Source organism: Cytobacillus praedii, assembly GCF_001439605.1.
GTDB classification, from domain to species: Bacteria; Bacillota; Bacilli; order Bacillales; family Cytobacillaceae; genus Cytobacillus; species Cytobacillus praedii.
On record NZ_LMBX01000009.1, the window covers coordinates 56,371 to 171,713 of the forward strand.

Consider the following 115,343-nt stretch of genomic DNA (forward strand, 5'->3'; position numbering starts at 1 on the left):
GATTGCAAGTGTCGGCGGTGTGTTATAAAGCGAGTTATGGTCTGCATAAGTGTTGTAATTAAGCATAGTCGGTAAATGATTGCCTGATCTTGAAAGAAGCTCCTTTTGAATGATAACGACAGTTACGCCAGATGGGCCCAGATTTTTTTGTGCGCCAGCATAAATAATTCCAAAGTTTTCGATCGTTAACTTTCTGCTTAATAGATCACTAGACATATCGGCAATTAATGGAATCCCTATATTTCCAGGGAACTGCTGCCATTGTGTGCCGTAAATGGTATTATTGCTTGTTAAATGAAGATAAGCTGCATCTTCTGATACCTCTATATTTTCTGCAGGAATAGATTGATATTGCTGATGTTTGCTTGACGCAGAAATGAATGTATTCCCAACCTTTTCCGCTTCCTTCAGTGCTTTTTCAGCCCATACACCAGTTAATATATAGTTGCCTGTTTTCCCTTCTGTGAGGAGGTTCATAGGAACCATTGAAAACTGAAGGCTTGCTCCGCCTTGAAGGAAGAGTACCTCATAGCTGTCTGGGATGGATAGAAGCTCCCGCAATAACAATTTGGCTTGTTCGTGAATGGTTTCATATTCCTTGCTGCGATGACTTAGCTCCATGACAGCCATGCCAGTATGATTAAAATTAAGCCAGTTCTTTTCTGCCTCTCTTAATACCGTTTCCGGTAAAACAGCGGGACCTGCGTTGAAATTAAGTGCTCGATTCATCCATTTTCCCTCCCAAATTATCTGTCATACTGTAATGAAATAAAGATATTCCTATGGTAACAAATTAAAGGTATTTGTACATAACTAATTATGAATATTTTGAAAAATAAAATAAAAAGACACGCAGCAAATTTGAGCACCTTTCTTTTTTTGATTTGGGAAAAAGACATTACCTGCATAAGATAACAGGAATCTCTCCTTATTGATCTAATGTAACATGGAAATTGAATTAAAAATGGTTTCAAGAAGATCGTCGTATAAGCTTATCTTTTTTTCCCTATTTGAAAGCACAATTGGTCCAAAATTTATAGTGATAATTTTTTCTGAATGGGTAAAAAATAATATTTAAGAAAGGAGTGCTTGCGAATGTTTGTAAAAAAATGTTTAACAGGATTGGTAGTTTTGCTTGCGATACTCGTGTGTGTAAACACAGCAGGGTCTCTTGGCGTATATGCCGAATCCGGAGTGGGAACACAGCCAGCGGAGAAGGTGAAAGAGCTTGAGGTCGAGTTGAATGATGATTACTTTAGTCCGAAAGCGATTACTATTTCAAACGGAAAACCGACAATGCTGATATTGAAAAACAAAGGGAAGAAAGAACACACCTTCACAGTGGAAAAGCTCGGTATTGACGTTGAAATCCAGCAAGGAAAAGAAAAGACCATTACCGTTAAACCAAACCAGCCAGGTACATTTGAATTAATATGCCGGTATCATTTCCAGGAAGGTATGGTTGGAAAAGTAGTAGTTGAATAGCAAGAAGGATAAAAAGGGAGCTGCAACAGAAGCTCCCTTTTTATTATTTTTATCTGTGTCTGGAATCACGGGATAATTTCAAAAATAGTCCCTTGGTTAAAATCTGTCACTTTCATAGAACCATAAACACCTAAATAAAGTGTGGACTGATTCAGATTCGATCCCAAACTAACATAATAAGCGGACTTGGACCCAAAATGATAATCGGTTTGAATAACACTAAAATCATTTAGTTTACAATCTGTTCTTATTCTAGTATACGCTAAAACCCCTCTTGCCGGTGACCGAGATTCCTCCTTTCGAGCAAGATCGGTAAACACAACACTTCCGGTTAAACCGGAGATTCTATTTCCCATATAGGCTTGCACGCCAGTAAGTGCAGTTCCTCCAAATTTATCGGGTCTTTGATCTTTATGGAAATAACTAGTTAAAGGCTGAATGCGCCTTATCGAAGTTCTAATTGCTTCATTGTAATAAGCAGCTATTTTTTCATCTAAAGACGAATTTTCAGAGCAGCCCCCTATAATTGAAGTAGGAAAAATACCTTCCCATCCTCGCCAGCCGAAGTTAATAAATCCTTCTTGGTCCATTTCATATTTCATTAAAAAAGCTTGAACAAGTTGGGTAACAGGTATCGGCTTATAATGAACAAATGAAAAAATCGATTCGACCAAATCCTGTCCGACATTTCCTGCATATTTGATATATTGATTAGAATATCTTTGAAATGAAATGCCCGGTATATTCCGAACCCCTTTGGCAATTACCGTAAGTGTTTCCTGAATTGGCACGGGAAGTTCATGAAACCGTGTGACTATTGGCGGATTCTGGATAAATGTATTTTTAGCTACATCAATCTCTATTATTTTCCCGGCGATTTCTATATCATTCTGGCTTAAATTGAATGGATCATAGCCTGCTCCACCGTCTCCGGTTGTTAAAATAAGTTTTCCTGTTTCAGGTGAAAAGTTTAAGCTATTAACACCATTATGATTAAAAAATGGTCTTCTTAAGTTTAGTAATGTCCGTTGCTTTTGGGGTTGACCATTTAATGGTAGAATCCATTCTTCCACAGTATCAATATGATTATATTGAGTTTCTCTATTTATCCACCTTCTGTTTAATGTTTTTGGATCACAGGGGTTAGGTGAAAAAGATTCAGGAAGAGCACTCGGACCTTGTGTTCCAGCTACTGAATAATGAAGATAAAACAGACCGTTATAATAAAATTCTGGATGAAACGCTAGCCCTAGTAATCCCCGTTCATCATATCCCCCACCCGAAACACCTGCTTCTGAAGTACCTAGTTTTATGATTCGCGGGCGAATATCTAAAAATGTCCGTAAACTTCCGTCTCTTATGTAAAAAATCTCCCCAACTTGGGTTGCAATAAATAAGGCTTCTTTTGAGTCACCTGGGAGTACAGCTGTTTTCAAAACGGTCGGCAAATTTATCCTGCTTACAATGGGCTGTAAACGAACCTTAACTTTTTCCAACAAACTTTCACACTCCTTCTCAGTTTTCTTATAAAAGCATATGAACGGAACAGTTTTATTAATACCAATTAAGGGCTGTGGAATCTGCTAGGGATATGAACATGTTTCCCTTCAGTGTTGGAGGAATGGCAGCAATATAAATAGTACGATGATTTTTAAATCACGGTCCAAGATCGGGAGCTTTCATTATGGAAGCTTTTCATTTGGTGTTAACAAGTAGTTTGCTTTCATAGGAAGGATAAGTATTATTAATCGAGAATATATATTTAGCTTTACTCATAGAGGGAGTTAACTTTGATGTATTTTGGTTATGAAGAATGAGCAGTAAACTAAAAGGAGTCCGTTAAGTAATGAGTGTGATGAAAAAAATTAGAGAAGAGTATGTCATTTGGCATGCAAATCGTATTAAATTTCCAGTGTTTGGTTCAGGTACTATCATTAGAAAAAAAGTTATTTTTTCAGGAAAAGTACAAAAAGTAGGATTTCGCTTAGAAATCCATTGTATTGCTCAAAGGATGAAAGTAACGGGATGGGTGAAAAATGTAGAAGATGGAAGTGTTGAAGCTGAAATACAAGGGGAGGAATCTAAAATTAATTTTCTGGTTCATTGCATGCAGTCATTGAAACGGGCATCTGTAAAAAAAGTGATCATGATTGATGCACCTATTAAGGATGATGAAGATTTTACAATAGTGAGATAGTACACCCTACAGTCAAAATTCCTATTGGATAAAAAAATAAACCGTCATTTTGAACTTTTTTCAAAATAACGGTTTATTCGCTGTCCCATGTAATCAACCTTGTTTTAAGCTGAGTTTAAATAATATTAGATATGTTTTTTGATCCCGTCAGCAATTTCTTGCAAGTCAGAAGGTGTATAATCGAATTGGTGAGATTTCCAAACTGCACCAAATCCATCACCGCTGCCATATCTAGGAATCAGGTGCATATGATAATGGAAAACAGTTTGTCCAGCTTGTTCCCCAGTGTTTGTAATGACATTCATCCCAATGGGGTTAAACTGTTCCTTGATTGCGTTAGCTATTTGCGGGACAACCTCAAAAATATTCCGTGCCGCTTCTGAACTTAAATCATAAATATTTTCATTATGTATTTTTGGAATAATTAAGGTATGACCTTTTGTTATTTGGCTAATATCGAGAAAAGCCATAACATGTTCGTTTTCAAAAACCTTGGATGAAGGGATGTCACCATTTACTATTTTACAAAAAATACAATCGCCCATTTGAAACAACTCCTGTATGTACTATTTTCCATTATCTTATCATATCTAAAGGCTGTTTTCACAAACATTGGTGTTAAATAAAATGTAGCTGGTAGGGGATGATTTGCGTTCCAGGGTGAGCTGCGACCCGCGAAGATAGGCAATGTGCCTCTTCAACGCTAACGCTCCTGTGGGTGCTCATCTTTCCTATACTTCCCGCAGGACGTTGAATAAGCTTCTTGAATGAGCACTGCACGAAGGAATGAGGAAGCATTTTCAAGAATCTCGAACCCTTGCCGCTCCAATCAAAATTTTTTGCCTGAAGTGGTCATCACATAACTTGAGCAATAACTGCTAGCTTTTAGAAAAGCCTATCTAAAGAAGGTTAAAAGGCAGGATCCGCGTGGAATCCTGCCTTCGTGAAGGGGAATGCTTCTTAAATGACGTTTCTACTTCAGGTTATTCCCTTTGATAAACACCTCATTTATGAATGATTGTGTTTACTTCTAGAGACTTTCGATCTTTGTTCAAGCTGACCATCCCCTAATCTTTATAAGTTTTACAACGTATAAAGCAGGTCATTGTCTTTTACAAACACCTCATTTCAAAGTGAATGCTAGACCACCAACGGGTTAGGCGATCAGAACGCTAGATCTTCGGTTCATTTAGCAACATTGCCCAATGCAACCATCCCCTTAGATTTTAAACGTATGGAAGCGATTCATGGAAGTGAATTTAGCTGTCTGCGACAGACACCTCATTTCAAGTTTTGATAATTCTTTAGGTTATCAAATGACTTGTTCCCCTTCATAGATTAGAATACCCGGTATCAGATTTCATATACATTATTTAAAAAAAGATCTAAAAAAGTTTGATCAACCTATATAAATTCTTCCTCCAGATTGGACAAGGGGATGCAGCGTTTCTTACAATAGAAGAAGAAAATTAGGGAAGGACGTTGGATATGGCTCTTTTGCAAATAGAAAATGTAACGGGTGGCTATACAAGAAATCCTGTGTTGAAGGATGTTTCTTTTGAAGTAAAGGAAAAAGAAATCGTCGGCTTAATCGGCTTAAATGGGGCTGGGAAGAGTACGACTATTAAGCATGTTATTGGACTGATGGAGCCGCATAGCGGAGAAATTACTATTAATGGGAATGCGTTTCATAAAGATAAGGAGGCGTATCGAAGACAATTCACCTTTGTGCCAGAAACACCGATTCTTTATGATGAACTGACGCTTAAAGAACATTTAGAGTTAACGGCGATGGCTTATGGGCTAAAGCCTTCTGAATATAAGGAACGGATGGAAAGATTGTTAAAGGAATTTCGTATGGAAAAAAGGCTGAAATGGTTTCCTGCCCATTTTTCTAAGGGAATGAAACAGAAGGTAATGATAATGTGTGCTTTTTTAGTACAGCCATCATTATATATTGTTGACGAGCCTTTTGTCGGACTTGATCCACTGGGGATTCAATCCTTGCTGGACCTGATGAAAAAGATGAAAGAAAATGGGGCAGGTATTTTAATGTCGACCCATATATTGGCAACAGCTGAAAGATATTGTGACAGATTTGTTATTTTACATGAAGGCAAAGTGCGTGCAAAAGGGACATTGGCTGAATTACGAGAACAATTTTCGATGCCGGAAGCGACATTGGATGATATCTATATTCAACTCACAAAGGAAGAAGATTATGTTTGATGAGAAGAAATTATGGAAAGAGCGGTTTAATCAGAGAATTAAAGAGCTGAGCCGCTATTTGCGGTATATTTTTAACGGTCATATTATGATTGTGATGGTTTTCTTGCTTGGAACAGCCGCCTTTTATTATCAGCAATGGCTAACAACTGTTTCTGAGCAATTTCCAGCAGCTATTATCATGGCAATCGCACTTGCCTTTATACTTACCTATACTCCTAACTATACGTTTCTTATGGAAGCAGATCGAATTTTCCTTCTGCCGCTTGAAAATAGACTTCAAAGTTTTTTTAAACGCTCATTAGCTGTCAGTTTCCTCCTTCATGCGTATTTGCTTATCATGGGCTTAGCTGTATTTATGCCGATGTATGCACGTGTAAATAATGGAGATTTTCAGCCGTTTTTGCTGTTTTTGCTTGCGTTATTGGTGGTGAAGGGGATCAATCTGCTTATTCGCTGGAAAGCGCAGTACTATGTTGAAAAGTCTGTTCATCTGATTGATACTTTTATCCGTTATGCAGTAAACGTCGTCTTTTTATTTTTTCTTTTTTCCAATGAAGGTTTGCTATTCCTGTTGCCTGAGGTCGTCCTTCTGCTCCTCTTGTATGTATACTACAGCAAAAACACAAAGGAAAAAGGATTGAAATGGGAGTCTCTGATTGAACAGGAAGAACGAAGGATGACTTCCTTTTACCGATTAGCCAACCTGTTTACAGATGTACCGCATTTACGAGATCGTGTGAAAAGACGTTCATGGCTTGATTGGCTGTTTAACAGGCTAGCATTTGCACAGAAAAATACGTTTAGCCATCTTTTCATAAGAACCTTTTTACGTGCCGGTGATTATTTTGGCCTATTCGTCCGTTTAACGATTATCGGGGCTGCAGGCATTTATTTCATTTCATTTGGATACGGGCAAATTCTGCTTGTTTTACTATTTATGTATTTAACAGGATTCCAACTGCTGCCGCTTTGGAATCATCACCAAAATAAACTATGGGTGAACCTGTATCCGCTTGATGAAAGATTGAAGGAACAATCGTTTAAAAGTCTATTATCAAGAATTTTATATTTACAAGCCTTGTTATTATCGCTAGCTGTTTTAGTAAAGGGAGAGGGGATCATCGCACTGCTCTCACTTATAGCTGGCATTGGGTTTACTTATCTCTTTACTCAATTCTATATTAAGAAAAAGCTTAATTTCTAATGTTTGTACATTAGCTAAGTGAAACCTTTCCAACTGTCTAACGTATAAAATAGTACAGAATGTAAAGGTAGGGAAGCTTATGAACGAGTATGAATTACTTGTAATTCGGGAGATAGAGGATTGGAAGCGCCAAATGGTGAAGCGTTCGGGTATTCTTAATAGACTTTCGAAAAAAGCACAGACAAAGGTAAATAATTGGATTCCGGACAAGGTCCATCAAATGTTGACAGAGAGTATAAAAAACATGGTAAAAGCCACATTAATTGGCTCAAATCTGACGACCAAAAAAAACCAATACACATTAAGCACACTGGCTGAGATGGATGACTTATTAATGAAAAAACTGTCCATTTATCGAAAGACAGCAGTGGTTGAAGGAGCAGGAACAGGGGCAGGAGGCATTCTTCTTGGGTTAGCCGATTTCCCGCTCCTGCTTTCCATAAAAATGAAATTCCTCTTTGAAGCGGCATCTATTTATGGCTATGATACGAGTGAATATGAAGAAAGACTTTTTATTCTGCATGTGTTCAAGCTTGCCTTCTCAAGTGATGAAAAGAGAAGGGAAACAATGGAAATAGTTGAGAATTGGGATCAAAGAAAAGCTGGATTCATTGAAATGGATTGGCAGGAATTTCAGCAGGAATATCGGGATTATATTGATTTTGTAAAGATGCTCCAGCTTGTACCAGGCATCGGTGCGGCTGTTGGTGCTTACGCGAATAATAATTTATTGGAGCATCTTGGAGAAGTAGCGAAAAATGCCTATCGGATACGCACATTAAAAACAGCCCCAAAATCTGAATAAGATTTAGGGCTGTTTTGTTTTACATTTTTAGAATTTCAGAATTTTTTACTTGGAAGTATGAGAATTGTCTAGCGCAAGCGTCATATCGCCTATCAAAAACCAGGTCTCCTTCCTGCGATATTGCTCAAATTCACCGTGTTTCCTTTATCGAAAGAAAGAGCCCTTCTGCGTTTGTACGGCGATGTCAAGGCGCTTACGTTTTCTATGAATGATACTGAAGTGCAGCTGTGCCGAGTGTTTTAGCTGCGATTAGCATCGCTTTTTCATCAATATCAAATTTAGGGTGATGATGTGGATAGTTTTCATCTGTGTAGACTGGCTTTGCACCAGTAAAGAAAAAGGTTCCCTTCACATGCTGAAGATAATAGGCAAAATCCTCTCCACCCATTTGTGGTTCTGTTTCCTCGATATTCGTTACACTATCAACTTGCTGTGCACATGTTACTAGGTAATCCGTTTCTTCCTTATGGTTAACGACCGCAGGATAGCCTTTAGCAAACAAATAATCATATGTACTATTAGCTGTATAGCAAGTTCCTTTTACGATCCTCTCAATTTCCTCTTCGATAAATGTACGAACTTCTTCGTTAAATGTACGAACAGTACCGATAAGTTTAGCCCTGTCAGCGATAACATTAAAGGCATTATCCGCCACAAAGGAACCGACAGTGACAACTGCTGAATCAATTGGATTGACTTTGCGGCTGACTATTTGCTGGAGATTGATTACTAATTGTGAGGCAGTTACAATCGCATCCTTTGTCCGATGCGGCTGAGCCCCATGACCGCCTTTTCCCTGAATCGTAATTTCAAAACGGTCAGCAGCAGCCATTACTGGTCCGACACGGTATTGAATCGTACCAGTTGGTTCTGATGCCCACAAATGGGTTCCGAAAATCACATCCACCCCATTTAAGCATCCATCTTCAATCATGGAAATGGCTCCCCCTGGGGCATATTCTTCTGCATGCTGATGGATTATCACATAATTTCCTTCTAGTTTCTCCCGCATTTCATGGAGTACTTTTGCAAGCACTAGTAAGGTAGCTGTATGCCCATCATGTCCACAAGCGTGCATAACACCAGGAACGAGGGATTTATAGGGAACATCTTTTTCATCTTGAATTGGCAATGCATCAAAATCTGCCCGTAAAGCGATTGTTTTCCCTGGTTTGCTTCCATAAATTTTTGCAACTACGCCATTTCCGCCTACTTGGCCTCTTACTTCTATCCCAAGGTTTTCATAGAATGTTTGAATGTACTTAGCAGTTTTTTCTTCTTTAAAGGATAGCTCTGGATGCTGATGCAAATGTCTTCTAATCGATACCATTTCTTCATAATACTCTTCTAGCTTATCAAATAATGCATTCATCCTTCTTCTCTCCCTTACGTATAATTTTTTGATTATTATAACATTTTTAACTAGTTCCATGTGGGGTATATTGGTAATAAAACTAATTGTTTTTTACAGGCTTTTTGCCAATTAAAACCGATGGCTGATTTCCACTTCAGGATACACGTGGTGGGCAGTGAGTCTTCTAGACGTAAAAGCGTAGGTGGGTCTCACGGTCCCACTCCTCCTCTGAACAGGATGTTGAATGAGCTACTTGAATACACACTGCACGAAGGAAATGCTCATGCATTTTCGAGGATCTCACACCTTACACTCCAATCAACTAACCTTTCAAGTAGAATAGAACCTTTTAAAAATGTGTGAAAAAGGAAGTTATAATAATGGAATTTAGAAAATCAAAAATAACTTATTTATTTTTACTTATAGCATCAGGATTATCTATCTACTTTTGGATAGCTGTCAAAAGTGGGAGTCCTTTAAGCTTTGATCATTATATGACAAATTTTATAACGGGAATATTTACGGAGTTTTCTTATCCCTTTTTTACATTAATGGATCGAATAGGCTCTAAATTGGGGATTGGAATCGTTAGTCTTCTCTTTGTTTTATGGCTTTGGATGAAAAAGAAGGATTATTTAGCGATGGCTGTGTTTGTTTTTGCTGTTGCTTTTGGCAATGCAATAAATAAAATGCTGAAGAATGCAGCTGGAAGGCCCCGTCCTGATTTAGAGCATTTAGTTACAGTAAAAAGCCTTAGCTTTCCAAGCGGTCATGCCATGATGGGGATGATACTTTATTTGATGGTTGCCTATTTTATTATTAATGAATTCGAATCAAAAGCTGTAAAGCGTGTAATAGGAATAGTTGCTGGGATATGGATTCTCCTTATGGGGATTAGCAGAGTAGTGATGCAGGTCCATTATCCTTCAGACGTCGCAGCTGGTTTTGCCATGGGTTTTATTTGGGTATTCATTTGGATTTCTCTTTATGGCATGCTATATAAGGGAAAATAATATGAATCACCTGCAATGTCACACAAGTAAATGTATGAAAAACAAATGAATTTTATTTAAGTAAAGGAAGTTACGCAATGACGACAACATTGACTTACATAAAGCTATGGCAAAAAGCCTTGAAGGTAGAGATTCAACATTTAAAAAAAGAAGGCAGTACAAGGTATTTGCTGTTAAATGGGCGGTTGCTTTCGAAAGAAAATGCCTATATCTACTTTTTTGATACGCCTTCTTCTATAAAAGTGCCTGTCGGTTCTATTGTCAGAATTGAATGGGGAAAGAAGCTCGCGGATGGTCGGATTCTTTCATCTGAAGGAAAAAGCCTCATCATAGAAGTGAAAGAAAACTTAGGCACTGTTTTGTCTGAAAGTTACCTGCTGCATGATCCATGGGAGCTGCTGGATCAGCTTTTTCAACGTCTGGAGGACATGAAAGAGAACAAGCGGAAAAGAGGTAGAATTAAAAAGCTGATGGATCCATCTATGCCAGCAAAACACCCGTCAGATAACATTAAGTCAAATGTTCACGAGCTTATTCTCCGCTCAAAGTACAATCCCGTCACTTTTGTATGGGGACCTCCAGGGACGGGGAAAACTTACACACTTGCTAGAGTGGTTGCCAATAAATATTTAAAGGATGCTCGGGTGCTTGTTCTCTCTCATAGCAATCAGGCTGTTGATGTACTAATGGCGGAAGTTTCATTATTTGTTGAAAATAAAGGGCATTTACGTGAGGGAGATCTGCTAAGATATGGATCACAAGCAGGGGAAGCGATTCAAAGCCGGCCTTTTTTAACAGCAAGCCATCTCATAGAAAAGCATCATACAAATTTGGCAAACAATAAAGAAGCATTATTAGAGGAACGCAGGTTTATAAAACAGGATTTGTCTAAGTCCTATAGTAAAAGGGACTCCAATCGTCTTCTTGAGATAGAGAAAAAGTTAACAGCTGTGCTTGAGAAAGTTCGCCAAAAAGAACTTGAGTTTTTAAAAGAGGCAAAGATTGTCGGCACAACACTTGCAAAGGCAGCAAGTGATCCAGCTATTTATGAAAAGGACTTTGATCTGGTGGTTTTGGATGAGGCAAGTATGGCCTATGTCCCCCAGTCTGCTTTTGCAGTTTCACTTGCTAAGCGTGCGATTATTTGCGGGGACTTTAAACAGCTTCCTCCTATTGCAGCAGCACGGCATCCGCTTGTGAATGAATGGCTGAGAGAAGATATTTTCTATCAATCTGGTGTGTCAGAATGGGTGAAGGAGGGGAAGCTGCACCCTCATTTATTTCTTTTAAAGGAGCAGAGAAGAATGCACCCGGATATATCTTCTTTTACAAATCGATTTATATACCATTCTCTTGTCGGAGATCATCGAAGTGTTCTGAAGTCTAGAGTAGAAATTTCTGAGAGAATGCCTTTTAAAAATCATGCTTCTGTCCTGATAGATACATTAGGAGCTGGGAGCTATTGTATGAAAGATAGAGTTTCTAATTCAAGAATTAATGTATGGCATCTGCTTTTATCCGTTCAGTTAATTCATGAAGCTTATTTAGGGGGAATGAGGTCCATAGGGTATGTCACACCGTATCGCGCTCAAGCATTGCTGCTCGAACAGCTGATAGATGAATTATTAAGAGATAAACTAGATGGTGCTGACATTATTGCTGCAACTGTTCATCGATTTCAAGGCAGTGAGCGCGACATGATGATTTTTGATACAGTGGATAGCTATCCACAGGATCGAGCCGGAATGCTTTTAATAGGGAAAGAAAGTGAAATGCTGCTGAATGTGGCGATCACAAGGACTAAAGGGAAGTTCATTCACCTATGTGACTACGGGTTTGTGCGAAATCATGTGTATCAAAATAAAACCTGGCGAAAGCTTGCTGAACATCAACGGATAGCTGGAAAAGTTATCAGTCCAAGTGAAGTTGGAACTTGGATAAAAAATCAGCACTCGGGCCTGCAATGGATGCATGCAAGAAAGCTTGAACGAGTGAGAGCAGATATTGCTGGAGCTGAAAAAAACATCACTGTCTCAATCCCTGAGGGCGGCAGTTTATCAGAAGAATGGATAGACATATTAAATAGAAGAGGAAAAGGGGTGATGTTGACCCTGCTTGCAAATGAGCAAACAGCTGGGCTTTGGACAGAGAAGCATATAGTAGCACCGCTCCCTTTTCCAGTTGTTATTATTGATAACCAATTGGTTTGGCTTGGTCTTCCGGTTGAAGCAAATGTAAGAGCGCTTCCTCCGTTTATTGCCGCAAGAGCTGAGTCTAAACAGCTTGTTAATCTTCTTTCTTCATATATAAACGGATAAAAAGAAGTTTTTTGTTTTTTGCTCAAAAAAGGATAACTTTGGGGTTAGAGAATTGTCTAGCGCAAGCGTCTTATTGCCTAACAAATTTTAGGTCATTTTCCTGCGATCAGTCAGCATCTGTTCGCTTTCGTCCGCCTTGATTCGATAGAACCGGAACTTCTGCATTTGTAATGGCGATGACCAAGGCACTTGTGCATTTCATGCATTCTATTCTTCCTCTGGAATGAAATATTTTGTAACATAGGCAGAACCTATTAATAGGTTTGCTGGTTTTGCAGGCGTGCTTATTTCTTTTTTGAATGTTGTATAGGATGCAGAGTTTTCCCAGTTTACATATGATTTTTCATTTTGCCATAAAGAGAGGATGACGTAGGCATCCGATTTAAGCGGGCGAAGAAATCGGATAGCTGAAAATCCATTATGTTTTTCGAAAAGGCTTTTTATATGATTAAAACGGTATTCTAATAAAGGTCTTTCTTCTTCAATTACGGGAATCATATTCATGACGACAATACCTTTATTTTCAAGTGCACCAACAGAATCAATTACTTGAAAAGAGCGAGGCGTTTTAAATACAGATGGTTGATCCGATTCATGCAATAATAGTGCATTTTCAATATTTTGCATGAGAAACATAGATTCTCCAGGATGCTTTTCTTTTATTTTATTTAAAAAATTGTACGTGCCAGTTGTCATGTAAATATACATATAATTCATCCCCTTATTTGTTTTATTAGACTATACGATCATTATCTTTAGAACATTCATTGCCAAAAGGTTAACACACTATGACAAAATTTCGACATTTTTCTCTGCTATCTATACAAGTATAGCTGAAAACGATACAGTTAGTATGGATGATTAGGTGTCAAAATTTCAAATATCCTTACTTATATATTAAAATGTTAAACAGACAGTTTTGAAAGGTGGATAATTTTAATGGTGAAGATGATAAATGATACTTTTTTACGTGCGGCTAGAGGGGAAAAAACTGAACATGTGCCTGTATGGTATATGCGTCAAGCAGGACGTTCTCAGCCGGAGTACAGAGCAATAAAAGAAAAATATTCTTTATTTGAAATTACTCATCAGCCTGAGCTTTGTGCATATGTAACAAAATTGCCTGTTGATCAATATAACAATGATGCGGCTATTCTGTATAAAGACATTATGTCACCACTTCCGGCACTAGGAGTTGAAGTTGAAATAAAGTCTGGTGTTGGCCCTGTCATTGCTAATCCTATTCGTTCGGTTGCCGATGTTGAAAAGCTTGGAGAAATCAACCCGGAAGAGGATGTACCATATGTGCTTGAAACAATTAAGCTTCTTACACAAGAGCAATTAGAGGTTCCGTTAATTGGATTTGCAGGCGCACCTTTTACGATTGCAAGCTATATGATCGAAGGCGGTCCTTCAAAGAATTACAATAAAACAAAGGCATTTATGCATGCAGAAACAAAAGCATGGTTTGCCTTAATGGACAAGTTAAGTGAAATGACTATTACATATGTGAAATCGCAAATTAAAGCGGGTGCAAAAGCAATTCAGATTTTCGATTCTTGGGTTGGTGCGTTAAATGTGGAAGATTATCGCATATTTATTAAACCAACGATGAATAGAATTTTCTCTGCTTTAAGAGAAGAAAATGTACCACTCATCATGTTTGGGGTAGGAGCGAGCCATCTTGCAATGGAATGGCATGATCTGCCGCTTGATGTTGTCGGTTTAGATTGGAGACTGCCAATCAGGGAAGCGAGAGAAAGAGGAATTACGAAGGCTGTCCAAGGAAATCTTGATCCGGCACTTTTGCTTGCACCATGGGAAGTGATTGAAGCGAAAGCAAAAGAAATTTTAGATCAAGGAATGGAGCGTCCGGGATATATCTTTAATCTTGGACATGGGGTATTCCCTGATGTTAATCCAGAAACATTAAAACGTTTAACTGCATTTGTACATGAGTATTCAGCTTCAAAATTAAGCAAGTAGAACTTTCGAATCATATTAGTTGGATATCTTGCGTTATTTTGACAGAATGAAAGTAGAACTAAAGATTAACAAGAGGTGGATAAATATGACAAGAAAGAAGATGGGTTTACTTGTAATGGCGTATGGAACGCCTTATAAAGAAGAGGATATTGAGCGTTACTATACTCATATTAGACACGGAAGAAAGCCTACCCCGGAAATGCTAGAGGACTTACGCGGAAGATATGAAGCAATCGGCGGTATTTCTCCGCTTGCAAAAATAACAATGGATCAAGCGAAAGGTCTTGAATCCTATCTGAATGAAATACAAGAAGAATATGAATTTGTTATGTATCTTGGATTAAAGCATATTGAGCCATTTATTGAGGATGCTGTTAAACAAATGCACGAAGATGGAATTGAAGAGGCAGTCAGTCTTGTTCTTGCCCCTCACTTCTCAACTTTCAGCGTAAAATCATATAATGGACGGGCGAAGGAAGAAGCAGAGAAAATTGGAGGACCAGTCATTCATTCAGTGGAAAGCTGGTATAATGAGCCGAAATTTATCAAATATTGGGCAGATCGTGTGAAATCAACATTTGAAAGTATGGCTGCTGAAGAACGAGAAAAGGCTGTCCTCATCGTTTCGGCACATAGCTTGCCTGAAAAGATTTTACAATTAGGTGATCCTTATCCAGATCAGCTTAAGGAAACGGCAGATATGATTGCCAAGCAGGCAGGAGTCACAAACTACGCAGTTGGCTGGCAAAGTGCAGGAAATACGCCAGAACCATGGCTTGGACCTGATGTACAGGATTTAACGAGAGAGCTTTTTGAAAAAGAAGGCTATACATCATTTGTTTATACACCTGTCGGTTTTATCTCAGATCATTTAGAAGTGCTGTATGATAATGATTATGAATGCAAAGTTGTTACAGAAGAAATTAGGGCTGCTTATTATCGTCCAGAGATGCCCAATGATCAGCCAGAATTTATCGATGCTCTTGCAACGGTGATCCAAAACAAATTAGCCAATAAATGAAACTAATGTAAAGAAGGCGAAGAACTGTGTCGGAAGAACAAAAGAAGGTTATCATTATCGGCGGTGGAATTACAGGTTTAGCAACTGCTTATTATTTGCAAAAAGAAGCACGTGAAAAGGGTCTGTCACTTGATGTGAAACTTGTTGAAGCGTCACAGCGGCTAGGCGGCAAATTGCAAACGGTTGTTAAAGAAGGCTTTGTTATCGAAAGAGGTCCTGATTCATTTCTTGCCAGAAAGCAAAGTGCCTCACGCTTAGCTAAAGAGGTTGGGATGGAAAACGAACTAATCAGAAATACTGCAGGAAAATCGTTTGTATTAGCGAGAGAGCGTCTTCATCCGATGCCTGGCGGGTCCATAATGGGGATTCCGACACAGATTGCCCCTTTTATTACAACAGGCTTATTTTCATTTCCAGGTAAACTGCGTGCTGCAGCAGATTTTGTTCTGCCACGGTCAAACGCAATGAAAGATCAGGCACTTGGCGGGTTTTTCCGGAGAAGATTAGGCGATGAAGTAGTTGAAAACTTAATTGAACCATTGTTATCAGGAATTTATGCTGGAGATATTGATCATTTAAGCTTAATGTCTACATTCCCGCAGTTTTATCAAGTAGAACAAAAATATCGAAGCCTGATATTGGGGATGAAAAAATCAACCCCATCACAGCCAAAAAGTTCTAGTGAGAAAAAAGACAAAGGAATGTTCCTAACGTTTAAGACGGGGCTGCAGTCATTTGTCGATGCAATTGAGAAGAAATTGGAGCCGAATTCTGTAATAAAAGGGGTTCGGATCACAGGGATTGACAAAAATGCTGACGGGTATGAGCTTGAGTTAGATGGCGGAGAAATATTACTGGCTGATAGTGTAGTTATTTCTGTCCCGCATCATGTTACCCAGTCTATGTTGAAGCAGCATCGCTTTTTCGATGCTTTTAAGGAAATGCCTTCCACATCGGTAGCTACAGTTGCTCTTGCCTTTCCTAAAGAAGCGATTGAAAAAGATATTGAAGGAACAGGATTTGTTGTCTCACGAAATAGTGACTATACCATTACTGCTTGCACATGGACACATAAGAAATGGCCGCATTCTGCACCAGAAGGAAAGGTATTGCTTCGCTGCTATGTAGGGAGACCTGGTGATGAAGCGGTAGTCGAACTATCAGATAATGAAATGGTAAAGATCGTCTTAAATGATTTAAATAAAACGATGAATATCACAATGGCTCCTGACTTTGCGGTAGTAACTAGATGGAAGGATTCCATGCCTCAGTATACCGTTGGTCATAAGGAGCGTATCGATCATGTGATGAGTCAGCTGACTGCTGAGCTCCCAGGTGTGTATATTGCAGGTAGCTCCTATGATGGCCTAGGGATGCCTGACTGTATTGATCAAGGTGAAAAGGCTGTTCAACAAGTATTATCATTCTTATATAGCAAAAATAAAAAAGCTATCCATTCGTGATAGCTTTTTTTTACTATTTTTTGTTGCATTTATTATAAATGTATGTTAAATTACATATTGTACAAAATGACCAAATTACTCATTTAGTCAATTATTCTTTTTTTCTAGCTTTAGCGTCTGCTTGCAAAAGCAAATGCTAATGCATTCTTAAAGAGGTGAGGCAATGGCAATCGATCGAAAGCAACTGATTATTGAGGCGGCTACTAAATCCTTCTCATTGTTTGGCTTTAAGGCAACTACAATGGATCAGGTTGCAAAGATTGCGAACGTAGGAAAAGGAACGATTTATACTTTTTTTAAAAATAAAGAAGAACTGTTTGATGAAATCATTAGCTCGCTTATTAGTGAAATGAAGCGAGCAGCTGATGAAGCAATGGATTCTACACTTTCTTTTCATGAAAAGGTTCATCGCGGGCTTTATCAAATCTTGGAATTCCGCTTAAAGCATCAGCTGACAATTAAGCTCTTCCAAGAAGAGAAAGAGATGGGGACTCCTGCTGTTATGGAGGTAATGATTAAACTAGAGGATGCCATTCTTGGTTATTTAAAGGAGAAAATCATTGCTGCAATTGATAAAGGAGAAATTCAAGAATGCAACCCTGAGGTAACAGCATTTATTATGTTAAAGCTCTATGTTGCTCTCATCTTTGATTGGGAAAAGCGAAATGAACCATTAGAAAAGGAAGAAATTGCGAAGTTATTTGAACAGTACATCTTTAAGGGATTATCAAACAGATAGTCCTCGTTTTTTGGAATATATTGACTAAATGAACAAAACAGTCAGTTTAACAAGGAGGCAACAACATTGAGAGAAAGTCTTTTCAAAAAGGAATTGCTGTCTGTTTTGCGGAATAAAAAACTTCTTATTCCAATAATTGCAGTTCTATTTATTCCGGTATTATACAGTGGAATGTTCCTATGGGCGTTTTGGGATCCTTATGATCATTTGGCAGATTTACCTGTTGCGATTGTAAATGAGGATAAAGGTGCTGATTTTGAAGGGAAAGAGCTTCAGCTTGGGGATGAACTTGTTGATAAATTAAAGGAAAGCGGAGATTTTAATTTTAAGTTTGTTAACAAAGAGCAAGGCTATAAGGACCTTAAAAATCAAAAATATTATATGCTAATTGAAATTCCATCAGAATTTTCATCAAATGCAACTACATTGCTTGATGATCAGCCTGAAAAGTTAAAGCTTGTCTATGTTCCGAATGAAAGCTATAACTTTCTTTCTTCGCAAATAGGTGAAACAGCTATTGAAAAAATAAAATCATCTATTTCAGAGAAGATAACCGAAACATATGCAGAAACAATGTTTGATAAAGTGACTGAGCTTGCAGACGGAATGGGACAAGCAAGTGACGGTGCTTCTAAAATAAATGAAGGTGCAGCTGAACTAAAGGATGGCTCATCACTTATTTATGATAAGCTTTCTTTATTGGCTGATAAATCAATTGAGTTTAATGATGGAGTAGGGAAAATTAATAACGGTTCTAAGGAATTAGTTTCTGGTACGAAAACTCTTGCAGATGGACTGGGTCAGCTGCAAGAAGGACAGAATACATTAAAGTCAGCATCTGAACAATTAAAAGCAGGCCACGAGCAACTGGCTGCAGGTATTCATCAGACAAAAGAAGGCTTAGGCGCAGTCAATGAGAAGCTGCCAGCTGTTGTTACTGGTACAGAGCAGATTGGTGCTGGCGCGAAAACACTATCAACATCATTGCAACAATGGCAAACAGAAGCGCAAAAAGTTAATGGCGGAATGGCAGTGCTTCAGGAGAAACTCCAAGCATTAATTGGTCAGCTTCCTGAAAATTCACCACAGCGTTTAGAGTTAGAAGGCGCATTGAATCAGCTTAAAACAGGAACAGCCGAACTTGCCGGTGCTGCTGGTCAGCTTGCGAATGGCGGAAATGAAATTGCTGCAAAAATTGGTGAACTAAACGCAGGACAGAAACAGCTTCAGCAAGGTGTAAATGAGCTTGCAAAAGGAAGCCAAAAGCTTGAAGGCGGTGCCAAGGAAATTTCCAAAGGGCAAAACGACTTCCAAGCTGGAATGAATACATTTAGTGAGAAGTTCGCAGATGCGAAAGCAGGCGCGGATCAATTAGCTGCTGGGTCAACTGTATTAGCTGGGGGACTTGGACAATTACAAGACGGTTCTGCAGCAATTAAAGATGGAACAGCACAGCTTAAAGATGGTGCTGGAAAAATAGCAGATGGAAATGCAACATTATATGATGGGTCAGAAGAGCTAGCTAGTAAATTAGCTGACGGCGCTGATAAAGCATCATCTGTTCATGCGACTGATGATACATTTAGCATGATGGCTGGACCAGTTAAGGTGGATAATGAAAAGATCAATAAAGTTCCGAACTATGGAACAGGATTTGCTCCATATTTCTTATCACTTGGTCTATTTGTTGGTGCACTATTATTATCAATTGTCTTTCCATTACGTGAACCAGCTGGAGTACCGAGAAACGGATTTAACTGGTTTACAAGTAAATTCCTTATCTTAATGGGAATTGGAATTATTCAAGCGCTAATCGCAGTGCTGATTATGTTTGTTGGTTTAAAAATTGAAGTGCAAAGTGTACCTTTATTTATACTCTTTGCCATCATTACAAGTCTGACATTCATTACATTAATTCAGTTCTTTGTAACAACATTTGGGGATCCTGGACGTTTCATTGCGATTATCATCTTAATCCTGCAATTAACAACAAGTGCAGGTACATTCCCACTTGAGTTAATTCCTAATTTCTTACAGCCAATTAGCTCATTCTTGCCAATGACTTACACTGTTTCTGGATTTAAAGCAGTTATTTCAAGCGGTGACATTAGCTTTATGTGGCATAATGTAGGAATATTAGCGATTTTCATTGTCTTATTTATTGCAGGAACGATTGCGTTCTTTACAGGTATGCATAAAAAACGTTTTGCTGCAGCAGCTGCTGCGGAATAAACGAAAAAACCAGCCGTTTTAAATGAAGCGGCTGGTTTTTTTTATGAGTAAAAATAAGGACTTATTCGCAAACATGCTGCAAAATAATCGTTTGTGGGAAGAGACTGATTTCTGCTCAGGATGCTCCCTCTTCTGCCGGGTGGGAAATGAGCATCCTCGGAGCACAAGCTCTTGCGGGAGCTCACCTGTCCCACTGCTCCTATCAGCTAGTCTTTTTGATAAATAGAATACATAGTCAAAAACTACATTTTTTTTAGAAAAAAGCCTGAAGAAAAGACGCAAAAGTACTTATATATCTGAAACTCCCATACAATGATCACATTTGTTTCCATAGCATTCATGCTGTTCTTCTATTGCCTTCCCGCACTCAACACATTGCTTTGCCGGTAAATTTCTAAAGAAATCTAAAATGTTTTGGATCATTTTTGAAAGCCTCCTAAAGTTTGTGTTTGTTTGAATAGTAAGATTTCTTTAATTGTATTATAACAGCAAGGTGATGTCAACGACTGTTTTGATACAAAATACTGGAAATGAAAAAATAGGCTCATTCATGTATATTAGTAATGACAATATGTTTTTCATTCCTGCTATTAGGCGAAAATAACAAGGAAATAGATAGAAGGAGGAGAACTAATCATGAAGTTTACAGTAATCGGCTGCTGGGGCGGGTATCCAAAGGCAGATGAAGCAAGCTCGGGTTATTTGCTTGAACATGAAGGATACCATTTAATGATTGATTTCGGCAGCGGTGTTCTGGCGAAAATGCAAAAGATTATTCAGCCAGAAGAGATTAATGGGGTCATTCTTTCGCATTATCATCCGGATCATATTGCAGATATTGGTGTGCTGCAGCATGCCCGTCTTATTCAAGGTTTTTTGGGAAAGAAGACTGAAAACCTTCCAATTTATGGTCATGGGATAGATGAAAATGAGTTTTCAAAATTAACGTATAAAGAGATTACGAAGGGAATTGCTTATCAATCAGGTCAAACTTTAAAAATTGGCCCATTTGCGATACAATTTTTACAGACGGATCATCCTGTTCCGTGCTTTGCGATGAGAATTGAGGCCGACGGAAAATCCCTTGTCTATACTGCGGATACATCGTACAAAGAAGAATTCGTTCCTTTCTGTAATGGGGCGGATTTATTAGTGTGTGAATGTAATTTTTATAAGCATCAGAATGGCAAAAATGCGGGGCATATGACAAGCTACGATGCTGGAACTTTAGCACAGAAAGCCAATGTCAAAAAACTTCTGCTTACTCATCTGCCGCATTACGGGAATATTGAGCAATTAAAGGAAGAAGCTGCAGATATGTATAGTGGCCCAATTGCGCTTGCTGCCTATCAATGGTCCGTTAAATTATAAGGAGTGAATCACTATGCTATTTATTGATAATAAAGGAATAACCGATCCAAGAATAAATTTAGCGATCGAAGAATACGCGTTAAAAAATTTAGCTATTAACGAGACGTATTTGCTTTTTTACATAAATGAGCCATCCATCATTATCGGAAAGAATCAGAATACAATTGAAGAAATTAATACGGGATATGTGGAAGGAAACGGCATCCATGTTGTCCGCAGGCTATCTGGCGGTGGTGCAGTATACCACGATTTAGGAAACTTGAACTTTAGCTTCATCACGAAAGATGATGGGGAGAGCTTTCATAATTTCCGAAAGTTTACTGAGCCTGTTGTTGATGCATTAAGAAAGCTAGGGGTAGATGCTGAACTTAGCGGCAGGAACGATCTCACTGTTGAAGGAAGAAAGATTTCTGGAAATGCTCAATTTTCTACAAAGGGCAGAATGTTTAGCCACGGTACTCTGATGCTAGATTCCGAAATTGACAGCGTTGTTTCTGCATTAAAGGTGAAAAAGGATAAAATTGAATCAAAAGGGATCAAATCGATTCGCAGCCGTGTAGCAAATATTTCTGAGTTTTTAAAAGAAAACATTACGATTGAAGAATTCCGTGCCCTGCTGCTTGAAAATATTTTTGGCGGCAAGGACCAAATCGAGGAGTATGTTCTTACAGACGAGGATTGGGAAAAAATCCACCAGTTATCGAAGGAAAGGTATCAGAACTGGGATTGGAATTACGGGAAATCTCCTAAATTTAATTTGCAGCATTCCCATCGATTCCCAGTTGGCGGCATTGATATTCGACTGGATGTGGATAAAGGCAAAGTTGAAAATTGCAAAATATACGGGGACTTTTTCGGTGTTGGCGATGTTAGCGATATCGAAAATAAACTAATTGGTGTCCGCTATGAAAAGGCAGAACTAGAAAAAGCACTTGAAGAAATTGATATTAAACACTATTTTGGAAATATTACAAAAGAGGATTTTCTACAATTAATATACTAAAATTCATGAGAGTGTTCCTTACGGGGAACGCTCTTTTTAATGAGCATAAGTTAATAATAGGGATCTTTTATAAAAAAATGATGCTTTCAAATAGGTTATGTATGACAAACGGTTGCTAATAAAGTTGGTTGATTGGTGCGGAAGGTTGCGAGACCCGCGAAAATGCATTCGCATTTCCTTCATGCGGTATGTATTCAAAGAGCTTATTCAACATCCTGCGGGAAGTGTGGGACAGTTGAGCATCCTCGGAAGGCGAGCGGGCCTGGGAGCGGAAAAATCAACTCTACCCAACTATATATTTAAATAGCAATAATCTACAATAAAATGCTAAAACTTTTTACTACCGATGATGCGTCTTTAAATTGTATACAAATTAATAGCAATAAAGGAGCCTTTTTGCGACATGGGAAAGAAAAATAAATTTAATCACGATGAATTATTTACAAGCTTTATAAGAGAGAACAAAGAGAACTTTTATCGGCTAGCCTATAGCTATGTGAAAAATTCTGAGGATGCTTTAGATATCGTACAAGACTCGATTCATAAAGCAATCATATCTATTGACTCTCTTCAGGATTTAAAAACGCTTAAAAGCTGGTTTTATAGAATAGTGGTCAATACTTCCTTAGATTTTCTCAGGAAACATAAACGAGTCAGTATTGTGGATGCGGAAACAATGGAGTTTATCAGTTCAGGCAGTGAAGACCATTATGAGAATATTGATTTAGAAAGAGCGCTGGATCAATTATCTCCTGAATACAAAAGCATTATTGTTTTACGTTTTTTTGAGGATTTAAAAATTGAAGAAGTAGCGGATGTTCTCAATGAAAATGTTAATACGATAAAAACTCGATTGTATAAAGCATTGAAGCTATTGCGGATCGAATTGAACGATGAAATCATTAAGGGGGCAAACTAGAATGGACAAAAAACTAGAGCAGATGAAGACGGAGTATAAAAACATTCAAATACCGGATGAGCTGGATTTCATTGTCGAGAGGGCATTATTAAAAGGAAAGAAGAGCAAGAAGAAAAATGGGTATAAATGGATTGCTGGAACAGCTGCAGCTGCAGTTCTTTTTATCGGAGGACTGAATATTAACCCTGCTATGGCTAGCACTTTGGCGGAAATTCCAGTAGTTGGAAGCATTGTAAAGGTATTAACTTTTACAGAATATAAAGTGGATAAGGAAAAATACCAGGCAGATATAAAAGTACCAGCAGTATCAGATTTAGAAAATGAAGACTTGGCACAAAGTTTAAATGATAAATATATAAAAGAAGGAAAAGAACTGTATGATGATTTCATGACTGATATGAAGGATTTAGAGAAAAATGGCGGCGGTCATCTAGGTGTTGACAGCGGTTATGAGGTTAAAACAGATAATGATCAGATTCTTTCAATCGGCAGATATGTTGTAAATACAGTTGCTTCATCTTCAACGATTATGAAATACGATACAATTGATAAGAAAAATCAAATCTTGTTAAGTTTACCAATGTTATTTAAAGATGAAAGTTATGTGAATACAATTACTGAAAATATAAAAGAGCAAATGCGTGACCAAATGAAGGCGGATGAGAATAAAATTTACTGGGTTTCTGGGGCCGGTCTTGAAGATGAAGACCTTACAGAACTTTTTGAAACTATTAGCAAAGAACAAAGCTTCTATATTAATAATGACGGAAAATTAGTCATGTCCTTTGATAAGTACGAGGTGGCTCCGGGGTATATGGGTGTTGTTGAATTTATCATTCCGACGGAAGCAATTTCAGACATTTTAGTTAGCGATGAATATATTCATTAATAGGAAAACCGAACGGTGGCATCCGTTCGGTTTTTGATTTAGACAGTTTTTTTTAAAATTGTTGTTTTTGATTAAAGTTTTTTATTTATCAAAAAGACTAGTTGATTGGAGCGGAAGGTGCTAGTCCTCGAAAATGCATCCGCATTTCCTTCGTGCGGTGTGTATTCAAGGAGCTTATTCAACGTCCTGCGGGAAGTGTGGGTCAGGTGAGACCCCGCAGGCGTATTTATGCCGAGGAGGCTCAGCGCCCACCCCGCGGAAAGCGAGCAGCCAGGAGTGGAAATCAACCTCTGCCCACCAATGTTGATTTCCAACAATGTTTGAGAAAAGCGTTTTGATTTTATTTTAATATAAAAATTTTTGTTTGTGGAATTTTGAATAACTTGAAGATTACCATTAAAAACTTTTTTACTTGAATACATAACTTTCTTTCAATATAATATATTTAGAAAATTTTTTAAATAAAAATGAATGACTATTCATTCATCAGAAGGGGGAAAGGGATATGAATTTAACAAAACAGCTCCATGAAACAGCACAAACAATGGGGAGTAAACCAGCTTACTATTTTATGGACCAATCAAGTACATATGCTGAATTGGACGGAGCAGTAACGAAGTTTGCTTCTGGTCTTGAACAATTAGGGGTGAAAAAAGGCGATCATATTGCTTTGCTGCTAGGAAATTCTCCACATTTTGTGATCGGATTACATGGAGCGCTTCGTATTGGAGCAACAGTTATACCAATCAACCCGATTTATACACCTGATGAAATTGGTTATATCGTTAATAATGGAGATGTAAAGGCAGTGATAGCCCTTGATTTACTTCTCCCGCTAATTGAAAAAATGCACCCAGCTTTGCCAAAAGTAGAGAATTATATTATTTGCGAAACACCTCAAGGGAAGGAATCAGGTATTGATATTACAGCTCTGTCCGCATCTCCTAAATTGAAATCGTTTTCACAAGTGCTGGCATCAGGTGATTTACACTTCACTGGACCAGAATTAGCAGATGATGAAGTGGCAATTATTCTTTATACTTCAGGTACAACAGGCAAGCCAAAAGGCGCCATGCTGACACATAAAAATCTTTACAGTAATGCGAAGGATGTTAGCGATTATCTCCATATGAATGAAAATGACCGTGTCGTAACAACCTTGCCCATGTTCCATGTCTTTTGTTTAACTGTTGCTTTGAATGCCCCGCTAATGAATGGAGCAACGATCATTATCGATCCAAAATTCAGTCCTAAGGAAATGTTCAGGCTTGTTGAAACATATAAACCAACTGTATTTGCTGGTGTCCCAACGATGTATAATTTCCTCCTTCAATTTGCACAAAGCTTTGGCGGGGATTTAAGCTCGTTAAGGCTTTGTATTTCTGGCGGATCAGCTATGCCAGTTGCACTGTTGAAAAACTTTGAACAAAAATTTAATGTGCTGATTTCTGAAGGATACGGTCTCTCTGAAGCGTCACCTGTTACATGCTTTAACCCGCTGGACAAACCAAGAAAAGCTGGCTCAATTGGTCAATCGATTGTGAATGTCGAGAATAAAATCGTCAATGAGCTTGGTGATGAAGTTCCTGTCGGTGAGGTAGGAGAATTGATTGTCCGTGGGCCGAATGTGATGAAGGGCTACTACAAAATGCCTGAAGAATCAGCAGCAACCATAAAGGACGGCTGGCTGTATACCGGTGATTTAGCACGAATGGATGAGGAAGGCTACTTCTTTATCGTTGACCGGAAAAAAGAGTTAATCATTGTTGGCGGTTATAATGTGTATCCAAGGGAAGTAGAAGAGGTGCTTTATGACCATCCAGATGTTGTTGAGGCAGCTGTGATCGGTGTCCCTGATCCGAATCTTGGTGAGGCTGTTAAATGCTTTGTCGTTAAAAAGAATCCAAGCTTAACTGAAAATGAGCTAATGGACTATTGTTCACAGCATTTGGCGAAATATAAGCTACCTTCTTCCATTGAATTTTTAGAAGAGCTGCCGAAAAATACAACCGGAAAAATACTGCGAAGAGCGTTGAAAACTCAAGTTTTACAATAGATGCTAATTAGCTTAAATGGGAAAGCAGGCAAGGAAATCAAATGATTCCTGCCTGCTTTTTTCAGAATTTTGAAGGAAATTATATCGTTTTTCACGAATTGGAAGGTGTAGTAAATAATAGGGAGTGGATCATTTTTGAGTTCAATCAATATTGAATTGAAAAAGCATGTTGCTGTGGTGATGATTAATCGACCAGCTGCATTGAATGCTTTTAATTATGAAACGTTAACTGAGCTGCAGGATTCAATTGAGAAATTACGTACGAATCCCGAGGTCCGTATCATCATTTTTACAGGTTCAGGTGAAAAGGCATTCAGTGTAGGTGCTGATTTGAAGGAGCGAAAAACTTTATCAGATGTGGAAGTACGCCGAAATATATATAAGATTGGAGAGGTGTTTTCACTTATTGACCAGCTCCCTCAGCCAACAATTGCTGCGATAAATGGCTTCGCATTCGGCGGAGGAATGGAATTAGCTCTATCTTGTGATTTCCGGATTGCTGTTTCAGATGCAAAGATGGGACTGACAGAAACGAGCTTAGCGATCATTCCAGGTGCAGGGGGAACACAAAGACTGCCGCGCTTAATTGGTCAAGCAAAGGCGCTTGAATTAATTTTAACAGCAAAACGTTTAAGTGCTGAGGAGGCTTTAAATTACGGATTAGTAACAAAGGTAACCAATGCAGAAAACTTAATGGATACATGCTTTGAGCTTGCTGAACAGATGCTGGCGAACGGTCCATTAGCCCTTCAGCAAGCAAAATTTGCAGTCAAACAAGGAATGAATGTAGATTTGCAGACAGGTCTGCAAATCGAAAGGAAGGCATATGAAGTTATTATTCCAACAGAAGATCGAATCGAAGCTCTTCAAGCATTTTCAGAAAAAAGAAAGCCAGAATTTAAAGGGAAATAAGGAAACAGCAGCTTTAAATAGAGAGAACATGGCAGAATGGGCCATGTTCTTTTTTATTGTTATTTTTAAAAATTTTTTGAAAATAGTAAAAAGTACTTGAATTTCTATCTTTAGTAGACTTATAATTTAGTGAATAAAAGCATAAAAGCGTTTAAGTGAAAAAGGGGTGCGATAAATGATTAAGAAATTAAAAATACTAGCAGCTGCTAGTTTAGTAGGTGTTACGTTATTGAGCGGATGTGGCAGTGAAAGTACGGAAGGAAATGCTGCAGAGGGTGAAAAGGGAAAAACCTACAAGATTGGCTTAACACAATTTGCTGAACACCCATCCCTTGATGCGGCAACAGAAGGATTTAAAAAAGCATTGGAAGAGGAAGGGTTTAAAGAGGGAGAAAATGTAGAATACGATTTCCAAAATGCACAAGGGGATATGAATAACACGCAGACGATAGCGAATAACTTTGTCGGAGACAAGGTTGATTTAATTTTTGCAAATGCAACACCAAGTGCTGTCAGTGCCTTAAATGCAACAAAGGATATTCCGATTCTTTTCACTTCTGTAACAGATCCAATTGGTGCAGGATTAGTAGAAGCACTAAATAAACCAGGAGATAATATTACAGGAACAACAGACAACCATCCAGATGGAACGGCCAAAACGATTCACTTTATTGTGGAACAAACAGGGGCAAAAAATATCGGTGTCATCTCTAATGCAGGAGAGCAGAACTCTGAGGTACAGGTAGATCAAGTGAAGGCACTTGCAGAGGAAAAAGGTGCAACTGTTGTCGAAGCGTCAGTGTCCACTTCTGCTGAGGTGAAACAGGCTGCTGAATCCTTAGTTGGTCGTGTTGATGCCATCTATGTACCAACAGATAATACAGTTGTTTCAGCATTAGAATCTGTTATTTCAGTTGCAAATAGTGAGAAGATCCCATTATTTGTGGGAGAATTGGACTCAATGGAGCGCGGTGCGATTGCTGCAAGCGGATTTAGCTATTTTGATCTTGGCTACCAAACAGGGAAAATGGCTGTGGAAATATTAAAAGGAAATAAAAAAGTATCCGAAATTCCAGTTGAGCTTCCCGGAAGTTTGAAGTTAGTTATTAATAAAAAGGCTGCTGAGGCACAAGGGCTTGCAGTAAAACAAGAGTGGGGAGAAATTGCAGAGTTTTTCGAAGGGAAATAATAGAGAAAGCTTTTATTTGCAAAAGCAAAAAATAATAGTGAGCAGCAGTATTTGCAAAAGACAACATATATTTTCAAACCATCAGAGGGGATGAGAACAATGCCAACAGCTATTTTTGGTTCGATAGAAGCAGGTGCCATCTATGCTTTAATGGCATTAGGTGTCTATCTATCATTTAGAATACTTGATTTCCCTGATCTAACTGTAGATGGAAGCTTTGTCACAGGTGCGGCTGTGTCGGCAGTCCTTATTGTAGGAGGGACAGACCCATTTATTGCGACGCTTGCCGCAATATTTTCCGGATTTGCAGCAGGCTGTATGACAGGGCTTCTCCATACGAAGGGAAAAATAAATCCGCTTTTATCCGGAATTCTTATGATGATTGCTTTATATTCTATTAATTTGCGAATTATGGGGAAGTCCAATGTTCCCCTTCTTGCGGAAGAGACAGTAATGACAAAGTTAACGGCTTTTTGGCAAAGCCTTGGTTTGGATGAGATGCTGCAAACGGTGTTATCGGCGACTGGTTTTGTACCGAAAACATGGGGAATTCTTATTCTCATGCTGATACTGGCATTTATTGTTAAAGTCAACATTGATCTATTTTTAAAAACAGATATTGGTCTTGCAATTCGAGCAACTGGGAATAACGAAACGATGATTCGCAGCTTTTCAGCGGATACGGATTTGCTGAAAATTATAGGGCTTGGACTTTCCAATGCACTTGTCGCATTCTCAGGTGCTTTAGTAGCGCAGTATAACGGGTTCAGTGATGTTGGAATGGGCATCGGGATGATTGTGATTGGGCTTGCTTCAGTTATTATTGGCGAAGCGATTTTCGGTGCAAAAACAATTGTTAGGGCAACTTTAGCTGTCATTGGCGGAGCCATTTTGTACCGAATCATTGTTACAGCTGCACTCCGGGTTGAATTTCTTGAAGCGGGAGATATGAAGCTTATTACTGCATTAATTGTTGTATGTGCACTAATTATCCCTAAAATTCTTGAAAAGCAAAGGGAAAGACAGCGGAAAAAACGTCGGGCAGTTCAAAAAGCTTATGAGGGTGGTGAACAGCTTGCTGTTATTAAAACAGATTCATAAGGTATTTAATGAGGGCACACCCGATGAGAAAGTTGCCTTAAAAAATATGGAGCTTTATTTAAAGCCTGGTGATTTCATGACAGTAATCGGCAGTAATGGGGCAGGTAAGTCAACGCTCATGAACCTTATTTCTGGAAAAATGATACCAGACTTAGGGGAAGTCCTCATTGACGGAAAAGATGTTACGATGGTGAAGGAGCATAAACGATCAAGATTAATTGGACGTGTCTTTCAGGATCCGATGGCCGGAACTGCTCCGGCAATGACGATCGAAGAAAATCTTGCCATTGCCTTTTCAAGAACATCTTCACGCGGATTTAAAAAAGGTGTGACGAAAATGAGGCGAAGCTTCTTTCAGGAAAAGCTAGAAACCCTTCATCTTGGTTTGGAAAATCGCCTGCAGGCAAAGGTTGGTTTGTTATCAGGAGGAGAAAGGCAGGCACTGTCCTTATTAATGGCCACGTTCACTGAACCGAAAATTCTCCTTCTTGATGAACACACGGCTGCCCTGGATCCTGCTCGTGCAGAACTGATTACTGCACTTACGAAGGAAATTGTCAAAACCTATCAGCTTACGACCTTGATGGTCACCCACAACATGCAGCAGGCTTTGGATCTCGGTAATCGCTTGATTATGATGGATAAAGGACAGTTAATTTTTCAGGCAAATGATGAACAGAAGCAATGCTTAACAGTTGAAAAGCTATTAGAAGAATTTCAGCGGATTCGTGGAGAGAAGATGAACAGTGATAAGGCGGTACTCATTTAAAAGTGCAATTGCTAGATAAACTGGTAAACATGCAAGATAAAATATGAAACTTGCTAGATAAATCTTAAAAAGTGCTAGATAAGATTTGAAACTTGCTAGATAAGTCGTAAAAAGTACTAGATAAAATAAAAAAAGTGCTAGATAAGTGCACTAGTAATCGTTCCATTTAAAAAGGCATATCACGCCATTTGTGATATGCCTTTCAATTATGGATAATACATGACTACCTGAAGTCTGATAATCTCTGATCCGCTATTTTTATACGTATGAGCCTTGTTTGCTAAGAAACGGAGCGAGTTCCCTTGCTCGATTTGGATTTTCTGCTCACCGATATGCATGTCAAGTTTGCCTGTCATGACCGTAACATACTCTTCCACGCCTTCATTATGCTTATCTGCCGTATGCTGACAGCCAGGCTCAATTTCTACGATGAATATTTCAAACTTTTTTCGCGGGTCAAATGGAAAAGTGGGGTATACCCGGTAATTTCCATTACTTTCGATAATTGGTGAAATAGCCTGTAAATCAACTTGAAGAACATCTGAGGGCTTTTCACTAATTAAGGAAGAAAATGAGACTTGAAGCCCTGTCGCAATTTTCCATAATGTTGTGACGGTTGGATTGGACTCCCCGCGTTCTATTTGTCCAAGCATGGCTTTGCTGACCCCAGTAATGTCAGCTGCCGTATCCAAACTATATCCTCTTGTTTTACGAATATTCTTTAGGTTGACTCCGATGTTTTTTTGAATATTCTCCATTATTTCCTCCGGAATAGTTGTTTATTATAACGCACATATGTATAATATAATCAACTAAATGTCTTTTATACTATCCATTATAGCTATTATAGTATATTTTTAAAACTAATTATTAGAAATTTCAGATGGAAAAGGCGGTGACTTCATGGCGGAACTAGCAGTAAATAGGTCTGCATCAGAATTTAGGAAAGGGATACAAGCAGGAATCAGCATTGCAATTGGCTATGCTCCGATTGCACTAACCTTTGGGCTATTAGCTAAAACGACAGGTCTTTCCATTGGCGAAACAGTGCTCATGAGCTTGGTTGTTTTCGCCGGTGCCTCACAATATATCTCGTTAAGCTTAGTAACGTTAGGAACAGGGATCGTTGAAATCATCTTAACTACATTTATTGTAAATATTCGGCATTTCCTTATGTCTACGGCGTTAAATGAAAAAAGTGAAGAGGATCATTTCATTAATAAAGCAATCTATTCCTTTGGGATAACAGATGAAACCTTTTCTGTTGCTGCGATGAAAGAAGGAACGGTTACATCCGGATATATGTTTGGGTTGAACCTTATTTCATATGTGAGCTGGGTTGTTTGCTCAGGAATTGGCTTCTTAATTGGCGCTAGTTTGCCGCAAACATTGCAGGAGAGTATGTCAGTTGCTCTTTATGCGATGTTTATCGGTTTACTCGTTCCATCTATGAAAAAAAGCATCAAGGTTGTGTACCTTGCTGCTCTAGCTGCTTGTTTTAACACGATTTTTACGTTAACCAATGCCTTATCATCTGGATGGGCTATTGTTGCTGCTACATTGCTATCCGCCGTTCTCGTTGAAATTATTGAAGGTTTAAAGAAAAAGCAAAGGGGGGAAGGACATGAGTAGCGAAATTGTCTGGATGATTCTTGGAATGGGCGTGGTCACCTATATCCCAAGAATGCTGCCGTTTGCCCTTTTTAAAGGAAAGGAGCTTCCCCCGTTTCTTCAAGGTGTATTAAAAAATGTTCCATCCGCTACATTAGGCGCTCTTATTTTTCCTGGTGTATTATTCATTCAAGAAGATATTTGGTTTGGAATACTTGGTGCTGCTGCCGCATTTCTTGTTGCTTATCTAGGCGCAAATGTTATTGTGGTCGTGTTAGGTGCAATCGCTGTATTATCTGTCTACTCCTTTATTATATAATGAAAAGACCGGTTTTCTATGAAAACCGGTTTTGCTGTGTAAAAATCGTACAAACTATATAGTGAGTGACTGATTTCCGCAGACAAGTAGTTCTAAATATGATTTTTTATACTAAACTAAATATTGAAAGGCTGTACAAATTGGGGGGAGCGAAATGGCAAGGAAAATTGGCTTTTATGGAATTCTAGCATATGTCATATATGGGCTATTTTTTTATTGGTATTTATTTCACTTTGCAGATACAAGTCTGCAGTTTGAGTATGAAGGTACAAGGGCCGATCCTGCTACATTTTTAAATGGAAGAGAGCTCATGTTAAGCGAGGAATATTCAAAAGTAAGAAATTTATTGTTTTTCCTATCAACGCCGTTTGAATGGCTATTTTATTTATTTGTCCTCCTTCTTGGGCTAGGAAATGCTTTTAAAAAATGGGCTGGGCAGTCTTCAAAATTTAAGGCTGTTCAGTCTGCTATTTATCTTTTTTGGCTTTCTCTCTTTGCATTTGCTGCTACAACACCGTTAAGCTACATTAGCTACTCCCTTTCCAAAAGCTATAATATTTCAACACAAAGCTTTAGCAGCTGGATGAAGGATGAGCTTATCGATTTTTGGGTTAACTTTGGGATGATGATCATTATTGTCGGTGTTCTTTATTGGCTCATCAATAAAAGCCGCAAACGCTGGTGGCTGTATGCATGGCTGCTGTCTATTCCATTTACTTTATTTATGATGTTTCTTCAGCCAGTTGTTATTGATCCGCTTTACAATGATTTTTATCCATTGAAAAACAAAGAGCTGGAAGCAAAAATCTTAGAACTGGCTGCTAAAGCCAACATTCCTGCTGAACATGTTTTTGAAGTGAATATGGCGGAAAAAACGAATTCCCTTAACGCATATGTAAATGGAATTGGTTCTAATTCGAGAATTGTTCTTTGGGATACAACATTAAACCGATTGAATGATGATCAAATTTTATTTATTATGGCCCATGAAATGGCTCATTATGTTGAAAAACATATTTACTTTGGAATTGCCGGTTATTTGCTTCTATCACTTATTGGGCTTTATTTATCAGCAAGGATTATGGAATATGTAATCGGCAAATGGGGGAAAGTGCTTAAGGTTCCAGCGGTAAATGACATTCGTTCTCTTCCGGTGTTTTTAATGATTCTTTCTATGCTATTATTTATTTCAAGCCCATTTTCCAATTTCGTCTCCCGATATCAGGAATCACGTGCAGATAAATATGCAATAGAAATGACGAAGAATACAGATGCAGCGATTGGTACATTTCAAGAATTGACTCGCGCAGGTTTAAGTCAAGTGAACCCGCCGTTGCTTGTGAAAATTTTCCGTTATGGACACCCTACAATGCTCGAACGCATCTCGATGTTAGAAGAATATGAAATCAATCATAAATCAAGAAAAGCGGAAGCGCCTTGATTTCGCCGGAAAAATTGGAAGGGCCGGTTTTTTCGATGAAGGAAATACAATGAGCGGAGCAAATTGATGTCGACTTATCATTGGAAGGACCTGAAGTTTGATACGAGATAGGACGCTTGCGCCAGACAATTCTTCAATACTAGGGTTATACTCTTTGCTCCTTATAACGAATGAAAAAGATACATCCCCCGGCATAATACCGGGGGATGTATCGATAGAAGCTACGTGCCGAAACGTTTAGTAAGTTCCAAATATTGTTTAGAAAGAGAATTAAATGCTCGTTTATTTTCTGTATCAATGGCTTCATCGATTTTTTCCATCAGCTTTGCTTTTTCTTTTTTGAGTAAAATTTCCGAAAGCAGCATATCAATGTAGAGATCTAATACAAAAGACTCCTTTAGTTGCTTCTTTTTCATAGCGCTTTTTTTCATCAGCTCGGTGTATGATTTTTCATTCATGAAAATCACCTCAATGCTTTTTACTATTATATGGAGTTACCTTGATTTATTCAACTTAATTTTGAATTTTTCGAAAATTATTTTCGTGGAGATTTTGAACAAATTAGTAACATTTTGAAAAAAATGAATTATTTTACTATAAACCTGATATGATGGAGGCGAAACTTTATATAGGGGAGTTGAAGAAATGAATGGCCAAGAAATATCCTCTTTAATTGATGAATATGAAATTAACCCGAATACGATGGTTGTCATGCCTCTGGCATACGGTTCGAAAATTTATTCGCAAATTTGGGAGCTGGAGGATGAATTTATATCACCATTTAAACCAATTGATATTATTAAAAAGAGCTGTACATTTTTTGGTTCTAGTTATGATGGGCGTAAAGAAGGAACCCGTCAATTAACTGGAATTACCCACAAAGCACCAATTACTATTGACCCCACAAACTTCATTTATTTTTTTCCAACTACTTCAGCGAGCAACTCACAATGCATATGGATTTCATCTGAACATATTCTTTCTTACCACCGTTTCGATAGGGGCAATACGGAGGTAATATTTAAAAATAAACAATCAAAAATTATACCGGTATCTTTCAATTCCTTCAACAATCAGGTTTTAAGAACAGCTCTTTTAAGAACAACGCTCATTAGCAGGATTGAAGAATCAGAACGGAAAGCACTGTATTTTTTTAATGGGACAAGGAGTATAGGTGCATTAGAAAGGGCAAGCAAATATCGGACTAGAGGTTTTAAGGGCTAAGGGGGCATGTTTTCCACTCTTCCTTCACCTTTAGTTTTTCGGGCTCTTTATATAACTGCTCATATGCCGCTTATATAAATAATAATCCATCAGCTCTTGCACCTTGTTGCGAATACGTGGGTTGAAGTAATTGTGCTGTTCTTCATAACCTTTATACAGAAATAGGAACATCGTGAAAGCTTCATCCCGCTTTAACTGCTGTACTTTAAGCTTATTCTTGCTCATGTAAAGTTTGACTGCCGATAATTCCTTCTGAATGACCTTCATTGTTTCCTCAACTAAATTTAAATAGGGCTGCGGGAGTTTGAAAGAGCTCTTATTTATGACAGTCAGATCACGATTTAAAATCGTCAGCACCATTGGTAAATAAATAGCCTGCTCCAGTATGTTGCGATCTTCCTCAGGAATTCTTGTCATATTCCCTTCCTCCTTCATACATTCAAAAAATAAAACAGAACACTTGTTCTAATTTTACAGATAAATTATTTCGTTTGCAAGAGGCATTCTTTGTCGAATTTGCCAATATTTAAAATGAAAATAAAAGAGAAGCAGGGAAATTAATTCTATTGTCGAAATAAAAAAGATCATACAAAAGGAGGATGAAAAATAATGACAGAAAAACGGTCTATACAAGCGGAAGATCTTTATCAATTGAAATCAGTAGCAGATCCCCAGCTGGCTAGCAATGGGAGAGATTGTGTATTTGTTGAAACGGTAATGCTGGAAGAGGAGAATAAATATTCTTCCCATCTATACTACATAAATATAAATGAAAAGAGTGAGCCTGTTCAATGGACATTTGGTGAAACTCGAAACCACTCACCTAGATGGTCTCCAGATGGGCAGAAGGTAGCGTTTGTATCAGATCGAAACGGAAAGGGACAAATTTATGTCTTAGATGTAAAAGGGGGGGAAGCCCGCCAATTAACAACATGCCCAAATGGTGCAGCAAACCCTGTATGGTCGCCTGATGGGATGAAAATTGCCTTTAATGCGGCATTAAAAAATGGTGAATCTTTATCGTCATCTAATAAAAGTGAAGAAAGAAAAGATAAAAGGCCTGTACCGCTTGAAGTGGATAAAATGAAATATAAATCAGATTCCGATGGATTTTGGGATGGAAACTACACCCAGGTTGCAATCGTAGATATTCGAACAGAGGAAAGGAGTTTGCTCACGGCAGGTGAGCACGACTATCAGCTGCAATCATGGTCGCCAGACGGAAAATATGTAACGGTTACAGCTGATTTAAGCGAGGAGAAGGATCAGTCATTCCTGAGTGATGTTTACCTCATCGATACAGAAACAAAAGAAGCAAGACAGTTGACAGAAAGTACAGGATACTTTGGAAGTGCAACATGGTCCCCTAATGGGAAATATATTGGGATGTTAGGACATGAAAGGGAATATAAAAATGCGACACTCTCAAAAATTTGGATATATGACATGGAAGCTGAGAAGCTTGATTGCCTAACGCAGGATTCTGATTTACTAATTGGAGATTATGCGATTGGTGATTTCCAGCAAGGAGCAGTCACGCCAGGGGTTCTATGGGGGGAGGATAATCACAGCTTTTATTTCTTAGCTACAGATCATGGCAATACGGCTGTTTATTATGGGACATTAGCAGGTGAGCTATATCCGGCTTTGCTCGACGCCCAGCATGTATACGGACTCTCCACTGGCGGGAAAGTTGATCGTGCAGTCGTAGCCTTAAGCAAGCCGTCGCACCCGGGAGATCTATTTGTGCTTCACGTGACTTCAGGAGAGCTAGAGCAGCTGACAAACGTAAACGAAGCATTCTTGCAAGAAACCATCCTAGCGGAGGCAGAGCCGATTGAATTTTCATCTTCAGATCATTGGGACTTGCATGGCTGGGTGATGAAACCAGTTCATTTCAAAGAAGGGGACAAGGTTCCATTAATTCTTGAAATTCATGGTGGCCCGCATGCAATGTATGCGAATACGTATTTTCACGAATTTCAATGTCTAGCTGCTCAAGGGTACGCTGTATTGTATATAAATCCAAGGGGAAGCCATGGATATGGCCAGCAGTTTGTTGATGCAGTACGAGGGGATTATGGCGGAAAAGATTACGAGGATCTTATGGATGCAGTGGATTATGCGATCGCAAACTTTGATTTTATTGATGAGAATCGTTTAGGTGTAACAGGCGGCAGCTATGGCGGTTTTATGACGAACTGGATTATCGGTCATACAAACCGTTTTAAGGCTGCTGTGACTCAGCGTTCCATTTCCAATTGGATTAGCTTTTATGGTGTAAGTGATATTGGCTATTATTTTACTGATTGGCAAATTAAGAGTAGCTTGAATGATATTGAAACACTATGGAAGCATTCACCGCTCGCCTATGTGGATAAGGTGGAAACACCGCTCCTCATCCTGCATAGCGAAAAGGATTACCGCTGTCCAATTGAACAGGCAGAACAGTTATTTATTGCTTTAAAAGACCGGAAGAAAACAGCTAAATTTATCCGTTTTCCTGAAGCTAATCATGAGCTTTCAAGAAGTGGAAAGCCAAATCTGCGAATCAGCCGCTTACACTACATTGCAGACTGGTTTAATGAATATTTGAAATAGAAATAAAATCGCAAACCTTTTATTAGGTTTGCGATTTTATTTTTGTCTAGCGGAAGCGGCCTGCTCCCGGTTACAAAACGCCAGTGCTGGCATTGCGACAGGACAAGGAAAACCTCGAGCATTATTAAAAGTTGATGCATTTGGAAAGCAGCCGCGTTTTTGTCCGCCTCAAGCTCACAAGACAAGCCTCCCTAAAGAGAGAAAGAACAACCGATTCGTGAGTCTTGTCTTATGCTTGCCCGGGGTGATACAAGTGCAGTTTGATTGTTATAAAGGTGCTTTTGCTTATCTTTCTGATTCAGCATTTGCAAATATAAGATATTAAAGGGGATAATGAATATACAAGAAATACCAGCAAACAAAAAGAAACTTTTTTACTAAATAAGTAGTCATATATTGTTGAAGGTTAGAAATTGAAAAAAGCAGGAAGGAATTATTAATATGAGAGATAAAAGATATCAGCATAAAAAACCGAAAAGAAAGAAATGGAAGACATTCGTCCTCATTCTTTTTCTATTATTGGCTGGGACTCTGGCCTATTCATATTATCAATTTAAACAAGGTGTTGCGCAATCGAAAGAAAAAGTAGATAGCGAAGCTATAGAATATGAATTTAATGGTGATAAAGATCCGTATGGAGGGACAAGCATTCTCCTTTTAGGAAGTGATTCACACGGGAAGGAAAGTTCAAGAGCAGATACAATTATGGTTGCCCAATATCATCCAGATAGAGGGACATATAAATTACTATCTATTATGAGAGACACATATGTGGACATTCCTGGTCATGGAAAACATAAGATTAATGCAGCCTTTGCATTAGGCGGACCTGAGTTATTAAGACAAACGATCAAAGAGAATTTTGATATTGACCTTCAATATTATTCAATAATAGACTTTGAGGGGTTCATTCATCTTATAGATGAGGCGTTTCCAAAAGGGGTAGAAATTGAAGTTGAAAAGGCCATGTCGGCTAATATCGGGGTACAGCTTGAGCCTGGATTACAAAGGCTTGATGGGGAGCATCTTCTTGGGTATGTGCGTTTTCGTCATGATGCCATTGGTGATTTTGGCAGGGTTGAACGCCAGCAAAAGACGATGCAAGTTTTGGCTGATCAAATGATGAGTTTTCAAACAGTGGCGAAGCTGCCTAAACTAGTAGGAGTGATGACGCCATTTGTCAATACGAACATGGCTACAAAGGATATCCTGTATATTGGAAAAGAGTTCATTTCTGCAAAGAATCGTGATATTGAAACAATGAGGATTCCAGTAGATGGATCCTATCAAGATAAGAGAATAAGTGGGGTCGGTTCTGTTTTAGCAATAGACTTTGAAAAAAATAAACAAGCAATTCGTGAATTTTTCACTAAATAAAATTCTTTTTCAGAAAATAAGTGTACAATAAGAGGACAAGAGGTAATTCAATAAATATTAAGCCAGCGGGGGCATCATCCCTGCTGATTGTTAGTTAAACTATTTTTACAGGCTGTTGATCCCCGACTTAGAATTTCTCGTTCCTTCACTTATTGAAGCAGGGTCTCACAGTCCGTTAATCTGGGATAAACTTTAAATATTGTCTAGCTCTATTCAAGGAGATTTTACATGGATTACGAATTATTTAAAGATTTGTTTACACTTGAAAATATTATGGATTTAATCGAAAAATACCGTTCCTTCGGTCCGTTGCCAGGGCTCTTGCTTCCAATGCTTGAAGCATTTTTGCCTTTTCTTCCACTCTTTATATTTGTCATGGCAAATGCAAATGCGTTTGGATTGTGGTTTGGTTTTTTATTATCATGGATAGGTTCAACGGTCGGTGCCCTTCTAGTCTTTCTGCTTGTTCGGAAATATGGGCAGAAAAGAATGCTGCGATTTCTAAAAAAGAGCCCAAAGGTTCAAAAGCTCATGGCATGGGTAGAGAGACATGGTTTCGGTCCATTATTCATCCTTTTATGTTTTCCATTCACTCCTTCTGCCGTTGTAAATATTGTAGCTGGGTTATCAAAAATTAGTATTGCCCAGTATATGCTAGCCGTATTAACAGGAAAAATGGTGATGATTTTTACGATGAGTTTTGTAGGTTATGATATTAAGTCATTGATTACACAGCCAGCTCGGACTGCTATCGTAGGAGTAATCATATTTATTCTGTGGTATGTTGGAAAAAGGATAGAAATAAAAATGAATATAAGTACAAAAAAACACCGGAATTATGAAAAATAAGAAGGATGGTGAATGTAAGATTGAAAGAGTCAGTAAAAAAAGAAGGCATTGAATGGATCAAGGCATTTGGGATCGGATTAATTATATTTGTTTTTATTCGAGCATTTTTTATTTCCAATTATGTTGTAGAAGGGAAATCAATGGAGCCTACACTTGAAAATGGAAATAAGCTAATTGTCAATAAAATCAGCTATCAAATTGGAGAATTGAATCGCTTTGACGTAATTGTTTTTCATCATAATAAGGAAGAGGATTTTGTGAAAAGAATCATTGGGCTTCCTGGAGATAAGGTTGAGTATCGTAATGATGAACTTTACATCAATGGGAAAAAGATAGAGGAACCTTATCTAGAAAAGCAGCGGGAAGAAGCATTCGGAAGCAAGTTAACGGGTGACTTTACATTGCTTGAGAAGTGGAACGTGGAGACAGTTCCAGAAGGAAAGCTATTTGTACTCGGTGATAACCGGCTTGAAAGCTGGGATGGCCGCCACTTTGGCTTCATCTCAGTGGATCAGGTTGTAGGGAAGGTCAATTTAAGATACTGGCCAATGGATGAAATGGATATTTCTTTCTAAGAACAGATAAGGGCTCAGTTTGAGTCCTTTTTCTATTTAAGAATAAGAAATTATATTTTTTCAAATTTAGGTAGTCCAGCTCCAGCGCCTATCGTCTTTCAAACTTCAGGTCTCCTTCCTGTGATAAGTCACTATCGGTTCGCTCACGCTAACCGTGTTTCCTTTATCGAAAGGAAGAGCCCGTCTAGATTTCCATTTATTTAACAAGCGGCCAAACAAAAAAAGACTATCCTTCTATGATAAAATAGTAACTAAATGATAGTCCGTATTATGGGAAAGGAAGAGAGGTTACACTATGTCCGTTCGCGTATTAATTGGACGCTCAGGCAGCGGAAAAACAGAATTCTGCTTGAATGAAATTCGTGATGAATTGAGAATAGCACCTGAGGGCGATCCAATCATTTATCTAGTTCCAGAACAAATGACATTTCAATCTGAATATAAATTAATTACAACACCTGACTTAGGCGGGATGATTAGGAGCCAAGTATATTCTTTTACCCGGCTGGCTTGGCGAATTCTTCAAGATACGGGCGGGATGAATCGATATCACTTAAATAGCGTTGGAATTAGCATGCTTATTCGAAAAATAATTGAAGAGAAGAAAGATGAACTTAAGCTATTCCAGCGAGCTGCCGATAAAAATGGCTTTGTTCAGCAAATGGAACAAATGATGACAGAGTTTAAGCGCTATTGTATTCAGCCAGCAGAGCTTGCAGAGAGACAAGTGCAACTGTCCTCTGGGGGAAAAACGAATAAAGCACTTCAAGATAAGCTTCATGATCTTGAATTAATCTATCAATCATTCGAAGATTCTCTTTTTGGTAAATATGTAGATTCAGAGGATTATTTCCGTCTATTCATAGAGAAAGCAGCTGACTCTGATTATTTGAAAATGGCAACCGTGTATATTGATGGATTTCATAGCTTCACCCCACAGGAATATTTAATTATCGAGCAGTTAATGAAGCTTTGTAAAAAGGTAACGATATCCCTTACACTTGATCAGCCTTTTAAACATACTCCTCCGGACGAACTTCATTTATTTCGCATGTCCGGAGAAAATTTCCAGACACTATATGAAATAGCTGCACGAAATAGTCTTGAAACAAAAGAAGTTTTTTTGACAGAGTCGAAGAGATGGACTGATTCTTCATTAGTGCATCTTGAAGCGAAATTTGATATACGCCCAGCAGTTAGCTATAAGGGAGAAACATCGATTCATATTGGACAGGCAGTGAATAGAAGAGCAGAAATTGAAGGTGTGGCAAGGCATATTAATCAGCTGGTTCGTACAAAAGGCTATCGGTATAGGGATATGGCCATCCTTACAAGGAATGTTCAAGATTATAATGACATGATAGAAACGATCTTTACAGATTATGAAATTCCCTTTTTCATTGACCAAAAGCGGACGATGCTGAACCATCCACTTGTAGAATTTATCCGCTCAAGCCTGGAAATTATTAATGGAAATTGGCGGTATGAGCCGATTTTCAGAGCGGTAAAGACGGAGCTGTTATTTCCGGTAAAATTAGAAGCGAGTGTGCTGCGTGAACAAATGGATCGTCTTGAAAACTATGTACTTGCCTATGGCATCCAAGGGGATCGATGGACTAGAAAAAATAGATGGATCTATCGCAGAATTAGAGGGCTGGAATTTGAAACAATCGTACAAACAGATAGCGAAAAGAAAACCGAACAGGAGCTCAATGATTTTCGGGAAATGATTACTTCACCTTTATTAAGACTCTCAAGGAGATTGAAGAAGGCGGAAACGGGCAGGCAATACTGTGAAGCGATCTACCTGCTTCTCGAGGAGTTAGACATTCCGGCTAAATTAGAAGCATGGCAAGTATATGAGGAAGAACGCGGAAATCTCGTTAAAGCCCGGGAACATGGACAGGCATGGAATGCAATTATGGAGCTTCTTGATCAATATGTCGAAATGATTGGAGAGGAAGCTGTTTCGCCAAAGAGATTTGCCGAAGTACTTGATGCCGGAATGGAATCTATGCGGTTCACCTTAGTGCCTCCTGCTATGGATCAAGTGATGGTTGCTGATTTAGAAAGGTCACGTCTTTCAAACATAAAGACTGCATTTGTCATTGGTCTCAACGAGGGAGTTCTTCCTGCAAAATTCTCGGAGGAAGGTGTATTTGCTGATGAAGATCGTGAACAGCTCCTGTCGATCGGAATGAAAATTGCTCACGGAAGCAGAACAAAGCTGCTGGATGAGGAGTTCCTTGCCTATAAAGCATTTGTGACACCGTCAGAGTCGCTTTTCATTAGCTATCCGCTTGCAAATGAAGAAGGGAAAGCGCTGATTCCGTCATCTTATATAAAGCGGTTGAACGATATTTTTCCTAAAGCGAATCAGCATTTTTATATGGCAGATCCGGCTGAGCTTCCGGAAATTGAGCAGCTTCAGTATGCTTCGAATAAGAATACAGCTCTCTCTTATTTAACCTCTCAATTACAGCTGAAGAAAAGAAATTATCCGATCTATGATTTTTGGTGGGACATTTATAATTATTATTTGAAAAATGAAAGCTTGCGAAGATCTGCTCTTAAAGTGCTTTCTAGCCTTTATTATGAGAATCGGACAAGCCAGCTGGATGAAAAGACCAGCATGGATTTATATGGTGATCACATTCAGGCAAGTGTATCAAGAATGGAGCTTTTTTCTAGCTGTCCATTCTCGCATTATGCTCAGCATGGGCTTAAGTTAAGGGAGCGTCAGGTTTTCCGTCTGGAAGCGCCTGATATTGGTGATTTATTCCATGCAGCATTAAAATATATTGCCGAGACGGTTATAAAAGATAATCAATCGTGGACGGATATAACAAGAGACCAATGTGAAATTCTAGCTAAGGAAGCAGTCGAAATGCTGGCACCGAAACTTCAGAATGAAATATTGTTAAGCTCAAACCGTCATTTTTATATAAAAAGAAAGCTAGAGCAAATTATAAGCAGGGCCTCATTTATTCTTAGCGAGCATGCGAGATCCAGCGGATTTTCTCCAATTGGGTTGGAACTTGGATTTGGTCCGAAAGGAGATCTTCCATCACTGGCATTCCCGCTGAAAAATGGCTCGAAGATGGAGCTTGTGGGAAGAATTGACCGTGTAGATAAGGCGCAGGATGATCATGGTACATTCTTACGGGTCATTGATTATAAATCCAGTTCGAAGGATTTAAATATAAATGAAGTTTACTATGGAATTGCCCTTCAAATGCTAACGTATTTGGATATTATTATTGCTCATTCTAAAGAACTAATCGGTGTAGAAGCTGATCCTGCAGGCGTCTTATATTTTCATGTCCATAATCCAATGATTAGCACGTCAAAAATGCTTACTCTTGAGGATATTGAACAAGAGATATTCAAAAAATTTAAGATGAATGGACTTTTGCTTGGCGATGAGAGTGTAATCAAATTAATGGACCAAACGCTTGATAAAGGAGATTCCCCTATTATATCTGCTGGCTTTAATAAGGATGGATCGATTTCTAAACGTTCGAAGATAGCAAGCAAACAAGAATTTGATTATTTGCGTAAGTTTGTCCGCAGCAAGTACACGGAAACTGGAAATCGTATTACAAGTGGGCAAGTGGATATCGCTCCTTACAAAATGAAAGAGAAAACTCCTTGTACATTTTGTTCCTATAAATCGGTTTGTCAATTTGATGAGTCGCTTGAATCAAATGAATATCAACTGTTAATTCCACATCAAAAGGATGAACTCATTAACATAATTAAAAAGGAGGTGGATGGACAATGACTAAAATGGTTATCCCGCCTAAACCGGCGGATGCGACATGGACGGATGACCAATGGAAGGCAATATGTGCCAAGGGACAGGATATTTTAGTTGCTGCAGCTGCAGGCTCGGGAAAAACGGCCGTATTGGTTGAAAGAATTATCAATAAAATTCTTTCGGAAGAGGAGCCGCTCAACGTTGATGAACTGCTTGTTGTAACCTTTACTAATGCATCAGCTGCAGAGATGAGGCACAGAATTGGAGAGGCGCTAGAGAAAGCAATTGATCATAATCCAAAATCCGTACATTTGCGAAAACAATTAAGTCTATTAAATAGAGCTTCCATCTCCACTCTGCATTCCTTCTGCTTGGAATTGATTCGAAAGTATTACTATTTAATCGATATGGATCCTAGTTTCCGAATTGCAGATGAAACGGAAGCACAGCTTTTAAGGGATGAAGTATTGGAGGAGCTTTTTGAAGAGGAATATGGACGGGAAGGCAATGATGCCTTCTTTCAACTTGTTGATACATTTACAAATGATAGAAGTGATTTAGCGCTTCAAGACATCATTCGTGAACTATATGATTTTGCGAGAGCAAACCCATCACCTGAGCAGTATTTAGATTCGATTGTTCAGATGTATGATGTGAATGAAACAACCAATATAGAAGAGCTGCCGTTTGTTCAGTCGTTATTGCATGATATTGAATTACAGCTGCAAGGTGCAAAACAGTTATTAGAACAAGGGCTAGCAATGACAAAGCTTCCAGGGGGGCCTGCTCCAAGAGCTGAGAATTTTATCGATGATCTCCATGTTGTCCAAACCCTTCTCGATGCAAAAAAAGACTCTTGGGCCACTCTATATGCAGCTATTCAAGCTGCTTCCTTTGGCCGTCTAAAAAACTGCAAAGGCGATGAATATGAACCAGAACTGATCGATCGGGCTAAAAAGCTAAGGGATCAAGCGAAAAAAGTGATCCAGGATATGAAGGAAGAGCTTTTCTTGCGGAAACCGGAAAGTTTTATACATGATATGGCGGAAATGAAGAAATTTATAGAGGGACTTGTCTATTTAGTTAAGGCTTTTTCTAATCGTTTTACGCAAGTAAAAGCGGAAAAAGGGCTTGTGGATTTTGCAGACCTCGAACATTACTGCTTAGACATTCTTTCTTTCCAAAATAAAGATGGTTTGATAAGTCCATCAGATGCTGCAATTGCTTGCAGAAAGCAATTTAAAGAAGTATTTGTTGATGAATACCAGGATACTAATATGGTTCAGGAGGCCATCCTCCAATTGGTAACAAAAGATTTAGAACATGAAGGCAATCTCTTTATGGTAGGCGACGTGAAGCAGTCTATTTATCGTTTCCGGCTGGCTGAGCCGAATTTATTTTTAGGAAAGTATACCCGATTTACTCCAACTGGTGAGGAAACAGGCTTGAAAATAGATTTGGCAAGAAATTTTCGAAGCCGAAAAGAAGTGCTTTACGGAACTAATTATATTTTTAAGCAAATTATGGGTACGGCTGTTGGGGAAATTGACTATGATGATGCGGCAGAACTAGTAAAAGGAGCGCCATATCCTGAAGATGAATCTTATCCGATTGAACTAGCCATTATTGATATGGAGGGAAGAGAGGAGGAAGAGAGGGAGGAAGCAATTGATCAGGATGGTTTTGATGCAGCAGATCTTGCACAGTCCCAGCTGGAAGCAAGATATATGGCGTCGAAAATTAAAGAAATCATTAGGAAGCGAAAGGAAGTATACAATCCGAAAACAAAGTCAGGACGCCCTGCGATGTATCGGGATATTGTTATTTTGCTTCGTTCAATGACATGGGCCCCGCAAATTATGGAGGAATTCAAGCAACAGGGCATTCCTGTCTATGCAAACCTTTCAACAGGTTATTTTGAAGCAACAGAAGTGTCAATTATGATGTCGCTGTTGAAGATAATTGATAATCCATATCAGGATATCCCGCTTGCAGCTGTGCTCCGGTCCCCTATTGTAGGGCTTACAGAGGGAGATTTAGCGCAAATCAGGATCGTAAATAAGAAGAGCTCCTTCTATGAAGCATTGACTGCCTTTTGTGCGAATAAGCCTTCTTTTGACATGGAAGGAATCGTTGAAAAGGTTCGTCCATTCTTCGATCAATTAAAGGAATGGCGTGTATTGGCAAGACAAGGTTCTCTTTCTGAGCTTATTTGGCAGCTGTTCAGGGAAACACATTTTTATGATTTTGTCGGCGGAATGCCTGGCGGGAAGCAAAGACAAGCCAATTTACGTGCTCTTTATGATCGGGCAAGACAGTACGAGGCCACCTCATTTAGAGGACTGTTTCGTTTCTTGAGATTCATTGAACGCATGCGGGATAGAGGAGATGATCTTGGTGCTGCTCGTGCGCTTGGAGAACAAGAGGATGTAGTCCGTTTAATGACGATTCATAGCAGCAAAGGATTAGAGTTTCCTTTCGTGTTCATTGCAGGACTTGCCCGCAATTTTAATACAATGGATCTGAAAAAAGCCTATATGCTTGATAAAGATTTCGGCTTGGCAGTAAAGTATGTAAACGCAGAAAAAAGAATTTCTTTTCCTTCACTTCCTCAGCTGGCATTCAAGAGAAAAAAGAAAATGGAGATGCTGGCAGAAGAAATGCGTGTTTTATATGTTGCTTTAACAAGAGCGAAGGAAAAATTATATCTCGTATCATCCTTGAAAAGTGCGGCAAAGAAGATGAATCAATGGATGAAAATAGCTGAACATCAGGAATGGCTTTTTAATGAATATGACCGAGCCACTGCAAATAGCTATATTGATTGGATTGGCCCATCTCTTGTTAGACATAAGGATTGCCAGCTATTGAGTCTAGATCCTGCGCAAACAGGATCGCTTGTTCCATCAGAAATAAGCGATCATCCATCAAGCTGGGCGATAACCATTTTGAATACAGAAGAAGCAGCAATGATTATGGAAGAGGATCGTGTTGAAAAGGAAGATTTATTGGAAAAGGTTTATGCTGGGGAACTAGTACCAGTGCAATCTGAATGGAAGGGGACAGTGGAGGAGCAGCTGTCATGGAAATATCCAGAAATAGCCGCATCACACTACCGTTCAAAACAATCTGTATCTGAAGTAAAGAGGCAAAAGGAAATATTTTCGGCTGAAGAGAGCGGGACAGAAGTGATCCGTAAATTTCAAAAACCGCTTTTAAATCGGCCAAGATTTATGCAAGAAAAGTCGTTAACGCCAGCTGAACGAGGAACAGCCATGCATATGATTATGCAGCATGTCGATTTTCGGGAGACAGTCACTATAGAATCTATCCATACAAAAATGGATGAGATGGTCATGAAGGAACTTTTGACAGAAGAACAGCGAGAGGGCATTGACGCGGAGCAAATTATGATGTTTTTTGAAACAGCTTTAGGTCAGCGGCTTGCTAAGGCGAATGTAATTAATCGAGAAATTCCTTTTAGTTTAGCTTTTCCTGCAAATGAAATTTATCCTGATTGGAAGGGACCGAATGAACCTGTACTAATTCAAGGAATTATAGACTGTGTTTTTCAAGATGAGCAAGGAATCGTGCTGCTTGATTATAAAACGGATGGAATTACTGACCGTTTTAAAGGCGGTTTTGCTGAGGCAAAGCCAATTCTTGAGGAACGTTATCGGGTTCAGATTGAAATGTATGGAAGGGCGCTTGAACAAATTTTGAAGAGGAAAGTAAATGAAAAGTATTTGTTTTTCTTTGATGGTGCTCATGTAATACGTTTGTAATATAGAAAAAGACCGGCTTGGAACGTTTCTTCCAGCCGGTCTTTTCCATTTAATTATACATATTTTAATTGTTTCCTAGAATAGGCTGGTCAACTAGATTCGTATCAAGTACATTGCTTGCACTTAGACCGTTATTGGCAATAATGAATCCTCCAGTATTTCCAGCCCCTTGACCTAAAACAGATTTTGAACTGCTTTTGGGGGAAATAAAAACAGCATCTCCAAATTGGACAATGCCACTATCGATGTTAACAATTTGTACCGGTCCGGTAATTGCTGGCATGGCATACCATCCTTTTTTAGCCTTAGTTTTGAAATTCTATTTTTCATCGGAGTGATCGGTTAAAAGATGACGAATGTGATCGACTCTCGCTTCCATTGATATATGTTTAGCGCTTCCGATTTGTAAAATGGAGGAAGCGGAAACACCAATGACATCAATATTCTGTACTTTTGTTATTGGGTTTAGCTGTTGTGAATGCATCGAGATGTTTTCGGTAATTGGTGAGAAAGGGATCGGAATTTGAAAGGCAGGATAAGATTTAAAATCCGCTTCATATCCGAAAAAAGCTTCTTCCTCTCTTTGTACAGCAATCGCCCGCGAAAATCCTTGAGTAAAGGTTGAATCCCCAATTTCTAGTATGGATGAAAACGATAAGGTTTCTACTTTTAAATGATTAACAACTGAAGTTCGCTGCAGCATAGGAGTCACTTCGGTGTCAACGGAACAAAGGGTCCGATGATTAATGATTCTGGGGGTGTATCAAAGACAGAGGCAAGCTGAATGGTTTGTGTATCCCCGACTAATAATAGAGATGAACTTGCTACGCCGACGATACGAATAGTTCCAACGCATAGGTCTCTATTATATACTTGAAAATTCATTCCTTCTTCATTCCTTTCACATGTTCAGGCAAATGGCTAATAAATGCTTGAACACCATTGCGAATTTCTATCTTGAGCTGATTGATTACTTCTTCATTCAAGTTTCGTTCCTGTCCATGATTTTGATTGGAAGGACTATTATACTGTTTCAGGTAGTAATCAATTCTATTTGGCAGCTGCTTTTTTATATCTTCTTTAATAAATAAGAAATAAGACTCATCCTCTGGAACTTGTAAGTTTCTTTGTACTTCAGCAATAATATTTGGTAAATCGCTTTCTAAATAACGAAATATCTCATCTTCAATTTCCATTGCTTGCTGCATGAAATTTTTTGGATAGACGGGAGCATTAATTTTCTCGTTATTTACTGCAAAATCATCAATATTTCCCAAATCATTAGGATTTAAACCGATGTTTAGTGTCCCCTCTAATGTTTCAACCTTGAGCTGATCAAATTTGTAATCAATTCTTTCAATATTTATAGGAGGCCTCTCTTTAAGGGAATTTATTTCTTTCTGCAGTTCCTGAACGATTAATTCTAAACGCTGGATTCTTTTTTCCTGTGTCTCAACAAAAGAATGCAACCCTTGTAGATAAGAATAAAATTCCTGACTCAAATACACCACCCCATTTTTTTCATCCTTTAATAAATTTCGATCAAATCAAGAAAAAATGTTCCACCAGTGTGCACAAAAGCCCCGTACCTAGCCGAAAAGCAGTGCAAGAAACTAAGCTAGACAGAGTTATGCGTTAGATGGAGCGTGTAATGGTACTGCTGGAGTAGCGGCCAAATCTCCTGGGATTGGAACCTCTGCTTCAGGTGCAGGACCTGTAAAACCTCCTGTGTTATATAGATATGAGGAAGGCTTAATTATCCCTGCACTGCCAATCTGGAAAACGGAAGAGTTTGATATTCCCTCGATCCGAATTAAATTAATATGAATAGATTGCTGAATATAATAATTCATAAACATCACCTTTTACACTATGCATTTAACCAAATTCCTTGATCAATATTATCTGAATCATATGTGTTCGTTGAACTTTGATGATTATAAACTTGCATCCCATCGCCTGTATTGAAAGAACCAGCGCCTGAAAAGGTCTTTGCAGTAGAAATTGGCATCATTTTGTAAACATCCCCGATGTTAAAAATTGAACTGCTCCCGACAGATATAACTTGTGCAACTCCAACGATTGCTGGCATACACGACACCCTTCAAATTAAATTGATTATCCAATACCTTTAAAAACTAGATATCGCTTTTCTTTATCCTATGTGCCTAATAAAAGAATGTGATAATATAGCCCAATAAAAGTTTAGTGATGCTTTGAATAACTAGACAAAATAAGGATTAATCACCTATGATGAGTTAAATGGCAATAATTAGAAAGGAGGATTTGATGAATCAATCATTGCGTTCAATTTCTGAACAGGAAAGAATTATTTCGTTAGATATGATGAGGGGGTTTGCGATTTTAGGGATTTTTCTTGTTAATATGTTAACATTTCACTCTCCGTACCCTAACTTTGATCCATATGAATGGTGGAGCGGCGCTGCAGACAAGGCAATATATACCTTTATCGATATTTTTGTGCAGGCAAGCTTTTATACGCTTTTTTCTCTATTGTTCGGCTATGGATTAGTGATTATGTGGGAAAGGTCGAAATTGCGGGGGGTTACATTCGGCTGGATTGGCGTTAGAAGATTATTCTTCTTGCTAATGATCGGTATGCTGCATGCATTTTTTATTTGGCATGGGGATATTTTAATCACATATGCAATTATGGGGTTTGTCTTTCTCCTATTTATTCGCATGACAGGGCGTAATTTAATGATAACAGGGATCCTGTTATATATTATTCCAAATCTGCTTGTTTCTCTTTTATTATTTGTTAGCTTACTAGTTGCTCCTGCAGAGGAAATCACAGGTTACGAACCGGCACTGGCAGAAATGGCTATGCAAGTCTACCAAAATGGCAGTTTTGCTGAAATTACAGCTCAGAGAATCAGTGATTGGTATGAAACGAATAATCTTGCAACGCTTCCTTTTATGTTTATTTCTATCTTTCCATTATTCTTAATAGGTGGAGGTGCTGCAAAGCTAAAATGGCTAGAAAAGCCTAAAGAACATAAGAAATTCCTAATATGGATTGCTTGTTTATCATTGGTATTCGGGATCATTTTCAAGCTCCTTCCTTACATCTTGGGAAAGAATTTTGCCACGGAGTATGTGCAGGATATCTTTGGGGGACCGCTGCTTGCAATAGGCTATGGGTTGACAATTGCATTGGCGATTGAGAAAAATGCTATACGTAAGCTCCTTTCCCCTCTATCCTATGTAGGGAAATTATCAATGAGCAATTACCTGTTTCAATCTATTGCATCAACCTTGATCTTCTATAATTACGGGCTTGGCTTGTATGGGGAAATTTCTGTCATGACTGGTACATTGATGGTTATATTTATTTACATTCTTCAAATTGCAGCCAGCCGCTTGTGGATCAGCAATTATTATTATGGTCCGGTGGAATGGATTTGGAGAAGCTTTACCTATTTCAGCTGGCCGAAGTGGAAAAAGGAAAAATAAATTTCCATGCGATATAATGTTAGTAAAGGCACTTTTCTAAAATTTATGAATTAGATGTGTGAATGCTATTGTTGGCAAAAAAGGCGGGGTGGAGCAGAAGGTGTGAAATTCCTCGAAAATGCATTCGCATTTCCTCTGAGCGGCGTGTATTCGAAGGATGCATACATCTATTCTTTTGATGGAGTGAACAGGTGAGATCCCCCAGGCACTAAGTCTAAGTGCAGAGCAGGCTCACAGTCACCCCTTAGTTAGCTGCGCATTCAGCATCTAGCCAGCCACTAAGGTTTGAGAAAAAGCAGCCTTTTTAAAGCATGTAATTATCTGATATGTGGGGTGCTTAAATGAAGTTTGTGACAGCAGATTTAAATGGAGAAGTATTTGTTGGACTGGTTGACGAAGTTGCAGGGAGAATTCTTCCACTTGGCAAAGCAGCAGAAAAAAAGGACGGAAGAAGTGATATTCCAACCACAATGCAGGAATGCATTGCCCTTGGAGATTCTTTTATTCAAAAGGTTATAAGCATACAAGCTTGGGCAACTAATGGAGAAGCAGATGAACTGTTTCTGCCGTTGGATGAAGTTAAACTAATGGCACCAATCCCTAAACCATCTAAAAATATATTTTGTGTAGGCAAAAATTATGCGGAGCATGCCATTGAAATGGGCAGTAAGGATGACATCCCTGAGCATATCCTGGTGTTTACAAAGGCGCCTACGACAGTGATTGGACATCAAGAAACCATTCTACATCACCAGCACCTAACTAAGCAGCTGGATTATGAGGGAGAACTGGCTATTATTATTGGCAAAAAGGGACGAGGAATCAGTAAAGAGGCAGCACTTGAATATGTCTTTGGCTATACGATTATTAACGACATTACTGCAAGGGACTTACAATTCCGTCATAAGCAATTCTTTATTGGCAAAAGTTTGGATACTACCTGCCCGATGGGTCCGTGGGTTGTCCATTCTTCAAGCATTGAAAATCCAAATAGGCTAGATATACAGACAATGATAAACGGAGAGATAAGGCAAAAATCTAATAGTGAGAACTTTATATTCCCAATCGAAGAGATCATCTCTGTACTATCCCAGGGTATGACACTTGAACCTGGAGATATCATTGCCACTGGTACACCAGCGGGAGTAGGGATAGGGTTCCACCCACCTCGCTACCTGCAGCCGGGCGATGCGATAGAAATCACGGTTGAACAAATCGGAACTTTATTTAATAAAATGGAAAAATAACAAATGCCTTATGAACCTTAATTTTATGCTTTTTAAGTGGAATATGGTATGATGTAAACGATTTTAGTTAAGGAGGACTTTAAGATGATACATGCACACATAACAACTTGGGCTTTAACACTTATATTATTCTTCGTTGCTCTTGGATTACATAAAAGCGGGAAGGCAAGAGGCCTGAAAGTCGTACAAATGATTTTGAGACTCTTTTATTTATTAACAATTGGTACAGGCATTTGGATATTAAGCAGCATTAACATTGACATGATGTACGTAATTAAATCTTTGGTCGGCATTATCGTTATTGCTATGATCGAAATGATTGTCGTAGGGTTAGTAAAAGGCAAAAATACGGCAGTTTATTGGATTCTCTTTATTATTTCTCTCATTCTAGTTTTATACCTAGGCTTTATTAAGCTTCCATTAACTTTTTAAAAAGATTACCAACATGTTAAGTTTTTTTGAAAAAGCTGTCGAAAAGACAGCTTTTTCTTTTTTTGTCATCCCATAATAGTAATATTTATGTTATTTTTATCATAAGAGAATTGTGAAAAAATTAAACTTTAACTATGGTGGTTCTTCTAATGGCTAAAACAATAACTTGTTTATATGAAAATCAAGAGCAGCTGGATCATTTTATTGAAAATCAAGAGCTCTGTGATTATCCCAATCTTCTTATCCAAGTCTTTTTAAGTAAAATAGAGCGGTCTTTCCTCCTTCAGCTGCAAAAAGATATCAGCAGCAGACTTCCATTTGCGACAGTAATCGGCTGTACGGGTGCTGGAGAAATTATCGAAGGTCAAATGATTGAAAATAAAGCAGTTATTTCTTTTACCATATTTGAAAAAACGGAACTAAAATCCGTTTTGCTTCATCAAGATGATTATGAAAATAGTTATGATATGGGAAAAAGTCTGGCCCAGAGATTAGTAGATTTTGATACGAAAGCGATGCTTGTTTTCCCAGCAGGAGCGAATGTAGATGCTCAAACATTGTTGAACGGTCTTTATGAAGGTAACCCAGAATTAGTTGTAGCGGGTGGATTGGCTGGGAGTAACATAAAATCAATGGAACCCTATTCTTTTACAGGGACAGAATGGACCACTCAAGGGGCAGTAGCCGTTGCGCTTCAAAGTGATCAGCTTGTTGTCGAATCCTATAGTAATTACAAATGGCAAGAAATTGGGAAGTCCTTTGCGATTACGAAAGCAAAGGGAAAGAATATTTATTCAATTGATCATAAGAAACCAATCCAAATATTAAAGCAGTATTTAGGTAAGGGCTTTGTTGAGGATCTGCCTGATTCAGCGAATGAATTCCCGTTTATTATGAAAGATAAAGGTGAAAAGGTTCCGCTATTTATCTTAGATATATTAAAAAATGGAGCTATTCGAGTGAATCGGGAAATAAATGAAGGGGAAGAGATCACCTTTGCGTACCCTGATATAGAGGGGATTGTCGGAAGCTCGCTCGAAAATATGAAACAGCTGGCAAAAAAACAAGTGGATACAATATTTGTTTATGATTGTATGGCTCGAAAACGATTTGCTCCCGATTTTACAGAAAAAGAATTAGCCATGCTTCAAAGCATTTCTACTGCTAATGGTTTTTTTGCCTATGGAGAAATAGCTGGAGGTAATACAAAAAAACCTCAATTATTAGGGCATGCATTAACGTATTTGGCTTTATCGGAGAATAACGGGCAAAAACAATTAAATCGTAAACTTACATTTAAGTACACGCCACCGGTATATTTGAAAAATGCTACAGCGCTTACCCATTTGATGCAGGCTACTCATAATGATTTTTACCTTTTAAATGAAAGCTTGAAGGTATCAGAGCAGTACTATGAATCACTTTTTAACACGAATACAGATCTTGTCTTTTCAACTGATTTAAATGGCCAAATTAAAAATGTGAATCCTGCTTTTGAGAAAACACTTGGATACAGCAAGGATGAAATTATCGGGAAATCCGCTATGAGACTAATTAATAGCGAAGATGTACCAAAAGTAAGAATGCATTTTTCAAAAGCTTTGAAAGGAAAAGAGCAATACTACAATGTGGACATACAGTCAAGCTCTGGAGAAACAAACCTATTTCAAATAAAAAACATTCCAATCATAGTGAATGATGAATGTGTAGGGATTTATGGAATTGGAAGAAATATAACGGAACAGAAAAAAATTGAAGATAAGATAACAGAGTTAGCCTACTATGACCATGATACAGGACTCCCCAATCGGGTAAAGTTTACAAAGCAGCTGGTGCAAATGCTTTCACGAGCAAAAAAGAAAAAGCGAATGCTCGCTGTTCTTTCCATTGATATTGACCGTTTTAAACTAATCAATGACAGCCTTGGACATTTTGCAGGCGATATGGTTTTGAAGGAATTAGCTTATCGAATTGAAAAAGCACTTCCGAGTGGTTCTTATATTGGCAGATTTGGCGGCGACAAATTTACTGTTGTTCTATCAAAGGATGTTGACGTAGAGGAAGTAATGAAAGCTTCCAAAATGATTCTTCAGGAGATATCCAAGCCTGTGGGGCATAAAGGCCAAGATTTCTATGTCACTGCCAGTATTGGTGTAAGCCTGTATCCAGAGGATGGGCAGGATGAACATTCCCTTTTGAAAAATGCTGACATTGCTACAAATCGATCGAAGAATCAAGGTGGCAACCGGATTACATTCTTCTCAAATGAAATGAATGATCAGGCGATCACAAGGCTTGAATTGGAAAGTTATCTAAGAAGAGCATTGCAAAAGAAGGAATTTTATTTAATGTATCAGCCTTTAATTGATTTAGAGACAGGAGAAATATTTGGGAGTGAAGCGTTGATTCGCTGGAATCATCCTAAATTAGGTCTTGTTTCTCCAGCTGATTTCATTCCATTGGCTGAAGAAACAGGATTAATAGAGGAAATTGGAAGTTGGGTACTTAGAACAGCCTGTATGCAAAATAAAAAATGGCAGCTGCTTGGATATGATAGCATATCCGTCTCTGTGAATGTTTCTGCTTTTCAATTCCAGCAGCCTGGATTTTTGAAGGAAGTAAAGAGAGCCTTAAATGATTCGAAATTAGAGCCGCACTATTTAACTTTGGAATTAACGGAAAGTACCATGCTGAAGAATGTTGATTACAGCATCGATACGATGAAGTCATTGCAAAACCTTGGTGTGAAGGTGTCCATAGATGATTTCGGTACGGGCTATTCTTCGTTAAGTTACCTGAAAAATTTACCTATTAATACATTGAAGATTGACCGATCGTTCATTAACAATCTTCGTGTCAATACGTCTGACATTGCAATTGTTAAAGCCATAATTACGATGGGGCATGGGTTGGCAGTTAAGGTTCTGGCAGAAGGAGTAGAAACGAAAGAACAAATTGAGCTTCTGAAAGAATTAAAATGCCACTATGCACAAGGCTTCTACATACATAAGCCACTGCTGATAACTGATTTTGAAAAAGGCTTGAAAGATAAAGCGGTACTTGAAAATTAAATGGATGAAAAAGGGTTCAGCCGAGCTGAACCCTTTTTTCATTTAGAATAAGATAGGTATTATAAAAAGTTTGTTGGCAATAAAAGCTTGATTATTGGAACGGAAGATGCCAGACCCTGCTCAGAGGAGGACATTCCCGCCGGAGTGTTCGCTGAGCAAGGTGGTCCGAAAAATCAATCTCTGCCAATTACGTATGTTTCGCAGAAAAACTGATTAACATTTATGTGGATATTTTCTCAATAATCATTCTTTTCCCGCTGTTTAAGGTGAATTCAAACCGATCATTCGTTTTTTCGAAATAGCTAAAATGATGCTGGATATTGCAGATTTGTTCTTGATTATCAAAAATAATAAAGTTTACTCCGCTTTTTCTTTCAGAAGTGGATAGAAAAGTTAATTGATTGTAGCAATAAATACAATCGTAAATAGAAAATTTCATGGAATTTAACGTTGTGATAAATTGGAAGAACGCATCATCATTTATTTCATCTAGCAGTTTTTCTAAGGAGAACACAAGAAGTTTCCGAATACGAATTGTATCTTTATCTTTGAGAATCAATACCTCATCAGGTGAAGTGACTTTGCCTTCTTCAAACAGGACACCTTTTCTCCAGCGTTTCATTCGGTATACTTCTATTTCCTGATGGAGGAATTCATCTAATAAAGCTGCCTCTTCCGTTTCTTTATCAAAGAACACCCACTGATCATTAATAAATTCAATTGTCCCCACAGTAAATGCTCGAGTTTGATACTCTATCAGTTTTGTACGTTGCTGTCTATTCATAAAAGACCTCCATTTGTATCCTTCACCATTCTTTTTAGACAGTTTCCATTCTTTTTATAACAATTGTGAGATAAATACCTATATTTAATAGAGCTCCCTATAGCAGGATATTCCTTTCGCCGATATTCTGATACAAAAGGAGAGTAGGCATTTGATTCAACATTGGTATTTTTTTGTGAGGTAAATGGAGTCTTTGTTTGACGATATGGAGAGAAAAGGCTACTCTTAAAGAGTTGTGACTATGATCTAAACAATAGAGGAAGCTTTGATATTTAAGGAGTTGAAGGAGCGAAAGATGAAAAACAGAGTGTGGACTCTCATCTTCATTCCGTTTCTTCTTTTTTATGCCCTCCCTACAGGAGCAGCTGAAACAGAAGATCGTAAATGGCAAGATGAATCAATGTATTATTTAATGGTTGATCGCTTTAATAATGGCGATATCAAAAATGATTATGAGGTAAATGTTCAAGACCCTAAAGCTTTTCATGGCGGAGATTTTTTGGGGATTATCAACAAGCTGGATTATATTAAAGATATGGGCTTTACTGCCATTCGGTTAAACTCCATTTTTGATAATGAAGAGAACGGCTATCATGGAAAATGGATTCAAGATTTCTATAAAACCGAAGAGCATTACGGCACAATGGATGAATTTAAACAGCTAGTGAAAGAAGCTCATAAAAGAGAGATGAAGGTTGTCATAGATTTCGAAATAAACGAGGTTGGACCTAACCACCCTTGGCTATCAGAATCTGACAAGAAGAATTGGTTTCATGAGCAAAAAAAGGGTGAACCACCTTACCTGAATCAGGATAACCAAGATGTTAAGAATTATTTGATAGATGCCGCAAAATGGTGGATTAAAGAATCAAATATTGATGGGTATTATTTGGGAAATACAGATCTTGCATCTGAGAGTTTTATAAGAGAGTTTGTTAAAGAAGTCAAAGGTGCTAAGGATCATTTTTATTTACTTGGTGGGGTTCAATCAGATGATCCGGTGACCATTGCTCATTTTCAAGAAATGGGCATCGATGGATTCATTGATTACCCGCTTTCAAAAAACATACGGCCTATTTTTGACCAGGTTGACAATTCACTAAGTGATCTCATTACAAATAAGGAAAAAATAATGGCTGATTACCCAGATCCATACTTAATGGGAAGTGTAATGGATACAGATGATATGATTCGCTTTACTCATAATGCGGTTGCGAAAAATCAGCATCCTGGCCCAAGATGGAAGCTTGCCCTTACGTATCTTTATACGACCCCAGGGATCCCTATTGTTTATTATGGCAGTGAAATCGCATTAGAAGGCGGCGAAGGAGAAGCAAATCATAGGCAAATGGATTTTCGAACTGACAAGGAGCTAATTGATTATATAACAAAGCTTGGGGAGCTGCGCGGAAAATACCCAAGCCTAACAAGGGGCACATTGGAACTTTTAGCGGAGGAAAATGAGCTGTCTGTGTATAAGCGGACATATGAAGGCGAAACGACAGTCATTGCCATTAATAACTCATCTGAGTCGCAAAATATTACCGTCCCGAGTAAGTTATTAGAGGAAAATAAAGAGTTACGTGGACTCCTTTCTGATGATCAGGTTAAAGGCAGTGATAAAGGATACACCTTATTCTTGGATCGTGAAGAGGCAGAGGTGTACATATTAGCGGAAAAGTCAGGATTAAATATTCCGTATGTCATTGCAACAATTGCTGTGTATGGAGCGTTCTTAACGTTTATTATTTTAGCTTGGAGAAAATCAAAGAAAAAAAGAGCACAAGGGGAATAAAAGAAGAACACACTTGATTTCATGCCTGAAAATCAAGTGTGTTTTTTTGTGCATATTATGAGATAGTAAGTACTTCATATTTCGATGCAAGATCAATGAAATACGGCATCCCGCTGATTTTTCCTGCGACAAGCTTTTCTTCCACTTCGTAATAATCTACACAAGTTTTGCATGCGAGCACTTCGACACCTTTTTCTTCAAGTTCTTTAAGATGGACTGAAACAAAGGAGGAGTCTGTTAAAGTAAATACTCCACGGTTCATGCAAAAAATGGCCGCAGGCAGATCCTCTCTTTGTTTAAGTAACGTAAAAAAGGTTTCAAGTACGTTTTCACCCAGTTCTTTATCCCCATTGCCAAGCTGATCTGAACTAACAAGAATCACCTTATTTTTCATCATGCTTACCTAATACCTAAAGCAATCTTTGCATATCTAGACATTTTATCCTTTGACCATGGAGGATTCCAAACAATGTTAACCTCTGTTTCCTTCACTTCTGGAATATCAGATAATGCGCTTTTTACGTTATCTACAATCGTCCCTGCAAGCGGACAGCCCATGGAAGTTAAAGTCATATCAATGGTTGTCTTTCCTTCTTCATCCATTTTCACATCATAAACTAACCCAAGATTGACAATATCAATGCCAATTTCAGGATCGACCACAAGCTCAAGAGCACTCATAATGCTATCTTTTAATTCCTGATCCATTCGTAAACATCTCCTTTTTTTCTATGTTTATTGTTATCATAACAAAATAATTAGCAATAATGAAAACAAGTTGCTTTATCGCAGATTAACATGCTGTATGACCCCCACTTCAAGAACTGAGGGAACAAAAAATAAGTGGGGGATCAGCAGCCGGTTAATCTCCGATTAGTTGAACTTTATACAAACTTCTCAAACCATTTAACGGTTTGTGCTACACCTTCATTGCTGACATTATGACCTGCTTTTTCATCAATAATAAATTTCAGTTTTTCTGGTTCTTGCTTATACAGTTGTTGAATAGTTTCGAAAAAATGATATGTATAGTCAAATGGGACAACAGGGTCTTTTCTTCCATGCCAAAAAAGTAAAGGGCGATTCTGTAATTTATTTGTCTGCATGCTTAAATCAAGTTCTCTTAGGTTGCCCATTAAATGATGGATCTCATTATCATCTATCGGGATATGTAATCCATTTTTTTGCATTTCATCTAATTGCCATTGCGCGAATTTTTCATAATAGGGCATGCCCATTAAGCTTACAGCTGCTTTTATCCATGGGTATTTTGTGAGTGCTCCTAGTGTGACTATTCCGCCCATCGACGTACCTGCAAGTCCAATCCGAGAAGGATCAATCAGCCTTTCCTTTTCAAACCAAGTTTTTATGATGTCAATTTCTTCAATTGTCTGCAGCACAATATCCCAAAAACGAAAATTTAAATTATGCCCAGACAATCCTTCATTTCTTTCTCCATGATAAAGAGCTTCAGGCAGAATAACGCGGAATCCCTTTTTCGCTAGCAGGTAAGCGTAATGTAGATTCTTTTCATATATACTCGTAAATCCATGTACAAATAGGATGAGTGGAAGCTCCTGGTCCCATTTTTGCTGATCTGCTACGTGTAATATAGGGATATCCTTAATTATTTTATTTTCAATACTGATCAATTTTAGGCCTCCTAATGTAAAGCAAATCTATAAATTATGTAAAAGTAAGTGGAAAAAGTATATTTAGTAACAAAATTAAAATATATTTGTTAACATAGTGTTTATAGAAAAAGTTATTTTTACTTTTAATATTTTCGTCATTCATAAGTGTACCATGTAGACTTTTTTTTTCCCAAACCTTTACACTTAGAATAGAAAAAATCGTACAAAGCAGGTGTTTATATTATGGCTGAAAAACATTTAATTGCATTAGATTTAGATGGAACCCTATTAAAGAATGATAAAACCATTTCAAAAAAGACAAAAGAAGTCATTCAAAAAGCTCGCGAACATGGTCATATCGTTATGATTGCAACTGGCAGACCGTTCAGGTCCAGTGAAATGTATTATAGAGAAATGAATCTGGATACACCAATTGTTAATTTCAATGGTGCATTTGTTCACCATCCAAAAGACCCTAACTGGGGCATCTATCATTCACCGCTGGAAGTGAATACTGCGAAAGATATTGTTGAGGCATGCAGTTCCTTTCAATTTCACAATATCATTGCAGAGGTCATTGATGATGTATATATCCATTATCATGATGAGAAACTGCTTGATATTTTTAGCTTAGGGAATCCAAACATTACAACTGGAGATATTCGTAATTTTTTAAAGGCATCACCAACAAGCATGCTTATTCACACAGATGAAGAACATGTGAAAACAATCCGTGACCATCTTTCTGCCGTCCATGCAGAGGTGATTGACCACCGCAGCTGGGCTGCACCCTTTCATGTGATTGAGATTGTAAAGACTGGATTGAATAAAGCAGTGGGACTTAAGAGAGCTGCAGATTATTTCCAAATTCCTTCAGAAAGAATTATTGCCTTTGGAGATGAGGACAATGATCTTGAAATGCTGGATTATGCGGGCTTTGGTGTAGCAATGGGAAACGCCATCGACTTAGTAAAAACAACTGCAAATGAATCTACACTAACAAATGAAGAAGATGGTGTTGGCATATATTTAAATGAGTTATTAAATTTAAAGGTGTTCTAATTGATAATATAGAAAACGTCTATTGGGGTAGGGAATTGTCTAGCTCTACCGCCTACCTCTCGATGCTTGTGCTTGTCGTGGGTGAGCATTACTGACAGCTACTATGAATAATCCTTGCAGGAACAATCTTCATTGTGATTATTCCGAAGAAGCTTACGTATTTCTATTTCTGCCGTTTTTTCTCAAAACGGTTAAATGATTCCCTTTTTAAACGAGAAGACATTGCACATACTATAAAACGAAGCAGCGCTAGCTGTTTCAACATTTCTTCATTTGGAGGGGATTCGATTGGGTAGACGTACGAAATCGAGGCGCTTTGTACAACAAGGAGTAGATTCTGTTACTAAGCACGCTGAACGTATCCCGTATCACATGACATATGCTGAGGCTGAAGCTGAAAAGTTAAAGAATGTGAAAGAATCTTCTCTTGGGGGAATATAAAATGGGCAATAGGCTGTTTCAAGAAGCTAGACGATTGGTTGAACAAACAAAAAGTGTTGAGCCAGTCGATCAGCAGCAGCGGATCATTAGTGCCCAAAATGCTTTGAGTTCAGCATTTGCAAATGCAACGCGGGCAGAGCAAGCCCAGCTTAGTGAGATGCAAAACGAGCTGGATGAATTAAAATAACGAAGGGAAGCTGACATATGATGTGTCAGCTTTTCTCATTATATGGATTTGCATGTAAGACTAAGGGATAAATCTGGAGCTTCTTTCCCTCGTTATTTTTTACAAATAAATAAAGAGTAACCGTTCCGTTTTCAGGAATCATTTCTTTTTGGAGAGTAAGTTTAAACGAGAATTTAGACCATTTCGAGTGGCCAGGGTTCATAACTTTTTGCTTTGTTTCTGTAATTAGTTCATTATGTCCATCTTCAGCAATATAGTAGAATTCACTGTTATTTGAGCGGATTTCTCCTGTTGCTTCGTATACTCCGTTATTTTCTGATGCTTCAACATTTCTAAAGACATCATTTTTAATGGAATCATTTGCATATGGAAAGAACTCCTGACTATCTACTAAGTTTATCGAATGTACTTGCATGAAACTGAGTGCAAAAAAAACGAACAGCATTCGCATAATACCCCTCCAAACGTTTTAATCCTTTCGGAAAAATCCCAAAATCCCAACTGTCTGAACAATATTAGTAAAAGCTTGTGGATCCACTTCTTTAATTATTCTTTCGAGCTCAAATAATTCATATCTGGTGATAACAATGATCATCATTTCCTTGCTTTCATTTGAAAAAGCACCTTTTGCTGGTACTGTTGTTATACCCCGAACGAGTCTTTCATAAATCATTTTTTTCATTTCCTCAGATTTTTTTGTAATAATCATTGCGGTAACCTTTACGTGTCTTGTATGAATTGCATCAATTACCCTTGTTGAGGCATACAAGGTTACAATTGTGTACAATGCTTTTTCCCATCCATAAAGAGCGCCAGCAGTAATAATGATGATGGAATTCAATGTGAAGAAGTAAGTCCCGATAGGCTTGTCTTTCATTCGAGACAGAACCATGGCAATGATATCCATTCCACCAGTTGAAGCTCCCCATTTTAAAGTCATACCAACCCCCACAGCAGCGATGACTCCGCCAAAAACCGCATTTAATAAAATATCTTGAGAAAAATGCTTAACAGGGATTACTTCTAAGAATAATGACATGGAAAATACACTAATAAAACTATAAAGTGTAAATGTCCTTCCTACCTTCCTCCAGCCGAGAATCGTAACGGGAATATTTAAAAGAAAGAGGAGGATGCCAGTTGAAATATGTCCACCAAGAACACTGGATAAGAGTTGAGCTACTCCAGTAAACCCGCTAGCATAAATATTTGCTGGGATGAGAAAGAAATTCATAGAAATAGCCCCTAATAAGGCACCAACAAGCACAACTAAGATCTTTTTAGTTTCAATCCAAATCAATTTAGACCCCCCCTAGGTTATATGGCAGGCAATTATCTCAACTTCCGAGTAATTTTCATTGTCTTTTTTTTATTATTTATATACACTTAAAGAATATATATTGTATGGAAAGCAGGTGAATTAGGATGTCAGTGAAAATATTGACAGACAGTGCAAGTGATCTGCCGCTAAGCTTTTATGAAGAAAATAATGTTACGCTTTTGCCGCTGAAAGTTCATTTAGATGATACTGAATATGTAGACCTATTAACAATTGATTCGAAAACAGTCTATCAAGCCATTCGAGAGGGAAAGGTTCCTAAAACGTCTCAAGTATCTCCTCAAATATTTGAGGAAACATTTACAAAAATGGCTGAGAATGGTGAAGATGGGATTTATATTGCATTTTCTTCCGAATTATCAGGGACGTATCAAACAGCTGTCATGATGCTTGATCAGGTAAAGGAAACTTTTCCAGATTTTAAGTTAACAATCATTGATACAAAATGTGCATCACTAGGCTTTGGTCTGATTGTTAAGGAAGCGGCAAGACTAGCTAAAGAAAATTTATCAAAAGAAGATATTTTACAGGATATTGAATTTCGCTGTCAGCATATGGAACATTTATTTACAGTCCACGATCTAGATTATCTGGCAAAAGGCGGCCGTGTATCGAAAGCATCTGCCTTTCTAGGCGGTCTTTTGAATATCAAGCCATTGTTAAATGTTGAAGATGGAAAGCTTGTCCCGATCGAGAAACACCGGGGGAAAAAGAAGCTTCTTCGCCGTATCGTTGAAATTATGAGAGAAAGAGGCGAATCAATAGATCAACAAATAATTGGCATAAGTCATGCTGATGATGAAGAAACAGCATTAGAAATGAAAGAACTTATCGCTGAGGAATTTCATCCAAAAGAGTTTTTTATTTCTTCCATTGGCTCTGCTATTGGCTCGCATACTGGATCAGGAACAATCGCTATATTTTTCCTTAATAAAGTGCAATCATAATTATTCTTAAGCAATCGATTATCGATTGCTTTTTCTTAATTTCCCACATTTAATCTTACATACTCCTTTTCATTTTACAGACAATAGAAATGAAACAGCTTTTAAGCAGCTGAAATTTTGATTGAAAAGGAAGGAGTATTTAAATTATGCCCCAAACCTCTGATAACGATAAAAAAGCGCAGGATAATAATGCCTTTCGTCATGAAAAAAATATGATGAAGGAAAAGAATCGAAAAGCAGGAAAAAATCAGTACTCTAAAAAGACAGATCATCTATAAAAAAAGAGCAAGCGGTTAGACCGCTTGCTCTTTTTTTCAAAAGAATAAATTAAATTTTTAAAATTTGAAATTTGATAATTGTTCGTACCACTAAGCATATTTCTATACTGAAAGGAAAGAGCTTCTTTAGTTTGTATGGCGATGACCAAGGTGCTGGAGCTTACCTATTTCTCTTTGCTATAAGTCCAGCCCTCTTCTTGATATATCCTTCCTTCCTTCATTAAACGCCCAAGTGCACGTTTAAATGAAGCTTTGCTCAATTGAAAGCGTTCCTGTATATCCTCTGGCGTGCTTTTATCTCCATAAGGCATAGCTCCGTTACGTGAACCCAAATAATTCATAATGACTTCAGAATCCTGGTCAAGTGCCTCTTGCTTTCTTGGTGTCAATGATACATTGATCGTGCCATCCTCTTTCACATCAATAATTCTGCCTTCTACTTTTTCACCAAGACGCGGCTCTGTCTTCCTTTGTGATTCGTGAATAAATCCTTTAAATCCTTCGGCCGTATAGATCCAGCTACCAACTTTTGCTGTCCGATAAATATGTCCGTGAATATTCTTGTTAAAGTCTTGTCTGGTGGCTTTCACTGCGATCCCATCAATGATTGGATCTGTTGCTAATTTCACATAGATCCGTTCATTCCGATTGACTCTTAAAGTAATGTATAGCAAATCTCCTACTTGCGGCCAGACGGATTCATGAACGGGAAGATCCTCTTCGCCAAGCAGCATATCTTTCTTTATACCGATGTTAATAAATATGCCGATTCCAGGCTTAACATCACTAACCTGCGCCCAGCCGTAGTCTTTCGTTGTAATCTCTGGGATGGTCGTTGTAGCTGCAGCTCTTCCTCTTGAATCTGTGTAAAGAAAAACCTCAACTTCCTGGCCTTCTTCTAATTCCATGTCGGTATCGTTTTTGTGCAGAAGAACATCTTCATCACCATTTGATAAAAAGTAGCCAAATTCAGCAAGCCTTTCTACCTTTAAATTTACAGTTTGTCCAATATAATCTCTAATTGCCATTGATAACGCTCCTTTGTTTTCTCGCATATATTAAAAGTTTCAAAAGTTTCTCCGTAAGTTGTATGAACTGCTATATTTTACTATAATTAAGGAACAAAGTGAAACCTCTTTAGTAAGAGGGGAGTTTTTAAGGAGGCAGCTATGTCGAAAGAAAGTTCATTTGATATTGTATCCAAAGTTGATTTTTCAGAAGTAACAAATGCGATTAATATTGCCATGAAGGAAATTCAAACACGCTACGACTTCAAAGGCAGTAAGAGTACGATCTCACTTGATAAGGAAGAACTTGTATTAATTTCCGACGATGAATTTAAGTTGGATCAGCTAAAGGATGTCCTTTTTAGTAAAATGATTAAAAGAGGAATCCCTGTTAAAAATTTGGATTATGGCAAGCTAGAAGGGGCATCAGGGGGTACTGTCCGTCAAAGAGCCAAAATTGCTCAAGGAATTGATAAAGAAAATGCCAAGAAAATCAACTTACTAATTAAAAACAGTGGGTTAAAGGTCAAAAGCCAAGTACAGGATGATCAAGTCCGTGTGACAGGCAAAAACCGTGATGACCTGCAAAAGATTATTGCTGCAGTGAAGGAAGCTGACTTGACTGTTGATGTTCAATTTGTGAATTATCGATAATTAGTAGGAAAGCAGCCCTATATAGGGCTGCTTTTTTTCTATGACTTTATAGTGGCGTTTCATCGGTCCTGTAGGTATAATTATCTAGATAAGACGCACCAATGAATGCATTAGGAGAGGATCTTTTATGCTAGATAAAATTAAATTTAGAAGTATTCGTTTAAAGATGATTGCAGTAATCGTGATTGCTTCAATTATTAGTACACCGCTTTCTTCAAAGTTAAATGCTTATGTAATGGATCTAGTTGATGTACATAAAAGTTTTGGTATTTATATTAACACGATAATAAATCTCTTAATTGCGACAATAATTGTTGCGATATTTACCCGATGGATCATAATTAAGCCGCTTCAGACGTTACTAGAAGCAACGAAAAAAGTAGCACAAGGCGACTTAAATGTTGAGGTTGATTTTTCTAGACGGGTGGATGATGAAATTAGTCAGCTGTCAGTTGGCTTTATGCAAATGGCAGATCATCTCAAAACGGTTGTAAAGAAATTAAATGATACGTCAGACAGGATAACTGTTTCAGTAGATCAATTGTCTGCAAACTCAGAGAATACGGCTTTAGTTTCTGAACAAATTTCCGCTGCGATCCAAGGAGTAGCTGCCGGATCTGAGGAACAAACGAATGGGATGGAAAAAATCGCAGCTGCTATGAATGTAGTAAGTATTGAGATTGATGATATTTCTCGTAATACTGAAATCATAAGCAACCAATCCAGAATAAATACTTCTGTTGCTGAAGAAGGGGAAAATACAGTTGATAGAACAGTAAAACAAATGGATCTTATTCAAAATTCTGTTAGCCAGTCAGATTATTCTATACAAAAGCTTCAGGAACAAACAAAAGAAATTGGTCAATTTTTGACGGTTATTACGGATATTGCGAATCAAACGAATTTATTGGCACTAAATGCTGCAATCGAGGCAGCACGTGCTGGAGAAGCCGGAAAAGGCTTTGCTGTGGTAGCTGAAGAGGTCCGAAAGCTTGCAGAGCAGTCAAACGAATCAGCTCAGCAGATTGCAGAGCTTGTAAATGAGATTCAAAAGCAAACGGGTGATTCCGTTGCGACGATGAAGCATGTAATAGAAGATGTTCAAGAAGGAATTATTATGACCAATGAAACAAAAGAGATTTTCCATCGAATCTCTCAATCGATGGCTGAGATGAATGGTCAAATGGAGAAAATCCTAAATGGCGGGAAAATGATTTCTGGAAGTGCGGGGGAAGTAACTGCAGCAGTTTCAGCAGTCAGTTCTATAGCAAACCTAAATAGCCAAAATTCAATGAGTGTTTCAGCGGCTTCCCAGGAACAGCTTGCTTCTATTGATGAAGTGGCAAGTTCTACAAAGGAACTAGCAGAAGTAGCAGAGGATCTTCAAAAACTTACACATATTTTCAAAACTTCATAAGCGATATTATTGGTGAAAATACACTGAATTCTAATCAATCCAGTGTATTTTTTATATGGAGCCAAGAAATTTGATCGAAAAGAACGATTCTCTTCTATTATTATTTTGTTAATGTGAGATTCTTCACTTATTAATTTGGTATCATCCTCTATAATTTGAATATAAAGATGTCCTAATGATAAAAAAATCCGACATTTTCTTATGACAAGGATATTAATAAGGGTGTTGAAGGAGGATTTTTATATGCCTTTTAATCGTGATTTTAACCAGGACCCATTTATCGTTATATGGGAATTAACGAGAGCATGCCAGCTGAAATGTTTACATTGCCGTGCAGAAGCTCAATATAGAAGAGACCCTCGTGAATTATCATTTGAAGAGGGAAAAATATTAATTGATCAAATTCATGAAATGAATAATCCAATGCTTGTATTTACAGGCGGGGATCCACTAATGAGAGAGGATGTCTTTGACATTGCAGAATATGCTGTCAAGAAAGGTGTCCGCGTTTCAATGACGCCAAGTGCGACCCCTAATGTAACAAAAGAGGCAATTGAAAAGGCGAAGGAAGTTGGCTTGTCTCGCTGGGCATTTAGTTTAGATGGTCCTAACGCAGAGGTTCATGATCACTTTCGAGGAACGGCAGGTTCATTTGACTTAACAATGGAACGAATTAAATATTTACATGAACTTGAAATACCAATCCAAATCAATACAGTTATCTCCAGATATAATATTGATTATTTAGATGAGATGGCTAAGGTTGTCGAAGGATTGAAATGTGTGCTTTGGAGTGTTTTTTTCCTTGTGCCGACAGGAAGAGGACAAGAATCTGATATGATTTCCCCTGTTGAACATGAAAAAGTATTTACTTGGCTGTATGAGTTAAGCAAACGGGTGCCATTCGACATTAAAACAACTGCTGCTCAGCATTATCGCCGTGTTGTTATCCAGCAAAAAATGCGCGAGGCAAAAGATCAAAGAGATGAAATACAATATTTAGATGCATTGACACAGCAAGGCTTAACCGGCTCAATTGACGGGCTTGGCAGAGCGCCAAAAGGAGTGAATGATGGGAATGGCTTCGTCTTCATTTCCCATGTAGGTGATGTTTATCCAAGCGGTTTACTGCCTGTCAAAGCAGGAAATGTTAGGGAACAATCGCTTGGAGAAATTTACCGGGAATCTCCTATCTTTAAAGATTTGCGAAATCCTGATAAATATAAAGGGAAATGCGGAGTTTGTGAATTTAGATATGTATGTGGAGGTTCGAGATCACGTGCATATGCAATGACTGAAGATTATATGGAAAGCGAACCTTTCTGTGTCTATATTCCTAAGGCATTAAGAAAGAAAGCAGCAACAAATTAAAAGAATGGCTATGTACAATTAGATTGCTGTTAATCGGCTGACTGGAGAGTAAGCAAACCCTGCTCACTATGTTTTAATAGCAACAATGTATGTGAAAACTGCTAGAATTTAAATAATTAATTGTATTCCAGAAAGTGCAGTCTTGCTCTAAGGCTGCACTTTCTTTAATCTTATAAATAAATGATACCTTTAATACAATGAGAATAATGACAACATCATGACATTTTCAATATGTTATTAACATATAGGTAGTTATATGGTGTAATGGGTATTATATATACATTCCATCCGTTTGAATCTGATTGTTAATGTGAGATTGGGTACAGTTTCCTATAGGAACGTATGATAGAATAGTTATTAAAGAGATCACTCTTAATTAGGAGTTGATAAAATGGAGAAAACAATTATTAAAGATCAATTAAATAGACCGTTAAGAGATTTACGAATTTCAGTGATAGACCGCTGTAATTTTCGTTGTACTTATTGTATGCCTGCTGAGAAGTTTGGCCCTGATTTTGCTTTTTTACCGAAAAGTGAATTACTAACTTATGAAGAAATTGAACGTCTGGCAAAAATATTCGTCAGTCTGGGTGTAGAAAAAATCCGCCTGACTGGTGGCGAACCTTTACTAAGAAAAGACTTACCAACATTAGTAAAGAAACTTGCAGATATTGAAGGGTTAAAGGATATCGGATTAACAACAAACGGGGTATTGCTGCCAAAGTTTGCAAAGGAGTTAAAAGAAGCTGGTCTTTTGCGTGTGAATGTCAGCTTGGATACACTTAATAGTGAGCTTTTTGGAAAGATTAATGGCAGGGGAGTCGGAGTTGACGTTATTCTTGAAGGGATTAAAGCAGCACAGGATGCGGGTCTTGGTGTAAAAATCAATATGGTTGTGAAAAAGGGATTAAACGATTCAGAAATTGTTCCGATGGCAAAGTTTTGTAAGGAGCAAGGCCTACAGCTTCGTTTTATTGAATATATGGATGTTGGCAGCACAAATGGCTGGAAAATGGATGATGTGGTGACGAAAAAGGAAATCTATGAATTGCTAAAAGAACATTATCTTTTGGAACCAGTAGATCCTGCTTATTTTGGTGAAGTAGCCAAACGATATCGATATGAAGGCACAAATGTTGATGTTGGATTTATTCCATCTGTTTCTGAATCCTTCTGCTCAAGCTGTACTCGGTCAAGGCTTTCAGCAAATGGCCAAATCTTTACATGCTTATTTAATGGCGAAGGGCATGACATCAAAGAATTTATGAGAAAAGATGTGACTGATGAAGAGATAACCAATCGCATTACAGCTATTTGGGGTGGAAGAAAGGATCGCTACTCTGATGAGCGGACGGAACAAAGTGCAAAAACAAGAAAAAAAATCGAAATGTCTTATATCGGCGGATAAAAATATCCCCCTGTTACTTAAAACAGGGGGATATTTTTGTCCATGTTTTTACGTTGTGCTGAAAAGTTCTTGTGAAGCATTCGGCAATTTTCTTTGAATTTGCACGTGTGCCACACAAGATTTCTTGAAGATAAGTAAGATTAACTTTGGAGATAGAGAATTGTCTAACTCCAGCGCCTATCGCCTATCAAACTTCAGGTCCACTCCCTACGGGTAAGCCGACTTCAATTCGTTCCATTCATTGTGTCTCCTTTATCGAAAGAATGGGCCTTCCGGTTTGTACGTCGATGGCAAAGACGCTTGCGTTGTTCTTTATGAAAAATATATTATCCTAAATATCTTGGGAATAAAATATTATTCTCTAAGTGAACATGCATGAATGTAAAGCCCTCAAGTGCTTCAAGACGCTTGTATACTAGCGTGTATGTTCCGCATGCATCAAGGGGAAGCTCATAATCTGATGTAATCTCTCGTAGCTGTCTTAATATTTCTCCCACATGATCATGCTCTTTTTCAAGCTCAGTAATATAATTAACAATTTCATGGCGATTTTCGAGTGTCGGATCCTCTAATTTTTTTAGCATTGGGAAGACTACTTCTTCTTCTTTGGCTGTGTGTTCAATCATTTCTTTTTTAAATTCATAGAATAATTCATAAACCTTTAATAGTTCTGGATGGCTGTCACCGTGAACTTTGGATACTTTTGTGACATATGGACTTAATTGTGCAAGCTCATCCAGTGTTGTCGCATGATAATGTTCACTAATATGTTTGATGATTTCCTCAGAACTGCTATTTGTCCAAACAGCCATATCGTCTTTATTATTTTCTTCTTTTATATAAACCTCATGCAGATCAGACATCAGCTTGTCCATATCTACTGAAAGGTCCGCAGCAGCTTTACTTAGTGGAATGTTCCCGCCACAGCAGAAATCTATACGATAGCGTTTAAAAACATCGCTTGTTTTTGGTTGCACATTCACAATATCCTTAACTAATGTGGTTTCAGTAAAAGTCATTGTCATTATAGAAATTTCCTCCTTAATAGTTCATTTCTTTATTTCATACTAAGCATAACGGAAAATAAACTTTGATCAGGTGACCCGTATCACACTTCTTATTTTTTTTGAAAGAAATTTTGCTGTGATTTACACAATAGGCAATTGCTTTCGCGGGTCAGGCGGTTGATTAGATATGCTGGATGCTTGCGCTCTTGTTGGGGGCTTCATGTACTCCTCCTTGGAGCAGGAATCTCGTGACTTCTGCTGTAATCATCGTATGAACATCAACTGACAACTTTTATTAAGTCTATTAAAGAACAGAGTGTAACGGGTTTGTGAGGTTTGTCATGTTGAATACAATGCTCTACATATATAATATAAGGATAGATAAGCGTATTTCTTTTGAGGAGCTGATAGGAATGCTAGAGAGAAGAACACCCATCCCGGTTGGAGAGGCAGTTAAAAGGATTATGAACCACGAATGGAGCGGACAAACAGAAAATGTCTCGATACAAGAAAGCTTCGGGAGATATTTATCAGAGGATTTAAGAGCGACAAGCGATGTTCCACATTTTGACCGTGCTCCATATGATGGCTTTGCCGTTAGAACAATCGATACAAAGGATGCATCCCAAACAAATCCGGTGGAATTTGAAGTCATTGATCATATCGGTGCAGGAATGGTAACAGCGAAGACAGTCAGTGCGTTTCAAGCGGTTAGAATTATGACAGGTGCACAAATGCCCGAAGAATGTGATGCTGTTGTTATGCTTGAGCTGGCAAAAGCATTCGAAAAAGATGGCAAGAACTATATGTCTATTAAACGTGCATACAAACCGGGTGACAACGTCTCGTTTAAAGGTGAAGATGCAAGAGAAGGGGATGTGCTAATTAAAAAAGGTACAAAGATAAATCCGGGGATACAAGCAATCCTTGCTACCTTTGGCTACGCACAAGTACCCGTAGCAAAAAGGCCAATTGTAGGATTATATGCAACAGGTACAGAACTGCTGGATGTACACGACGCATTAGAGCCAGGAAAAATAAGAAACAGCAACTCTTATATGATCGCAGCTCAAATAGAACGTGCCGGTGCAGATGTTCATTACTTTGGGCAGCTTCCTGATGAATTTGAAACTTGCTATGAGGCAGTAAAAAGTGCACTTGGGAAAGTAGATATGCTCATAACTACTGGCGGTGTTTCCGTTGGTGATTTTGATTATTTGCCAGCTATCTATGAAAAAATGAAAGCAGAAGTGTTATTTAATAAAGTAGCGATGCGCCCAGGGAGTGTAACAACTGTAGCGCAATTTGAAGGGAAACTTTTATTTGGTCTCTCAGGAAACCCATCTGCATGCTACGTGGGGTTTGAATTATTTACAAGACCCATCATTAGGAGAATGCTGTTTGCTGAGAAGCCGCATCTTCGTAAAGAAAAAGCTATTCTTGATGTTGATTTTCTAAAAGCTAACCCTTTCACTCGGTTTGTTAGAAGTGCTGTAACTGTTTCAGATGGAAAACTGATCGCTTCACCAAGCGGACTTGATAAATCGAATATCGTTATGAGCCTTGCGGGGGCAAATTCATTAATGATATTGCCTGGAGGGACTAGAGGCTATGAGGCAGGTTCTGAAGTAGAAGTATTATTGCTTGAGGACTTTGATGGCAGTGAGTGGCCATGGTAAAGAAGCCAAGTATACTTCAGATTGTTGGTTTTCAAAACAGCGGCAAAACGACGGTTGTTAAAAAGCTCATTGTGCGTCTTGCCGCTGAAAATATTACCGTGGCTACCATTAAGCATCATGGGCACGGAGGGAAGCCAGAAATAGTGGAAGGGAAAGATTCCAGCCAGCATATTTCATCAGGTGCTCACGCATCCTTAATTGAAGGGGATGGAAGGATACTTCTTCAAGCAGAAAAAAACAGCTGGTCATTACGTGAGCAAATTAAAATTCTTGAAATTTTACGAACAGATATCATTCTTATTGAAGGCCACAAACACGAAGATTTTCCAAAAATAATTTTAGTAAGGAATGCAGAGGATCTTACCCATTTGTCGAAATTAAAGAATATTCAAGCTGTATTTTTTTGGAATGAAGAATGCTTGGAACGGGAAAGCTGCCTACAATCAGTTCCTTTTTTCCATATAAACGATCACTTAGGTTATGAATGGATATACAATTATCAGATTAATGAGTTGAAATAGATGTTGATATTTGTCGAAAAACCGTCACAATTTGACGGTTTTTTCTGTGATGATTTTCACTTTATTCCCTTAAAAGTTTAGATATAGTAGAAGTAACATGCTATAAGGGGGGATAATCATGAAGATTTGTTTACCAAAACAGCATGGTGCATGGGCAATGTTAATTATCCCGTTTTGGCTCGGGGTTGCTGCTTCTGAATTTCTATGGTCACATATTGCCTTTTTTATAGGCTGGCTATTTTTATATTTAGCTACATATCCTATGCTTCTATTATTTAAAAAGAAAAAAATACAATACTATACGAAGTGGACAATCATTTATTTTGTTCCGGCAATTTTATTGCTGTTAATCCCGCTGTTTGTACAGCCCTCGATTATTATATTTGGGTTAATTATGATTCCATTTTTTATTTTAAATGCCTATTTTTCATCGAAAAACCGCGAAAGGGCATTTACGAATGATATTAGTGCGATTTGTGTATTTGCAATTGCTGGGTTGGCGAGCAGCTACTTGCCGAACGCGGAAATTAGTTCATTAGCAATCAAGGTATTTATTACATCCATTTTATTTTTCACTGGCTGTACTTTTTTTGTGAAAACAATGATACGAGAGAAGAAAAATCCAACATTTAAATGGCTTTCATGGGGATTTCATTTGGCTGTTCCATTCATTTGGTGTCTATTAGGGGAGTGGCTAATTGCCATTGCTTTCATTCCAAGTTTGATCAGAGCATTTGTCTTTTATGGCAAAGGGATGACAATGAAAAATTTAGGGATTCTAGAAATCATTAATTCTCTCTTCTTCTTCATCATTATGGTCATTGTTGTTGCTTAACTATAGAAAAGCTGCATCTCAACAAATGGAGATGCAGCTTTTGTTATTCTATATTACAAATATTAACAGGGCAACTCTCACAATCAATGGAGTTTTTTAAATAGGATAGATCATGAATGGTGATCATCCCTTTTTCAATTGAAAGGACTTCAATCTTGCGAAGTTCGCCTAACATTCTGTTGACAACTTCTCGTGAAGTTCCGCAAAAGTTGGCAAGTTCTTGGTTCGTTAAAGGGGTATTAATCATAATTCCATTCTCGGTTTCAATTCCATAGCTATTTGTAAGGCGGATTAAGGTAGAGTATAGTGCGCCTTTTTTTCCGTGGAGAACAAGATCTCGAAATTTAGTTTGTGATTTTCGATATTGGAGGCTAATCCACTTCATTAATTCAAGCGCAAGTGAATGATCTTGATTGAGCTTTTCTTCAAGCTCCTCCTTATTAATGATTGCTACAACTCCACTCTCAATAACTTTTGCATTCAGCATGTATTTTGGCGATGGGCAGAAAAGTGATAATTCCCCGATCAAATCGCCTTCCCCACACATTCTTAATGTAAGCTCACGCCCATCGGGTACAATCTTACTTATTTGAATTAACCCGCTTTGAACGATGAAAAGTTCATTTGCAGTCATTCCTTCTTGGTATAGAAAGGACCCTTTTTCCACTTTTTTGTTATAATGTGAGGCTTGTAATAATACATTGAGCTTTTCGGCAATTTCAATATTTGATTGCATGTATTACCTCCTCTTTCGGTAATGCAATGGTCCATTGTATATAAGATAATACTACTATTATATTGCAAAGATTAAAAACTTCAAGAAAAAACAGTTGATTTTCTATTCTTAAGTTTCTATAATAAGGGAAATATAAAATTTATAAATATTTATCCAAATGAGTAAATATACAAAAGGTGAAGGGGAAAGCCATGAAAGTCTCAATCATTGGAACAACTGGATTCGGAGGAGTTGAGTTGCTGCGAATTTTACATCAGCATCCTACATTCCAAATTCAATCCATCCACTCAACGAAAGATGAAATCCCTATCTGGGAGGAATATCCACATCTCTATCGTTTACTAGATAAAAAATTAGAACCAATTAATTCTGAACAAATAGCCGATCAGTCAGAGATTGTCTTTCTTGCTACTCCATCAGGTATTTCCGGGCAACTAGCAAGTGAATTTGTTGACAAGGACATCAAAGTAATTGATCTGTCAGGGGATTTACGTTTGCCTTCTAGTGATTATAAAGCCTGGTATAAGCACGAGCCTGTTCATGAAAGCTTACTATCAAAAGCGGTTTATGGGCTATCCGAATGGAATATGGAATTGATAAAAAACTCAAATTTTATTGCCAATCCTGGCTGTTATCCGACCGCATCACTTTTAAGTCTAGCCCCAGTTGTAAAGGAAGATTTAATTGATCCAGCTAGTATTGTAATTGATGCGAAGTCAGGCGTTTCGGGTGCAGGGAAGTCACTATCAAGGAATACAAGTATGTCTGAAGCGAATGAGAACCTCAGAGTGTATAAGGTAAATCAGCATCAGCATACACCGGAAATTGAGCAGCAGCTTCTCCAATGGAATAATAGCATTCAGCCAGTTACTTTCACTACACATCTTTTGCCGATTACAAGAGGGATTATGACAACAGCTTATGTTCAATTAAAAAATGAGATGAGAACGACTCAATTGCTAGAATTATATAGTGAAATCTATCATCAGCATCCTTTTATCCGTATTCGGCCGGAAAATACCTTCCCATCAATTAAAGAAGTAGCCGGTTCTAATTATTGTGATATTGGTCTGCATGCTGACAATAGAACTGGAAGGCTGACTATTGTTTCAGTCATTGACAATTTGATGAAGGGGGCAGCTGGGCAAGCTGTTCAAAATGCAAATTTAATGAGCGGTTTTGATGTAATGACGGGACTTGATTTTGTTCCGATGTATCCATAAGGGGGAAGAATTCATGTATACTTTATCACACTCTCAAGCGATTAAAGAAATTGCTGGAGGGAGTATTACAACACCAAATGGGTATCGTGCTTGCGGGGTACATGCTGGGCTAAGATACTCGAAGAAGGATATTGGAGTGATAATAAGCGATGTACCTGCTGATTGTGCTGCTGTTTATACAACGAGCCAGTTTCAAGCTGCACCGCTTAAGGTCACACAGCAAAGTATCGCAGAAGAACAAAAGCTTCAGGCTGTAGTTGTGAATAGTGCATGTGCAAATGCCTGTACAGGCGAACAAGGTTTGCGTGATGCCTATCAAATGAGACAATGGACAGCTGAGCATTTTCAACTTCAAGCACATCAAGTGGCGGTTGCTTCAACAGGTGTAATCGGAGAATTTCTGCCAATGGAAAAAATTCAACTGGGCATCCAATCGCTTGTACCTGGAAAAGGAAATGAGCAGGCTGAAGATTTTCAAACTGCTATTTTAACAACAGACCTAGTTATGAAAAGCTGTTGTTATTCCACAGAAATAGAAGGAAAAACCGTTTATATGGGTGGAGCAGCTAAAGGATCAGGAATGATTCATCCAAATATGGCAACAATGCTTGCTTTTGTTACGACAGATGCAAAGATTGAGAGTCATTATCTTCAGATGGCACTAAAGCAAATAACAAATACAACCTTTAATCAGATTACGGTGGATGGGGACACATCGACGAATGATATGGTTCTTGTATTGGCTAATGGGGAAAGTGGAACGAATTCATTAACTCCAGAGCATGCAGACTGGGATCATTTTGTCCAATTACTTACGAAATGCTGTGAAAGTCTTGCGATGCAAATAGCTAAGGACGGCGAGGGAGCAACGAAATTAATTGAAGTACAAGTGAATGGAGCAATAAATGATGATGAGGCAAGAATAGCAGCAAAGCAAATTGTCGGATCTAATCTGGTGAAAACTGCCATTTATGGGGAAGATGCGAACTGGGGAAGAATTATCGGTGCAATTGGGCAAAGTGAAGCAAAGGTAAATCCAGATACAGTGGATATTGCAATTGGAGCAATCACGATGTTGAAAAATAGTGAGCCACAATCGTTTTCTGAAGAAGATGCATCTGCCTATTTGCGGAATAATATGATACAAATCCTCGTTGATCTCCATAATGGCAATGGAACCGGAAAAGCCTGGGGCTGTGACTTATCCTATGATTATGTGAAAATCAATGCAAGCTACCGGACATAGGGAGGGAGAGGAGTGAAAACAGTTTTAATCAAATGCGGTGGAAGTGTCATTGATGAATTATCACCTTCATTTTTTACTAGTTTAAAAGAGTTGGAGAAGGAAGGATACCATCTTTTGTTTGTACATGGTGGAGGACCTGATATAAATGCACTGCTTGAACTTTATCAAGTCCCGCGGGAGTTTGAAAATGGGCTGCGGAAAACAACGGCTGAAACGATGGAGATTGTCGAAATGGTCTTGGCAGGAAAAACCAATCGTACCCTTGCAGCAAAGCTGACTTCTCACGGATTTAATGCATTTGGCGTAAATGGAAGCGATGGCGGTTTCTTGCAAGCTAATATTATTGATCAAGAAAAGCTAGGGTTTGTCGGTGATATTATAAAGGTAAAAACAGATGTAATTTCCATGCTGCTAAATGGTCGGTATACACCTGTTATTACCCCTATCGCTACAACAGCCAGTGGAGTCAAACTGAATATTAATGCTGATTTTGCAGCAGCAGCGATTGCAAATAATCTCCAAGTTGATCATTGTATTTTTGTAACGGATGTACAAGGAATTATCATTAATGGTGAGCTTGTTCCGCAACTTAGTAAGCAGGAAATAGAATCGTATATTCATACCGGCCTGATAACAGGAGGAATGATACCAAAAGTTCGTTCAGCTGTAGATGTCATTGAAAAGGGACTGCAAAGTGTGAGAATTGTGTCTGGGAAAGAGGTATTTTTTAGCCAATCAAAATGGGTTGGAACAGAAATTATTGCAAAAGAGGGGATCTTACGATGAGTTATTTATTTCCTACTTATTCCCGCTGGGAAGTAGAGCCTGATCAGGCGGATGGAAGCGTAATTATCGATAAGGATGGGAAAAGATACTTGGACTTTACTTCAGGCATTGGTGTTTGTAATTTAGGTCATCGTCCAGCATCTGTTCAGGAGGCAATTACTAGCCAGCTTAATCGCTTTTGGCATGTGTCCAATTTATTCATTCAGGAAGAGCAAGAGAATGCAGCGAAGCGATTGGCACATAGTGCGAAAATGGATTGTGTTTTTTTTGCTAATAGTGGTGCAGAAGCGAATGAAGCAGCTATCAAGCTTGCGAGAAAGGCAACTGGCAGAAAAAAAATCATTACCTTTGAAAACTCATTTCACGGTAGAACTTTTGCGACAATGGCAGCAACTGGTCAGGATAAAATTAAAATGGGTTATGGACCGATGCTTGAAACGTTTGTATATCTGCCATTTAATGATATTGAGGCAGTAAAAAATGAAGTGGATGATAAGACAGCTGCAGTGATGCTCGAGGTCGTTCAAGGAGAAGGCGGCATTCATATCGGAGAGCATGAATTTTTAAAAGAAGTTGGTCAACTTTGTCAGGAAAATGGGGCGCTATTAATTATTGATGAAATCCAAACAGGAATTGGACGGACAGGGAAACCATTTGCCTTTCAGCATTTTCAATTAACACCTGATATTGTTACTTCTGCAAAAGGATTAGGAAGCGGACTGCCAATTGGAGCTGTAATTGGAAAAAAAGAACTCGCTCAGTTTTTTGGACCGGGAAGCCACGGATCAACTTTTGGCGGCAATCCTTTGGCAATTACAGCAGCAACAGCTACGATGGAGATCATTTTTCAAGCAGAGTTTTTAGAGGAAATAGAGGAAAAGAGTGCATACCTGTTTGAACAAATTTGCAAGGAAATCAAGGGAATTCCAGATATATTGAATAGCAGGCAATTAGGTATGATGATTGGATTAGAAACATCGATCGATCTGCCAATTTTGTTACAGGAATTAAGAAATCATGGATTGTTGGCACTTCCTGCAGGAGGGAATGTGTTAAGGCTTTTGCCGCCTTTAACGGTGACGAAAACTGAAATAGATGAAGCAATCCACATATTGCAATCTGTATTAAGAAAGTATTCCACAGCAGCCGTATAGGCTGATATTTTTTCTTAAAAATGAATAAAAATTTATTTATATAAATAAATATACATAAAAAGAGGTGGAAAAATGGAAGGGTATTTACACTTAAATAATAATCAAAGTTTCCTTGGACAATGGCTGACACCTCCTCCTAAACAGCAGATTGAAGGAGAAATAGTATTTTTTACTGGCATGACTGGTTATCAGGAAGTGCTGACAGATCCTTCTTATAAGGACCAGATAATCGTTTTTACGTATCCTCTAATTGGAAATTATGGCATAAATGAATTGGATTTTGAGAGTAAGAAACCACATGTGGCAGGTGTAGTCGTTTATGAAGCAACGAATCATCCATCCCATTATCAAGCAAAATATTCACTTAAAGCGTATTTGGAAAAATGGAATATTCCTTTATTGGGTCATATAGATACAAGGGCAGTTGTTAAGAGAATAAGGAAAGAAGGCACGATGCCGGCTGCTTTGTCTTCGAACGAATTGGATTGTAAGCACAATTGGGTATTACCAAAAGAGGGTAAGGTTACGAAGGTAACAGCAAGTACAAATGGGTGCTATGGGAATGGGGAAACACACATCGTTCTAGTTGATTATGGAGCAAAGAAATCCATCATCCAATCTTTCCTAAAGAGAAATTGCCGGGTGACGACTATTCCATTTCAAACGGCCTTTAAAGAAATAAAAAATCTAAAACCAGATGGGATTGTTCTTTCCAATGGTCCAGGAGATCCTAAAGAATTAACAAATATTTTACCAAATGTTAAAAAGATGCTAGAACATTATCCGACTTTAGGAATTTGCCTAGGACACCAGTTGGCCGTCCTGGCTTTAGGAGGAAACACGAAAAAGCTTACCTTCGGTCACAGAGGTGCAAACCATCCAGTAGCTGATTTGAAATATGGCAAGGTGTTTATGTCCTCTCAAAATCATAGCTATGTTGTTGATGAGGAAAGCCTTCTGAAAACCGGATTTGAAAAGCGTTTTGTGAATCTTCATGATCAATCGATCGAAGGACTCACTCACAAAGTTTTGCCCATTCAAACTGTTCAATTTCATCCGGAAGCACATCCAGGACCTGCTGATGGCGAATATATATTTGATGAATTCATGAATATGATAAAAGTCGAGAAGAGGAGCGTTATTGCATATGCCTAAAGATACAAGCATCCAGTCTATCCTTGTTATTGGATCAGGGCCAATCGTAATTGGGCAAGCGGCAGAATTTGATTATGCGGGGACACAGGGATGTGCAGCATTGAAAGAAGAAGGCTATAAAGTCATCCTAGTAAATAATAATCCAGCAACTATTATGTCAGATAAAACGTTTGCTGATCGCATTTATTTTGAGCCATTAACCATAGATAGCCTGGAAAAAATTATCGAGAAGGAGCGTCCGGATGGAATCCTTGCCACTTTAGGCGGGCAAACAGGGCTAAATTTAGCTTTTCAGCTAAATGAAGCGGGAGTTTTTGAGCGTTATGGTGTGAAGCTTCTAGGAAGCAGTATGGAGTCGATAAAAAAAGGCGAAGACAGAGAAGCTTTTAGAAAGCTAATGAAAGAACTAAATGAACCAGTTCCAGAAAGCACAATTGTTCATGATGTAGCGGAAGCGATTCAATTCGGAGAAACAATAGGATTTCCAATCATTGTTCGTCCTGCCTATACACTTGGGGGAACAGGGGGCGGAATTGCAACTAGTCTTGCAGAATTAACAGCACTTGTAAAAGGTGGTTTGAAGGAAAGTGCAATCAATCAATGCTTGATTGAAAAGAGTATTGCAGGATTTAAAGAAATTGAGTATGAAGTGATGCGTGATTCAAAGGATACTTGCATTACGATTTGCAATATGGAAAATATCGATCCTGTTGGCATCCATACGGGTGATTCGATAGTTGTTGCTCCTTCACAAACGCTGACAGATGAGGAATATCAGATGCTTCGAGCGGCATCAATAAAAATTATATCTGCACTGGGAATCATAGGGGGCTGTAATATTCAGTTTGCCTTAGATCCCTTAAGCAAAAATTACTATTTAATCGAGGTTAATCCAAGGGTTAGCCGTTCTTCCGCCCTTGCCTCTAAGGCTACCGGATATCCAATTGCAAGAATGGCAGCAAAGCTCGCGGTGGGCTATTCATTATCAGAAATTATCAATCCAGTAACAGGAGATACGTTTGCAAGCTTTGAACCTGCTCTCGATTATGTAATTGTAAAGTTTCCAAAATGGGCCTTTGATAAATTTCCTATGGCTGATAGAAAACTTGGTACGCAGATGAAGGCAACAGGTGAGGTGATGGGAATCGATAGAAACCTCGAACGTGCCCTATTAAAAGCAGTCCATTCCTTAGAAGGGAAGGGATTAGATTTAAAGAAACCATCCTTATTAGAGGCTGCCACAGAAGATTTAGAAAAAATGTTAATAGAGCAAACAAATGATAGATTTTTTATTGTAATGGAGCTCTTGCGCCGCGGAATATCAGCAGAAACCCTTCATGATATTACAAAAATTGATTATTATTTCTTACATTCCTTTTTAGAGTTGGTAAAACTTGAGCGTTACGCTGCTGATCTGTCCTTCCTCACAGTAACACATGGACAAATGCAAATTTTAAAGGAAAAGGGCTTCAGTGATCAATATTTAGCAAAAGAATGGCATGTAACTGAGAGAGAAATTCGTGAAAAGCGCAAAAACCTTGGAGTCCTCCCTGTATATAAAATGGTAGATACTTGTGCAGCAGAATTCGAGGCACAATCTAATTATTTTTACTCGAGTTATTTTGGTGAAAATGAGGTTGTGAAAAGTAATAAGAGGAAAGTTTTAATCATTGGCAGCGGGCCAATTCGCATTGGGCAAGGAATTGAGTTTGATTATTGCTCCGTCCAGGGCGTATTTGCTTTAAAGGAAGAAAATATTGAAACAATTATGATTAACAACAATCCTGAAACAGTGAGCACAGATTTTACCATTGCAGATCGGCTCTATTTCGAACCGCTAGTCCTTGAGGATATCCTAAATGTGATTGAAGCGGAAGAAGTAAAAGATGTCATCATTCAATTAGGCGGACAGACGGCACTAAATCTTGCTGAGAAACTAGAAGACTACGGATTAACATTACTCGGCACTGAGTCAAAAACCATTGATCGGTTAGAAGATCGAAAGCTTTTTTATCAGCTATTAGACGATTTGAATATTCCCCATATTGATGGTGAGGTTGTTTATGAGAAAAATGAGCTGTATGCAGCCATTCAAAAGCTGGGTTATCCAGTATTGATCCGTCCATCGTTTGTCATTGGTGGGAAAGGGATGGAGATCATTGGCTGCAAGAAGGAATTTGAAACCTATTTGCAGAAAAAAAATATCCCTTACCCCATCCTTGTAGATAAGTTCTATCAAGGGATTGAGGCAGAATTTGATTTAGCAGCTGATGGCAATCATATTTGCGTACCCGCAATCATGGAACATATTGAAAAAACAGGCGTACACTCAGGGGATAGTATGTCCATTCTTCCTCCGAGAAATCTCTCAAACCATGCCCAGAAAAAAATGATTGCCTATGGAAGGGCTATTGTTCAAAAACTTCAATATAAAGGTCTAATGAATATCCAATTTATTATCAATGAGGAAGAAGTTTTTGTTCTGGAGGTAAATCCTCGTGCAAGCAGAACAGTTCCGATTGTGAGTAAAGTAACAGGTGTTCCGCTTGTGCAAATAGCGACAAAAGTATTGCTTGGGAAATATCAATTGTCGAATGATGAAATAACCAATTATCAGAATCATCCATTTGTGTGTGTAAAATATCCCGTTTTTTCAAACTATGCATTAAAGGGTCTTGATGCGAAAGTAGGTCCGGAAATGAAATCAACAGGAGAAGGAATTGCTTTAGCTTCAACCTATGAGGAGGCACTAAAGAAGGCATTTTATAATGGACGGCTGAAAAAGGAGGAGACAATACAAATTGCCATTATAGATCATTCAATCGATAGTAAACTGGATTCCCTTGCTGTGGCAGCGAGAGTGGAGTTGGTACTAACTGAGGAATTGACGAAAGAAACTGTTGCTCTTTATAGCCCCAACGATTCAAAAAAGAATAAAAAACTAAGAGAAGAAGCGACAAAAAATAGAATATTAACCTTTACAGAGTTAGAAACTCTTGTGGCTTTTTTAGAAGGATTGACGGTTGAAAATTGGAGTGTTCAATCGGTAGAAGAGTGGCTCGAAGAAGGGACGGAAAATTCGAAATTAGAAGGAGTGCATAACTAATGATTGCGATGCAAACAACTGAAAAGAAATTAAATATGAAGGGAAAACACTTCTTAACATTAGCAGATTTCTCCTCCGATGAAATAAAAGGACTAGTCACAAAAGCACAAAAAATGAAAAATGCTTCTTATACGGGTGAAGACCCCAAACCGTTACAAGGAAAAATCTTAGGAATGATTTTTGAAAAGTCTTCCACACGTACAAGAGTTTCTTTTGAGGCGGGGATGCTGCAGCTTGGCGGTCATGCGCTTTATTTAAACAGCAATGACTTGCAGCTTGGAAGAGGAGAATCAATTGCTGATACGGCAAAGGTGCTCTCTCATTATGTAGATGCTATCATGATTCGTACGTTTTCCCATCAAACAATAGAAGAACTCAGTTTACATGCAACCATTCCTGTCATTAATGGTTTGACCGATCTTTATCATCCGTGCCAAGCTTTAGCAGATCTATTAACTATTCAAGAGAAAAAGGGATCACTTACAGGGCAGAAGCTTTGCTATGTAGGGGATGGAAATAATGTGGCACACTCTCTGATGATTGCCTCGGCGAAGGTAGGAATGGATGTAACAATTGCCAGTCCAGCAGGCTATGAGCCAAATGCAGCTATTACTAAATTGGCAAAAGAATTTGCCGCTGCAAGTGGATCGAAAATAGTGATAACGAATGATCCTTTTGAAGGAGTAAAAGGGGCGGATGCTATTTATACTGATGTATGGACCAGTATGGGGCAGGAGAAAGAAAATGAACAGAGGAAGAAAGTGTTCTCGAACTTCCAAGTAAATGAGGAACTTGTCCAACATAGCAAGGATGATTTCACTTTCCTTCATTGTTTGCCTGCCCATAGAGGGGAAGAAGTATCGGCAGGAATAATAGACGGTCCTCAATCAGCAGTTTTCCAACAAGCTGGAAATCGTCTCCATGTCCAAAAAGCACTGCTTTCAGAGATTTTATAAGAAATGCAGCAATGCCTCGCTCACCCCGGCTAGCGCAAGTCGAGCCTCTCGGAATGGTGGGCGATTGGCTTGTGAACTTGAGGACGACAAACACGCGACGTCCTCCAAAAAGCTTTCCTTTCGTCGTGCGAAGCGCTGAAGCAAGACGCTTCTCTGACTCTATAGAAATAAATTCCTTTTATATAGAAAAAGCCTTCTCAACTGAGAGGGCTCTAACTGTTTAATTAAGATAAAAAGAAGACTAATGGACCCGCGATAAAGCAATAGATTGCGAAATACTTTAAATTTCCTTTAGCCATTATATTCATAAACCATTTCAATGAAAAATAAGAGGCAATTAAAGAAGCGATAAATGCAATCGTGTACGGCAATGCGAGAGATGCTAAATTTTCATCATTAAGAATGTCGCTAAATCCTAGTATCATGCCTCCAACACTTACTGGAATATACAGGAGGAAGGAAAACCTCAACGCTGTCTTTTGTTTCATCCCAAGTGACATGGCGGCCACAATTGTTGCACCTGAACGGCTGATTCCAGGTATTAATGCTACTGCCTGTGCAAGACCGACAATAATGGCATCCTTATATGAAAGGTCTGCATCATTCTTTCTTCCCCTTAAATTACGGATGAGCCATAAAGCAAGACCAGTAACAAGCAGGGTAAGACCTACTGTTTTTATACTCGCTAAATGCTCGTCTATGAAGTCTTCAAATAATATGCCAATAACACCTGCAGGGATTGTACCGATAATTAGAAAGATGATAAATCGAAAATCTGCTTCTGCATCTTTTTCCCTTGTTGTCATAAAACGCAGTCCATTTCGAATCAGTCTCATAATATCTTCACGATAAATAAACAATACTGCAAACAAAGAAGCTGTATTTACTAATAAGGCAAAGCTTAATCCTTCAATTTCTAATCCAAAAAAGTATTCAGCTATTTCTAAATGTCCGCTTGATGAAATCGGAATTGGTTCGGTTATCCCTTGAAAAAGACCAAGAAATAAATATTTAAGCAGTTCGAAAAGATCTTCCACTAGTATATATCCCCCAATAAATTTGTCTTATACCATCCCCATTTAACTATAAAGAGATAGTCCCTGTAAAGAAAAATACTAAAATTTACTAGTTGGAATTGCAACAATAATTGCTCATGAGGAGATTTTCATTGGAAATAATATTAAAGATTCGAGAAATTAAAGGAGGTATTTGTCATGGGACAAAATCGCCAATTTAAAGCAGGACAAAAAGCGCCAAATAATGGAGTATATATTGAGGTTGGGGAGACTGGAAGTAATGTAAATAACCCACAGATGTTAAAGCTGAGAGCAGGAGATCGTTTCCCTGAAAACTCTAACCATAATCGTGTTTGGACCTATCAGAGAAAGCCATAATTTAGAAAAGAAGAAGCGCCTTGTTAGAGCCGTATGGACTGGACCTCCTCCGACGAGATAAAGGAAATACCAAGAGTGATAGTGCATTCATGCTTGACTTATCGCAGGAAGGGGAGGGTGTTCAATAGGCGCTGAAGCTGGAGAGTCTAAAAATAGGGTAACCTCGCGATTAGAGCATTGCTAAAAAATTCACAATAAAATAAGTTTTAGCTGGAGCCATCCCTTGTGGATGGCTTTACATATGGATTATAATAAGAGAAAAGGTCAAAAAAGGTCAAAAGGAGGTCATTATGGATTTAAATCGAATGACAGAGCGGCTGCAAGAAGGAATTATGACGGCACAGACCATGGCTATTCGTGAACAGCATCAGGAAGTAGATGAAGTTCATCTGTTTTTGGCTCTTCTCGAACAAGACAATAGTCTTATGATTTCATTCCTTAAAAAAGCAGAGGTTTCCGCTGAAAAAATAATCAAGGAGCTTCAGTATCTTCTTAGGAAAAAGCCGCAAGTTTCAGGAAGCGGCATGGAACACGCCAAGGTATACATTACAAATAAGCTTCAGCGTCTTTTAGCTGATGCAGAGTCCGAAATGAAAAAATTAGAGGATGAATTCATATCAGTAGAACATTTGTTATTAGCTTCTGTTTCCTTAGGGGAATCGGAGACAAGTGCTGCATTAAAAAAGGCTGGAGCCACTAGGGAAAAACTTGAAATTGCGATAAATGAGATAAGGGGGAATCAAAAAGTGACATCCCAAAATCCCGAATCCACCTATGAGGCATTAAAGAAATATGGAAGAGATCTTGTAGCAGAAGTAAAGGCTGGGAAACTGGACCCTGTCATTGGAAGAGACAGTGAAATTAGAAATGTCATTCGTATTTTATCGAGAAAGACAAAAAACAATCCGGTTCTAATAGGGGAACCAGGAGTAGGAAAAACAGCGATCGTTGAAGGGTTAGCCCAAAGAATCGTACGTAAGGATGTACCTGAAGGGTTAAAAAATAAAACGATCTTTTCACTCGATATGAGTGCCTTAATTGCAGGTGCAAAATTTAGGGGGGAATTTGAAGAACGTTTAAAGGCTGTATTGAATGAAATCAAAAAAAGCGAGGGGGGGATCCTGCTTTTCATTGATGAAATTCATACGATTGTAGGTGCTGGGAAAACCGAAGGGGCAATGGATGCAGGCAATATGTTAAAGCCTATGCTTGCAAGAGGGGAATTGCATTGCATTGGAGCGACAACGCTTGACGAGCACAGGAAATATATTGAGAAAGATCCAGCGCTTGAGCGACGCTTTCAGCAGGTGCTCGTCCAGGAACCGAATGTGGAGGATTCAATTTCTATTTTAAGAGGATTAAAGGAACGTTATGAGGTGCACCATGGAGTCAATATTCATGATCGGGCACTTGTAGCTGCAGTAACATTGTCGGACAGGTATATTTCAGACCGTTTCCTTCCAGATAAAGCAATTGATCTAGTTGATGAGGCATGTGCAATGATCCGTACAGAAATTGATTCTATGCCTACAGAATTAGATGAGGTGACTAGACGTGTCATGCAGCTCGAAATTGAAGAAGCTGCATTAAGAAAAGAAAATGATGAGGAAAGTAAAGCAAGGCTTGTATCCTTACAAAAGGAATTAGCTGAAATGAAGGATCGAGCGCATTCCATGAAGGCCAAATGGGAACTTGAGAAAGAAGGGCTGCAACGGGTTCAGCAGAAAAGAGAAATGCTTGAAAAATTGCGGCATGAACTTCAGGATGCTGAAAATAATTATGATCTTAACAAGGCGGCAGAACTTCGCCATGGAAAAATCCCTGAGCTTGAAAAAGAATTGAAACAGCTAGAAATAGAAGTGAATAACAGTGAAGGGGACCGATTATTAAGAGAAGAGGTTACAGAAGAAGAAATTGCAGGTATTGTTGCAAGGTGGACAGGGATCCCAGTGGCTAAGCTTGTTGAAGGGGAAAGAGAAAAACTGCTTCGGCTCGAAAATATTTTAAGAGAAAGAGTTGTCGGGCAGGATGAGGCAGTTGGACTTGTTTCTGATGCAGTACTCCGTGCAAGAGCTGGAATAAAGGATCCGAATCGTCCAATTGGATCATTTATTTTCCTCGGCCCTACAGGTGTTGGGAAAACAGAGCTGGCAAAGGCACTTGCACAATCATTATTTGATAGTGAAGAACAAATCATTCGGATTGATATGTCAGAGTATATGGAAAAACATGCCGTATCAAGATTAATTGGTGCACCTCCTGGGTATGTAGGATATGAAGAGGGGGGACAGCTGACGGAAGCAGTAAGAAGAAAGCCATACTCTGTTATTTTGCTTGATGAAATTGAAAAAGCTCACCCTGAGGTTTTTAACATCCTTCTGCAAATGCTTGATGATGGAAGAATTACGGATTCTCAGGGGCGGACAGTTGATTTTAAGAATACAGTAATCATTATGACATCCAATATTGGTTCACAGTTTTTGCTTGAACGCGTTGAAGGGAAAATGGACTACATTATTAATGAAGAAACACGGAAAAAAGTGATGAATACTTTAAGGGGACATTTCCGTCCAGAGTTTTTAAATCGGGTGGATGAAATTACATTATTTAAACCATTAGCATTAACAGAAATTAAAGCGATCGTTTCCAAACTAATTAAAGAGCTTCAAGAAAGATTAGAAGATCAGCATATTCAGCTTAGTATAAACGAAGAGGCAAAAGAATATATTGCAGAAAACGGTTTTGATCCTGTTTATGGAGCAAGACCATTAAAACGTTTTATTCAGCGAAATGTTGAAACATTACTAGCTAAAAAAATAATTGCAGGGCAAATCAAAGATTATAGCCAAGTAACGATTTTAATTGAAAACGATGACATTGCATTAGAGATTAAATAAAATTAAAAAGTCATCCTGACTATTGGCAGGATGACTAATTTTTAATGAATAGCTTCTTTTTCACTTGGGCCCTCAGGAATAATGGAAGCAACGATGAAAATTAAAATTGTTGCAGCTACTGCAAGAATGGAACCAGTTTTCAAGTTGAAAGCTGTACCGATCATTGAACTAACAACATAGTTAATCATTTGCACAAGAAGAAATGTCCAGAAAAAAGTCCAAAAGAATCTCAATGTATTCACCTCTTACATTTTAAAATCCCTTTTCATATTACCATAAGCCCAATAATTAATAAACGTTATTATGCCAATAAATTCGAATCAATTACAAAATTGAGGCAATACTTTTTCCTTAAATGATATTTGACCAATAGAACATGGGCAAACCCCCTATCATTTTATGTGAGGTTTCATACATTATTAGGAACGACCATAGGAAAGGAGAAAATAAAATGGAAAGCCGAAACTTTCAACTGGATACCGAATGGAACATGATTCATTATCCCGAAAAGCCTAGTGGTTTCGGTATCCTTGTAATTGGTGATGAAAGAAATTTTGTGAGTGCTGAAAACAGTTTTTGGACACAAAACGAGGGGAAGTCAGCCTTACTAAAGCAATTTAAAGAAGAAGGATATACCATCTTTTATTCAAATCTTTATGGGAAGAACTGGGGAAATGACAAAGCAGTCCATCTTGCAAGAAGATTGTATGAGCATATTATCCGTACTGAGATTATCAATGAGAAAATTCATGTCATTGCTGAGGGAATGGGCGCATTAATCGCTCTTAGGCTGATGAATGAAATGGGTCCTAGTCAGATTCGAACCTGTGTATTAATTAATCCGATTGTCTCCCTGCCTCACCATTTAGAATTGGAAAAAGAACATAAATTTTTTTACAAGAAATTACTAAGAGAACTTTCCGATTCATATGATGCTGAGATGAAGCTGGTGGAAGCAAAAATTAAGCAGGTAAGTACAGATATAATAGAAAATGATCCAATCCCTCTTAAGGTTATTCAAATATTATCTGATCGACGTGCCTATAAACAAGCAAACCTTTTGAAAAGTCTTACAGTTAACTGGAGAGAAAAGGAATTGCCATTTTCCATTTGTTATATCATGCCTGAAAAAAGACAAGGAATTGGCGGTCAAATCGTTAATTTTTTGAAGAAAAATGAAAGATTTTTATAATCCTAGCCCAACTTAGATTAAAGGAAATAAATAATAGTTTATTAGCATAGGATACATTATAGAAACAGGGGGGCATGGAAATGGACAGGGCAGTAATTATAGGGACATACGAAAGTTTTGGGTTTTACTTTAGCACCTCCTTATTGGAGGAGGGATATGAGGTAACAGGCGTTCATTATGTGGATATGGATGAGGAACTTGTTGAGAAAAAGCGAATGGAAATAGGCAGAAATGCCAATTTTCAAGAAGTCGTTCAGAAAGAGTGGCTGCCTTTCACAGAGATTCAAGAGCAAACATTAATTATTGTTGATTTGAATTATTTTTTCTTGTCTAAACTTGACTATGCGATGGAAATTAGTGAAAACCTTAACAAGTTTCTTGTCCATAATGAAAATAAGATAAAGGATACGCAGTCAAAAGTGATATGCCTTCTCCCTATTGAAGATCATGAATCTCCATATGAGTCTCATAAATTAATTCAATATGTGAAGGCTAGTAATTATCAATGCCATTATTTTTCAAGAGAACTTGTAATAAGTAAAGAAACTATAAAAGACTTAATAGAAAGCGGATTCTAGCTAAGTAACGGAAAAAACACTTTTCAATTCTTAGCTGTTAAGGGTAGAATACAAATAGTCGGGTATTTTTCAGGATAGATAGAAAGAGGGAAATATGGATGTGGCTATTACAGAGAGGCGGAGTAATGGAAGATGCATAAAATGATATTGCGTTTTGGGATGATCCTTTTATGCCTTCTTTTATTAGCCTCTTGTGGACAAGCAATGTCTGCGGGAAATCTTAAGAAAGCTGGCTTGCTAGTCCCGGATACGATAAATGATCAAGTTTGGGGTACAAAAGGCTACAAAGGAATGCTAAAAATACAATCCCATCATAATATAGAAGTTTACTATAAAGAAGGCATGAACTCCCAAATGGTTGTGGAGCGTGCAGTAAAAGAGTTCGATCAAAAAGGTGTTAATATTATATTTGGCCATGGGAATGAGTATTCTGAGTATTTTAACAAAATTTCAAAGAAATATCCAAATATCCATTTTGTCAGTTTTAATGGTGACGCTAAAAATTCTAACACAACAAGCTTAAATTTCGAAGCTTATGCGATGGGATTTTTCGGAGGAATGATTGCTGGGCATATGACAAAAACGGATACAATTGGCATAATTGCTGCATATGAGTGGCAACCTGAAATAGAAGGCTTCTATGAGGGTGCAAATTATGAGAATGAAAATGTAAAAGTAATTATTGAGTATGTTGGCAATTGGGATGATGGTACGCAAGCATTTCAAAGTTTGGATAGGATTTTTGCCAAAAATGCAGATGTTATATATCCTGCAGGAGATGGATACAATGTCCCGGTTATTGAAAAAGTGAAAGAAAAAGGACATTATGCAATAGGGTATATTTCAGATCAGTCTGACCTTGGTGAATCAGCAGTATTAACAAGCACGATTCAGCATGTAGATGTCCTATATGAATTAGTAGCCGAGAGATTCAATGAAGGGAAGCTAAAATCAGGAAACCTTTCTTTTGACTTTCAAGATGAAGTAATTACTTTAGGTAAATTCAGCCCTAATGTAGACAAAGAATATGTTGATTTAATTAATGCCGCAATAGAAAAGTATAAAAAAACAGGTAAATTACCGAATGAATGATCAGCTATGGGAGGAACACTAAATGCAGCCGACAGATAAAACATTAGAATTTATGCAAATTGCAATGAAATACATACCGGAAGCAAAGCAGCAATTAGATGAAGCAGGAATAGAACTTTCATTGGAAATGATTCAGCCATTTATGAACTTATTTACTAAGGTTATGAATGAGGCTTATGAAATGGGAAAAGCAGACGCGATTAAAGAATTGGAATAATGAAGGAACAAACCGGCTTTGATGAAGAAGCCGGTTTGTTTATGATTGTCTAATGTCTATCAAACCTCAGGTTCTATCTTTAAGATTTGTGGACATCGGTTCGCTCTCGCTCAACATGTTTCTTGTCTCGAAAGAAGCGGACCTTTTGCGATTGTACGGCGCTTACCCATGCGCTTCCGTTTTTCTTATGACTTCTTTAAAAATTGACTAATAAGAGGGGTTGCTTTTTTATATAAAGGTTTTAATTGATCAGTTGAATTGATGAGAATTTCAATATTCTCAATAAGTTCCCCTATGTCAATTCTATTTAGAAAAGTTAGTGCACCTAGATCTTGTTTTTTTTCATCTATTCGATCTTCTTTAACTCCAAAAAGCCAATCTCTTTCCCTTTTTTTTAGTGAGGGTTCATCGAATTCTCTAGACTCCTTGTGGACTAATTCATTGATTTCATCAGAATTTCTATTGTATTTGTGCTTCCCGAACATAAAGCTTGTTAGCGGGTCTGTTTCTGTATCCAAAAATTTTATGTTTTCTTCCTCCATATTTCTCCCACCTCCTTAAGAATCGTGTATATTAGCTTATGATTTTTTAATCCGGTCGTATAGATAGATGTCTCTAGTAAATTTGTGGAGAACTAAATTATATCTTGATTATTAACGTGGAAATTTGATAAAATTAGTACCAAGTCATAATAATTGATAATAAAATAATTGAACGTATGAATAAACAAAAAAGAAATAAAAAAGGAGTGTGGGCTGGATGAATGCAGGAATTATCGGGATCGGAAGATGTCTCCCTGAGAAAATACTTACAAATGCAGACCTCGAAAAAATGGTAGATACTTCAGATGAATGGATTAGAACCAGAACAGGAATTGAAGAAAGACGAATAGCGGATGATGATACAGATACATCTGATCTTGCTTATGAGGCTGGAAAAAATGCGATTGCTCATGCCAATATCCCAGCTGAAGAAATTGGCATGATTATCGTAGCAACTGTAACGCCTGACCGGCCTTTTCCATCTGTGGCAACAGTGCTTCAAGAAAGGCTCGGAGCAGTAAATGCAGCAGCTATGGACGTGAGTGCTGCATGTGCTGGCTTTATGTATGGTATGATAACGGCAAAACAATTTATTGAAAGTGGTTCATATAAGTATATTTTAGTAGTAGGTGTTGAGAAGCTTTCAAAAATTACCGATTGGGAAGACCGGAATACAGCCGTCCTATTCGGGGATGGTGCGGGTGCAGTTGTTCTAGGTCCTGTATCAGAAGGAAGAGGAATTCTCTCATTTGATCTTGGGGCAGATGGCAGTGGTGGAAAGCATTTGTATCAGGAAGATTATATTGTTATGAATGGGCGTGAAGTTTTTAAGTTTGCTGTCCGGCAAATGGGAGAAAGCAGTGTAAAAGTATTGGAGAAAGCCGGTCTTTCTAAAGCAGATGTTGATCTTCTTATCCCCCATCAAGCGAATATACGGATTATGGAGGCTTCTAGACAACGGCTTGATTTACCTGAAGAAAAAATGTCAAAAACCGTTCATAAATATGGAAATACTTCATCCGCTTCGATTCCGATTGCCTTAGTAGAAGAATTAGAAGCAGGAAAAGTGAAAGATGATGATTTAATTGTTATGGTTGGTTTTGGCGGAGGTTTAACCTGGGGAGCGATTGCACTTCGCTGGGGACGTTAAAAAATAATTAGGCTTTTATACATTAGTAATACCAAAATTTTTTCTAGTAAAGGAGATTCAATAAAATGGATAAAAAAAGAGTTGTTGTTACAGGAATTGGCGCTGTAACACCACTTGGAAATGACGTAGAAACAACTTGGAAAAATCTATTGGCTGGCGTATCTGGTGTAGGGCCGTTAACAAGGGTTAATGCGGATGAATATCCTGCTAAAGTGGCTGCGGAAGTTAAAGATTTCAATATTGAAGATTATATTGAGAAGAAAGATGCCCGCAAAATGGATCGCTTCACTCACTATGCGATTGCTGCTTCCTTGATGGCGGTAAAAGACGCAAATCTGTCGATCAATGATGAAAATGCCCATCGTGTTGGCGTTTGGATTGGATCAGGAATTGGCGGGATGGAAACCTTCGAAAATCAATTTGAAACGTTTCTAAATCGGGGGTATAGAAGGGTAAGTCCTTTCTTTGTTCCGATGATGATTCCGGATATGGCTACTGGCCAAGTATCGATTATATTAGGAGCAAAGGGATTTAATTCCTGTACTGTAACTGCTTGTGCGACAGGGACGAATTCAATTGGTGATGCATTCAAGGTCATTCAGCGTGGGGATGCGATTGCAATGATCACAGGAGGTGCAGAAGCACCGATAACAAGAATGTCTGTTGCAGGATTCTGTGCGAATACGGCATTATCTACAAATCCAGATCCAAAGACCGCAAGCCGGCCATTTGATAAAAATCGTGATGGATTTGTAATTGGTGAGGGAGCCGGAATCGTTGTACTCGAAGAATTAGAACATGCCTTAGCTCGCGGAGCTCATATTTATGCCGAAATCGTAGGTTATGGCGCAACTGGCGACGCCTACCATATTACAGCACCTGCACCAGCTGGAGAAGGTGGAGCAAGAGCGATGAAAATGGCAATTGATGATGCCGGGCTAAAACCGGAGGAAATTGACTATATCAATGCTCATGGGACGAGTACTGATTATAATGATAAATTTGAAACATTGGCTATTAAAGAAGTATTTGGTGAGCACGCATATAAGGTAGCGGTAAGCTCAACGAAATCGATGACTGGACACCTTCTGGGGGCAGCTGGTGGAATTGAAGCTATCTTCGCGGTCAAGGCAATACAGGATGGTGAAGTGCCCCCAACAATTAACTATGAAACACCTGATCCAGAGTGTGACTTAGATTATGTGCCGAACAAATCTAGGAAACAAGAAGTCAAAGCTGTTATTAGTAACTCCTTAGGTTTCGGCGGACACAATGCTACAATCGCTTTTAAAAAATATGAGTAATTATTTAAGACCAAATCACTTTGATTTGGTCTTTTTTAGTCTTTTTCGGTAAGAATTCCGCAAATGAAGAATATAATGATACACAGGAATTCGTGTTCAGTTTAGGTGCAATGTGCAAGAGGATTTCTCTCAATACCAATTAAACAAACGACTATCCAAATCATAAACTATATTTTAGCGGATATTCTGAAAAACGGCAGGTGAGAAGGTTGGGGTAGTTAGGACAGATGAATGGCTTGAGAAAGACTTTGATAATCCAGTGAAAATTTGCCAAGAGCTTTTGGAGACCTTTGGGGAAGAGATACCGGGTAATATTTATAATTACTTATTGAACTTTGGCATGTATAGACCTAATCGCAGGACGTATGAGGATTATAAAAAATTAAAAGAATTAAACTCCTGGAACACGGCAGAGAGGATTTACCAGGGGTATAGAAAAAAATGGAAGGGACCAAATGTTCAAATCTATATTTTTCCGGCGTCAGCGAATAACAGCCTATTCCATAAGAGAGAGGGGGAAAAATCTGGTGTAGCTTTCAAGGATAAGCTGTTTCTCTTCTTGCCTCCTCTAGAGGATAAAAAAGAAATCGAAGCATTATTAATTCATGAATACCACCATGTTTGCAGATTAAACAGGCAGAAAAAACAAATATTGGATTGTACTTTATTAGATTCAATCGTTTTGGAAGGACTTGCCGAGCATGCAGTAGCTGACTATTGCGGTGAAAGCTATCAGGCAAAATGGTGTCAATATTATACACAAGAAGAAATTAATACGTACTGGGAAAAGTTTTTGAGCAAAGAGCTTCATGTTACGAAGAATAAAAAGCTGCATGATGAAATCCTATATGGTTTTAAAGGGTATCCCAAAATGATTGGATATGCAGCAGGTTTTGAGATTGTTTCAAGGTATTGTGAGGATAAAAAACTTCGGATAGAAGATTCATTTAATTTGCCATCAGAGCAATTTCTTTTAGGGTTTCATTCATAGTTTCATCTTACCTATTGCTAATTTAGGAATAAATTTACTGTCTTTTGCCCATACTTATTGGTAAACATTTTGTAAAAGTGGGGGTTAAAAGATGTTATATCTTCATGACGTTTGGGTGAACTGGTTCGAAGGTGAAGAAAATGGTTATAATGTTTGCCACTTTCATGAATGGCGTAAAGATGATGGCGTAGAGCTGCTTGATCAAGTGCCGTTATTGAAAATTGATCCCATTTTATTTCATTACATTGAAAATGATTTATCAGAGCTTCCTCAGCAGCTTCTGGATGATATTTATCAAAAGGCGTATTTACGAAAAAACCATGAGCGAGTTCAATTGGAATATTGTTTTGTTGTATCAGATGGAATGGGGATTTTAGCAGTAGATACGATTGGTTACAATATTCCTATTCGTAAAAGCCGCCTTATTCCTCGACAAGAACAATTAGCATATGAAATGTTAGATAATCATGAAGCGATTTCTTATTCTTTCAATGATCAAAGAGCATTAAAGGATTTTCATATCCTATCTCCTTCACCAGAACTGATGAATGGCTTGACTAGAAAGGAAAGACAGCTGAAGCAATTACTGTTTATGGCACTTGATCAATTATATTCTTCTAAAAATGTTGCAGAGGTAAGATATTGGTTTACTGAATGGAGTCCGGAATATTATTCAGAAATTCAGCAGATGGATTTTGACCATGCATGGCTGCAATTATTTGAACAAAGTAAATATGGCTGGACAAACAAGCATGAAAAATTTTGTGAGAATCTAATTAAAGGCCAGCCATTCTTTGAAAAGCTTTGGGAAATGGAGCATGGGCCAAAGGTCAATTGAAAAATTGCAGAAAAAAATATGGATTATGAAGCTGATTCTTACAATAAGGATTGGCTTTTTTATGTTTAAAAGCAAGGCGAAATTCCGCAGTTTATTTTTCAAATGTTTTTGAGGTTTTAAATTTTCTGTAAATTTTTATATTGCAATAATTTAATAATTGTAATAATATTGAATTAATTATTAAGTTAACAAAAGATTACACCTTATCTAAAAATATGAAATATTGACTATTTTCACTAAACTCAACGGATGTCCGATTTAATTGGAACTTAAAAAGTATAAAAAAAGATATTTATAAGGGTGGATTACATTGAGTAAAGAGTTATTAAAAATTGAAAACTTAAAAACATCGTTTCGGATAAAAGATGATTATTATGCAGCAGTTGATGATGTATCACTTACTGTTAATAAAAATGAGCTGCTGGCAATTGTTGGGGAGTCAGGATGCGGAAAAAGCGCCTTAGCTTTTTCTATTATGGGACTTCATAGCAGAGCAACAATTGAAGGTAATATTTTATTTAAAGGAAAAAATATAGCCAATCTTCCTCCTAACGATATGAATAAATTCCGCGGGAAGGATATGGGAATGATCTTTCAGGATCCTCTAACAGCATTAAATCCTTTAATGATTATAGGAGATCAAATTGGAGAAACGCTGTTACTACATAATAAAAATCTTTCTGTTAATGGAAGGAAAGTAAAAGTAATAGAGTTATTAAAAAAGGTCGGAATTCCCCGTCCCGAATATACATATAATCAATTTCCACATCAATTATCTGGTGGGATGCGCCAAAGGGTTGTCATCGCAATGGCCATTGCCAATAATCCCGAGCTATTAATAGCTGATGAGCCAACTACAGCACTGGATGTAACGATTCAATCACAAATTCTTGATCTTATTAAAGTACTTAAAGAAGATAGCCATGCTGGAATCATCCTTATTACACATGACCTTGGGGTTGTTGCGGAGATGGCAGATCGTGTCGCAGTCATGTATGCTGGACAAATTGTTGAAATTGCGGATGTTTATACCATATTTGAAAATCCTCTTCATCCGTATACTAGATCGTTATTGAATTCTGTACCAAATTCAGATGAAACGAACTCGAGACTGCATGTTATTCAAGGGGTAGTGCCATCACTGCAGAATCTTCCGCGAGAAGGGTGCAGATTTAGCGATCGGATTCCTTGGGTAGATTCCTCATTCCATGAGAAAAATCCAGTTTTACATGAAGTAAGCCCAGGTCATTTTGTACGCTGCACATGCTATAAACACTTTTACTTCCCTCATGAAAGCAAGGAGGAAAAACAGAATGTCATTTCTTGAAGTTACAGATTTAAAGGTGCATTTTCCAGTTAAAGGCGGGCTGTTTGGCCGAACGGTTGGACATATCAAGGCAGTTGATGGAGTTTCCTTATCAATAGAGAAAGGAAAAACATATGGTCTTGTTGGAGAATCGGGCTCCGGGAAAACGACAACAGGACGGGCCATTATTGGATTAAATAATATCACCTCTGGAAAAATCACTTTTGAAGGGCGAGATATAACCAATATACGCAAGGTTAGTAAGGATATACGCAAGGATGTTCAAATGATCTTTCAGGATCCGTATTCATCATTAAATACGAAGAAGCGTGTCATTGACATTGTCGCTGAGCCAATCCGAAATTATGAAAAGCTAACAAAGGCTGAAGAAACAAAACGTGTTCAGGAACTAATGGAGCAGGTTGGACTTAGTCCAGAGAGTATTTATAAATATCCACATGAATTTTCAGGTGGGCAGCGCCAGCGTATTGGAATAGCAAGAGCTATTGCTCTTAAGCCTAAACTGATCATAGCGGATGAACCGGTTTCAGCTCTTGATGTTTCTGTACAGGCACAAGTTCTAAACTTTATGCAAGATATTCAGAAAGAGCTAGGTCTTACTTATCTTTTTATTAGTCATGATCTAGGTGTCATTAAACATATGTGCGACCGAATTGGAATTATGTATAAGGGGCGCTACGTTGAGGAAGGAAGCCCAGCAGATATATTTAATAACCCGCAGCACATATACACTAAACGTCTTGTGGCAGCGATACCGGATATTAATCCAAGAAATCGTGCTGAGCATATAAAATTCCGGCAAGAAGTCAGATCAGAATATGAGAAATCATACGATAAATACTTCAATAGTGAAGGACTTGCTTATATGCTGCAGCCAGTTTCTGAATCTCATTTAGTGGCTTTGCCTGAGAAAGGTTGAATAATATGTGGAAATTTACTGTACGAAGAATATTTGTAATGATCCCTCAAGTAATTTTATTAAGTGTCATCATCTTTATTTTGGCGAAAATGATGCCAGGTGATGCGCTGAGCGGGTTAATTGATCCAAATATCGACCCAGCGACAATAGAGGCTAAGAGAGAGGCTCTCGGGTTAAATAATCCATGGTATGTCCAGTATTGGGATTGGATCAAAAATGCAGTTCAAGGGGATTTAGGTCAATCCTTTCAATTTAAAATGCCGGTTTCTGAAATAATTGGTCAGAGGCTAACAAATACCTTCTGGCTTGCATTGTTAACTCTCATTATTACATATTTAATTGCGATTCCACTAGGAATAACTAGCGGAAGATTCAATGATACATGGGGAGATCGATTAATTACAGGCTACACTTATGTTGGTTTTGGGATGCCGTTATTTATCTTTGCATTAGTCATGCTTTGGATCTTTGGATTTAAACTTGGATGGTTCCCTTCAGGGGGAAGTGTGAAACCTGGACTAGATCCTGGTTCGTTTGAATATATTGTAAGTAAATTCAAACATATGCTGCTTCCTGCTTTATCAGCAGCTTTAATAGCTACAGTTGGTACTGTCCAATATTTGCGGAGTGAAATTATTGATATTAAACAAAAAGACTTTATCCAAACAGCAAGAGCAAAGGGGGCTTCTGAATCAAGAGTCTATAATCGGCATATCTTACGAAATTCATTGTTGCCTATTGCTGCCTTTTTCGGATATGAAATAACTGGGCTCATTGGCGGATCCATTTTTATCGAAAATATCTTTAGTTATCCAGGGATTGGTCAGCTATTTCTCGGATCAATTAATATACGAGATTACACCGTTGTTACTTCCTGTGTCCTATTATTTGGGATTGCTGCCATACTAGGTTCATTGCTTTCGGATATTATCTTAAGCATTGTTGACCCGCGTATTCGAATTAAATAAGTACTCTGACAGACTCTGAGGTGATTCAATTGGAAATCGAAACAAGTAAAAACCCTCTTCTGCTTAGTAAAGTGGAAGAACCTGCTAAAACCCCGTCAGGCTGGCGGATTATCTGGCGGGAGCTTGTCCGTGATAAAGTAGCTTTACTCTCGCTTATATTTCTAGTACTTATAACTGCATTTGTATATGGGATATCGTTATTTTTAGATCAAGAGGAAATCGTAACAGTTGATTTATTTGCGATACATCAGCCTCCATCAGCTGATTTTTGGCTTGGGACAGATTATGGCGGCAGAGATATTTTTGGCCAGCTGATTATTGGCACACGCAACTCTCTTTCAATCGGCATTTTAGTCACAGTGATGACTGGTCTAATTGGAATAATTTTTGGCATGGTTTCTGGTTATTTTGGCGGAGCAGTAGATAATATTATGATGCGAATCGTTGATTTCTTTATGATATTGCCATTTCTTATGATCGTTATTGTTTTTGTAGCGATTGTCCCGAAATATAGTATTCTCTCATTCTCATTAATTATGACTGCGTTTCTATGGATGGGAAAAGCAAGGCTCATTCGCTCTAAAACTCTGCAAGAAAGAGAACTAGATTATGTTCAAGCTTCGAAAACGCTAGGAAGCTCTAATTTTAGGATTTTGTTTACTCAAGTTTTGCCGAATTTAAGTTCAATTATTATTGTTGCGATGACTTTAAATTTGGCGGCAAATATTGGTTTGGAATCAGGCCTCTCCTTCCTGGGATTTGGTTTCCCTGAGAGCACTCCAAGCCTTGGAACACTAGTCAGCTATGCAAGAAACCCGCAAACATTGCAAGACAGATGGTGGATTTGGGTACCTGCATCACTACTTATTCTAGTATTGATGTTAAGTATAAATAACGTCGGACAGGCGTTAAAGCGTGCAACCGACGCAAGACAAAGAAGAGGATAAAAAGGGAGGTTAAATTGATGAAGAACAGAAGTTTCTTAAAGGCCCTGTTCGCAATAATGCTTGTACTTATGCTTGCATTAACAGCTTGCTCGAAAGAATCAAGCAAACCTGCTGATTCGGGTAAGACAGAGCAAAAGGGTGAAGAAAAAGAAGAAGGAAAGAATGAGGAAAAAGCAGAAAATAAAGATGGTTTATATTCTATCGAGGATTTCAACAATGTTAAGACAAATGAGGGGGAAGCAATTGAAGGTGGAAATTTCACTTTCGGTTTAGTTTCTGATACTCCATTTGAAGGTACTTTGAACTTTAACTTTTACTCTGGAGATCCAGATTTCCAAGTTCTTCAGTGGTTTGATGAAGGACTATTAACTTGGGATGCTAACTATGTTTATACAAATGATGGTGCAGCAACATATGAAACATCAGAAGATGGTAAAACCTTCACATTTAAAATTAAAGATAATGTCAATTGGCATGATGGCAAGCCAGTAACAGCTGAAGATTGGGCATTTGCGTTTGAAGTAATCGGAGATCCTAAATATGATGGTGTCCGTTACGGGTCAGACTTCTCAAACATCGTTGGGATGGAAGACTACCATAATGGAAAAGCGGATAAAATTTCTGGTATCGAAGTTGTAGATGAAAAAACATTGAAAATGACATTTATTGAGTCTACACCATCACTTTTAACTGGTAGTATTTGGACATATCCACTTGCAAAACATATCTTTGGGGATATGCCTGTAGATAAAATTTCTTCTTCTAAAGAAGTACGTGAAAAGCCAATTGGCTTTGGTCCATTTAAAGTAGATAGTATTGTTCCTGGCGAATCAGTAGTTTTATCTAGAAACGATGATTACTGGCGCGGCAAACCAAAGCTTGATAGCGTTACTGTAAAAGTTATCAATCCAAACGTTGTAGTTCAAGCTTTAGAAAAAGGGGAAGTTGATACTGTAAGTTCATTCCCAGTAGATCAATATCCAGCAAATGCTGAAATGTCAAATGTAGAGTTTTTAGGTACTATTGACCGTGCATACACGTATATTGGATTTAAATTAGGTACATGGGATAAAGAAAAGAAAGCAGTTAAAACAGATCCAAATGCAAAAATGGCAGATCCAAAATTACGTCAAGCAATGTGGCATGCAGTGGATAATAATGCTGTAGGTGATAAGTTCTACCATGGTCTTCGCTGGAATGCGACGACATTAATTCCGCCTTCACACCCGGAATTCCATGATGCAACAAATGAAGGCCGTAAATATGATCCTGAAACTGCTAAGAAATTATTAGACGAGGCTGGCTTTAAAGATGTTGATGGTGATGGAATGCGTGAAGATAAGAATGGCAAGCCATTAGTCATTAATTTTGCTTCAATGTCTGGTGGAGATACTGCAGAACCATTAGCACAATATTATATCCAAGCATGGAAAGCTGTAGGGCTTAATGTTCAGCTTTTAGATGGCCGCTTACAAGAATTTAATACATTCTATGATCGCGTTGGTCAAACTGGTGATGATGATCCAGCAGTTGATATTTATCAAGGTGCATGGGGTGTAGGTATCGACGTTGACCCTCGTGGATTATATGGCCAAGATGCTCTATTTAACTTTACACGCTATTCAAGTGCAGAAAATGATGCATTATTAGCAGATGGTGTATCTGAGAAAGCATTTGATGTAGACTATCGTAAAGAGGTTTACAAGAAATGGCAGCAATTTATGGTTGATGAAGTGCCTGTATTCCCAACGTTATACCGTGCTGTAGTTGTTCCAGTTAACAAGCGAGTTCAAAACTATGCAATTGGGGATGGAACAGGTATTTACCTTGGGGACATTGCTTTAACTCAAAAAGAAGAGTTACCAGCGAAATAAATAATGTAAAGGAAAAGACCCGTATCAACGGGTCTTTTCTAATTGGAAAACAATCATGATAGATAAATTAATGCTTGAATATAAATTACTTATCTTCTTTTACGTCCTAATCCCATCGCATTTTCCATCTTTTTCAGCATTTTATTTGCAACAGCCTGTGCTTTTTCTGCCCCGCGGTCAAGAATGTCATCAAGTTCGCTGGATTGCATAAGTTCTGTATATCTTTCTTGGATTGGCTTTATTTCATTAATAACAACTTCTGCTAAATCAGCTTTAAAATCTCCATACCCTTTACCTTCATACATTTGCTCAATCTCACTAATTTCTTTTCCAGAGAAAATTGAATAAATAGAAAGAAGATTAGTAACACCTGGTTTGTTTTCTTTATCATATTTTACAATGCCTTCCGAATCGGTAACCGCACTTTTTATTTTCTTTTCAATTTGCTTTAGATCATCCAACAAACGAATGGAAGCTTTCGTATTCGGATCAGATTTGCTCATTTTCTTTGTAGGTTCTTGCAGGGACATAATTCGTGCGCCTACTTTAGGAATACGGACATCAGGAATTGTAAAAATATCATTATATTTTTTATTAAATCTTTCTGCTAAATCACGTGTTAATTCGATATGCTGCTTTTGATCTTCGCCAACAGGAACAAGATCTGTATTATATAACAAAATATCTGCCACCATTAAAGGCGGGTATGTTAAAAGAGCAGCTGAAACAGCATCTTTGCCTGCAGACTTATCTTTAAATTGGGTCATTCTTTCAAGCTCACCGATATATGAAATACATTGCATCATCCATCCGGCTTGAGCATGAGCAGGAACCTCAGACTGAATAAAAAGGGTCGCCTTTTCAGGGTCAATCCCTACTGCTAAATATAGTGCAGCCAGACTGCGGATATTTTTTCTCAACTCTGCTTTGTCCTGAGGAACAGTGATGGCATGCTGGTCGACAATACAAAAATAACAATTATATTCATTTTGTAATTCAACGAATTGCTTAAGGGCACCTATATAATTACCAAGAGTAATGGTTCCGCTTGGCTGGATGCCAGAAAAAATAGTTTTCATAAATCTTCCTCCTTATTGTTGGCTGATAAAGGCAATAGCTGAATGGACAATCGGGTATGAGGCGATGTTGCTAAGTTATAAGTTAAACAGGGAAAATAGAAAATAAACACAAAAAAGACCATTCATCCCTAAAAAAATAGGGACGAATGGTCCGCGTTGCCACCCTAATTACTCAAATATTTGAGTCACTCGAAACCATGTATATGATATACATAGAACCCCTGTAACGTGAGGGTACGTCTTTGACAGAAGCTCAAAAGTCCATTCGATTTACTTGGTTGCTTGTTTGCACCAGCCACAAGCTCTCTAGAAACCAAAAATAAATGTACTACTCTTTATCATTGCCATTGCTTTTATTATATTAAGTGTAATATTATAGTAAATGGGTATGAAAATCAAGATTTTCAAGAAAAAATATTAGTAATTTTGTCACGAATTATGATTAGTTTTTAATAAATTATTATTCAACAATATGCAAAAAAACTCGAAAAATGACGAATTTAAAAATTTTTTTTAGGTCTATGAAACACTTATTTTATAAGTATTTTTCTAGAAATAGGAATACTAGATTGATATATAACAGAGAAAACCTACTTGCAATAAATTTTTAAACTATTTATAATAAACCTAACAAACGAATTCTTTACGAAATTGTTACAAGTTTTACGGAAAAATAACAACTCGAAATTTGGGGAATTTATTATAGTAGTATAAGAGTAAGTTTCCGCATGTTGAATAATATCTATAATATAGTATTTGAAAACAGGCGATAATAACCTACTTTATGAAATACTAGCAGATAGTCTGCTTATTTTTTCACTCTAAATTTCCAGACTATTTAAGTAATATACCCAGAGCGTACAGTTGTATTTCGTAGAGGAGATTTGTAGAGAACGTTTGGGTAAATATATATAGGGGGTTTCATCCGTGAAAAAAAGACTATCGATCTTTTTTAGTATGTTGCTAGTTCTTAGCATGTTCCTTGCGGCTTGTGGCGGCAAAGACGGTGCTGACAGCGGCGAAAAAGGCGGCGACAAAGACGCTGGAAAATCTGATGTTCCGCAAGAATTAAGTGTTAATATTAATACTGAACCACCTTCCTTACATCCAGGATTAGCGAAAGACGCTACTTCCGGTACAGTTCTTCGTCAAACATTCGAAGGTTTAACACGTATTGGTGAAGATGGACAACCTCATGAAGCAGCAGCAGAAAAAATTGACATTTCTGAAGACCAAAAAGTTTACACGTTTACTTTACGTGATGCTACATGGTCTAATGGTGACCCTGTAACAGCAAAGGATTTCGAATATGCTTGGAAATGGGCATTAGATCCAAACAACCAATCTGAGTATGCATATCAGCTTTACTATATTAAAGGCGCTGAAGATGCAAACCTTAACGGTGGATCAATTGATGATGTAGGTGTTGTTGCAAAAGATGACAAAACACTTGAAGTTACATTAGCAAACCCAACTCCATTCTTCTTAGAATTAACAGCATTCTATACTTACCTGCCAATCAACAGCAAAATTGCTGAAGCAAATCCTGATTGGGCAAACGATGCAGGTGAAAACTATACATCTAACGGTCCTTTCGTTATGACTGAATGGTCTCACAGCGACAAAATTCTTCTTGAAAAGAATGAAAAGTATTGGGATGCAGACACTGTAAAATTAACTAACATTGAAATGATTATGATTAACGATCCAAATACAGAATTATCTATGTTTGATAACGGAGAGCTTGATTGGGCTGGTGCACCAACTGGCGCACTTCCAACAGATGCAATGCAAGCGCTTAAAGATGAAGGCCGTTTAGTAACAAAATCAATTGCTGGTATTTACAACTATAAGTTCAATACAACTGAAGGTCCTACTGCAAACGCTAATATCCGTAAAGCTTTAGCACATGCAATCAACCGTCAAGAAGTAATTGATAATATTCTTCAAGGTGAGCAATTACCGGCAATGGGTATCGTACCGCCGTCTATGTTCCCTGAAAACGAAAAGGGATATTTCCCTGATAATGATGTTGAAGCTGCAAAAGAATTTTTACAAAAAGGTTTAGAAGAGCTTGGATATAAAGATCCTTCTGAGCTACCAGCTATCGTGCTTTCTTACAACACTTCAGAAGCACATCAAAAGATTGCTCAAGCAATTCAAGATATGTGGAAGAAAAACCTTGGTATCGAAGTTACTCTTGAAAACCAAGAGTGGGCTGTTTACCTAGATAAAGTACATTCTTTAGATTATCAAGTAGCTCGTATGGGCTGGTTAGGTGACTTTAACGACGCAATTAACTTCCTAGAAATGTACCGTGACGCTGATGGCGGTAACAACGATACAGGCTGGGAAAGCAAAGAATTCCAAGATTTACTTGCTACATCTGCAACTGAAGGCGATCATGATGCTCGTCAACAAATGTTAAAAGATGCTGAAGCAGTATTCATGGATGATATGCCAGTATTACCTATCTACTTCTATACAAACAACTGGGTACAAGCTGACAACTTAAAAGATGTAGTTGTTTCTGGTCTTGGTGATGTTCAGTACAAATGGGCACATTTTGAATAAACATAGCTAATAAACGAAAGGTATATGGGACACTAACGCCCCATATACCTTCGTTTCGGCTTTAGAGAAACTGTCTAGCTGCGAGTGGCAATGGCCAGAGTGCATAAGCTAATTCCTTTCCAAAGGAAAGTACACCTTTTGTAAGGAATTGACTTATGCTCATTGCCAAAGTTGTGTACTCTATGCTTTTCGTATTAAATAGGAGGTGTTTGTCAATGGCAAAATATATTGGAAAGCGCTTACTGTACATGCTCATCTCATTATGGCTGATCATTACAGCGACGTTTTTCTTCATGCGCATTGCACCGGGAAACCCATTTACTTCTGAGAAACAGCTGCCTCCCGAGATTGAAGCCAATCTGAATGCTCACTATGGCTTGGATAAGCCTTGGTACGCACAATACGGGGACTATTTATTAAAGGTAGTGAAATGGGATTTCGGTCCATCATTTAAGTATAAAAGCCAAACAGTTAATGATTTAATTAGTGAAGGGTTTCCTGTTTCATTTATTCTTGGGATGGAAGCGATCCTTCTAGCAGTTGCATTTGGTCTTATTTTAGGGATTATTGCTGCATTAAAGCATAATAAGTGGCAGGATTACACGGCAATGATAATAGCGGTGGCAGGTATTTCCGTTCCATCCTTTATTATGGCAACATTTTTACAATATTTCCTTGCCATTAAAATGGGGATATTCCCAGTGGCACGTTTTGAAACATTTATGCACACCGTTCTGCCTGCATTGGCATTAGCTTCAACACCGATGGCGTTTATTGCTCGTTTAACGCGTTCAAGTATGTTAGAAGTAATGAGCAATGATTATATTAAAACAGCGAAGGCAAAAGGTCTTAGCCAAGGGGTAATTACTGTAAAACACGCGATCCGCAATGCTCTTTTACCTGTTGTAACGTATATGGGGCCATTAACTGCAGGGATTCTAACAGGAAGTTTCGTTATTGAAAGAATCTTTGGTATCCCAGGTTTAGGTGCTCACTTTGTTACGAGTATAACTAACCGTGATTATACGGTTATTATGGGTGTGACAGTGTTCTATAGTATTATATTGCTCGCATCTATTCTCCTTGTTGATATAGCATACGGAATTATCGACCCGCGCATCAAACTTGCTGGTGGGAAGAAAGGAGAGTAAATTATGCAGATTTCGAAAGATAAATTTCAACTTGTTGGTACAAAAATTTCAGAAGCTGAAAAAATTTCCAAACCAAGTCTTTCGTTCTGGAAAGACGTATTTATCCGATTCCGAAAAAACAAGCTTGCTATGTTTGGATTAGTATTATTAGCTATATTAATCTTTATGGCAATCTTTGGACCATATATGACTGAATATGATTATGCAACAAATGATTTAACGAATAAAAACCAAGCACCATCTTCTGAGCACTGGTTTGGTACAGATGACCTTGGTCGTGATGTTTTCGCGCGTACATGGGAAGGTGCACGAATTTCGATCTTTATTGGGGTTGCTGCTGCACTGATCGATTTATTCATCGGTGTATTATGGGGCGGTATCTCAGGTTATAAAGGCGGACGCACGGACGAAATGATGATGCGCTTTGCAGACGTTCTTTACGGAGTTCCTTACCTTCTATTAGTAATCTTATTAATGGTCGTTCTAGGTCAAGGATTAGGAACGATGATTCTTGCTATGACAATTACTGGCTGGATCAATATGGCCCGGATTGTCCGTGGGCAAGTATTATCGTTAAAGAGTCAAGAATATGTACTTGCATCAAAAACACTTGGTGCAAATACAAGCCGAATTATGGCTAAACACTTAATTCCGAATTCAATGGCACCAATTCTTGTTACGATGACGTTAACAATTCCTAATGCTATTTTCACTGAAGCATTTTTAAGTTTTATTGGGTTAGGTTTAACACCTCCGCTTGCAAGCTGGGGAACGATGGCCAATGACGGGTTGCCTGCAATTCGATATTATCCATGGCGTCTATTTTTCCCTGCTATCTTTATCAGTTTAACGATCTTTGCGTTTAATGTTGTTGGAGATGGCTTACGTGACGCATTAGACCCAAGACTTCGCAAATAATTTGAAATGCGAAGGCGGCTAGCACTGGGGCGATATGCTTAAGGAAATTTGGCATGAAGACAATTCTTTAGTCTTCTTGTCAGTTTGACTTAAGATTTCGAGACCCTAGACGCCGTAGCTAGACAAGGGAGTGAGAATATGGAAAAAATACTCGAAGTAAAAGATTTAGAAGTCTCATTCCAAACTTATGGAGGATCAGTAAAAGCGGTTCGTGGTGTAAGCTTTGACCTTCATAAGGGTGAGACACTTGCCATTGTTGGTGAATCAGGGTCTGGTAAGAGTGTGACATCCCAGACAATAATGAAATTAATTCCAATGCCACCTGGCAAAATTACTGGCGGTCAAATTCTTTTCAATGGTGACGATATTGTTCCTAAAACGGAAAAGCAAATGGAAAAAATCCGTGGGAAAGAAATTAGCATGATTTTCCAAGATCCTATGACTTCTTTAAATCCAACGATGAAAATCGGTACACAGATTATGGAAGGCTTAATAAAACATCAAAATATGTCTAAGCAGGCAGCAAAGACACGTGCAGTGGAACTGCTCAATCTTGTTGGGATTCCTATGCCAGAAAGACGTGTCAATCAATACCCGCATGAATTTTCAGGCGGTATGAGACAGCGTGCAATGATTGCGATTGCACTTGCAGCCAATCCTAAACTATTAATTGCCGATGAACCTACAACAGCATTGGACGTTACAATCCAGGCACAAATTCTTGATTTAATGAAAGATTTGCAAAGCAAAATGGATACATCGATTATTTTCATTACTCATGACCTTGGTGTTGTTGCCAACGTTGCTGACCGTGTTGCAGTTATGTATGCGGGACAAATCGTTGAAATGGGTACGGTCGATGAAATTTTCTATGATCCACGCCATCCTTATACATGGGGATTATTAGCTTCCATGCCTAGTTTGGATAATGATAATAAAGCAGAGCTTGCGGCAATTCCTGGCACGCCGCCAGACCTAACAAACCCGCCTAAGGGCGATGCGTTTGCAGCAAGAAATCAATACGCACTTGCGATTGATTTTGAAGAAGAACCGCCAATGTATCAAATTTCTGAAACTCATTTTGCGAAAACTTGGCTTCTTCATCCAGACGCACCAAAGGTTGAACCGCCAGAAGCTGTTAAAAATCGCATGCGTCAATTATCCTCTACATTTGATCAAGCTGTCCTTGTGAAGGAGGGTAAATAATCATGGCTGAAAAATTATTAGAAATTAAGAATTTAAAGCAGCATTTCCATGTTGGCAAAGGAAATACAGTAAAAGCTGTTGATGGAATTACGTTTGATATATATAAAGGTGAAACACTAGGACTTGTAGGAGAATCCGGATGTGGAAAATCTACTACTGGCCGTACGATTATTCGCCTTTACGATGCAACGGATGGTCAAGTCCTTTTCAATGGAGAAGATGTTCATGGAAAAAAATCTGCAAAAGAATTGAAGAAATTCAATCGAAAAATGCAAATGATTTTCCAAGACCCTTATGCATCTCTTAATCCAAGAATGACTGTTGCAGATATTATTGCTGAGGGCATTGATATTCATGGCCTAGCAAAAGATAAGAAAGAACGAATGGAAAAAGTTTATGAACTGTTAGAAACTGTTGGATTAAATAAGGAACATGCCAACCGTTATCCACATGAGTTTTCAGGTGGACAGAGACAGCGTATTGGGATTGCCCGTGCACTAGCTGTTGACCCAGATTTCATTATTGCTGATGAGCCAATATCTGCACTTGATGTGTCCATTCAGGCTCAGGTAGTCAACCTGATGAAAAAACTTCAACGTGAAAAGGGACTAACTTATCTATTTATTGCACATGATCTTTCAATGGTTAAATATATTAGTGATCGTATCGGTGTTATGTATTTCGGAAAGCTAGTTGAACTTGCTTCTGCCGAAGATTTATATAACAACCCAATGCATCCATATACACGTTCATTGTTATCAGCGATTCCACTTCCAGATCCAGATACAGAGCGAACACGCAAGCGTGTATCATATGACCCGAAAGTGCATAATTATAGCGATAATGAACAGATTGAAATGCGTGAAATTGTACCAGGCCACTATGTTTATTGTTCTGAAAAAGAAGCGCAAACTTATAAAGCGCAATATGTAAAATAAAAGAAGCGATCTCTTGAATGAGATCGTTTTTTTTGTCTTACTACAGCTCCAATCTTCTCGCGGTAACAAACAAGCTGGCTAGAAGGTTGAAGAACGGACCTTCCAGCCAGCTTGTTTTATCTTGTCGGGACTGTACAGCTGCCTACACTTTTGATTTTTAGGAATAAAAAAGAGATGCTAAAGGATTGTAGCATCTCCAAACAATTTATTTCCTTTTTCCTCCGACTTGCTTCCAGCCAGACTGAATCTTTAAGGATTGATCGACAAAGACAGAGCCTTTCTTTCCGCTGAAGAGCTTTTCGCCAATCCCGTTTGTAAGAACCCCTAATGTAGCCGTTAATCCAATGATAAGCAGTGCAACAACTGTTAAATCAAATATGTATCCTCCCATGATAAACCCCCATCATTCTATTTTACAGCATAAATCTAGACTAAGAATGTGTACCACTTACTCTTATTGTAGTAGATGTTCCCATGTTTTTAAAGGGGGAAAATCCCGATTGGTGCATTTGATTATGAATTTTTCGTATGTTAAATTAATAAGATGTAAATTACTGACAGAAAAGGAGCAGAAACATGAATTGGTATGAAAAGCTTAATCAATATTTTCCTGTCGAGGAAATGAAATCAAAAGAGCATATGGAGACCCTTTTAAAGGAACGTCCTGACATCTATCGTAAGGATGAAGGTCCTTATCATGTACTCATGTATGCAGAGCTTGAAAATTTTGTTTTCATTGATTACTTATATGTTTCTAAAGAATCACGCGGGCAGGGGCTAGGTCATAAGCTGATAGAAAAGCTTAAGAAAAAGCAAAAACCAATTATCTTGGAAGTGGAGCCTGTTAATTATGAGGATACAGACACGGAAAAAAGGCTGCACTTTTACAAAAGGGAAGGGTTTGAGCATGCGAGTTCAATCGGTTACAGAAGACGTTCTCTCGCAACAAAGGAAATTAATGAAATGGAAATTCTATATTGGGCACCAAACAATGAAAGTGAAGAACTAGTCTTTAGTGCCATGCAAAAAACATATGAAATGATCCATACGTATCGTGATACTCATTTTTATGGCGAATCCTATCAGCCTGTTGATGAAGTATTAACTTTCGAGGAAGATAAAGATACAAATAATATCTTAGATGAAATCTAAGATTGCTGCACAGCTATTCTTTTGAATGGCTGTGTTTTTCATTTATGTAACGTGCAGGAGAAAGTTTAAATTTTTTTATAAAAAAATGAAACTTTTCGTTTCCTCATTCGTCTTATATTATAGGTTTACAAAATGAACATTTGAATCATTATAATGGGACAGCTTCTCGTTAATTGAAAAACATATACCAAACTAGTTGGAATTGGTGTATAATGCTTAATATAAATTACTTATTTAAAGTAATTTTAATTTAAGATTAGCTCGTATGTTCATTAATAAACAAACCAAATTCTATATATTGCGATTTGATACGTCAATAATGAAGGAGTGAAATTGTAAAATGGTCACATTATACACTTCACCAAGTTGTACATCTTGCAGAAAAGCAAAATCATGGCTGGAAGAGCATGATATCCCTTATAAAGAAAGAAATATTTTTTCAGAGCCGCTTTCGATTGAGGAAATTAAAGAAATTCTTCGCATGACTGAAGATGGAACAGATGAAATTATTTCAACACGTTCAAAAATATTTCAAAAACTTGATGTGAATTTAGAAGCAATGCCATTGCAAAATCTTTTTGAGTTAATTAAGGAAAATCCAGGGTTGCTGCGTCGTCCCATCATTCTTGATGAAAAGCGTTTGCAGGTTGGATATAATGAAGATGAAATTAGACGTTTCCTTCCAAGAAAGGTTCGCACATTTCAGCTTCGAGAGGCACAGCGCTTAGTAAATTAATGATAATTAAATACCTTAGCATAATTTACCTAGATTGTGTTCTTAAGTAAAAAGAATTACTTTCTTTCCAGCATAAATTAGGCCTTCTTTCTGCGGATAGAAGGTCTTTTTACTTTTGATAAGTTTTTAATTTGTGAAAGAGCCAAAACTTTGATAAAATACAATAAATTATATGGGCATATAATGGTTTTTATAAAGTTGTGACATTTTCATTCCCTTTATACTCTTTTTGTCATAAAATAAATGTACAAGGTGCAATATCCATTACCTTCTTAAAAAGGGATAACCCTATATCGGAATGAGAATTAACAAACGTATATATGGGGAAATATTCCCTTCAAGTGCTTCTCTATACTGTAGAGGCAGTAACAATTTCCAGAAGGGAGAGTTGCAATATGGAAATCGAACGTATTAACGATCACACAGTTAAATTTTATATTTCTTACGTTGATATAGAAGAACGTGGCTTTGAACGTGATGAGATTTGGTATAATCGTGAACGAAGTGAAGAACTTTTTTGGGAAATGATGGATGAAGTTCATCAAGAAGAAGAATTTTCTGTTGAAGGTCCGCTTTGGATTCAAGTTCAAGCATTGGATAAGGGCTTGGAAATTCTAGTTACAAAAGCACAGCTTTCAAAAGATGGCCAAAAGCTAGAGCTGCCTGTATCTGAAGACAAGTTAAATCATCTACCGGTAGATGAGAGGATTGAAGATCTTCTAGACCAGCATTTCAACCCGGATATGGAAAATAATGAATTAGAGTATGAAGAAAATCTTGATTTTCTTCTTACATTTGCCGACTTTGAGGATCTAATCTCGCTTTCCAAACGTGGTGGTCTAGATGATATTCCTACGAAGTTATATTCTTTTGAAGGCAAATATTATTTACTTGTTGAGTTCTCTGAAGAGGAATTTGAAGAGGAAGATATTGATAACTTATTATCCATTCTATTAGAATATGGTGTTGAAACACAGAGAACCATTCATCTAATTGAAGAATACGGGAATAGAATCATGGATGAAAATGTTTTTGAACAAATAAGAAAGTACTTTTAATTAGAAAAGCCGATTTCAATCTTGAAATCGGGCTTTTTTGCGAAAATAGAGAAAGTTAGAATTATTGATAGTAGGTGCAAAGGGTGAAAAATACGGTAAGAATAGGTTTATTTATCAGCCTTTTAGTTGGATTTATTTTTGTGTATGAACTTTATGTAAATCCATCAGGCGGGTATTTAGGGTATATAAGTTTATTAATGTCGATGTCGGTCATTTTTATTGGGTTTGTCATCTTCCTCGAAAATCGGCATCCCGCACAAACTTTAACCTGGTTAGTTGTTTTAGGAAGTTTTCCGTTAGTCGGATTTATCTTTTATCTTTTATTCGGACGAAATTATAAAAAAGAGAAAATGTTTAGACAGAAGTATATTCTTGATAAGCAGGCATTTTTACGATTTGAAGGCGAACATGATCCAATTAATGAAGAAAAAATTAAACAAATGGCTGATCATCAGCGAAAATTGTTCTATCTGGCACAGAACTTAGGACATAGTCCTATTTCATTCGCAACCCAAACTAAGGTGCTTACAAATGGGGATGAAACGTTTGGAGAAATATTGGATGCATTAAAAAGTGCCACTCACCATATCCATTTGGAATATTATATCGTCCGTCATGATCATATTGGACAAGAAATAAAGGAGATCCTCATTCAAAAGGTAAAAGAAGGGGTAAAAGTAAGATTCCTATTTGATGCAGTTGGGTCCTTACAATTATCCAAAAAATATATTTCTGAATTAAGGCAGGCTGGAGTAGAAATGATTCCATTTGGACCAGTCCGATTGCCTTTCCTAAATAGTAAGATTAATTTCCGCAATCATCGTAAAATCATCGTGATCGATGGCAGTATAGGCTTTGTTGGCGGACTGAATATCGGAGATGAATATCTAGGCCGTGTGGAGAGCTTTGGTTTCTGGCGCGATACACATATGATGATGAAGGGGGAGGCTGTTAGAAGCCTTCAATTGATTTTTCTTCAGGATTGGTATTATATGACGAATCAAAATATACTTTCTGCAGACTATTTATCACCTATATTAGAAGAGAATATTCATGGTGGAGTCCAATTGATTGCTGGGGGCCCAGACAATGAATGGAGTGTCATCAAAAATATTTTCTTTTCCATGATAACATCCGCAGAAAAATCAGTTTGGATTGCTTCTCCATATTTTATACCGGATGAAGATATTTTTTCTGCGTTAAAGGTAGCTGCTCTAAGTGGAATAGATGTTCGGCTTCTAATGCCGCAAAGACCGGATAAGAAAATTGTTTTCTATGCGTCAAGATCTTATTTTCCTGAACTGCTTGAAGCTGGCGTGAAAATCTATGAATATAAAAAAGGCTTTATGCATAGCAAAATTGTTATTGTTGATGAGGAATTGGCATCTATTGGAACATCAAATATGGATATGAGAAGTTTTCATTTGAACTTTGAAGTAAATGCGTTTTTGTATCGAACAAGAAGTACCCAAAAGCTTGTAAAAGAATATATGAATGACTTAAAATCTTCAAGAAAAATAGATATTAATAAATTTAGGCGAAGACATAT

108 protein-coding genes and 1 other annotated feature (2 of these 109 only partly in view) are annotated in these 115,343 nt (G+C 38.0%); of the genes, 79 read left to right on the forward strand and 29 right to left on the reverse strand.

Features of this window, described 5'->3' with window-relative positions:
* On the reverse strand, positions 1–729 hold the 5' portion of the coding sequence (gene serC / locus ASU02_RS11580; protein ID WP_057763690.1) for a 3-phosphoserine/phosphohydroxythreonine transaminase. Its footprint begins 351 nt before the window's first position; 729 of the gene's 1,080 nt are visible here — the first part of the coding sequence; its start codon is at positions 727–729; its stop codon lies off the left edge, out of view.
* Positions 730–1,095: 366 nt separating this feature from the next.
* On the opposite strand from serC, the gene ASU02_RS11585 reads away from it, so the two are divergent.
* A complete protein-coding gene (locus ASU02_RS11585) occupies positions 1,096–1,485 on the forward strand; it encodes a cupredoxin domain-containing protein (protein WP_057763692.1) in 390 nt (129 codons plus the stop codon).
* A gap of 65 nt (positions 1,486–1,550) precedes the next feature.
* Here the strand turns inward: ASU02_RS11585 and ASU02_RS11590 are convergent, their stop codons facing one another.
* Positions 1,551–2,981 carry a PQQ-dependent sugar dehydrogenase gene (locus tag ASU02_RS11590; protein ID WP_057763912.1) on the reverse strand — a complete coding sequence of 477 codons (1,431 nt, stop codon included), beginning with the start codon at positions 2,979–2,981 and terminating at the stop codon, positions 1,551–1,553.
* 350 nt (positions 2,982–3,331) lie between these two features.
* On the opposite strand from ASU02_RS11590, the gene ASU02_RS11595 reads away from it, so the two are divergent.
* A complete protein-coding gene (locus tag ASU02_RS11595; protein ID WP_057763694.1) occupies positions 3,332–3,682 on the forward strand; it encodes an acylphosphatase in 351 nt (116 codons plus the stop codon).
* Between the two features lie 125 nt (positions 3,683–3,807).
* Here the strand turns inward: ASU02_RS11595 and ASU02_RS11600 are convergent, their stop codons facing one another.
* On the reverse strand, positions 3,808–4,227 hold the full coding sequence (locus tag ASU02_RS11600) for an HIT family protein (protein ID WP_057763696.1): 420 nt from the start codon (positions 4,225–4,227) through the stop codon (positions 3,808–3,810).
* A gap of 943 nt (positions 4,228–5,170) precedes the next feature.
* Between ASU02_RS11600 and ASU02_RS11605 the strand changes: the two genes are divergently transcribed.
* The 3 genes from ASU02_RS11605 (at position 5,171) to ASU02_RS11615 (ending at position 7,920) form a co-directional block, all read left to right on the forward strand.
* The gene (locus tag ASU02_RS11605; protein WP_057763698.1) at positions 5,171–5,911 is read left to right on the forward strand and encodes an ABC transporter ATP-binding protein; all 741 of its coding nucleotides are present in this window, start codon (positions 5,171–5,173) and stop codon (positions 5,909–5,911) included.
* On the forward strand, positions 5,904–7,115 hold the full coding sequence (locus ASU02_RS11610; protein WP_057763700.1) for an ABC transporter permease: 1,212 nt from the start codon (positions 5,904–5,906) through the stop codon (positions 7,113–7,115). Before ASU02_RS11605 ends, ASU02_RS11610 begins: the two co-directional genes overlap by 8 nt.
* A 79-nt stretch (positions 7,116–7,194) precedes the next feature.
* Positions 7,195–7,920 (forward strand): EcsC family protein, encoded by a 726-nt coding sequence (locus ASU02_RS11615; RefSeq protein ID WP_057763702.1) that lies wholly within the window; start codon positions 7,195–7,197, stop codon positions 7,918–7,920.
* A gap of 202 nt (positions 7,921–8,122) precedes the next feature.
* On the opposite strand, the gene ASU02_RS11620 is transcribed toward ASU02_RS11615, so the two are convergent.
* Complete coding sequence (locus ASU02_RS11620) at positions 8,123–9,292, reverse strand: M20 family metallopeptidase (protein ID WP_057763704.1); 1,170 nt, start codon at positions 9,290–9,292, stop codon at positions 8,123–8,125.
* Between the two features lie 362 nt (positions 9,293–9,654).
* Between ASU02_RS11620 and ASU02_RS11625 the strand changes: the two genes are divergently transcribed.
* Both ASU02_RS11625 and ASU02_RS11630 read left to right on the forward strand, forming a co-directional pair.
* Positions 9,655–10,287 (forward strand): phosphatase PAP2 family protein, encoded by a 633-nt coding sequence (locus ASU02_RS11625; RefSeq protein ID WP_057763706.1) that lies wholly within the window; start codon positions 9,655–9,657, stop codon positions 10,285–10,287.
* 77 nt (positions 10,288–10,364) lie between these two features.
* Positions 10,365–12,605 carry a DEAD/DEAH box helicase gene (locus tag ASU02_RS11630; protein ID WP_057763708.1) on the forward strand — a complete coding sequence of 747 codons (2,241 nt, stop codon included), beginning with the start codon at positions 10,365–10,367 and terminating at the stop codon, positions 12,603–12,605.
* Positions 12,606–12,812: 207 nt separating this feature from the next.
* Here ASU02_RS11630 and ASU02_RS11635 read toward each other — a convergent pair whose 3' ends face one another.
* The gene (locus tag ASU02_RS11635) at positions 12,813–13,313 is read right to left on the reverse strand and encodes an antibiotic biosynthesis monooxygenase family protein (protein ID WP_057763710.1); all 501 of its coding nucleotides are present in this window, start codon (positions 13,311–13,313) and stop codon (positions 12,813–12,815) included.
* Between the two features lie 231 nt (positions 13,314–13,544).
* On the opposite strand from ASU02_RS11635, the gene hemE reads away from it, so the two are divergent.
* From hemE to ASU02_RS11660, 5 genes are all read left to right on the forward strand, one after another.
* Positions 13,545–14,591 (forward strand): uroporphyrinogen decarboxylase, encoded by a 1,047-nt coding sequence (gene hemE, locus ASU02_RS11640; protein WP_057763712.1) that lies wholly within the window; start codon positions 13,545–13,547, stop codon positions 14,589–14,591.
* A gap of 85 nt (positions 14,592–14,676) precedes the next feature.
* Positions 14,677–15,612 (forward strand): ferrochelatase, encoded by a 936-nt coding sequence (gene hemH, locus ASU02_RS11645; RefSeq protein WP_057763714.1) that lies wholly within the window; start codon positions 14,677–14,679, stop codon positions 15,610–15,612.
* 26 nt (positions 15,613–15,638) lie between these two features.
* Positions 15,639–17,075, forward strand: coding sequence for a protoporphyrinogen oxidase (gene hemY / locus ASU02_RS11650; RefSeq protein WP_057763716.1), 1,437 nt, complete (start codon positions 15,639–15,641; stop codon positions 17,073–17,075).
* A 163-nt stretch (positions 17,076–17,238) separates the two neighbouring features.
* On the forward strand, positions 17,239–17,814 hold the full coding sequence (locus ASU02_RS11655) for a TetR/AcrR family transcriptional regulator (protein WP_057763718.1): 576 nt from the start codon (positions 17,239–17,241) through the stop codon (positions 17,812–17,814).
* 66 nt (positions 17,815–17,880) lie between these two features.
* Entirely contained in the window at positions 17,881–20,046 is a 2,166-nt protein-coding gene (locus ASU02_RS11660) for a YhgE/Pip domain-containing protein (RefSeq protein WP_057763719.1), read from the forward strand.
* A gap of 288 nt (positions 20,047–20,334) precedes the next feature.
* Here the strand turns inward: ASU02_RS11660 and yhfH are convergent, their stop codons facing one another.
* Entirely contained in the window at positions 20,335–20,469 is a 135-nt protein-coding gene (yhfH, locus tag ASU02_RS25830) for a protein YhfH (RefSeq protein WP_082631773.1), read from the reverse strand.
* Positions 20,470–20,682: 213 nt separating this feature from the next.
* Between yhfH and ASU02_RS11665 the strand changes: the two genes are divergently transcribed.
* The 9 genes from ASU02_RS11665 to ASU02_RS11705 all read left to right on the forward strand — a co-directional run bounded on the left by ASU02_RS11665 (position 20,683) and on the right by ASU02_RS11705 (position 30,255).
* Positions 20,683–21,417 (forward strand): MBL fold metallo-hydrolase, encoded by a 735-nt coding sequence (locus ASU02_RS11665; RefSeq protein WP_057763721.1) that lies wholly within the window; start codon positions 20,683–20,685, stop codon positions 21,415–21,417.
* 13 nt (positions 21,418–21,430) lie between these two features.
* Positions 21,431–22,420, forward strand: coding sequence for a lipoate--protein ligase (locus ASU02_RS11670; protein ID WP_057763722.1), 990 nt, complete (start codon positions 21,431–21,433; stop codon positions 22,418–22,420).
* Between the two features lie 403 nt (positions 22,421–22,823).
* Positions 22,824–23,339, forward strand: a complete 516-nt coding sequence (locus ASU02_RS11675; RefSeq protein ID WP_057763724.1) for an RNA polymerase sigma factor — start codon at positions 22,824–22,826, stop codon at positions 23,337–23,339.
* A 1-nt stretch (position 23,340) separates the two neighbouring features.
* Positions 23,341–24,228, forward strand: a complete 888-nt coding sequence (locus ASU02_RS11680; RefSeq protein WP_057763726.1) for an anti-sigma-V factor rsiV — start codon at positions 23,341–23,343, stop codon at positions 24,226–24,228.
* A 505-nt stretch (positions 24,229–24,733) separates the two neighbouring features.
* Positions 24,734–26,284: a fatty acid--CoA ligase family protein gene (locus ASU02_RS11685; protein ID WP_057763727.1), complete on the forward strand. Its 1,551-nt coding sequence runs from the start codon at positions 24,734–24,736 to the stop codon at positions 26,282–26,284.
* Between the two features lie 135 nt (positions 26,285–26,419).
* Positions 26,420–27,196, forward strand: a complete 777-nt coding sequence (locus ASU02_RS11690) for an enoyl-CoA hydratase-related protein (RefSeq protein WP_057763731.1) — start codon at positions 26,420–26,422, stop codon at positions 27,194–27,196.
* Positions 27,197–27,371: 175 nt separating this feature from the next.
* Complete coding sequence (locus ASU02_RS11695; RefSeq protein WP_057763735.1) at positions 27,372–28,385, forward strand: ABC transporter substrate-binding protein; 1,014 nt, start codon at positions 27,372–27,374, stop codon at positions 28,383–28,385.
* A 99-nt stretch (positions 28,386–28,484) separates the two neighbouring features.
* Entirely contained in the window at positions 28,485–29,486 is a 1,002-nt protein-coding gene (locus ASU02_RS11700) for an ABC transporter permease (RefSeq protein ID WP_057763737.1), read from the forward strand.
* Positions 29,461–30,255 (forward strand): ABC transporter ATP-binding protein, encoded by a 795-nt coding sequence (locus ASU02_RS11705; protein WP_057763739.1) that lies wholly within the window; start codon positions 29,461–29,463, stop codon positions 30,253–30,255. The genes ASU02_RS11700 and ASU02_RS11705 overlap by 26 nt, the downstream gene beginning before the upstream one ends.
* A 206-nt stretch (positions 30,256–30,461) precedes the next feature.
* Here ASU02_RS11705 and ASU02_RS11710 read toward each other — a convergent pair whose 3' ends face one another.
* Positions 30,462–31,013: a helix-turn-helix domain-containing protein gene (locus ASU02_RS11710; protein WP_057763741.1), complete on the reverse strand. Its 552-nt coding sequence runs from the start codon at positions 31,011–31,013 to the stop codon at positions 30,462–30,464.
* A 145-nt stretch (positions 31,014–31,158) separates the two neighbouring features.
* Between ASU02_RS11710 and ASU02_RS11715 the strand changes: the two genes are divergently transcribed.
* From ASU02_RS11715 to ASU02_RS11725, 3 genes are all read left to right on the forward strand, one after another.
* Complete coding sequence (locus ASU02_RS11715) at positions 31,159–31,887, forward strand: AzlC family ABC transporter permease (RefSeq protein WP_057763745.1); 729 nt, start codon at positions 31,159–31,161, stop codon at positions 31,885–31,887.
* Positions 31,880–32,185, forward strand: coding sequence for an AzlD domain-containing protein (locus ASU02_RS11720; protein ID WP_057763746.1), 306 nt, complete (start codon positions 31,880–31,882; stop codon positions 32,183–32,185). The genes ASU02_RS11715 and ASU02_RS11720 overlap by 8 nt, the downstream gene beginning before the upstream one ends.
* A 154-nt stretch (positions 32,186–32,339) precedes the next feature.
* Positions 32,340–33,626, forward strand: a complete 1,287-nt coding sequence (locus ASU02_RS11725) for a M48 family metallopeptidase (protein WP_057763747.1) — start codon at positions 32,340–32,342, stop codon at positions 33,624–33,626.
* Positions 33,627–33,847: 221 nt separating this feature from the next.
* Here ASU02_RS11725 and ASU02_RS11730 read toward each other — a convergent pair whose 3' ends face one another.
* Entirely contained in the window at positions 33,848–34,084 is a 237-nt protein-coding gene (locus ASU02_RS11730) for an IDEAL domain-containing protein (RefSeq protein WP_057763748.1), read from the reverse strand.
* A gap of 187 nt (positions 34,085–34,271) precedes the next feature.
* Between ASU02_RS11730 and ASU02_RS11735 the strand changes: the two genes are divergently transcribed.
* Complete coding sequence (locus ASU02_RS11735; protein WP_057763749.1) at positions 34,272–34,850, forward strand: competence protein ComK; 579 nt, start codon at positions 34,272–34,274, stop codon at positions 34,848–34,850.
* Positions 34,851–34,880: 30 nt separating this feature from the next.
* On the opposite strand, the gene ASU02_RS11740 is transcribed toward ASU02_RS11735, so the two are convergent.
* Complete coding sequence (locus tag ASU02_RS11740) at positions 34,881–35,267, reverse strand: hypothetical protein (RefSeq protein WP_057763752.1); 387 nt, start codon at positions 35,265–35,267, stop codon at positions 34,881–34,883.
* A 192-nt stretch (positions 35,268–35,459) separates the two neighbouring features.
* Here ASU02_RS11740 and ASU02_RS11745 point away from each other — a divergent pair, with 192 nt between their 5' ends.
* The 6 genes from ASU02_RS11745 to addA all read left to right on the forward strand — a co-directional run bounded on the left by ASU02_RS11745 (position 35,460) and on the right by addA (position 47,797).
* Entirely contained in the window at positions 35,460–37,451 is a 1,992-nt protein-coding gene (locus ASU02_RS11745) for a S9 family peptidase (protein ID WP_057763754.1), read from the forward strand.
* A gap of 441 nt (positions 37,452–37,892) precedes the next feature.
* Positions 37,893–38,828 (forward strand): LCP family protein, encoded by a 936-nt coding sequence (locus ASU02_RS11750; RefSeq protein ID WP_082631774.1) that lies wholly within the window; start codon positions 37,893–37,895, stop codon positions 38,826–38,828.
* A gap of 228 nt (positions 38,829–39,056) precedes the next feature.
* Positions 39,057–39,677, forward strand: a complete 621-nt coding sequence (locus ASU02_RS11755; RefSeq protein WP_057763758.1) for a TVP38/TMEM64 family protein — start codon at positions 39,057–39,059, stop codon at positions 39,675–39,677.
* Positions 39,678–39,697: 20 nt separating this feature from the next.
* Entirely contained in the window at positions 39,698–40,252 is a 555-nt protein-coding gene (lepB, locus tag ASU02_RS11760; protein WP_057763761.1) for a signal peptidase I, read from the forward strand.
* Between the two features lie 295 nt (positions 40,253–40,547).
* Positions 40,548–44,036, forward strand: coding sequence for a helicase-exonuclease AddAB subunit AddB (gene addB, locus ASU02_RS11765; RefSeq protein ID WP_057763763.1), 3,489 nt, complete (start codon positions 40,548–40,550; stop codon positions 44,034–44,036).
* On the forward strand, positions 44,033–47,797 hold the full coding sequence (gene addA / locus ASU02_RS11770; protein ID WP_057763765.1) for a helicase-exonuclease AddAB subunit AddA: 3,765 nt from the start codon (positions 44,033–44,035) through the stop codon (positions 47,795–47,797). The genes addB and addA overlap by 4 nt, the downstream gene beginning before the upstream one ends.
* A 64-nt stretch (positions 47,798–47,861) precedes the next feature.
* Here the strand turns inward: addA and ASU02_RS11775 are convergent, their stop codons facing one another.
* From ASU02_RS11775 to ASU02_RS11800, 6 genes are all read right to left on the reverse strand, one after another.
* Positions 47,862–48,080, reverse strand: coding sequence for a spore germination protein (locus tag ASU02_RS11775; RefSeq protein WP_057763767.1), 219 nt, complete (start codon positions 48,078–48,080; stop codon positions 47,862–47,864).
* A gap of 36 nt (positions 48,081–48,116) precedes the next feature.
* Complete coding sequence (locus ASU02_RS11780) at positions 48,117–48,500, reverse strand: spore germination protein GerPE (RefSeq protein ID WP_057763769.1); 384 nt, start codon at positions 48,498–48,500, stop codon at positions 48,117–48,119.
* Between the two features lie 5 nt (positions 48,501–48,505).
* Entirely contained in the window at positions 48,506–48,682 is a 177-nt protein-coding gene (locus ASU02_RS11785) for a hypothetical protein (protein ID WP_057763771.1), read from the reverse strand.
* A complete protein-coding gene (gene gerPC / locus ASU02_RS11790; protein WP_057763773.1) occupies positions 48,679–49,299 on the reverse strand; it encodes a spore germination protein GerPC in 621 nt (206 codons plus the stop codon). Before gerPC ends, ASU02_RS11785 begins: the two co-directional genes overlap by 4 nt.
* A gap of 126 nt (positions 49,300–49,425) precedes the next feature.
* On the reverse strand, positions 49,426–49,650 hold the full coding sequence (locus tag ASU02_RS11795) for a spore germination protein GerPB (RefSeq protein ID WP_057763775.1): 225 nt from the start codon (positions 49,648–49,650) through the stop codon (positions 49,426–49,428).
* Between the two features lie 17 nt (positions 49,651–49,667).
* Positions 49,668–49,889: a spore germination protein gene (locus ASU02_RS11800; protein WP_057763778.1), complete on the reverse strand. Its 222-nt coding sequence runs from the start codon at positions 49,887–49,889 to the stop codon at positions 49,668–49,670.
* 197 nt (positions 49,890–50,086) lie between these two features.
* On the opposite strand from ASU02_RS11800, the gene ASU02_RS11805 reads away from it, so the two are divergent.
* From ASU02_RS11805 to ASU02_RS11820, 4 genes are all read left to right on the forward strand, one after another.
* Positions 50,087–51,274 (forward strand): DUF418 domain-containing protein, encoded by a 1,188-nt coding sequence (locus ASU02_RS11805; protein WP_057763780.1) that lies wholly within the window; start codon positions 50,087–50,089, stop codon positions 51,272–51,274.
* A 341-nt stretch (positions 51,275–51,615) separates the two neighbouring features.
* Positions 51,616–52,521: a fumarylacetoacetate hydrolase family protein gene (locus ASU02_RS11810; RefSeq protein WP_057763782.1), complete on the forward strand. Its 906-nt coding sequence runs from the start codon at positions 51,616–51,618 to the stop codon at positions 52,519–52,521.
* A gap of 84 nt (positions 52,522–52,605) precedes the next feature.
* Positions 52,606–52,953, forward strand: coding sequence for a DUF1516 family protein (locus tag ASU02_RS11815; protein WP_057763784.1), 348 nt, complete (start codon positions 52,606–52,608; stop codon positions 52,951–52,953).
* A gap of 149 nt (positions 52,954–53,102) precedes the next feature.
* Complete coding sequence (locus ASU02_RS11820) at positions 53,103–56,024, forward strand: bifunctional diguanylate cyclase/phosphodiesterase (RefSeq protein ID WP_057763786.1); 2,922 nt, start codon at positions 53,103–53,105, stop codon at positions 56,022–56,024.
* A 220-nt stretch (positions 56,025–56,244) separates the two neighbouring features.
* Here ASU02_RS11820 and ASU02_RS11825 read toward each other — a convergent pair whose 3' ends face one another.
* The gene (locus ASU02_RS11825) at positions 56,245–56,808 is read right to left on the reverse strand and encodes a DUF2777 domain-containing protein (RefSeq protein WP_057763788.1); all 564 of its coding nucleotides are present in this window, start codon (positions 56,806–56,808) and stop codon (positions 56,245–56,247) included.
* A 295-nt stretch (positions 56,809–57,103) separates the two neighbouring features.
* On the opposite strand from ASU02_RS11825, the gene ASU02_RS11830 reads away from it, so the two are divergent.
* Positions 57,104–58,603, forward strand: coding sequence for an alpha-amylase family glycosyl hydrolase (locus ASU02_RS11830; protein WP_057763790.1), 1,500 nt, complete (start codon positions 57,104–57,106; stop codon positions 58,601–58,603).
* Positions 58,604–58,658: 55 nt separating this feature from the next.
* On the opposite strand, the gene ASU02_RS11835 is transcribed toward ASU02_RS11830, so the two are convergent.
* From ASU02_RS11835 to ASU02_RS11845, 3 genes are all read right to left on the reverse strand, one after another.
* Complete coding sequence (locus ASU02_RS11835; protein WP_057763914.1) at positions 58,659–58,997, reverse strand: DsrE family protein; 339 nt, start codon at positions 58,995–58,997, stop codon at positions 58,659–58,661.
* 5 nt (positions 58,998–59,002) lie between these two features.
* On the reverse strand, positions 59,003–59,311 hold the full coding sequence (locus ASU02_RS11840; RefSeq protein ID WP_057763792.1) for a metal-sulfur cluster assembly factor: 309 nt from the start codon (positions 59,309–59,311) through the stop codon (positions 59,003–59,005).
* Between the two features lie 176 nt (positions 59,312–59,487).
* Positions 59,488–60,255, reverse strand: coding sequence for an alpha/beta fold hydrolase (locus ASU02_RS11845; RefSeq protein WP_057763794.1), 768 nt, complete (start codon positions 60,253–60,255; stop codon positions 59,488–59,490).
* A 225-nt stretch (positions 60,256–60,480) separates the two neighbouring features.
* Between ASU02_RS11845 and ASU02_RS11850 the strand changes: the two genes are divergently transcribed.
* The 3 genes from ASU02_RS11850 to ASU02_RS11855 all read left to right on the forward strand — a co-directional run bounded on the left by ASU02_RS11850 (position 60,481) and on the right by ASU02_RS11855 (position 61,927).
* Positions 60,481–61,299 (forward strand): Cof-type HAD-IIB family hydrolase, encoded by an 819-nt coding sequence (locus ASU02_RS11850; RefSeq protein ID WP_057763796.1) that lies wholly within the window; start codon positions 60,481–60,483, stop codon positions 61,297–61,299.
* A gap of 288 nt (positions 61,300–61,587) precedes the next feature.
* Complete coding sequence (locus ASU02_RS26650; protein ID WP_165571527.1) at positions 61,588–61,740, forward strand: hypothetical protein; 153 nt, start codon at positions 61,588–61,590, stop codon at positions 61,738–61,740.
* 1 nt (position 61,741) lies between these two features.
* On the forward strand, positions 61,742–61,927 hold the full coding sequence (locus tag ASU02_RS11855) for a DUF3813 domain-containing protein (RefSeq protein ID WP_057763798.1): 186 nt from the start codon (positions 61,742–61,744) through the stop codon (positions 61,925–61,927).
* A gap of 25 nt (positions 61,928–61,952) precedes the next feature.
* On the opposite strand, the gene ASU02_RS11860 is transcribed toward ASU02_RS11855, so the two are convergent.
* Both ASU02_RS11860 and ASU02_RS11865 read right to left on the reverse strand, forming a co-directional pair.
* Positions 61,953–62,372 (reverse strand): hypothetical protein, encoded by a 420-nt coding sequence (locus ASU02_RS11860; protein ID WP_157684511.1) that lies wholly within the window; start codon positions 62,370–62,372, stop codon positions 61,953–61,955.
* A gap of 24 nt (positions 62,373–62,396) precedes the next feature.
* Entirely contained in the window at positions 62,397–63,227 is an 831-nt protein-coding gene (locus ASU02_RS11865; protein WP_057763803.1) for a YitT family protein, read from the reverse strand.
* 125 nt (positions 63,228–63,352) lie between these two features.
* Between ASU02_RS11865 and ASU02_RS11870 the strand changes: the two genes are divergently transcribed.
* Positions 63,353–64,213, forward strand: coding sequence for a DegV family protein (locus tag ASU02_RS11870; protein WP_057763804.1), 861 nt, complete (start codon positions 63,353–63,355; stop codon positions 64,211–64,213).
* A 146-nt stretch (positions 64,214–64,359) separates the two neighbouring features.
* Positions 64,360–64,491 (forward strand): DUF3941 domain-containing protein, encoded by a 132-nt coding sequence (locus ASU02_RS25840; RefSeq protein WP_082631775.1) that lies wholly within the window; start codon positions 64,360–64,362, stop codon positions 64,489–64,491.
* 164 nt (positions 64,492–64,655) lie between these two features.
* Here the strand turns inward: ASU02_RS25840 and ASU02_RS11875 are convergent, their stop codons facing one another.
* Positions 64,656–65,519 carry a CvfB family protein gene (locus ASU02_RS11875; RefSeq protein WP_057763806.1) on the reverse strand — a complete coding sequence of 288 codons (864 nt, stop codon included), beginning with the start codon at positions 65,517–65,519 and terminating at the stop codon, positions 64,656–64,658.
* A 141-nt stretch (positions 65,520–65,660) separates the two neighbouring features.
* On the opposite strand from ASU02_RS11875, the gene ASU02_RS11880 reads away from it, so the two are divergent.
* The 4 genes from ASU02_RS11880 to moaA all read left to right on the forward strand — a co-directional run bounded on the left by ASU02_RS11880 (position 65,661) and on the right by moaA (position 70,348).
* Entirely contained in the window at positions 65,661–66,152 is a 492-nt protein-coding gene (locus ASU02_RS11880) for a YajQ family cyclic di-GMP-binding protein (RefSeq protein WP_057763808.1), read from the forward strand.
* A 127-nt stretch (positions 66,153–66,279) separates the two neighbouring features.
* Positions 66,280–67,569, forward strand: coding sequence for a methyl-accepting chemotaxis protein (locus ASU02_RS11885; RefSeq protein ID WP_057763810.1), 1,290 nt, complete (start codon positions 66,280–66,282; stop codon positions 67,567–67,569).
* A gap of 243 nt (positions 67,570–67,812) precedes the next feature.
* Positions 67,813–68,940: a TIGR04053 family radical SAM/SPASM domain-containing protein gene (locus tag ASU02_RS11890; RefSeq protein WP_057763813.1), complete on the forward strand. Its 1,128-nt coding sequence runs from the start codon at positions 67,813–67,815 to the stop codon at positions 68,938–68,940.
* 391 nt (positions 68,941–69,331) lie between these two features.
* Positions 69,332–70,348 (forward strand): GTP 3',8-cyclase MoaA, encoded by a 1,017-nt coding sequence (moaA, locus tag ASU02_RS11895; RefSeq protein ID WP_057763815.1) that lies wholly within the window; start codon positions 69,332–69,334, stop codon positions 70,346–70,348.
* Positions 70,349–70,674: 326 nt separating this feature from the next.
* Here moaA and ric read toward each other — a convergent pair whose 3' ends face one another.
* On the reverse strand, positions 70,675–71,373 hold the full coding sequence (gene ric / locus ASU02_RS11900; protein ID WP_057763817.1) for an iron-sulfur cluster repair di-iron protein: 699 nt from the start codon (positions 71,371–71,373) through the stop codon (positions 70,675–70,677).
* 395 nt (positions 71,374–71,768) lie between these two features.
* Here ric and ASU02_RS11905 point away from each other — a divergent pair, with 395 nt between their 5' ends.
* From ASU02_RS11905 to ASU02_RS11915, 3 genes are all read left to right on the forward strand, one after another.
* The gene (locus ASU02_RS11905) at positions 71,769–73,034 is read left to right on the forward strand and encodes a molybdopterin molybdotransferase MoeA (protein WP_057763819.1); all 1,266 of its coding nucleotides are present in this window, start codon (positions 71,769–71,771) and stop codon (positions 73,032–73,034) included.
* Complete coding sequence (gene mobB / locus ASU02_RS11910; protein WP_057763820.1) at positions 73,028–73,555, forward strand: molybdopterin-guanine dinucleotide biosynthesis protein B; 528 nt, start codon at positions 73,028–73,030, stop codon at positions 73,553–73,555. Before ASU02_RS11905 ends, mobB begins: the two co-directional genes overlap by 7 nt.
* A 118-nt stretch (positions 73,556–73,673) precedes the next feature.
* Positions 73,674–74,390 (forward strand): YwiC-like family protein, encoded by a 717-nt coding sequence (locus tag ASU02_RS11915; protein WP_057763822.1) that lies wholly within the window; start codon positions 73,674–73,676, stop codon positions 74,388–74,390.
* Between the two features lie 43 nt (positions 74,391–74,433).
* On the opposite strand, the gene ASU02_RS11920 is transcribed toward ASU02_RS11915, so the two are convergent.
* Entirely contained in the window at positions 74,434–75,126 is a 693-nt protein-coding gene (locus ASU02_RS11920) for a Crp/Fnr family transcriptional regulator (RefSeq protein WP_057763824.1), read from the reverse strand.
* Between the two features lie 191 nt (positions 75,127–75,317).
* Between ASU02_RS11920 and argC the strand changes: the two genes are divergently transcribed.
* The 7 genes from argC (at position 75,318) to argF (ending at position 84,752) form a co-directional block, all read left to right on the forward strand.
* Positions 75,318–76,349 (forward strand): N-acetyl-gamma-glutamyl-phosphate reductase, encoded by a 1,032-nt coding sequence (gene argC / locus ASU02_RS11925; protein WP_057763826.1) that lies wholly within the window; start codon positions 75,318–75,320, stop codon positions 76,347–76,349.
* A gap of 13 nt (positions 76,350–76,362) precedes the next feature.
* Positions 76,363–77,595 carry a bifunctional ornithine acetyltransferase/N-acetylglutamate synthase gene (gene argJ / locus ASU02_RS11930; protein ID WP_057763828.1) on the forward strand — a complete coding sequence of 411 codons (1,233 nt, stop codon included), beginning with the start codon at positions 76,363–76,365 and terminating at the stop codon, positions 77,593–77,595.
* 12 nt (positions 77,596–77,607) lie between these two features.
* Complete coding sequence (gene argB, locus ASU02_RS11935; protein ID WP_057763829.1) at positions 77,608–78,381, forward strand: acetylglutamate kinase; 774 nt, start codon at positions 77,608–77,610, stop codon at positions 78,379–78,381.
* Positions 78,378–79,535 carry an acetylornithine transaminase gene (locus ASU02_RS11940; protein WP_057763831.1) on the forward strand — a complete coding sequence of 386 codons (1,158 nt, stop codon included), beginning with the start codon at positions 78,378–78,380 and terminating at the stop codon, positions 79,533–79,535. Before argB ends, ASU02_RS11940 begins: the two co-directional genes overlap by 4 nt.
* Before the next feature lie 72 nt (positions 79,536–79,607).
* Positions 79,608–80,690, forward strand: coding sequence for a carbamoyl phosphate synthase small subunit (locus ASU02_RS11945; RefSeq protein ID WP_057763833.1), 1,083 nt, complete (start codon positions 79,608–79,610; stop codon positions 80,688–80,690).
* Complete coding sequence (locus tag ASU02_RS11950; protein ID WP_057763835.1) at positions 80,683–83,796, forward strand: carbamoyl phosphate synthase large subunit; 3,114 nt, start codon at positions 80,683–80,685, stop codon at positions 83,794–83,796. Before ASU02_RS11945 ends, ASU02_RS11950 begins: the two co-directional genes overlap by 8 nt.
* Positions 83,796–84,752, forward strand: a complete 957-nt coding sequence (gene argF / locus ASU02_RS11955) for an ornithine carbamoyltransferase (protein WP_057763837.1) — start codon at positions 83,796–83,798, stop codon at positions 84,750–84,752. Before ASU02_RS11950 ends, argF begins: the two co-directional genes overlap by 1 nt.
* Positions 84,753–84,976: 224 nt before the next feature.
* Here argF and ASU02_RS11960 read toward each other — a convergent pair whose 3' ends face one another.
* A complete protein-coding gene (locus tag ASU02_RS11960) occupies positions 84,977–85,789 on the reverse strand; it encodes an undecaprenyl-diphosphate phosphatase (RefSeq protein ID WP_057763840.1) in 813 nt (270 codons plus the stop codon).
* 177 nt (positions 85,790–85,966) lie between these two features.
* On the opposite strand from ASU02_RS11960, the gene ASU02_RS11965 reads away from it, so the two are divergent.
* Both ASU02_RS11965 and clpB read left to right on the forward strand, forming a co-directional pair.
* Positions 85,967–86,146: a YjzC family protein gene (locus tag ASU02_RS11965; RefSeq protein ID WP_057763843.1), complete on the forward strand. Its 180-nt coding sequence runs from the start codon at positions 85,967–85,969 to the stop codon at positions 86,144–86,146.
* 290 nt (positions 86,147–86,436) lie between these two features.
* Positions 86,437–89,043, forward strand: coding sequence for an ATP-dependent chaperone ClpB (gene clpB, locus ASU02_RS11970; protein ID WP_057763845.1), 2,607 nt, complete (start codon positions 86,437–86,439; stop codon positions 89,041–89,043).
* A 41-nt stretch (positions 89,044–89,084) separates the two neighbouring features.
* Here clpB and ASU02_RS11975 read toward each other — a convergent pair whose 3' ends face one another.
* Complete coding sequence (locus ASU02_RS11975; RefSeq protein WP_057763847.1) at positions 89,085–89,276, reverse strand: DUF2929 family protein; 192 nt, start codon at positions 89,274–89,276, stop codon at positions 89,085–89,087.
* Positions 89,277–89,494: 218 nt separating this feature from the next.
* Between ASU02_RS11975 and ASU02_RS11980 the strand changes: the two genes are divergently transcribed.
* From ASU02_RS11980 to ASU02_RS11995, 4 genes are all read left to right on the forward strand, one after another.
* The gene (locus tag ASU02_RS11980; RefSeq protein ID WP_057763849.1) at positions 89,495–90,235 is read left to right on the forward strand and encodes an alpha/beta hydrolase family protein; all 741 of its coding nucleotides are present in this window, start codon (positions 89,495–89,497) and stop codon (positions 90,233–90,235) included.
* Positions 90,236–90,315: 80 nt separating this feature from the next.
* A complete protein-coding gene (locus ASU02_RS11985) occupies positions 90,316–90,813 on the forward strand; it encodes a hypothetical protein (protein WP_057763851.1) in 498 nt (165 codons plus the stop codon).
* Between the two features lie 141 nt (positions 90,814–90,954).
* Complete coding sequence (locus ASU02_RS11990; protein WP_198317434.1) at positions 90,955–91,905, forward strand: BMP family ABC transporter substrate-binding protein; 951 nt, start codon at positions 90,955–90,957, stop codon at positions 91,903–91,905.
* Positions 91,906–91,927: 22 nt separating this feature from the next.
* Positions 91,928–92,122 carry a ComZ family protein gene (locus ASU02_RS11995; protein ID WP_057763855.1) on the forward strand — a complete coding sequence of 65 codons (195 nt, stop codon included), beginning with the start codon at positions 91,928–91,930 and terminating at the stop codon, positions 92,120–92,122.
* Between the two features lie 185 nt (positions 92,123–92,307).
* Here the strand turns inward: ASU02_RS11995 and ASU02_RS12000 are convergent, their stop codons facing one another.
* Entirely contained in the window at positions 92,308–92,664 is a 357-nt protein-coding gene (locus ASU02_RS12000) for a hypothetical protein (protein ID WP_057763857.1), read from the reverse strand.
* Between the two features lie 217 nt (positions 92,665–92,881).
* On the opposite strand from ASU02_RS12000, the gene ASU02_RS12005 reads away from it, so the two are divergent.
* From ASU02_RS12005 to opp4A, 9 genes are all read left to right on the forward strand, one after another.
* Complete coding sequence (locus ASU02_RS12005) at positions 92,882–93,814, forward strand: beta-ketoacyl-ACP synthase III (RefSeq protein ID WP_057763859.1); 933 nt, start codon at positions 92,882–92,884, stop codon at positions 93,812–93,814.
* A 65-nt stretch (positions 93,815–93,879) separates the two neighbouring features.
* Entirely contained in the window at positions 93,880–95,118 is a 1,239-nt protein-coding gene (fabF, locus tag ASU02_RS12010) for a beta-ketoacyl-ACP synthase II (RefSeq protein WP_057763861.1), read from the forward strand.
* A gap of 259 nt (positions 95,119–95,377) precedes the next feature.
* Positions 95,378–96,109, forward strand: a complete 732-nt coding sequence (locus ASU02_RS12015; protein ID WP_057763862.1) for a DUF2268 domain-containing protein — start codon at positions 95,378–95,380, stop codon at positions 96,107–96,109.
* Positions 96,110–96,200: 91 nt separating this feature from the next.
* Positions 96,201–96,947, forward strand: a complete 747-nt coding sequence (locus ASU02_RS12020) for a YjbA family protein (RefSeq protein WP_057763864.1) — start codon at positions 96,201–96,203, stop codon at positions 96,945–96,947.
* Between the two features lie 310 nt (positions 96,948–97,257).
* On the forward strand, positions 97,258–98,274 hold the full coding sequence (locus ASU02_RS12025) for an ABC transporter ATP-binding protein (protein ID WP_057763866.1): 1,017 nt from the start codon (positions 97,258–97,260) through the stop codon (positions 98,272–98,274).
* Entirely contained in the window at positions 98,261–99,193 is a 933-nt protein-coding gene (locus ASU02_RS12030; protein WP_057763868.1) for an ABC transporter ATP-binding protein, read from the forward strand. Before ASU02_RS12025 ends, ASU02_RS12030 begins: the two co-directional genes overlap by 14 nt.
* Positions 99,194–99,198: 5 nt before the next feature.
* Positions 99,199–100,161: an oligopeptide ABC transporter permease gene (gene opp4B, locus ASU02_RS12035; RefSeq protein WP_057763870.1), complete on the forward strand. Its 963-nt coding sequence runs from the start codon at positions 99,199–99,201 to the stop codon at positions 100,159–100,161.
* Positions 100,162–100,196: 35 nt separating this feature from the next.
* Positions 100,197–101,108 carry an ABC transporter permease gene (locus ASU02_RS12040; protein WP_057763918.1) on the forward strand — a complete coding sequence of 304 codons (912 nt, stop codon included), beginning with the start codon at positions 100,197–100,199 and terminating at the stop codon, positions 101,106–101,108.
* A 17-nt stretch (positions 101,109–101,125) separates the two neighbouring features.
* On the forward strand, positions 101,126–102,982 hold the full coding sequence (gene opp4A, locus ASU02_RS12045; protein WP_057763872.1) for an oligopeptide ABC transporter substrate-binding protein: 1,857 nt from the start codon (positions 101,126–101,128) through the stop codon (positions 102,980–102,982).
* A gap of 89 nt (positions 102,983–103,071) precedes the next feature.
* Here opp4A and trpS read toward each other — a convergent pair whose 3' ends face one another.
* Entirely contained in the window at positions 103,072–104,061 is a 990-nt protein-coding gene (trpS, locus tag ASU02_RS12050; protein WP_057763874.1) for a tryptophan--tRNA ligase, read from the reverse strand.
* Between the two features lie 135 nt (positions 104,062–104,196).
* Positions 104,197–104,412, reverse strand: a binding site (T-box leader).
* Between the two features lie 576 nt (positions 104,413–104,988).
* Between trpS and ASU02_RS12055 the strand changes: the two genes are divergently transcribed.
* From ASU02_RS12055 to ASU02_RS12075, 5 genes are all read left to right on the forward strand, one after another.
* Positions 104,989–106,635 carry a peptide ABC transporter substrate-binding protein gene (locus ASU02_RS12055; RefSeq protein WP_057763875.1) on the forward strand — a complete coding sequence of 549 codons (1,647 nt, stop codon included), beginning with the start codon at positions 104,989–104,991 and terminating at the stop codon, positions 106,633–106,635.
* A gap of 215 nt (positions 106,636–106,850) precedes the next feature.
* Positions 106,851–107,786, forward strand: coding sequence for an ABC transporter permease (locus ASU02_RS12060; protein WP_057763877.1), 936 nt, complete (start codon positions 106,851–106,853; stop codon positions 107,784–107,786).
* A complete protein-coding gene (locus ASU02_RS12065) occupies positions 107,787–108,704 on the forward strand; it encodes an ABC transporter permease (RefSeq protein ID WP_057763879.1) in 918 nt (305 codons plus the stop codon).
* A 138-nt stretch (positions 108,705–108,842) separates the two neighbouring features.
* Positions 108,843–109,910, forward strand: a complete 1,068-nt coding sequence (locus ASU02_RS12070) for an ABC transporter ATP-binding protein (RefSeq protein WP_057763881.1) — start codon at positions 108,843–108,845, stop codon at positions 109,908–109,910.
* A gap of 2 nt (positions 109,911–109,912) precedes the next feature.
* Positions 109,913–110,848, forward strand: coding sequence for an ABC transporter ATP-binding protein (locus ASU02_RS12075; protein WP_057763883.1), 936 nt, complete (start codon positions 109,913–109,915; stop codon positions 110,846–110,848).
* A gap of 205 nt (positions 110,849–111,053) precedes the next feature.
* Here ASU02_RS12075 and ASU02_RS12080 read toward each other — a convergent pair whose 3' ends face one another.
* Positions 111,054–111,239 carry a hypothetical protein gene (locus tag ASU02_RS12080; protein WP_057763885.1) on the reverse strand — a complete coding sequence of 62 codons (186 nt, stop codon included), beginning with the start codon at positions 111,237–111,239 and terminating at the stop codon, positions 111,054–111,056.
* A gap of 185 nt (positions 111,240–111,424) precedes the next feature.
* On the opposite strand from ASU02_RS12080, the gene ASU02_RS12085 reads away from it, so the two are divergent.
* The 4 genes from ASU02_RS12085 to cls form a co-directional block, all read left to right on the forward strand.
* Positions 111,425–112,000 (forward strand): GNAT family N-acetyltransferase, encoded by a 576-nt coding sequence (locus ASU02_RS12085; RefSeq protein ID WP_057763887.1) that lies wholly within the window; start codon positions 111,425–111,427, stop codon positions 111,998–112,000.
* 340 nt (positions 112,001–112,340) lie between these two features.
* On the forward strand, positions 112,341–112,736 hold the full coding sequence (gene spxA / locus ASU02_RS12090; RefSeq protein WP_053475258.1) for a transcriptional regulator SpxA: 396 nt from the start codon (positions 112,341–112,343) through the stop codon (positions 112,734–112,736).
* 395 nt (positions 112,737–113,131) lie between these two features.
* Positions 113,132–113,794: an adaptor protein MecA gene (gene mecA, locus ASU02_RS12095; RefSeq protein ID WP_057763889.1), complete on the forward strand. Its 663-nt coding sequence runs from the start codon at positions 113,132–113,134 to the stop codon at positions 113,792–113,794.
* 83 nt (positions 113,795–113,877) lie between these two features.
* A protein-coding gene (cls, locus tag ASU02_RS12100; RefSeq protein ID WP_057763891.1) for a cardiolipin synthase crosses the window boundary here: on the forward strand, positions 113,878–115,343 show its 5' portion. The gene runs 52 nt beyond the window's last position; 1,466 of the gene's 1,518 nt are visible here — the first part of the coding sequence; the start codon lies at positions 113,878–113,880; the stop codon falls past the right edge of the window.

Bases quoted from the DNA above. Each gene is read 5' to 3' on its own strand.
- hemH (WP_057763714.1), top strand. From the start codon at position 14,677: ATGACAAGAAAGAAGATGGGTTTACTTGTAATGGCGTATGGAACGCCT.
- ASU02_RS12000 (WP_057763857.1), bottom strand. From the start codon at position 92,664: ATGGAGGAAGAAAACATAAAATTTTTGGATACAGAAACAGACCCGCTA.
- ASU02_RS11585 (WP_057763692.1), top strand. From the start codon at position 1,096: ATGTTTGTAAAAAAATGTTTAACAGGATTGGTAGTTTTGCTTGCGATA.
- ASU02_RS11710 (WP_057763741.1), bottom strand. From the start codon at position 31,013: ATGGAGAATATTCAAAAAAACATCGGAGTCAACCTAAAGAATATTCGT.
- ASU02_RS11635 (WP_057763710.1), bottom strand. From the start codon at position 13,313: ATGTATATTTACATGACAACTGGCACGTACAATTTTTTAAATAAAATA.
- ASU02_RS11620 (WP_057763704.1), bottom strand. From the start codon at position 9,292: ATGAATGCATTATTTGATAAGCTAGAAGAGTATTATGAAGAAATGGTA.
- ASU02_RS11615 (WP_057763702.1), top strand. From the start codon at position 7,195: ATGAACGAGTATGAATTACTTGTAATTCGGGAGATAGAGGATTGGAAG.
- trpS (WP_057763874.1), bottom strand. From the start codon at position 104,061: ATGAAAACTATTTTTTCTGGCATCCAGCCAAGCGGAACCATTACTCTT.
- yhfH (WP_082631773.1), bottom strand. From the start codon at position 20,469: ATGATCCAAAACATTTTAGATTTCTTTAGAAATTTACCGGCAAAGCAA.
- argJ (WP_057763828.1), top strand. From the start codon at position 76,363: ATGTATACTTTATCACACTCTCAAGCGATTAAAGAAATTGCTGGAGGG.
- ASU02_RS11720 (WP_057763746.1), top strand. From the start codon at position 31,880: ATGAGTAGCGAAATTGTCTGGATGATTCTTGGAATGGGCGTGGTCACC.
- ASU02_RS11725 (WP_057763747.1), top strand. From the start codon at position 32,340: ATGGCAAGGAAAATTGGCTTTTATGGAATTCTAGCATATGTCATATAT.
- ASU02_RS11610 (WP_057763700.1), top strand. From the start codon at position 5,904: ATGTTTGATGAGAAGAAATTATGGAAAGAGCGGTTTAATCAGAGAATT.
- ASU02_RS11670 (WP_057763722.1), top strand. From the start codon at position 21,431: ATGCTATTTATTGATAATAAAGGAATAACCGATCCAAGAATAAATTTA.
- ASU02_RS12060 (WP_057763877.1), top strand. From the start codon at position 106,851: ATGGCAAAATATATTGGAAAGCGCTTACTGTACATGCTCATCTCATTA.
- ASU02_RS11750 (WP_082631774.1), top strand. From the start codon at position 37,893: ATGAGAGATAAAAGATATCAGCATAAAAAACCGAAAAGAAAGAAATGG.
- ASU02_RS11810 (WP_057763782.1), top strand. From the start codon at position 51,616: ATGAAGTTTGTGACAGCAGATTTAAATGGAGAAGTATTTGTTGGACTG.
- ASU02_RS11990 (WP_198317434.1), top strand. From the start codon at position 90,955: ATGATATTGCGTTTTGGGATGATCCTTTTATGCCTTCTTTTATTAGCC.
- argC (WP_057763826.1), top strand. From the start codon at position 75,318: ATGAAAGTCTCAATCATTGGAACAACTGGATTCGGAGGAGTTGAGTTG.
- ASU02_RS25840 (WP_082631775.1), top strand. From the start codon at position 64,360: ATGCCCCAAACCTCTGATAACGATAAAAAAGCGCAGGATAATAATGCC.
- hemE (WP_057763712.1), top strand. From the start codon at position 13,545: ATGGTGAAGATGATAAATGATACTTTTTTACGTGCGGCTAGAGGGGAA.
- ASU02_RS11780 (WP_057763769.1), bottom strand. From the start codon at position 48,500: ATGCTGCAGCGAACTTCAGTTGTTAATCATTTAAAAGTAGAAACCTTA.
- ASU02_RS11820 (WP_057763786.1), top strand. From the start codon at position 53,103: ATGGCTAAAACAATAACTTGTTTATATGAAAATCAAGAGCAGCTGGAT.
- ASU02_RS11870 (WP_057763804.1), top strand. From the start codon at position 63,353: ATGTCAGTGAAAATATTGACAGACAGTGCAAGTGATCTGCCGCTAAGC.
- ASU02_RS11625 (WP_057763706.1), top strand. From the start codon at position 9,655: ATGGAATTTAGAAAATCAAAAATAACTTATTTATTTTTACTTATAGCA.
- opp4A (WP_057763872.1), top strand. From the start codon at position 101,126: ATGAAGAACAGAAGTTTCTTAAAGGCCCTGTTCGCAATAATGCTTGTA.
- ASU02_RS11850 (WP_057763796.1), top strand. From the start codon at position 60,481: ATGGCTGAAAAACATTTAATTGCATTAGATTTAGATGGAACCCTATTA.
- ASU02_RS11700 (WP_057763737.1), top strand. From the start codon at position 28,485: ATGCCAACAGCTATTTTTGGTTCGATAGAAGCAGGTGCCATCTATGCT.
- mobB (WP_057763820.1), top strand. From the start codon at position 73,028: ATGGTAAAGAAGCCAAGTATACTTCAGATTGTTGGTTTTCAAAACAGC.
- ASU02_RS11600 (WP_057763696.1), bottom strand. From the start codon at position 4,227: ATGGGCGATTGTATTTTTTGTAAAATAGTAAATGGTGACATCCCTTCA.
- ASU02_RS11785 (WP_057763771.1), bottom strand. From the start codon at position 48,682: ATGAATTTTCAAGTATATAATAGAGACCTATGCGTTGGAACTATTCGT.
- argF (WP_057763837.1), top strand. From the start codon at position 83,796: ATGATTGCGATGCAAACAACTGAAAAGAAATTAAATATGAAGGGAAAA.
- ASU02_RS11880 (WP_057763808.1), top strand. From the start codon at position 65,661: ATGTCGAAAGAAAGTTCATTTGATATTGTATCCAAAGTTGATTTTTCA.
- moaA (WP_057763815.1), top strand. From the start codon at position 69,332: ATGGAGAAAACAATTATTAAAGATCAATTAAATAGACCGTTAAGAGAT.
- ASU02_RS11735 (WP_057763749.1), top strand. From the start codon at position 34,272: ATGAATGGCCAAGAAATATCCTCTTTAATTGATGAATATGAAATTAAC.
- ASU02_RS11595 (WP_057763694.1), top strand. From the start codon at position 3,332: ATGAGTGTGATGAAAAAAATTAGAGAAGAGTATGTCATTTGGCATGCA.
- mecA (WP_057763889.1), top strand. From the start codon at position 113,132: ATGGAAATCGAACGTATTAACGATCACACAGTTAAATTTTATATTTCT.
- ASU02_RS11885 (WP_057763810.1), top strand. From the start codon at position 66,280: ATGCTAGATAAAATTAAATTTAGAAGTATTCGTTTAAAGATGATTGCA.
- spxA (WP_053475258.1), top strand. From the start codon at position 112,341: ATGGTCACATTATACACTTCACCAAGTTGTACATCTTGCAGAAAAGCA.
- ASU02_RS11795 (WP_057763775.1), bottom strand. From the start codon at position 49,650: ATGAATTATTATATTCAGCAATCTATTCATATTAATTTAATTCGGATC.
- ASU02_RS12030 (WP_057763868.1), top strand. From the start codon at position 98,261: ATGTCATTTCTTGAAGTTACAGATTTAAAGGTGCATTTTCCAGTTAAA.
- ASU02_RS11965 (WP_057763843.1), top strand. From the start codon at position 85,967: ATGGGACAAAATCGCCAATTTAAAGCAGGACAAAAAGCGCCAAATAAT.
- ASU02_RS11730 (WP_057763748.1), bottom strand. From the start codon at position 34,084: ATGAATGAAAAATCATACACCGAGCTGATGAAAAAAAGCGCTATGAAA.
- ASU02_RS11940 (WP_057763831.1), top strand. From the start codon at position 78,378: ATGAGTTATTTATTTCCTACTTATTCCCGCTGGGAAGTAGAGCCTGAT.
- ASU02_RS11745 (WP_057763754.1), top strand. From the start codon at position 35,460: ATGACAGAAAAACGGTCTATACAAGCGGAAGATCTTTATCAATTGAAA.
- ASU02_RS11715 (WP_057763745.1), top strand. From the start codon at position 31,159: ATGGCGGAACTAGCAGTAAATAGGTCTGCATCAGAATTTAGGAAAGGG.
- ASU02_RS11920 (WP_057763824.1), bottom strand. From the start codon at position 75,126: ATGCAATCAAATATTGAAATTGCCGAAAAGCTCAATGTATTATTACAA.
- ASU02_RS12080 (WP_057763885.1), bottom strand. From the start codon at position 111,239: ATGGGAGGATACATATTTGATTTAACAGTTGTTGCACTGCTTATCATT.
- ASU02_RS11915 (WP_057763822.1), top strand. From the start codon at position 73,674: ATGAAGATTTGTTTACCAAAACAGCATGGTGCATGGGCAATGTTAATT.
- ASU02_RS12005 (WP_057763859.1), top strand. From the start codon at position 92,882: ATGAATGCAGGAATTATCGGGATCGGAAGATGTCTCCCTGAGAAAATA.
- ASU02_RS12075 (WP_057763883.1), top strand. From the start codon at position 109,913: ATGGCTGAAAAATTATTAGAAATTAAGAATTTAAAGCAGCATTTCCAT.
- ASU02_RS11985 (WP_057763851.1), top strand. From the start codon at position 90,316: ATGGACAGGGCAGTAATTATAGGGACATACGAAAGTTTTGGGTTTTAC.
- ASU02_RS11655 (WP_057763718.1), top strand. From the start codon at position 17,239: ATGGCAATCGATCGAAAGCAACTGATTATTGAGGCGGCTACTAAATCC.
- ric (WP_057763817.1), bottom strand. From the start codon at position 71,373: ATGACAATGACTTTTACTGAAACCACATTAGTTAAGGATATTGTGAAT.
- ASU02_RS11680 (WP_057763726.1), top strand. From the start codon at position 23,341: ATGGACAAAAAACTAGAGCAGATGAAGACGGAGTATAAAAACATTCAA.
- ASU02_RS11840 (WP_057763792.1), bottom strand. From the start codon at position 59,311: ATGGATCAGGAATTAAAAGATAGCATTATGAGTGCTCTTGAGCTTGTG.
- ASU02_RS11830 (WP_057763790.1), top strand. From the start codon at position 57,104: ATGAAAAACAGAGTGTGGACTCTCATCTTCATTCCGTTTCTTCTTTTT.
- ASU02_RS11685 (WP_057763727.1), top strand. From the start codon at position 24,734: ATGAATTTAACAAAACAGCTCCATGAAACAGCACAAACAATGGGGAGT.
- clpB (WP_057763845.1), top strand. From the start codon at position 86,437: ATGGATTTAAATCGAATGACAGAGCGGCTGCAAGAAGGAATTATGACG.
- ASU02_RS11980 (WP_057763849.1), top strand. From the start codon at position 89,495: ATGGAAAGCCGAAACTTTCAACTGGATACCGAATGGAACATGATTCAT.
- opp4B (WP_057763870.1), top strand. From the start codon at position 99,199: ATGTGGAAATTTACTGTACGAAGAATATTTGTAATGATCCCTCAAGTA.
- ASU02_RS11665 (WP_057763721.1), top strand. From the start codon at position 20,683: ATGAAGTTTACAGTAATCGGCTGCTGGGGCGGGTATCCAAAGGCAGAT.
- ASU02_RS11630 (WP_057763708.1), top strand. From the start codon at position 10,365: ATGACGACAACATTGACTTACATAAAGCTATGGCAAAAAGCCTTGAAG.
- addA (WP_057763765.1), top strand. From the start codon at position 44,033: ATGACTAAAATGGTTATCCCGCCTAAACCGGCGGATGCGACATGGACG.
- ASU02_RS11675 (WP_057763724.1), top strand. From the start codon at position 22,824: ATGGGAAAGAAAAATAAATTTAATCACGATGAATTATTTACAAGCTTT.
- ASU02_RS11860 (WP_157684511.1), bottom strand. From the start codon at position 62,372: ATGCTGTTCGTTTTTTTTGCACTCAGTTTCATGCAAGTACATTCGATA.
- ASU02_RS11695 (WP_057763735.1), top strand. From the start codon at position 27,372: ATGATTAAGAAATTAAAAATACTAGCAGCTGCTAGTTTAGTAGGTGTT.
- ASU02_RS11905 (WP_057763819.1), top strand. From the start codon at position 71,769: ATGCTAGAGAGAAGAACACCCATCCCGGTTGGAGAGGCAGTTAAAAGG.
- ASU02_RS11855 (WP_057763798.1), top strand. From the start codon at position 61,742: ATGGGCAATAGGCTGTTTCAAGAAGCTAGACGATTGGTTGAACAAACA.
- fabF (WP_057763861.1), top strand. From the start codon at position 93,880: ATGGATAAAAAAAGAGTTGTTGTTACAGGAATTGGCGCTGTAACACCA.
- ASU02_RS11755 (WP_057763758.1), top strand. From the start codon at position 39,057: ATGGATTACGAATTATTTAAAGATTTGTTTACACTTGAAAATATTATG.
- ASU02_RS11815 (WP_057763784.1), top strand. From the start codon at position 52,606: ATGATACATGCACACATAACAACTTGGGCTTTAACACTTATATTATTC.
- ASU02_RS11605 (WP_057763698.1), top strand. From the start codon at position 5,171: ATGGCTCTTTTGCAAATAGAAAATGTAACGGGTGGCTATACAAGAAAT.
- ASU02_RS11995 (WP_057763855.1), top strand. From the start codon at position 91,928: ATGCAGCCGACAGATAAAACATTAGAATTTATGCAAATTGCAATGAAA.
- ASU02_RS12070 (WP_057763881.1), top strand. From the start codon at position 108,843: ATGGAAAAAATACTCGAAGTAAAAGATTTAGAAGTCTCATTCCAAACT.
- ASU02_RS11775 (WP_057763767.1), bottom strand. From the start codon at position 48,080: ATGCCAGCAATTACCGGACCGGTACAAATTGTTAACATCGATAGTGGC.
- ASU02_RS11875 (WP_057763806.1), bottom strand. From the start codon at position 65,519: ATGGCAATTAGAGATTATATTGGACAAACTGTAAATTTAAAGGTAGAA.
- ASU02_RS11805 (WP_057763780.1), top strand. From the start codon at position 50,087: ATGAATCAATCATTGCGTTCAATTTCTGAACAGGAAAGAATTATTTCG.
- ASU02_RS11800 (WP_057763778.1), bottom strand. From the start codon at position 49,889: ATGCCAGCAATCGTTGGAGTTGCACAAGTTATATCTGTCGGGAGCAGT.
- ASU02_RS11950 (WP_057763835.1), top strand. From the start codon at position 80,683: ATGCCTAAAGATACAAGCATCCAGTCTATCCTTGTTATTGGATCAGGG.
- addB (WP_057763763.1), top strand. From the start codon at position 40,548: ATGTCCGTTCGCGTATTAATTGGACGCTCAGGCAGCGGAAAAACAGAA.
- ASU02_RS11825 (WP_057763788.1), bottom strand. From the start codon at position 56,808: ATGAATAGACAGCAACGTACAAAACTGATAGAGTATCAAACTCGAGCA.
- ASU02_RS11740 (WP_057763752.1), bottom strand. From the start codon at position 35,267: ATGACAAGAATTCCTGAGGAAGATCGCAACATACTGGAGCAGGCTATT.
- ASU02_RS12020 (WP_057763864.1), top strand. From the start codon at position 96,201: ATGTTATATCTTCATGACGTTTGGGTGAACTGGTTCGAAGGTGAAGAA.
- ASU02_RS12085 (WP_057763887.1), top strand. From the start codon at position 111,425: ATGAATTGGTATGAAAAGCTTAATCAATATTTTCCTGTCGAGGAAATG.
- ASU02_RS11835 (WP_057763914.1), bottom strand. From the start codon at position 58,997: ATGAAAAATAAGGTGATTCTTGTTAGTTCAGATCAGCTTGGCAATGGG.
- ASU02_RS11890 (WP_057763813.1), top strand. From the start codon at position 67,813: ATGCCTTTTAATCGTGATTTTAACCAGGACCCATTTATCGTTATATGG.
- ASU02_RS11945 (WP_057763833.1), top strand. From the start codon at position 79,608: ATGGAAGGGTATTTACACTTAAATAATAATCAAAGTTTCCTTGGACAA.